103 protein-coding genes, 2 tRNA genes, 3 rRNA genes and 1 pseudogene (1 of these 109 only partly in view) are annotated in these 114177 nt (G+C 60.9%); 65 read left to right on the plus strand and 44 right to left on the minus strand.

Going from position 1 to position 114177, the window contains the following annotated elements; translation table 11 throughout:
- Nucleotides 1-293: 293 nt before the first annotated feature.
- The 11 genes from BB029_RS09140 (at nt 294) to BB029_RS09190 (ending at nt 17198) form a co-directional block, all read left to right on the plus strand.
- A 16S ribosomal RNA gene (locus BB029_RS09140) occupies nt 294-1830 on the plus strand.
- Nucleotides 1831-1913: 83 nt separating this feature from the next.
- Nucleotides 1914-1990, plus strand: a tRNA-Ile gene (locus BB029_RS09145).
- A gap of 30 nt (nt 1991-2020) precedes the next feature.
- Nucleotides 2021-2096: transfer RNA gene (locus tag BB029_RS09150), tRNA-Ala, on the plus strand.
- Between the two features lie 249 nt (nt 2097-2345).
- Nucleotides 2346-5237: ribosomal RNA gene (locus tag BB029_RS09155) — 23S ribosomal RNA — on the plus strand.
- Nucleotides 5238-5389: 152 nt separating this feature from the next.
- Nucleotides 5390-5505, plus strand: a 5S ribosomal RNA gene (gene rrf, locus BB029_RS09160).
- The 16S, 23S and 5S rRNA genes sit together here with 2 tRNA genes alongside, the layout of an rRNA operon.
- Before the next feature lie 136 nt (nt 5506-5641).
- Nucleotides 5642-9091, plus strand: coding sequence for an exodeoxyribonuclease V subunit gamma (gene recC / locus BB029_RS09165; RefSeq protein ID WP_065938974.1), 3450 nt, complete (start codon nt 5642-5644; stop codon nt 9089-9091).
- Nucleotides 9088-12762 carry an exodeoxyribonuclease V subunit beta gene (gene recB / locus BB029_RS09170; protein WP_065938975.1) on the plus strand — a complete coding sequence of 1225 codons (3675 nt, stop codon included), beginning with the start codon at nt 9088-9090 and terminating at the stop codon, nt 12760-12762. Before recC ends, recB begins: the two co-directional genes overlap by 4 nt.
- Nucleotides 12759-14864, plus strand: a complete 2106-nt coding sequence (gene recD / locus BB029_RS09175; protein WP_065938976.1) for an exodeoxyribonuclease V subunit alpha — start codon at nt 12759-12761, stop codon at nt 14862-14864. Before recB ends, recD begins: the two co-directional genes overlap by 4 nt.
- A 12-nt stretch (nt 14865-14876) precedes the next feature.
- Complete coding sequence (locus BB029_RS09180; RefSeq protein ID WP_065938977.1) at nt 14877-15443, plus strand: YfiR family protein; 567 nt, start codon at nt 14877-14879, stop codon at nt 15441-15443.
- Nucleotides 15440-16702, plus strand: coding sequence for a diguanylate cyclase domain-containing protein (locus tag BB029_RS09185; protein WP_065938978.1), 1263 nt, complete (start codon nt 15440-15442; stop codon nt 16700-16702). Before BB029_RS09180 ends, BB029_RS09185 begins: the two co-directional genes overlap by 4 nt.
- Nucleotides 16703-16706: 4 nt before the next feature.
- Nucleotides 16707-17198 (plus strand): OmpA family protein, encoded by a 492-nt coding sequence (locus BB029_RS09190; RefSeq protein WP_065938979.1) that lies wholly within the window; start codon nt 16707-16709, stop codon nt 17196-17198.
- A gap of 144 nt (nt 17199-17342) precedes the next feature.
- Here the strand turns inward: BB029_RS09190 and BB029_RS09195 are convergent, their stop codons facing one another.
- A complete protein-coding gene (locus BB029_RS09195; RefSeq protein WP_065938980.1) occupies nt 17343-18290 on the minus strand; it encodes a LysR family transcriptional regulator in 948 nt (315 codons plus the stop codon).
- 131 nt (nt 18291-18421) lie between these two features.
- Between BB029_RS09195 and BB029_RS09200 the strand changes: the two genes are divergently transcribed.
- Complete coding sequence (locus BB029_RS09200) at nt 18422-19939, plus strand: CoA-acylating methylmalonate-semialdehyde dehydrogenase (protein WP_027607679.1); 1518 nt, start codon at nt 18422-18424, stop codon at nt 19937-19939.
- Between the two features lie 14 nt (nt 19940-19953).
- Nucleotides 19954-20841 (plus strand): 3-hydroxyisobutyrate dehydrogenase, encoded by an 888-nt coding sequence (gene mmsB, locus BB029_RS09205; RefSeq protein WP_065938981.1) that lies wholly within the window; start codon nt 19954-19956, stop codon nt 20839-20841.
- Between the two features lie 64 nt (nt 20842-20905).
- On the opposite strand, the gene BB029_RS09210 is transcribed toward mmsB, so the two are convergent.
- The gene (locus BB029_RS09210) at nt 20906-21250 is read right to left on the minus strand and encodes a cupin domain-containing protein (protein WP_003230905.1); all 345 of its coding nucleotides are present in this window, start codon (nt 21248-21250) and stop codon (nt 20906-20908) included.
- 366 nt (nt 21251-21616) lie between these two features.
- Between BB029_RS09210 and kynB the strand changes: the two genes are divergently transcribed.
- The gene (gene kynB, locus BB029_RS09215) at nt 21617-22267 is read left to right on the plus strand and encodes an arylformamidase (protein WP_065938982.1); all 651 of its coding nucleotides are present in this window, start codon (nt 21617-21619) and stop codon (nt 22265-22267) included.
- Complete coding sequence (kynA, locus tag BB029_RS09220) at nt 22264-23121, plus strand: tryptophan 2,3-dioxygenase (protein ID WP_065938983.1); 858 nt, start codon at nt 22264-22266, stop codon at nt 23119-23121. The genes kynB and kynA overlap by 4 nt, the downstream gene beginning before the upstream one ends.
- Before the next feature lie 42 nt (nt 23122-23163).
- Here the strand turns inward: kynA and BB029_RS09225 are convergent, their stop codons facing one another.
- From BB029_RS09225 to antA, 4 genes are all read right to left on the minus strand, one after another.
- Complete coding sequence (locus BB029_RS09225; RefSeq protein WP_065938984.1) at nt 23164-24570, minus strand: amino acid permease; 1407 nt, start codon at nt 24568-24570, stop codon at nt 23164-23166.
- A 58-nt stretch (nt 24571-24628) separates the two neighbouring features.
- On the minus strand, nt 24629-25636 hold the full coding sequence (antC, locus tag BB029_RS09230) for an anthranilate 1,2-dioxygenase electron transfer component AntC (protein WP_065938985.1): 1008 nt from the start codon (nt 25634-25636) through the stop codon (nt 24629-24631).
- An 82-nt stretch (nt 25637-25718) separates the two neighbouring features.
- Nucleotides 25719-26210: an anthranilate 1,2-dioxygenase small subunit gene (gene antB, locus BB029_RS09235; RefSeq protein WP_065925950.1), complete on the minus strand. Its 492-nt coding sequence runs from the start codon at nt 26208-26210 to the stop codon at nt 25719-25721.
- A complete protein-coding gene (antA, locus tag BB029_RS09240; protein WP_065938986.1) occupies nt 26210-27601 on the minus strand; it encodes an anthranilate 1,2-dioxygenase large subunit in 1392 nt (463 codons plus the stop codon). The genes antB and antA overlap by 1 nt, the downstream gene beginning before the upstream one ends.
- A 312-nt stretch (nt 27602-27913) precedes the next feature.
- Here antA and BB029_RS09245 point away from each other — a divergent pair, with 312 nt between their 5' ends.
- Entirely contained in the window at nt 27914-28906 is a 993-nt protein-coding gene (locus BB029_RS09245; RefSeq protein ID WP_065938987.1) for a helix-turn-helix domain-containing protein, read from the plus strand.
- Nucleotides 28907-28936: 30 nt separating this feature from the next.
- Here the strand turns inward: BB029_RS09245 and BB029_RS09250 are convergent, their stop codons facing one another.
- Nucleotides 28937-29812, minus strand: coding sequence for a LysR family transcriptional regulator (locus BB029_RS09250; RefSeq protein WP_065938988.1), 876 nt, complete (start codon nt 29810-29812; stop codon nt 28937-28939).
- A gap of 114 nt (nt 29813-29926) precedes the next feature.
- Between BB029_RS09250 and BB029_RS09255 the strand changes: the two genes are divergently transcribed.
- The 3 genes from BB029_RS09255 to catA are packed head-to-tail and all read left to right on the plus strand — an operon-like array spanning nt 29927 to nt 32328.
- Nucleotides 29927-31054, plus strand: coding sequence for a muconate cycloisomerase family protein (locus BB029_RS09255; RefSeq protein ID WP_065938989.1), 1128 nt, complete (start codon nt 29927-29929; stop codon nt 31052-31054).
- Nucleotides 31055-31066: 12 nt separating this feature from the next.
- Nucleotides 31067-31357 (plus strand): muconolactone Delta-isomerase, encoded by a 291-nt coding sequence (catC, locus tag BB029_RS09260; protein ID WP_027607668.1) that lies wholly within the window; start codon nt 31067-31069, stop codon nt 31355-31357.
- A gap of 41 nt (nt 31358-31398) precedes the next feature.
- On the plus strand, nt 31399-32328 hold the full coding sequence (catA, locus tag BB029_RS09265) for a catechol 1,2-dioxygenase (protein WP_065938990.1): 930 nt from the start codon (nt 31399-31401) through the stop codon (nt 32326-32328).
- A gap of 80 nt (nt 32329-32408) precedes the next feature.
- Here the strand turns inward: catA and BB029_RS09270 are convergent, their stop codons facing one another.
- Nucleotides 32409-32882: an Lrp/AsnC family transcriptional regulator gene (locus BB029_RS09270; protein ID WP_003176072.1), complete on the minus strand. Its 474-nt coding sequence runs from the start codon at nt 32880-32882 to the stop codon at nt 32409-32411.
- 144 nt (nt 32883-33026) lie between these two features.
- Here BB029_RS09270 and kynU point away from each other — a divergent pair, with 144 nt between their 5' ends.
- Both kynU and BB029_RS09280 read left to right on the plus strand, forming a co-directional pair.
- A complete protein-coding gene (kynU, locus tag BB029_RS09275) occupies nt 33027-34277 on the plus strand; it encodes a kynureninase (RefSeq protein ID WP_065938991.1) in 1251 nt (416 codons plus the stop codon).
- 82 nt (nt 34278-34359) lie between these two features.
- Complete coding sequence (locus BB029_RS09280; RefSeq protein WP_065938992.1) at nt 34360-35766, plus strand: amino acid permease; 1407 nt, start codon at nt 34360-34362, stop codon at nt 35764-35766.
- Here BB029_RS09280 and BB029_RS09285 read toward each other — a convergent pair.
- A complete protein-coding gene (locus BB029_RS09285; protein WP_065938993.1) occupies nt 35712-36608 on the minus strand; it encodes a LysR substrate-binding domain-containing protein in 897 nt (298 codons plus the stop codon). The genes BB029_RS09280 and BB029_RS09285 overlap by 55 nt on opposite strands.
- A gap of 107 nt (nt 36609-36715) precedes the next feature.
- Between BB029_RS09285 and BB029_RS09290 the strand changes: the two genes are divergently transcribed.
- The 5 genes from BB029_RS09290 to BB029_RS09310 all read left to right on the plus strand — a co-directional run bounded on the left by BB029_RS09290 (nt 36716) and on the right by BB029_RS09310 (nt 41798).
- The gene (locus BB029_RS09290; protein ID WP_065938994.1) at nt 36716-37480 is read left to right on the plus strand and encodes a sulfite exporter TauE/SafE family protein; all 765 of its coding nucleotides are present in this window, start codon (nt 36716-36718) and stop codon (nt 37478-37480) included.
- A 118-nt stretch (nt 37481-37598) separates the two neighbouring features.
- On the plus strand, nt 37599-38189 hold the full coding sequence (locus BB029_RS09295) for an NAD(P)H-dependent oxidoreductase (RefSeq protein ID WP_027607662.1): 591 nt from the start codon (nt 37599-37601) through the stop codon (nt 38187-38189).
- A gap of 30 nt (nt 38190-38219) precedes the next feature.
- Complete coding sequence (locus BB029_RS09300) at nt 38220-39116, plus strand: LysR family transcriptional regulator (RefSeq protein WP_065938995.1); 897 nt, start codon at nt 38220-38222, stop codon at nt 39114-39116.
- Nucleotides 39117-39219: 103 nt separating this feature from the next.
- Complete coding sequence (locus BB029_RS09305) at nt 39220-40113, plus strand: NAD-dependent epimerase/dehydratase family protein (RefSeq protein WP_065938996.1); 894 nt, start codon at nt 39220-39222, stop codon at nt 40111-40113.
- Nucleotides 40114-40352: 239 nt separating this feature from the next.
- Entirely contained in the window at nt 40353-41798 is a 1446-nt protein-coding gene (locus BB029_RS09310; RefSeq protein WP_065938997.1) for a SulP family inorganic anion transporter, read from the plus strand.
- Nucleotides 41799-41800: 2 nt separating this feature from the next.
- On the opposite strand, the gene BB029_RS09315 is transcribed toward BB029_RS09310, so the two are convergent.
- Entirely contained in the window at nt 41801-42181 is a 381-nt protein-coding gene (locus tag BB029_RS09315) for a lysozyme inhibitor LprI family protein (RefSeq protein WP_065938998.1), read from the minus strand.
- A gap of 248 nt (nt 42182-42429) precedes the next feature.
- Here BB029_RS09315 and BB029_RS09320 point away from each other — a divergent pair, with 248 nt between their 5' ends.
- The 4 genes from BB029_RS09320 to BB029_RS09335 are packed head-to-tail and all read left to right on the plus strand — an operon-like array spanning nt 42430 to nt 46515.
- Nucleotides 42430-43779 (plus strand): gluconate:H+ symporter, encoded by a 1350-nt coding sequence (locus BB029_RS09320; RefSeq protein WP_256558172.1) that lies wholly within the window; start codon nt 42430-42432, stop codon nt 43777-43779.
- 12 nt (nt 43780-43791) lie between these two features.
- Complete coding sequence (locus tag BB029_RS09325; RefSeq protein WP_065939000.1) at nt 43792-44652, plus strand: MurR/RpiR family transcriptional regulator; 861 nt, start codon at nt 43792-43794, stop codon at nt 44650-44652.
- A 1-nt stretch (nt 44653) separates the two neighbouring features.
- Nucleotides 44654-46117, plus strand: coding sequence for an amidohydrolase family protein (locus tag BB029_RS09330; protein WP_065939001.1), 1464 nt, complete (start codon nt 44654-44656; stop codon nt 46115-46117).
- 29 nt (nt 46118-46146) lie between these two features.
- The gene (locus BB029_RS09335; RefSeq protein ID WP_065939002.1) at nt 46147-46515 is read left to right on the plus strand and encodes a glyoxalase superfamily protein; all 369 of its coding nucleotides are present in this window, start codon (nt 46147-46149) and stop codon (nt 46513-46515) included.
- Between the two features lie 226 nt (nt 46516-46741).
- On the opposite strand, the gene BB029_RS34130 is transcribed toward BB029_RS09335, so the two are convergent.
- The gene (locus BB029_RS34130) at nt 46742-47605 is read right to left on the minus strand and encodes a methyl-accepting chemotaxis protein (RefSeq protein ID WP_371914613.1); all 864 of its coding nucleotides are present in this window, start codon (nt 47603-47605) and stop codon (nt 46742-46744) included.
- Nucleotides 47597-48661: pseudogene (locus BB029_RS34135) on the minus strand (methyl-accepting chemotaxis protein); the annotation flags it as partial. The pseudogene BB029_RS34135 and the gene BB029_RS34130, both read right to left, overlap by 9 nt.
- A 262-nt stretch (nt 48662-48923) precedes the next feature.
- Here BB029_RS34135 and BB029_RS09345 point away from each other — a divergent pair.
- The gene (locus tag BB029_RS09345) at nt 48924-49541 is read left to right on the plus strand and encodes an FKBP-type peptidyl-prolyl cis-trans isomerase (protein WP_003176055.1); all 618 of its coding nucleotides are present in this window, start codon (nt 48924-48926) and stop codon (nt 49539-49541) included.
- Between the two features lie 60 nt (nt 49542-49601).
- Here BB029_RS09345 and BB029_RS09350 read toward each other — a convergent pair whose 3' ends face one another.
- The 3 genes from BB029_RS09350 to BB029_RS09360 all read right to left on the minus strand — a co-directional run bounded on the left by BB029_RS09350 (nt 49602) and on the right by BB029_RS09360 (nt 51521).
- Entirely contained in the window at nt 49602-49859 is a 258-nt protein-coding gene (locus BB029_RS09350) for a hypothetical protein (protein ID WP_003194088.1), read from the minus strand.
- Between the two features lie 159 nt (nt 49860-50018).
- Entirely contained in the window at nt 50019-50360 is a 342-nt protein-coding gene (locus BB029_RS09355; protein WP_003230858.1) for a zinc ribbon domain-containing protein YjdM, read from the minus strand.
- 192 nt (nt 50361-50552) lie between these two features.
- Entirely contained in the window at nt 50553-51521 is a 969-nt protein-coding gene (locus BB029_RS09360) for a polyprenyl synthetase family protein (protein ID WP_027607652.1), read from the minus strand.
- Between the two features lie 239 nt (nt 51522-51760).
- On the opposite strand from BB029_RS09360, the gene rplU reads away from it, so the two are divergent.
- The 7 genes from rplU (at nt 51761) to BB029_RS09395 (ending at nt 57329) form a co-directional block, all read left to right on the plus strand.
- On the plus strand, nt 51761-52075 hold the full coding sequence (gene rplU, locus BB029_RS09365; RefSeq protein ID WP_003176051.1) for a 50S ribosomal protein L21: 315 nt from the start codon (nt 51761-51763) through the stop codon (nt 52073-52075).
- A gap of 34 nt (nt 52076-52109) precedes the next feature.
- The gene (rpmA, locus tag BB029_RS09370; protein ID WP_003176049.1) at nt 52110-52367 is read left to right on the plus strand and encodes a 50S ribosomal protein L27; all 258 of its coding nucleotides are present in this window, start codon (nt 52110-52112) and stop codon (nt 52365-52367) included.
- A gap of 194 nt (nt 52368-52561) precedes the next feature.
- A complete protein-coding gene (gene cgtA, locus BB029_RS09375; protein ID WP_015885843.1) occupies nt 52562-53785 on the plus strand; it encodes an Obg family GTPase CgtA in 1224 nt (407 codons plus the stop codon).
- 109 nt (nt 53786-53894) lie between these two features.
- On the plus strand, nt 53895-55013 hold the full coding sequence (gene proB, locus BB029_RS09380) for a glutamate 5-kinase (protein ID WP_065939004.1): 1119 nt from the start codon (nt 53895-53897) through the stop codon (nt 55011-55013).
- 16 nt (nt 55014-55029) lie between these two features.
- On the plus strand, nt 55030-55494 hold the full coding sequence (locus BB029_RS09385) for a CreA family protein (protein WP_065939005.1): 465 nt from the start codon (nt 55030-55032) through the stop codon (nt 55492-55494).
- Between the two features lie 101 nt (nt 55495-55595).
- A complete protein-coding gene (locus BB029_RS09390) occupies nt 55596-56078 on the plus strand; it encodes a glutathione peroxidase (protein ID WP_065925972.1) in 483 nt (160 codons plus the stop codon).
- A gap of 147 nt (nt 56079-56225) precedes the next feature.
- The gene (locus tag BB029_RS09395) at nt 56226-57329 is read left to right on the plus strand and encodes an NADH:flavin oxidoreductase (RefSeq protein WP_065925973.1); all 1104 of its coding nucleotides are present in this window, start codon (nt 56226-56228) and stop codon (nt 57327-57329) included.
- 857 nt (nt 57330-58186) lie between these two features.
- Here the strand turns inward: BB029_RS09395 and BB029_RS09400 are convergent.
- A complete protein-coding gene (locus tag BB029_RS09400) occupies nt 58187-59365 on the minus strand; it encodes a glycosyltransferase family 1 protein (RefSeq protein WP_065939006.1) in 1179 nt (392 codons plus the stop codon).
- Between the two features lie 54 nt (nt 59366-59419).
- Nucleotides 59420-60184, minus strand: coding sequence for a sulfate transporter CysZ (gene cysZ, locus BB029_RS09405; RefSeq protein WP_027607646.1), 765 nt, complete (start codon nt 60182-60184; stop codon nt 59420-59422).
- Between the two features lie 294 nt (nt 60185-60478).
- Between cysZ and trxB the strand changes: the two genes are divergently transcribed.
- Entirely contained in the window at nt 60479-61441 is a 963-nt protein-coding gene (trxB, locus tag BB029_RS09410) for a thioredoxin-disulfide reductase (protein ID WP_025858049.1), read from the plus strand.
- A gap of 102 nt (nt 61442-61543) precedes the next feature.
- Here the strand turns inward: trxB and BB029_RS09415 are convergent, their stop codons facing one another.
- The 6 genes from BB029_RS09415 to BB029_RS09440 are packed head-to-tail and all read right to left on the minus strand — an operon-like array spanning nt 61544 to nt 64481.
- The gene (locus tag BB029_RS09415) at nt 61544-61885 is read right to left on the minus strand and encodes a HopJ type III effector protein (protein WP_065939007.1); all 342 of its coding nucleotides are present in this window, start codon (nt 61883-61885) and stop codon (nt 61544-61546) included.
- A complete protein-coding gene (locus BB029_RS09420) occupies nt 61878-62174 on the minus strand; it encodes a DUF1244 domain-containing protein (RefSeq protein WP_065939008.1) in 297 nt (98 codons plus the stop codon). The genes BB029_RS09415 and BB029_RS09420 overlap by 8 nt, the downstream gene beginning before the upstream one ends.
- A gap of 23 nt (nt 62175-62197) precedes the next feature.
- Entirely contained in the window at nt 62198-62569 is a 372-nt protein-coding gene (folX, locus tag BB029_RS09425) for a dihydroneopterin triphosphate 2'-epimerase (protein WP_003194073.1), read from the minus strand.
- A 2-nt stretch (nt 62570-62571) separates the two neighbouring features.
- Entirely contained in the window at nt 62572-63132 is a 561-nt protein-coding gene (gene folE / locus BB029_RS09430; protein ID WP_065939009.1) for a GTP cyclohydrolase I FolE, read from the minus strand.
- A 20-nt stretch (nt 63133-63152) separates the two neighbouring features.
- Nucleotides 63153-63863 (minus strand): dihydromonapterin reductase, encoded by a 711-nt coding sequence (gene folM, locus BB029_RS09435; protein WP_065939010.1) that lies wholly within the window; start codon nt 63861-63863, stop codon nt 63153-63155.
- Nucleotides 63864-63920: 57 nt separating this feature from the next.
- Nucleotides 63921-64481 carry an antibiotic biosynthesis monooxygenase gene (locus BB029_RS09440; RefSeq protein ID WP_065939011.1) on the minus strand — a complete coding sequence of 187 codons (561 nt, stop codon included), beginning with the start codon at nt 64479-64481 and terminating at the stop codon, nt 63921-63923.
- Between the two features lie 214 nt (nt 64482-64695).
- Between BB029_RS09440 and BB029_RS09445 the strand changes: the two genes are divergently transcribed.
- The gene (locus tag BB029_RS09445; protein WP_065939012.1) at nt 64696-65655 is read left to right on the plus strand and encodes a MerR family transcriptional regulator; all 960 of its coding nucleotides are present in this window, start codon (nt 64696-64698) and stop codon (nt 65653-65655) included.
- A 2-nt stretch (nt 65656-65657) separates the two neighbouring features.
- On the opposite strand, the gene BB029_RS09450 is transcribed toward BB029_RS09445, so the two are convergent.
- Nucleotides 65658-66263, minus strand: a complete 606-nt coding sequence (locus BB029_RS09450; RefSeq protein WP_065939013.1) for a hypothetical protein — start codon at nt 66261-66263, stop codon at nt 65658-65660.
- 58 nt (nt 66264-66321) lie between these two features.
- Nucleotides 66322-66789, minus strand: coding sequence for a PAS domain-containing protein (locus BB029_RS09455; RefSeq protein WP_065939014.1), 468 nt, complete (start codon nt 66787-66789; stop codon nt 66322-66324).
- 129 nt (nt 66790-66918) lie between these two features.
- Between BB029_RS09455 and BB029_RS09460 the strand changes: the two genes are divergently transcribed.
- Nucleotides 66919-67374, plus strand: coding sequence for a flavodoxin (locus tag BB029_RS09460; protein ID WP_065939015.1), 456 nt, complete (start codon nt 66919-66921; stop codon nt 67372-67374).
- Here the strand turns inward: BB029_RS09460 and BB029_RS09465 are convergent.
- Nucleotides 67355-68251, minus strand: coding sequence for a LysR family transcriptional regulator (locus tag BB029_RS09465; protein WP_027607636.1), 897 nt, complete (start codon nt 68249-68251; stop codon nt 67355-67357). The genes BB029_RS09460 and BB029_RS09465 overlap by 20 nt on opposite strands.
- Before the next feature lie 98 nt (nt 68252-68349).
- On the opposite strand from BB029_RS09465, the gene BB029_RS09470 reads away from it, so the two are divergent.
- From BB029_RS09470 to BB029_RS09505, 8 genes are all read left to right on the plus strand, one after another.
- Nucleotides 68350-68736, plus strand: a complete 387-nt coding sequence (locus BB029_RS09470) for a CidA/LrgA family protein (RefSeq protein ID WP_065939016.1) — start codon at nt 68350-68352, stop codon at nt 68734-68736.
- Nucleotides 68726-69412, plus strand: a complete 687-nt coding sequence (locus tag BB029_RS09475) for an LrgB family protein (protein ID WP_065939017.1) — start codon at nt 68726-68728, stop codon at nt 69410-69412. Before BB029_RS09470 ends, BB029_RS09475 begins: the two co-directional genes overlap by 11 nt.
- A gap of 153 nt (nt 69413-69565) precedes the next feature.
- On the plus strand, nt 69566-70348 hold the full coding sequence (locus BB029_RS09480; RefSeq protein ID WP_065939018.1) for a class II aldolase/adducin family protein: 783 nt from the start codon (nt 69566-69568) through the stop codon (nt 70346-70348).
- Nucleotides 70348-71250 carry an alpha/beta fold hydrolase gene (locus BB029_RS09485; protein WP_065939019.1) on the plus strand — a complete coding sequence of 301 codons (903 nt, stop codon included), beginning with the start codon at nt 70348-70350 and terminating at the stop codon, nt 71248-71250. Before BB029_RS09480 ends, BB029_RS09485 begins: the two co-directional genes overlap by 1 nt.
- Before the next feature lie 237 nt (nt 71251-71487).
- Nucleotides 71488-72399, plus strand: coding sequence for an SDR family oxidoreductase (locus BB029_RS09490; RefSeq protein WP_065939020.1), 912 nt, complete (start codon nt 71488-71490; stop codon nt 72397-72399).
- A 482-nt stretch (nt 72400-72881) separates the two neighbouring features.
- Nucleotides 72882-74663 (plus strand): DUF1302 domain-containing protein, encoded by a 1782-nt coding sequence (locus BB029_RS09495; protein WP_081744486.1) that lies wholly within the window; start codon nt 72882-72884, stop codon nt 74661-74663.
- Nucleotides 74664-74692: 29 nt separating this feature from the next.
- The gene (locus BB029_RS09500; protein WP_065939021.1) at nt 74693-76051 is read left to right on the plus strand and encodes a DUF1329 domain-containing protein; all 1359 of its coding nucleotides are present in this window, start codon (nt 74693-74695) and stop codon (nt 76049-76051) included.
- A 243-nt stretch (nt 76052-76294) separates the two neighbouring features.
- On the plus strand, nt 76295-78796 hold the full coding sequence (locus tag BB029_RS09505) for a LuxR C-terminal-related transcriptional regulator (protein WP_065939022.1): 2502 nt from the start codon (nt 76295-76297) through the stop codon (nt 78794-78796).
- Here BB029_RS09505 and BB029_RS09510 read toward each other — a convergent pair.
- On the minus strand, nt 78793-79665 hold the full coding sequence (locus BB029_RS09510; RefSeq protein ID WP_065939023.1) for a helix-turn-helix domain-containing protein: 873 nt from the start codon (nt 79663-79665) through the stop codon (nt 78793-78795). The two genes, BB029_RS09505 and BB029_RS09510, sit on opposite strands and share 4 nt — an antisense overlap.
- Nucleotides 79666-79803: 138 nt before the next feature.
- Between BB029_RS09510 and BB029_RS09515 the strand changes: the two genes are divergently transcribed.
- Nucleotides 79804-80715 carry a DMT family transporter gene (locus BB029_RS09515; protein WP_065939024.1) on the plus strand — a complete coding sequence of 304 codons (912 nt, stop codon included), beginning with the start codon at nt 79804-79806 and terminating at the stop codon, nt 80713-80715.
- Between the two features lie 65 nt (nt 80716-80780).
- On the opposite strand, the gene norR is transcribed toward BB029_RS09515, so the two are convergent.
- Complete coding sequence (gene norR, locus BB029_RS09520) at nt 80781-82325, minus strand: nitric oxide reductase transcriptional regulator NorR (protein WP_065939025.1); 1545 nt, start codon at nt 82323-82325, stop codon at nt 80781-80783.
- Between the two features lie 147 nt (nt 82326-82472).
- Here norR and hmpA point away from each other — a divergent pair, with 147 nt between their 5' ends.
- From hmpA to queC, 8 genes are all read left to right on the plus strand, one after another.
- Nucleotides 82473-83654: an NO-inducible flavohemoprotein gene (gene hmpA / locus BB029_RS09525; RefSeq protein WP_065939026.1), complete on the plus strand. Its 1182-nt coding sequence runs from the start codon at nt 82473-82475 to the stop codon at nt 83652-83654.
- 166 nt (nt 83655-83820) lie between these two features.
- Nucleotides 83821-84327, plus strand: a complete 507-nt coding sequence (locus BB029_RS09530; RefSeq protein ID WP_027607623.1) for a disulfide bond formation protein B — start codon at nt 83821-83823, stop codon at nt 84325-84327.
- 794 nt (nt 84328-85121) lie between these two features.
- The gene (gene cyoA, locus BB029_RS09535) at nt 85122-86063 is read left to right on the plus strand and encodes a ubiquinol oxidase subunit II (protein WP_027607622.1); all 942 of its coding nucleotides are present in this window, start codon (nt 85122-85124) and stop codon (nt 86061-86063) included.
- A 3-nt stretch (nt 86064-86066) separates the two neighbouring features.
- Nucleotides 86067-88085, plus strand: coding sequence for a cytochrome o ubiquinol oxidase subunit I (gene cyoB, locus BB029_RS09540; RefSeq protein WP_065939027.1), 2019 nt, complete (start codon nt 86067-86069; stop codon nt 88083-88085).
- 3 nt (nt 88086-88088) lie between these two features.
- Nucleotides 88089-88715 carry a cytochrome o ubiquinol oxidase subunit III gene (locus BB029_RS09545; protein ID WP_010206435.1) on the plus strand — a complete coding sequence of 209 codons (627 nt, stop codon included), beginning with the start codon at nt 88089-88091 and terminating at the stop codon, nt 88713-88715.
- Nucleotides 88715-89056, plus strand: coding sequence for a cytochrome o ubiquinol oxidase subunit IV (gene cyoD / locus BB029_RS09550; RefSeq protein WP_010206434.1), 342 nt, complete (start codon nt 88715-88717; stop codon nt 89054-89056). The genes BB029_RS09545 and cyoD overlap by 1 nt, the downstream gene beginning before the upstream one ends.
- Nucleotides 89057-89067: 11 nt before the next feature.
- Entirely contained in the window at nt 89068-89955 is an 888-nt protein-coding gene (cyoE, locus tag BB029_RS09555) for a heme o synthase (protein WP_027607620.1), read from the plus strand.
- A 104-nt stretch (nt 89956-90059) separates the two neighbouring features.
- Nucleotides 90060-90758: a 7-cyano-7-deazaguanine synthase QueC gene (queC, locus tag BB029_RS09560; protein ID WP_065939028.1), complete on the plus strand. Its 699-nt coding sequence runs from the start codon at nt 90060-90062 to the stop codon at nt 90756-90758.
- Between the two features lie 47 nt (nt 90759-90805).
- On the opposite strand, the gene BB029_RS09565 is transcribed toward queC, so the two are convergent.
- Both BB029_RS09565 and BB029_RS09570 read right to left on the minus strand, forming a co-directional pair.
- Nucleotides 90806-91684 carry a queuosine precursor transporter gene (locus BB029_RS09565; RefSeq protein ID WP_027607618.1) on the minus strand — a complete coding sequence of 293 codons (879 nt, stop codon included), beginning with the start codon at nt 91682-91684 and terminating at the stop codon, nt 90806-90808.
- Nucleotides 91671-92276, minus strand: a complete 606-nt coding sequence (locus tag BB029_RS09570) for a helix-turn-helix transcriptional regulator (protein ID WP_083236361.1) — start codon at nt 92274-92276, stop codon at nt 91671-91673. The genes BB029_RS09565 and BB029_RS09570 overlap by 14 nt, the downstream gene beginning before the upstream one ends.
- A 304-nt stretch (nt 92277-92580) precedes the next feature.
- On the opposite strand from BB029_RS09570, the gene glyA reads away from it, so the two are divergent.
- Both glyA and BB029_RS09580 read left to right on the plus strand, forming a co-directional pair.
- Entirely contained in the window at nt 92581-93936 is a 1356-nt protein-coding gene (gene glyA, locus BB029_RS09575; RefSeq protein WP_065939029.1) for a serine hydroxymethyltransferase, read from the plus strand.
- A gap of 145 nt (nt 93937-94081) precedes the next feature.
- The gene (locus BB029_RS09580; RefSeq protein ID WP_065939030.1) at nt 94082-95164 is read left to right on the plus strand and encodes a pyridoxal phosphate-dependent aminotransferase; all 1083 of its coding nucleotides are present in this window, start codon (nt 94082-94084) and stop codon (nt 95162-95164) included.
- A 49-nt stretch (nt 95165-95213) separates the two neighbouring features.
- Here the strand turns inward: BB029_RS09580 and BB029_RS09585 are convergent, their stop codons facing one another.
- The gene (locus BB029_RS09585; RefSeq protein WP_065925999.1) at nt 95214-95930 is read right to left on the minus strand and encodes a hypothetical protein; all 717 of its coding nucleotides are present in this window, start codon (nt 95928-95930) and stop codon (nt 95214-95216) included.
- Nucleotides 95931-96031: 101 nt separating this feature from the next.
- Nucleotides 96032-97282, minus strand: a complete 1251-nt coding sequence (locus BB029_RS09590) for an aspartate aminotransferase family protein (protein ID WP_065939031.1) — start codon at nt 97280-97282, stop codon at nt 96032-96034.
- A gap of 223 nt (nt 97283-97505) precedes the next feature.
- Between BB029_RS09590 and BB029_RS09595 the strand changes: the two genes are divergently transcribed.
- Nucleotides 97506-98534, plus strand: coding sequence for an amino acid ABC transporter substrate-binding protein (locus BB029_RS09595; RefSeq protein WP_065939032.1), 1029 nt, complete (start codon nt 97506-97508; stop codon nt 98532-98534).
- Between the two features lie 10 nt (nt 98535-98544).
- Here the strand turns inward: BB029_RS09595 and BB029_RS09600 are convergent, their stop codons facing one another.
- The 4 genes from BB029_RS09600 to BB029_RS09615 form a co-directional block, all read right to left on the minus strand.
- A complete protein-coding gene (locus tag BB029_RS09600; RefSeq protein WP_065939033.1) occupies nt 98545-99546 on the minus strand; it encodes a diguanylate cyclase domain-containing protein in 1002 nt (333 codons plus the stop codon).
- Nucleotides 99547-99682: 136 nt separating this feature from the next.
- The gene (locus BB029_RS09605; protein ID WP_065939034.1) at nt 99683-101581 is read right to left on the minus strand and encodes an alkaline phosphatase D family protein; all 1899 of its coding nucleotides are present in this window, start codon (nt 101579-101581) and stop codon (nt 99683-99685) included.
- Nucleotides 101582-101691: 110 nt separating this feature from the next.
- The gene (locus BB029_RS09610) at nt 101692-101892 is read right to left on the minus strand and encodes a hypothetical protein (RefSeq protein WP_065939035.1); all 201 of its coding nucleotides are present in this window, start codon (nt 101890-101892) and stop codon (nt 101692-101694) included.
- Nucleotides 101893-102019: 127 nt separating this feature from the next.
- Nucleotides 102020-102808, minus strand: coding sequence for a VacJ family lipoprotein (locus tag BB029_RS09615; RefSeq protein ID WP_065939036.1), 789 nt, complete (start codon nt 102806-102808; stop codon nt 102020-102022).
- 164 nt (nt 102809-102972) lie between these two features.
- On the opposite strand from BB029_RS09615, the gene BB029_RS09620 reads away from it, so the two are divergent.
- A complete protein-coding gene (locus BB029_RS09620; RefSeq protein WP_065926005.1) occupies nt 102973-103683 on the plus strand; it encodes a response regulator in 711 nt (236 codons plus the stop codon).
- Nucleotides 103680-104999, plus strand: a complete 1320-nt coding sequence (locus tag BB029_RS09625) for an ATP-binding protein (protein ID WP_065939037.1) — start codon at nt 103680-103682, stop codon at nt 104997-104999. Before BB029_RS09620 ends, BB029_RS09625 begins: the two co-directional genes overlap by 4 nt.
- A gap of 22 nt (nt 105000-105021) precedes the next feature.
- Here BB029_RS09625 and BB029_RS09630 read toward each other — a convergent pair whose 3' ends face one another.
- From BB029_RS09630 to BB029_RS09640, 3 genes are all read right to left on the minus strand, one after another.
- The gene (locus BB029_RS09630) at nt 105022-107265 is read right to left on the minus strand and encodes an ATP-binding protein (protein WP_065939038.1); all 2244 of its coding nucleotides are present in this window, start codon (nt 107263-107265) and stop codon (nt 105022-105024) included.
- Complete coding sequence (locus BB029_RS09635) at nt 107262-107876, minus strand: biliverdin-producing heme oxygenase (RefSeq protein ID WP_065939039.1); 615 nt, start codon at nt 107874-107876, stop codon at nt 107262-107264. The genes BB029_RS09630 and BB029_RS09635 overlap by 4 nt, the downstream gene beginning before the upstream one ends.
- A gap of 195 nt (nt 107877-108071) precedes the next feature.
- A complete protein-coding gene (locus BB029_RS09640) occupies nt 108072-108452 on the minus strand; it encodes a response regulator (protein WP_027607604.1) in 381 nt (126 codons plus the stop codon).
- A gap of 198 nt (nt 108453-108650) precedes the next feature.
- On the opposite strand from BB029_RS09640, the gene BB029_RS09645 reads away from it, so the two are divergent.
- Both BB029_RS09645 and BB029_RS09650 read left to right on the plus strand, forming a co-directional pair.
- Nucleotides 108651-109193 (plus strand): demethoxyubiquinone hydroxylase family protein, encoded by a 543-nt coding sequence (locus tag BB029_RS09645; protein WP_223841625.1) that lies wholly within the window; start codon nt 108651-108653, stop codon nt 109191-109193.
- Nucleotides 109194-109235: 42 nt separating this feature from the next.
- The gene (locus BB029_RS09650) at nt 109236-109610 is read left to right on the plus strand and encodes a cytochrome c family protein (protein ID WP_027607602.1); all 375 of its coding nucleotides are present in this window, start codon (nt 109236-109238) and stop codon (nt 109608-109610) included.
- Here BB029_RS09650 and BB029_RS09655 read toward each other — a convergent pair whose 3' ends face one another.
- The 5 genes in view from BB029_RS09655 to BB029_RS09675 are tightly spaced (at most 22 nt apart) and all read right to left on the minus strand, a layout consistent with a single transcriptional unit that may run on beyond the window.
- Nucleotides 109611-111632, minus strand: a complete 2022-nt coding sequence (locus BB029_RS09655) for an LTA synthase family protein (RefSeq protein ID WP_065939047.1) — start codon at nt 111630-111632, stop codon at nt 109611-109613. It lies immediately after the preceding gene.
- On the minus strand, nt 111632-112231 hold the full coding sequence (locus tag BB029_RS09660) for a hypothetical protein (RefSeq protein WP_065939040.1): 600 nt from the start codon (nt 112229-112231) through the stop codon (nt 111632-111634). Before BB029_RS09660 ends, BB029_RS09655 begins: the two co-directional genes overlap by 1 nt.
- Nucleotides 112231-113499 (minus strand): exo-alpha-sialidase, encoded by a 1269-nt coding sequence (locus BB029_RS09665; RefSeq protein ID WP_065939041.1) that lies wholly within the window; start codon nt 113497-113499, stop codon nt 112231-112233. Before BB029_RS09665 ends, BB029_RS09660 begins: the two co-directional genes overlap by 1 nt.
- A 22-nt stretch (nt 113500-113521) precedes the next feature.
- Nucleotides 113522-114067: a cytochrome b/b6 domain-containing protein gene (locus tag BB029_RS09670; RefSeq protein WP_065939042.1), complete on the minus strand. Its 546-nt coding sequence runs from the start codon at nt 114065-114067 to the stop codon at nt 113522-113524.
- Nucleotides 114067-114177, minus strand: partial view of a PepSY domain-containing protein gene (locus tag BB029_RS09675; RefSeq protein WP_065939043.1) — the 3' end only. The gene runs 156 nt beyond the window's last position; 111 of the gene's 267 nt are visible here — the last part of the coding sequence; its start codon lies off the right edge, out of view; the stop codon is at nt 114067-114069. The genes BB029_RS09670 and BB029_RS09675 overlap by 1 nt, the downstream gene beginning before the upstream one ends.

The raw sequence follows: 114177 nt of genomic DNA on the forward strand, positions 1-114177 counted from the left end.
ACGAGAGATCGCAAGCGCAAGTGGTTGAAGTTGTTGAAGAAATCTTCGAAAGCTTCTGAAAATAATCACTTGACAGCAAATGAGGCTGCTGTAGAATGCGCGCCTCGGTTGAGACGAAAGCTCTTAACCAACCGCTCTTTAACAACTGAATCAAGCAATTCGTGTGGGTGCTTGTGGAGTCAGACTGATAGTCAACAAGATTATCAGCATCACAAGTTACTCCGCGAGAAATCAAAGAATAACCAACGATTGCTGAGCCAAGTTTAGGGTTTCTTAAAAACCCAAAGATGTTTGAACTGAAGAGTTTGATCATGGCTCAGATTGAACGCTGGCGGCAGGCCTAACACATGCAAGTCGAGCGGTAGAGAGAAGCTTGCTTCTCTTGAGAGCGGCGGACGGGTGAGTAATGCCTAGGAATCTGCCTGGTAGTGGGGGATAACGTTCGGAAACGGACGCTAATACCGCATACGTCCTACGGGAGAAAGCAGGGGACCTTCGGGCCTTGCGCTATCAGATGAGCCTAGGTCGGATTAGCTAGTTGGTGGGGTAATGGCTCACCAAGGCGACGATCCGTAACTGGTCTGAGAGGATGATCAGTCACACTGGAACTGAGACACGGTCCAGACTCCTACGGGAGGCAGCAGTGGGGAATATTGGACAATGGGCGAAAGCCTGATCCAGCCATGCCGCGTGTGTGAAGAAGGTCTTCGGATTGTAAAGCACTTTAAGTTGGGAGGAAGGGCCATTACCTAATACGTGATGGTTTTGACGTTACCGACAGAATAAGCACCGGCTAACTCTGTGCCAGCAGCCGCGGTAATACAGAGGGTGCAAGCGTTAATCGGAATTACTGGGCGTAAAGCGCGCGTAGGTGGTTTGTTAAGTTGGATGTGAAATCCCCGGGCTCAACCTGGGAACTGCATTCAAAACTGACTGACTAGAGTATGGTAGAGGGTGGTGGAATTTCCTGTGTAGCGGTGAAATGCGTAGATATAGGAAGGAACACCAGTGGCGAAGGCGACCACCTGGACTGATACTGACACTGAGGTGCGAAAGCGTGGGGAGCAAACAGGATTAGATACCCTGGTAGTCCACGCCGTAAACGATGTCAACTAGCCGTTGGGAGCCTTGAGCTCTTAGTGGCGCAGCTAACGCATTAAGTTGACCGCCTGGGGAGTACGGCCGCAAGGTTAAAACTCAAATGAATTGACGGGGGCCCGCACAAGCGGTGGAGCATGTGGTTTAATTCGAAGCAACGCGAAGAACCTTACCAGGCCTTGACATCCAATGAACTTTCCAGAGATGGATTGGTGCCTTCGGGAACATTGAGACAGGTGCTGCATGGCTGTCGTCAGCTCGTGTCGTGAGATGTTGGGTTAAGTCCCGTAACGAGCGCAACCCTTGTCCTTAGTTACCAGCACGTCATGGTGGGCACTCTAAGGAGACTGCCGGTGACAAACCGGAGGAAGGTGGGGATGACGTCAAGTCATCATGGCCCTTACGGCCTGGGCTACACACGTGCTACAATGGTCGGTACAGAGGGTTGCCAAGCCGCGAGGTGGAGCTAATCCCAGAAAACCGATCGTAGTCCGGATCGCAGTCTGCAACTCGACTGCGTGAAGTCGGAATCGCTAGTAATCGCGAATCAGAATGTCGCGGTGAATACGTTCCCGGGCCTTGTACACACCGCCCGTCACACCATGGGAGTGGGTTGCACCAGAAGTAGCTAGTCTAACCTTCGGGAGGACGGTTACCACGGTGTGATTCATGACTGGGGTGAAGTCGTAACAAGGTAGCCGTAGGGGAACCTGCGGCTGGATCACCTCCTTAATCGACGACATCAGCTGCTCCATAAGTTCCCACACGAATTGCTTGATTCATTGAAGAAGACGATAAAGAAGCAGCCCGAAATTGGGTCTGTAGCTCAGTTGGTTAGAGCGCACCCCTGATAAGGGTGAGGTCGGCAGTTCGAATCTGCCCAGACCCACCAATTTTGTGTGGGAAACGCCTGTAGAAATACGGGGCCATAGCTCAGCTGGGAGAGCGCCTGCCTTGCACGCAGGAGGTCAACGGTTCGATCCCGTTTGGCTCCACCACTACTGCTTCTGCGTTATGAAAGCTTAGAAATGAGCATTCCATCAGTATGATGGTGAATGTTGATTTCTAGTCTTTGATTAGATCGTTCTTTAAAAATTTGGGTATGTGATAGAAAGATAGACTGAACGTTACTTTCACTGGTAACGGATCAGGCTAAGGTAAAATTTGTGAGTGGCTCTTAATTGAGTATGATCGAATTTTCGGCGAATGTCGTCTTCACAGTATAACCAGATTGCTTGGGGTTATATGGTCAAGTGAAGAAGCGCATACGGTGGATGCCTTGGCAGTCAGAGGCGATGAAAGACGTGGTAGCCTGCGAAAAGCTTCGGGGAGTCGGCAAACAGACTTTGATCCGGAGATGTCTGAATGGGGGAACCCAGCCATCATAAGATGGTTATCTTGTACTGAATACATAGGTGCAAGAGGCGAACCAGGGGAACTGAAACATCTAAGTACCCTGAGGAAAAGAAATCAACCGAGATTCCCTTAGTAGTGGCGAGCGAACGGGGACTAGCCCTTAAGTGGCTTTGAGATTAGCGGAACGCTCTGGAAAGTGCGGCCATAGTGGGTGATAGCCCTGTACGCGAAAATCTCTTAGTCATGAAATCGAGTAGGACGGAGCACGAGAAACTTTGTCTGAATATGGGGGGACCATCCTCCAAGGCTAAATACTACTGACTGACCGATAGTGAACTAGTACCGTGAGGGAAAGGCGAAAAGAACCCCGGAGAGGGGAGTGAAATAGATCCTGAAACCGTATGCGTACAAGCAGTGGGAGCCCACTTTGTTGGGTGACTGCGTACCTTTTGTATAATGGGTCAGCGACTTATTTTCAGTGGCGAGCTTAACCGAATAGGGGAGGCGTAGCGAAAGCGAGTCTTAATAGGGCGTCTAGTCGCTGGGAATAGACCCGAAACCGGGCGATCTATCCATGGGCAGGTTGAAGGTTGGGTAACACTAACTGGAGGACCGAACCGACTACCGTTGAAAAGTTAGCGGATGACCTGTGGATCGGAGTGAAAGGCTAATCAAGCTCGGAGATAGCTGGTTCTCCTCGAAAGCTATTTAGGTAGCGCCTCATGTATCACTGTAGGGGGTAGAGCACTGTTTCGGCTAGGGGGTCATCCCGACTTACCAAACCGATGCAAACTCCGAATACCTACAAGTGCCGAGCATGGGAGACACACGGCGGGTGCTAACGTCCGTCGTGAAAAGGGAAACAACCCAGACCGTCAGCTAAGGTCCCAAAGTTATGGTTAAGTGGGAAACGATGTGGGAAGGCTTAGACAGCTAGGAGGTTGGCTTAGAAGCAGCCACCCTTTAAAGAAAGCGTAATAGCTCACTAGTCGAGTCGGCCTGCGCGGAAGATGTAACGGGGCTCAAACCATACACCGAAGCTACGGGTATCACGTAAGTGATGCGGTAGAGGAGCGTTCTGTAAGCCTGTGAAGGTGAGTTGAGAAGCTTGCTGGAGGTATCAGAAGTGCGAATGCTGACATGAGTAACGATAATGGGTGTGAAAAACACCCACGCCGAAAGACCAAGGTTTCCTGCGCAACGTTAATCGACGCAGGGTTAGTCGGTCCCTAAGGCGAGGCTGAAAAGCGTAGTCGATGGAAAACAGGTTAATATTCCTGTACTTCTGGTTATTGCGATGGAGGGACGGAGAAGGCTAGGCCAGCTTGGCGTTGGTTGTCCAAGTTTAAGGTGGTAGGCTGGAATCTTAGGTAAATCCGGGATTCTAAGGCCGAGAGCTGATGACGAGTTAACTTTTAGTTAACGAAGTGGTTGATGCCATGCTTCCAAGAAAAGCTTCTAAGCTTCAGGTAACCAGGAACCGTACCCCAAACCGACACAGGTGGTTGGGTAGAGAATACCAAGGCGCTTGAGAGAACTCGGGTGAAGGAACTAGGCAAAATGGCACCGTAACTTCGGGAGAAGGTGCGCCGGTGAGGGTGAAGGACTTGCTCCGTAAGCCCATGCCGGTCGAAGATACCAGGCCGCTGCGACTGTTTATTAAAAACACAGCACTCTGCAAACACGAAAGTGGACGTATAGGGTGTGACGCCTGCCCGGTGCCGGAAGGTTAATTGATGGGGTTAGCTAACGCGAAGCTCTTGATCGAAGCCCCGGTAAACGGCGGCCGTAACTATAACGGTCCTAAGGTAGCGAAATTCCTTGTCGGGTAAGTTCCGACCTGCACGAATGGCGTAACGATGGCGGCGCTGTCTCCACCCGAGACTCAGTGAAATTGAAATCGCTGTGAAGATGCAGTGTATCCGCGGCTAGACGGAAAGACCCCGTGAACCTTTACTATAGCTTTGCACTGGACTTTGAATTTGCTTGTGTAGGATAGGTGGGAGGCTTTGAAGCGTGGACGCCAGTCTGCGTGGAGCCAACCTTGAAATACCACCCTGGCAACTTTGAGGTTCTAACTCAGGTCCGTTATCCGGATCGAGGACAGTGTATGGTGGGTAGTTTGACTGGGGCGGTCTCCTCCTAAAGAGTAACGGAGGAGTACGAAGGTGCGCTCAGACCGGTCGGAAATCGGTCGTAGAGTATAAAGGCAAAAGCGCGCTTGACTGCGAGACAGACACGTCGAGCAGGTACGAAAGTAGGTCTTAGTGATCCGGTGGTTCTGTATGGAAGGGCCATCGCTCAACGGATAAAAGGTACTCCGGGGATAACAGGCTGATACCGCCCAAGAGTTCATATCGACGGCGGTGTTTGGCACCTCGATGTCGGCTCATCACATCCTGGGGCTGAAGCCGGTCCCAAGGGTATGGCTGTTCGCCATTTAAAGTGGTACGCGAGCTGGGTTTAGAACGTCGTGAGACAGTTCGGTCCCTATCTGCCGTGGACGTTTGAGATTTGAGAGGGGCTGCTCCTAGTACGAGAGGACCGGAGTGGACGAACCTCTGGTGTTCCGGTTGTCACGCCAGTGGCATTGCCGGGTAGCTATGTTCGGAATAGATAACCGCTGAAAGCATCTAAGCGGGAAACTAGCCTCAAGATGAGATCTCACTGGGACCTTGAGTCCCCTGAAGGGCCGTCGAAGACTACGACGTTGATAGGTTGGGTGTGTAAGCGCTGTGAGGCGTTGAGCTAACCAATACTAATTGCCCGTGAGGCTTGACCATATAACACCCAAGCAATTTGCGTCGAAAGGCCAGATTGCGGTGTGTGAAGACGCAATGAACCGAAAGTTCGAGATTTCACAAAACACCGACAGCTGTCACATACCCAATTTGCTGAAGCGAGGCCCGCTGGCCACGACTCAGTACCCGAATTTCTTGACGACCATAGAGCATTGGAACCACCTGATCCCATCCCGAACTCAGCAGTGAAACGATGCATCGCCGATGGTAGTGTGGGGTTTCCCCATGTGAGAGTAGGTCATCGTCAAGATTAAATTCCGAAACCCCATTTGCGAAAGCAGATGGGGTTTTGTTTTGGGCGCTCGAAAAGTGCGAGGAGGCACCTCGGGAGGGCCTTCAGTGCTAAAGTCCATGCCCTCGATTTTGCTTTTCCCAAGGAAGCCGTTATGCCGGATGCGACGTCCCTCAGCGCTGGATTCATGGTGGTTCACGGCAACCGCTTGGACGAACTGCGCAGCCTGGTGGTGAGTTGGATGCGCCGTTATCCGCTGGCGCCCCTGGAAAACGAAATCGCCCTGGTACAAAGCAACGGTATTGCCCAGTGGCTCAAACTGGCCTTGGCTGAAGACCCGCAAGACGACGATATGGGAGGCTGCGGAATTGCCGCCGCCATCGATGTACAGCTCCCCGGCAGCTTCATGTGGCAGCTCTATCGCATGGTCCTGGGACGTGACGAAATCCCTCCAAAATCCCTGCTCGATAAAGCCCCGCTCACTTGGCGCCTGATGCGCCTGCTCCCGGAACTCATCGATCAACAGCACTTCGAGCCGTTGCAACGTTTCTTGACCCACGACTCCGACCTGCGCAAACGCTACCAACTGGCGGAACGACTGGCTGACCTGTTCGACCAATACCAGGTCTACCGCGCTGACTGGCTGGAAGACTGGGCTGCCGGCCGCCATCAATTGCGTAACGGTCGAGGCGAATCAAAGCCACTCAACCCGGCCAACTGCTGGCAGGCCGAGTTATGGCGTGCGCTGTTATTGGACGTCGGTGAAGAGGGCATGGCCGAAAGCCGCGCCGGCGTGCACCAGCGCTTTATCGAACGTATCAATACGCTTGAGCAAGCACCGAAGGGTTTGCCTTCCCGGGTGATTGTCTTCGGGATTTCTTCCTTGCCCGCCCAAGCGCTGGAGGCGCTGGCCGGTCTGGCCCGTTTCAGCCAAGTCCTGCTGTGCGTGCACAACCCGTGTCGCCACCATTGGTCCGACATCGTCGCCGACAAAGACCTGCTGCGTAACGAATACAAACGCCAGGCGCGCAAAGCCGGCATGCCCGTTACCATCGACCCACAAACCCTGCACCAACACGCCCATCCGCTGTTGGCTGCCTGGGGCAAACAAGGTCGCGACTACATCAGCCTGCTGGACAGTTACGACGATCCCAACAGCTACCGCGCCGCTTTTCGCGATGGTCGAATCGACCTGTTCAGCGACAGCGAACCCACCACACTGCTCAACCAGCTTCAGGACGATATCCTCGAACTGCGCCCACTCAATGAGACTCGGGAACGATGGCCCGCTGTCGATCTGGAGCGTGATACATCCATCCGCTTCCACATTGCCCACAGCGCCCAACGCGAAGTGGAAATTCTCCACGACCAATTGCTCCAACGCTTCAGCGCCGACCCCACGCTTCGCCCAAGGGACATCATCGTCATGGTCCCCGACGTCGACAGCTATGCGCCGCATATCCGCGCGGTATTCGGTCAACTGGACAGAATCGATCCCCGCTTCATCCCCTTCACCCTGACCGATCAAGGTCAGCGTGGCCGCGATCCCCTGCTGATCGCCGTTGAACACCTGCTCAAACTCCCCGACAGCCGCTTCCCCGTCAGCGAGATTCTCGACCTGTTGGACGTCCCGGCCTTGCGCGAACGCTTCGCCATCAAGGAGCGCGATCTGCCCACGCTGCACCGCTGGATCGAAGGCGCTGGCATCCGTTGGGGCCTCAACGCCGAGCAACGTGCGGGGCTCGGTCTGCCGAGTGAACTGGAACAAAACAGCTGGCGATTCGGCCTTCGCCGTATGCTTCTAGGCTACGCCGTCGGCACCGGTGCGGCCTGCGAAGGCATTGAACCTTACGACGAAATCGGCGGACTTGATGCGGCCTTGATCGGCCCCCTGGTCGCTTTGCTCGATGCCCTCGGCGATGCCCATCAAGCGCTGTCACAACCCGCGCCGCCCCACGAATGGGGCGAGCGTCTGCAACGCCTGATGCAACTCTTCTTCCTACCCAGCAGCGAGCACGACGACTACCTGTTGGGTCAGCTCGAGCAACTCAGGGAAACCTGGTTGGAAACCTGCGAGTCCGTTGGCCTGCAGGATGAGTTACCGCTTACCGTCGTCCGCGAAGCCTGGCTGGCTGGCCTGGACCAAGGACGTCTGTCCCAGCGTTTTCTCGCCGGAGCTGTCAATTTTTGTACCCTGATGCCCATGCGCGCGATCCCGTTCAAGCTGGTGTGCCTGCTCGGCATGAACGACGGCGACTACCCTCGCGCCCAGCCACCGCTGGATTTCGACCTGATGGGCAGCGACTACCGTCCCGGCGACCGTTCGCGCCGCGAAGACGACCGTTACCTGCTGCTCGAGGCCCTGCTGTCCGCCCGCGATCAGCTCTATATCAGCTGGGTGGGCCGTAGCATCCGCGATAACAGCGAGCGCCCGGCCTCTGTACTCATCGGCCAACTGCGCGACCATATCGCCAGTGGCTGGCACAACACACAAGAAATACCGCTACTGGACGCGATGACCCAGGAACACCCGCTCCAACCCTTCAGCGCCCGTTACTTCCACGAAGGTGATGCGCTGTTCAGCTACGCCCGCGAATGGCAGTTACTCCACGAAGCTGTGGATAACGTTCCCAAAGAGGATCAACTGGCGCAGTACCAACAGGAAGAGCCCCTGAGTCTCGGCCAGTTGCAGGACTTCCTGCGTAACCCGGTCAAACACTTCTTCAGCCAGCGTCTGAAAGTGTTCTTCGAAGCCGCTGAAGTACCCTTGGCCGATGAAGAACCCTTCGTGCTTGACGCGCTGCAACGCTACAGCCTGAGCGACAGCCTGTTGAACGCTGCGCTGTCCCAGCCCGAACACCTCGACCAGGCCCTCAACGCCCAGGCCCTGCGGCTGCAAGGCAGTGGCCTGTTGCCGATGGTTGGTTTCGGCGAGTGCCTGCGCAACGAACTCATTGAGCCCCTGCCCGACTTGTTGCAACGCTACCAGCAGTTGCTGGCGCTCTGGCCAACGCCACACACCGCTGCAGAACCGATCAGTTTCGAGCATCAAGGTATAGCGCTGGAAGGCTGGATCAGCGGCCTGCATCGTCGCAGTGATGGCGGATTGCTGAGTGTCACCACCATCCCCAATAGCATCGGGTCGATCAAAACGCGCAAATGGCATCGCCTGATCCGTCCTTGGGTCAATCACGTAGTTGCCTGCGCCTGTGGTTTGTCGTTGAGTACGGGGTTGGTGGCCAGCGACGATACGTTGCTACTGGCCCCGCTTGATCAGCCCATCGCCCGGGAAATCCTCGGCAACCTGCTGTTGGCCTGGCACAGCGGCATGAGAGAACCGCTGCCGGTAGCCGTCAAGACCGCCTTCGCCTGGCTCAGCCAGACCGATCCGGTCAAAGCCCACGCCGCCGCGGGCAAAGCCTATGAAGGCGACGGCCTGACCACCGACGGCGAGCGTCGCGAAACCCCGGCGCTCACCCGACAGTTCCCCGATTACGCCGCCCTGGTCGCCAGCGAAGAGTTCGAAGGCTGGTGCGAAACCTTGTATCGACCGCTCATCAACGCCCCATGGCGATCACTCACAGGCGAGGAGGCCGGCCCATGAGCAGCAAACCCTTGGCCCTGGCCTTCCCGTTGAATGGCAGCCAGCTGATTGAAGCCAGCGCCGGCACAGGCAAAACCTTCACCATCTCCGCCTTGTACCTGCGTCTGGTCCTTGGCCACGGTGACGGTGAGTCCGGTTTTGGTCGTGAACTGCTGCCGCCGCAAATCCTCGTGGTGACCTTTACCGATGCCGCCACCAAAGAGCTGCGCGAACGCATCCGCATGCGTTTGGCCGAAGCTGCACGTTTCTTCCGCGAAGAGATTGAACAGCCCGACGCGCTGATCGCCGACCTGCGTGCGCAATACCTCCCCGAGCAATGGCCCGCCTGTGCCAACCGCCTGGACATCGCCGCCCAGTGGATGGATGAAGCGGCGGTTTCCACGATTCACAGTTGGTGCCAGCGCATGCTGCGCGAACACGCGTTCGACAGCGGCAGCCTGTTCACCCAGACCCTGGAAACCGACCACAGTGACCTGCTCGGCGAAGTGCTGCGCGATTATTGGCGACTGTTCTGCTACCCGATGCACGACGACGCACTCAACTGGGTACGCAGCAATTGGGGCGGCCCGGCCGCGTTGATGCCACGCGTGCGCGCACTGTTCGGCAGCGAACGGCCGACGGATGAAACCCGCGAACCCGCCGAGTTGATCAACGCTTGCCTGCAAGAACGCCGTGAAGCGTTGATAAACATCAAGGCTCCCTGGCAACAATGGGCCGCCGAGTTGCGCGATATCTGTCTGCAAGCCGTAGCCGCCAAAGCCGTCGACGGCCGCAAGATGCAAGCGCGTTACTTCGAGCCCTGGTTCGAAAAGATCAGCGCCTGGGCCGCTGACGAAACCCTCGAGCAACTGGACATCGGCACCGGGTTCACCCGCCTCACCCCCGACGGCATGGCCGAAGCCTGGAAGGGCGACCCGCCGCAACATCCTGGCATCGACGCTATGGCCGGCCTCAAGGCCGCCCTCGACGCGCTGCCAACCCCCGACGCGGCGGTGTTGCAACACGCTGCCGGTTGGGTGGGCAAGCGCTTCGAAGAAGAAAAGCGCCGTCGCGCCGAAATGGGCTTCGACGACATGCTGATCCGCCTCAACGCCGCCCTGCAGGCCGATGGCGGCGAGCGCCTGGCCAGTGTGATCCGCGAGCAGTTCCCGGTGGCCCTGATCGACGAGTTCCAGGACACCGACCCGGTGCAATACAGCATCTTCGACAGCATTTACCGCATCGAAGAGAACCACCTCGACAGCGGCCTGTTCCTGATTGGCGACCCCAAGCAAGCCATCTACGCCTTCCGCGGCGCCGATATCTACACCTACCTGCGTGCGCGCAAATCCACGCTCGGCCGTCATCACACCCTGGGCACCAACTTCCGTTCCAGCCATGCGATGGTCGAGGCGGTGAACCACGTGTTCCTGCGTGCGGAAACCGGCCGCGGCGCGTTCCTGTTCCGGGAGTCGAACGGCGACAACCCGGTGCCGTTCCACCCGGTGTTGTCCCAAGGCCGCAAGGAAAAACTGCAGGTCGACGGCCAAACGTTGCCGGCGCTGAACCTGTGGCACCTGCCCACCGACCAGCCGGTTTCCAACGCGGTGTACCGCCACCAACTGGCCGGCGCCTGCGCCACCCGGATTGTCGAATTGCTCAACGGCGGGCAGCAAGGTACGGCCGGTTTCCTGCAAGCGGACGACAGCTTCAAAGGCGTACTGCCGTCGGACATCGCCATCCTCGTACGCGACGGCAAGGAAGCCCAGGCCGTGCGCGCCGAGTTGGCCGCCCGTGGCGTGCGTAGCGTGTACCTGTCCGACAAGGACTCCGTCTTCGCCGCCCAGGAAGCCCACGACCTGCTCGCCTGGCTCAAGGCCTGCGCCGAGCCGGACGTCGAGCGGCCGCTGCGGGCGGCCCTGGCTTGCGTCACCTTGAACCTGTCACTGCCGGAACTGGAGCGTCTGAACCAGGACGAACTGGCGTGGGAACGCCGCGTGATGCAGTTCCGAGGCTACCGCACGATCTGGCGCACCCAAGGCGTGTTGCCGATGCTGCGTCGCCTGCTGCACGACTTCAAACTGCCGCAAACCCTGATCGCCCGCAGCGACGGCGAACGTGTGCTGACCAACCTGTTGCACCTCAGCGAGTTGTTGCAACAAGCCGCGTCGGAACTGGACGGCGAACAGGCGTTGATCCGCCACCTGGCCGAACACCTGGCGTTGTCCGGCCAGGCCGGCGAAGAGCAAATCCTGCGCCTGGAAAGTGACGAGCAACTGGTCAAGGTGGTGACCATTCACAAATCCAAGGGCCTGGAGTACGACCTGGTCTTCCTGCCTTTCATCTGCTCGGCCAAGCCGGTCGACGGCAGTCGCCTGCCGCTGCATTACCACGATGAACACGGCAAATCCCACGTCAGCCTGCGCCCGACCGCCGAGTTGATCGCCCAGGCCGACGATGAGCGCCTGGCCGAAGACCTGCGTTTGTTCTACGTGGCCTTGACCCGCGCCAAACATGCCTGCTGGCTCGGCGTTGCAGACCTCAAGCGTGGCAACAGCAGCAGCTCGGTACTGCACCTGTCGGCGCTGGGTTACTTGCTCGGCGCCGGTGCGTCGTTGAGTGAATCCGCCGGCCTCGCGCGTTGGCTGCTGGATCTGCAGGACGGCTGCCCGGCCATCCACTACGCCCCGGTGCCCGACGCCCAGGACATCCTGTTCCACCCGCCGCGCAACACTGCCCACTTGCTCGCGCCCTTGTTACCCAAGCGCAAGGCCGCCGAGAACTGGTGGATCGCGTCCTACAGTGCCTTGCGCATTGGCGACAGCATGAGCGTCGCCCACCTCGAAGCGCCCGAAAGCCCACAGGCGCAAAAGCTGTTCGATGACGAACGTCTCGATCCCGATGCTCCGCGTGACGTGGCAGCGTCCGGCGCAGACATTCACCGTTTCCCACGCGGTCCGAACCCCGGCACCTTCCTTCACGGCCTGCTGGAGTGGGCCGGGGAAGAAGGCTTCAACGTGACCTCCCAAGCGATCGAACAAGCTGTAGGCGCACGCTGCAATCGCCGCCACTGGGAAGGCTGGATCGTCACCCTCAGCGATTGGCTGGGCCATCTGCTGCACACGCCGCTGCCGGTGGATAACGACCAGGTCGCCCTGAGCGACCTGCAGCACTACCAGATCGAAATGGAGTTCTGGTTCGCCAGCCATAAAGTCGACGTGCTCGCCCTCGACAAGCTGGTATGCCAGTACACCCACAACGGTGTGTCCCGCGTCGCCGCGGAACCAGTGCTGCTCAACGGCATGTTCAAAGGTTTTATCGACCTCACCTTCGAACATGACGGCCGCTACTACGTGGCCGACTACAAATCCAACTGGCTCGGTCCTGACGATTCGGCCTACACCCAGGACGCCATGGAACAGTCGATCCTCGAGCACCGCTACGACCTGCAATACGTGCTTTACCTGCTCGCGCTGCATCGCCAACTCAAGGCGCGCCTGCCGGACTATGACTACGACCGGCATGTCGGCGGCGCGCTGTACCTGTTCCTGCGCGGCACCCAGGCTGTCAGCCGAGGGGCGTTTTTCACCCGGCCGCCACGGGACCTGATCGAAGGCCTGGACCTGCTGTTCCAGGGCAAGCCCATCCCGCCCAAGGCTGAGCCTGCCTGGGAACAAGGAGTGTTGTTATGAGCCTGTCGCCGTTACCGCTTGAGGCGTTAGCGCCCTTGAGCCGCGCCGCCGACCTGGTGCACCTGCTGGAGCGTTGGGTTGACCGGGGGTGGCTGCGGGCGTTGGATAAGGCGTTCGTGGGCTTCCTGCACGAGCTCGATCCACACGCCGACCCCTTGGTGCTCCTGGCGGCGGCGCTGACCAGCCACCAACTCGGCCACGGCCATGTGTGCCTGGACCTGTTCGAAACCCTCAACGCGCCGGATTTTGCCCTGTCCCTGCCGCCCGAAGGCGACCTGCACAGCGGCGCCATGCTGCTGCCGTCGCAGTTGCTCGACGGCCTCGACGGCGCCCACTGGTGCCACGCCTTGGCCGCCAGTCCGTTGGTCGCCCTGGCGGTGGACGGCAGCGAATCGGCACACAGTCGTCCCTTGGTACTGTCGGGCAAACGCCTGTACCTGCGCCGCTACTGGACCTACGAGCGACGCATCGACAGCGCCCTGCGCCTGCGTCTCGCCACCCAGGAACGCGTCGCCGCCGATTTGCCCCAGCGCTTGAATGGCTTGTTTGACCAACCGGCGCCCGATGGCGTGATCGACTGGCAGAAACTCGCCTGCGCCCTGGCCACCCGCGGTGCATTCAGCATCGTCACCGGCGGCCCCGGCACCGGCAAGACCACCACGGTGGTGCGCCTGCTCGCGCTGTTGCAGGCGCCGGCCGTAGAGTCCGGCAGCCCGTTGCGCATCCGGCTGGCCGCGCCGACCGGTAAGGCCGCCGCGCGTTTGACCGAATCCATCAGCCAGCAAGTGCTGTCGCTGACAGTGCCGCAAAGCGTGAAGGAAAAGATCCCGACCCAGGTCACCACGGTCCACCGCTTGCTGGGCAGTCGCCCGGGCACTCGGCACTTCCGCCATCACCTTGGCAATCCGTTGCCCCTGGATGTGCTGGTGGTGGACGAAGCCTCGATGATCGACCTGGAAATGATGGCTAACCTGCTGGATGCGTTACCGCCCCACGCGCGCCTGGTGCTGCTGGGTGACAAGGACCAACTCGCCTCGGTGGAGGCCGGCGCCGTACTCGGTGATTTGTGCCGCGACGCTGAAGCCGGCTGGTACAGCCCCGATACCCGCCAATGGCTGCAAACCGTCAGCGGCGAAGACCTCAGCGCCAGTGGCCTGCACGAAGACCTCGATGGCAGCCATCCCTTGGCTCAGCAAGTGGTGATGCTGCGCTACTCACGGCGTTTCGGCGAAGGCAGCGGCATCGGCCAACTGGCGCGCTGGGTCAACCAGCAAAACGCCGACGAGGCGCGCAAGCTGCTGGCCGCACGCAGCCACAGCGACCTGTTCTGCGTCAGCCTCAAAGGTGAGCACGACCACGCCCTGGAGCGCCTGGTGCTGGACGGGCAGGGCGACGGCGCCGAGGGTTATCGCTATTACCTCAACCTGCTGCACAGCGCGCGCCCCACCGTCGACACCCCGCGCGATGACCTCGCCTGGACCCACTGGGCCCAGCAACTGCTGCAAGCCTTCGATGCGTTCCAACTGCTCTGCGCCGTGCGCAAGGGGCCTTGGGGGGTGGAAGGGCTGAACCTGCGCATCACGGCCGCCTTGCGCAAAGTGCGGCTGATCGAGGGGGATGAGCAATGGTACGAAGGCCGTCCGGTGTTGATGACGCGCAACGATTACGGCCTGGGCTTGATGAACGGCGATATCGGCATTGCCCTCAAACTGCCTGAAAGCGACGGCGGCCCCCAGGTGCTGCGGGTGGCTTTCCCACGTAACGATGGCCAGGGTGGCGTGCGCTTTGTCCTGCCCAGCCGTCTCAATGATGTGGAAACCGTGTACGCCATGACCGTGCACAAATCCCAGGGCTCGGAGTTCACCCACACCGCATTGATCCTGCCGGACGCGCTGAACCCGGTGCTCACCAAAGAGTTGATCTACACCGGCATCACCCGCGCCAAGCGCTGGTTCAGCCTGATCGAACCCCGTGACGGTGTGTTTGAAGAGGCCGTGCGCCGCAAGGTCAAACGCTTGAGTGGGTTGATGCTGGAGTTGGGTCAGGAGTCAGAAATATCTGACGCTGTGCTATCGTTGCGGCATCACCCCGAAAACACCTGAGAGAATCGCTGCATGAACCTGGCCGTCTCGCCCACAGAGCGTAGTTTGAGCTGGAGACGCCTGCTGCTGGTGGCGGTTCTATGCCTGCTGGCAGCCCGGGTATTTGCCGAGGCCCCAGGCCCGGCTGACCAGCGCGCCCAGGCGGTTACCCAGGTAGTACTCGGTATCCTCAGCTATGCCCGCTGGCCAGTAGAGCCTGCGCAACTGCGCCTGTGCATCGTCGGCCCGACCCAATACACCGACGACCTGATCAAAGGCACCACCCAGGCCACCGGTCGTCCGGTTGTGGTGCGGCGCCTGCTGGCCGACCATCCCGATATCGTCAATGCCTGCGATGCCGTGTACATCGGCAAACTCAGCAATGACGAACGCAGCCGCCTGTTTGCCTCGTTGATCGGCCACCCGGTGCTCAGCATCAGCGAAGGCGGCGACCAATGCACCGTGGGCAGCCTGTTCTGCCTGCGAGTGGGCGATGAGCAAGTGTCGTTTGAGGTCAATCTCGACTCGGTGGCGCGCAGTGGCGTGCGCATTCATCCCAGCGTGTTGCAACTGTCCCGGCGCCGGGCGCCCGCCACATGAAAGCGGCGAACGTACGACCTACCCTGCGTTCCGTCATCGGCCGAGGGCACATGATCCTGGCGCTGGTGGCGGTGACGCTGGCCAGTGTTTCCCTGACCCTGCTCGGCGTTTTGGCGCTGCGGGTCTACGCCGAACACAACCTGCACCTGATCGCCCGGTCCATCAACTACACCGTGGAAGCGGCCGTGGTGTTCAACGACCGCGGCGCGGCCACCGAAGCCCTCAGCCTGATTGCCTCCACCGAAGAAGTCGCCCAGGCTGACGTGTTCGATAGCAGTGGCCGGCTGTTGGCGCACTGGGAACGCCCGGAAAACGGGATGCTCTCCCGGGTTGAACTGGCGCTGGCGCATACGCTGCTCGAACAGCCCATCAGCCAGCCGATCCTCCACCAGGGGCGCACCATCGGCAGCATTCACCTGACCGGCCACGGCGGTAGCCTGCTGCGCTTCCTGCTCAGCGGCCTGGCGGGGATCCTGATCTGCACCGTCCTCAGTGCCTGGGTCGCGCTGCACCTGGCCCGTCGCTTGTTGACCGGCATCACCGGGCCGCTGCAAAGCCTCGCCGCCGTGGCCCACGCCGCCCGCAGCGAGCGGGACTTCGACCGTCGCGTGCCGCCGGCCCGCATCGCCGAACTCGACAGCCTGGGCAGCGACTTCAATGCCCTGCTCGGCGAGATGGAAGCCTGGCAAAACCACCTGCAAAGCGAAAACGAAACCCTCGCCCACAAGGCCAACCACGACAGCCTTACCGGTCTGCCCAACCGCGCGTACTTCGAAGGCCGCCTGATTCGCGCGCTGCGCAGCGCCGCCAAAGCCAAGGAGCAGGTAGCCGTGCTGTACCTCGACAGCGACCGGTTCAAAGAGATCAATGACAGCTTCGGCCATGCCGCCGGTGATGCCGTGCTGGTGGCCGTCGCCGAGCGGGTGCGTGCGCAATTGCGTGAAGATGACCTGGTAGCGCGCCTGGGCGGTGACGAGTTCGCCATCCTGCTGGCGCCGCTGCACAAAGTCGAAGACGCCCAGCGCATCGCCGAAAAAATCATCGCCAGCATGGACATGCCGATTGCCGTGCCCGGCAGCACCCAGGTATTGACCTCCCTCAGTATCGGGATCGCCATCTACCCCGAACATGGCGTCACACCCGGCACCTTGCTCAATGCCGCCGATGCGGCGATGTACCAGGCCAAGCGTTTGTCCTCGGGCGGCCAGCAAACGGCGGAGCCGGAGAGCCCCGTCGTCAACGTTCAACACAGGAGTTGATCCCTTGTTCTCGACCGCGCGTTTTATGTTTATCACCCTGCTGGTGGCTTTGCTCGCCCTGGGCGGCTGCCAGACGGCGCCCCCCAAAGGCCTGACCCCGGCGCAAGTCGCCGTCCTCAAGCAACAGGGCTTCGAGCTTACCGATGACGGCTGGGCGTTCGGCCTGTCCGGCAAAGTGCTGTTTGGCAGTGACGTCGAAACCCTTAACCAACCCAGCACCGACATCGTCCAGCGCATCGGCAAGGCCCTGCTGGGTGTAGGCATCGAGCGCGTACGCGTCGATGGCCACACCGACGGCTCGGGCAAGGAAACCTACAACCAGCAACTGTCCCTGCGCCGCGCGAAAAGCGTGGCCACGGTGCTGCAGGGCGTGGGCATGAAAGAAGAAAACATTCAGCTGCGTGGGCTGGGCAGCAGCAAACCGGTGGCCGCCAACGACACGGCGGCAGGGCGTACCGAGAATCGGCGGGTGTCGATTGTGGTGATCGCGGACTGAGCCGGCAGTCCGATTTCAATCTGAAATCCAATCAAAATGTGGGAGAGGGCTTGCCACCTCCCACATTCGAACGGTGTTCGCTTAATTGGCCGGAGATTCTCTAGGAGCCTCCTGCAATTTAAGGGGAGTTATCGTTGCTGGCCCTTAATCCGCAAACCGCATCTCCCGCGTCTCCCCCATCAACAACCCTTGGTTCTGCTCCGTCACTTCCCGGATGTAATCCCACAACAACGTAATCCGCTTCAACTTCCTCAGATCCTCCCGGCAATACATCCAAAACTGGCGAGTGATCGCAATCTGCTCCCCCAACACCGGCAGCAACCGTGGATCCTGCGCCGCCAGAAAGCACGGCAAGATCGCCATCGATCGCCCTTGCTGCGCCGCCACGTACTGTGCAATCACGCTGGTACTGCGCAGGCTGGCGCTGGCGCCGGGCACGACGTTGGCCAGGTACAGCAGCTCCGAGCTGAAGGCCAGATCATCCACATAGCTGATAAACGGATGCTCGGCTAAATCGGCCGGGCGCTGGATGGGCGGGTGTTGGTCGAGGTATTCCTGGGTCGCGTACAGCTGCAGTTTGTAGTCACACAATTTGCAGCACACGTAGGGCCCGTGTTCCGGGCGTTCCAGGGCGATGACGATGTCGGCTTCGCGCTTGGACAGGCTGATGAAGTGGGGCAGGGGCAGGATGTCGACCGAGATGGCGGGGTAGGTGTCGACGAAGTGGCTCAACTGCGGGGTGACGAAGAAGCTGCCGAAGCCTTCGGTGCAGCCCATGCGCACATGGCCGGACAGCGCCACGCCGGAGCCGGACACCTGTTCGCAGGCCATGTGCAGGGTGCTTTCGATGGACTCGGCGTAGCCCAGCAAACGCTGGCCTTCGGGGGTGAGGACGAAGCCGTTGGTCCGGGATTTTTCGAACAGCAGCGTACCGAGGGACACTTCCAATGAGCTGATGCGCCGCGACACGGTGGTGTAGTCCACCGCCAGGCGCTTGGCGGCGACGCTGGCCTTGCGGGTGCGGGCCACTTCGAGGAAAAACTTCAGGTCATCCCAGTTCAGGGAGCCCAGTGATGTGATGTTTTTTTGCATATTGGACCGGCTTTTATGTGCGTTCTTATTAGAGATTTGCACATCTATACTCCAAAAACAGTCCGAACGCCTCATTCTTCAAGGCGATTCAAGCGCCTTGTCTCTGTATAAATATAAGAGTTGGAGACCACATGAACGCATCCGCCGATATTTCCGTGCAACAGGTCAAGTTGCTCATCAATGGTGAGTGGGTCGAGTCCAGGACCACCCATTGGCAAGACATCGTCAACCCGGCCACCCAGCAAGTGCTGGCCAAAGTCCCGTTCGCCACGGCCGATGAAGTCAATGCCGCCATCGACGCCGCCCATCAAGCCTTCCAGACCTGGAAGCTGACGCCGATCGGCGCGCGCATGCGCATCATGCTCAAGCTGCAAGCCCTGATCCGCGAACACTCCAAGCGTATCGCGGTGGTCCTCAGCGCCGAGCAGGGCAAGACCATTGCCGATGCCGAGGGCGATATTTTCCGTGGCCTGGAAGTGGTGGAGCACGCCTGCTCCATCGGCACCCTGCAAATGGGTGAGTTCGCCGAGAACGTCGCCGGTGGCGTCGATACCTACACCCTGCGCCAACCCATCGGCGTGTGTGCGGGCATTACCCCGTTCAACTTCCCGGCGATGATTCCGCTGTGGATGTTCCCCATGGCCATCGCCTGCGGTAACACCTTCGTCCTCAAGCCGTCCGAACAGGACCCACTGTCGACCCTGCTGTTGGTGGAGCTGGCGCTGGAAGCCGGCGTACCGGCGGGTGTGCTCAACGTGGTGCACGGTGGCAAGGACGTGGTGGATGCGCTGTGCACCCATAAAGACATCAAGGCTGTGTCCTTTGTCGGTTCGACTGCCGTCGGCACTCATGTCTACGACCTGGCCGGCAAGCACGGCAAGCGCGTGCAATCGATGATGGGGGCCAAGAACCACGCCGTGGTGCTGCCGGATGCCAACCGTGAACACACCCTCAATGCCCTGGTCGGTGCCGGTTTCGGCGCGGCGGGCCAGCGTTGCATGGCCACCTCGGTGGTGGTGCTGGTGGGCGCGGCCAAGCAATGGCTGCCGGATCTGAAAGCGTTGGCGCAAAAGCTCAAGGTCAACGCCGGCAGCGAAGCCGGCACGGATGTCGGCCCGGTGATCTCCAAGCGCGCCAAGGCCCGCATCCTGGAGCTGATCGAAAGCGGCGTGAAAGAAGGCGCCAAGCTCGAGCTGGATGGCCGCGATATCAAGGTGCCGGGCTTCGAGCACGGCAACTTCGTCGGCCCGACCCTGTTCTCGGGCGTGACCACCGATATGCAGATCTACACCCAGGAAATCTTCGGTCCGGTGCTGGTGGTGCTGGAAGTCGACACCCTCGACCAGGCCATTGCGCTGGTCAACGCCAACCCGTTCGGCAACGGCACCGGCCTGTTCACCCAGAGCGGGGCGGCGGCGCGTAAATTCCAGAGCGAAATCGATGTGGGCCAGGTCGGTATCAACATCCCGATCCCGGTGCCCGTGCCGTTCTTCAGCTTCACCGGTTCCCGTGGCTCCAAGCTCGGCGACCTCGGCCCGTACGGCAAGCAAGTGGTGCAGTTCTACACCCAGACCAAGACCGTCACCAGCCGCTGGTTCGACGACGACACGGTCAACGATGGCGTCAATACCACCATCAACCTGCGCTGATTCGGGAGACGACCATGAAGATTGCATTTATCGGCTTGGGCAACATGGGCGCGCCGATGGCCCGCAACCTGATCAAGGCCGGCCATGGGCTGAACCTGTTCGACCTGAACCAGACGGTGCTCAAGGAACTCGCCGAATTGGGCGGCAACATCAGCGACTCGCCGCGTGACGCTGCCCAAGGCGCCGAGCTGGTGATCACCATGCTGCCCGCCGCCGCCCATGTGCGCAGCGTCTGGCTCAATGAAGACGGTGTACTGGCGGGGATCGGCAACGGCGTGCCTGCGGTGGATTGCAGCACCATCGACCCACAGACTGCGCGCGACGTCGCCGCTGCTGCCGCCCAGCAAGGCGTGGTGATGGCCGACGCACCGGTCTCCGGTGGCACCGGCGGGGCGCAGGCCGGGACCCTGACCTTCATGGTCGGCGCCACCCCGGAACTGTTCGCCACCCTGCAACCGGTGCTGGCACAGATGGGCCGCAACATCGTGCACTGCGGCGATGTGGGCACCGGGCAAATCGCCAAGATCTGCAACAACCTGCTGCTCGGCATCAGCATGGTCGGCGTCAGCGAAGCCATGGCCTTGGGCGACGCGCTGGGCATCGATACCCAGGTGCTGGCCGGGATCATCAACAGCTCCACCGGGCGCTGCTGGAGTTCCGACACCTATAACCCATGGCCGGGCGTGATCGACACCGCGCCGTCGTCCCGTGGTTATACCGGCGGGTTCGGCGCCGATTTGATGCTCAAGGACCTGGGGCTGGCCACCGAAGCCGCTCGCCAGGCCAAGCAACCGGTGATCCTCGGTGCGGTGGCCCAGCAGTTGTATCAATCGATGAGTCAGCGCGGCGAAGGGGGCAAGGACTTTTCGGCGATCATCAACAGCTATCGCAAACCCGAATAAACTGACGGTGGCGAGCGGGCTTGCCCCGCTCACCACAAAAAAACGGTTCACTGGAAGAGGCGGCTCAGGCAAACACAAAATACTTACGCACTGTCTCGACCACTTCCCACGTCCCCTTCATCCCTGGCTCCACCACAAAGATATCCCCAGCCCGCAAGTGAATCGGCTCCATCCCCTCAGGCGTGATCACGCAGTAGCCTTCCTGGAAATGGCAGTATTCCCATTTCACGTATTCGACATACCACTTGCCCGGCGTGCAGATCCAGGTGCCCATGATCTTGCTGCCGTCTTCGCTGGTGTAGGCGTTGAGGTTGACGGTGTGCGGGTCGCCTTCGAGCTTTTCCCATTTGCAGGCATCCAGGACCGGCAGGGGGTGGGTGTCGCGCAGTACGGTGATGGGCTTGGACATGATGACTCCGAGGCAGGGAATGGAAAGATGCACCCTAAGGCCTGGGGCGTTGCGCCAGTGGTCTGAACTCGACATCGGGATGCCCAGAAGCGCAGGTGAACACGATTGTCGGGGCATCGCGAATCAGTGTGGGAGGGGGCTTGCCCCCGATAGCGGTGGGTCAGTTGGCACCTGTGTAAACGGACCCACTGCCATCGGGGGCAAGCCCCCTCCCACATTAATCCTCTCTAGCCGACACTTTTGAGCGTAAATCAGCCATTTCCTCGCAGTAAGTGCGAAAGATTTTCCCCTCGGCGCACGAATTCGCAAGAAAATTCACGTCTGGCCCTCGTATCATTCACCCCAGTAACCGCCGAGAGCCTTCAAATGAACCCAATAAAAACGTGGTGGGACATCAGCCCGCCCTTGAGCACGGCAACCCCGACCTGGCCGGGCGATACGCCGTTCCAGGAAGAGCGTGTGTGGCAGTTCGGCCCGGAGTGCCCGGTGAATGTCGGGCGCATCACCCTGTCGCCGCACACCGGCGCCCATGTGGATGCGCCGCTGCATTACAGCGCCGACGGAGCGCCGATTGGCGAGGTGTCGCTGGAGGTGTACATGGGCCCGTGCCGGGTACTGCATTGCCTGGACAGCGGTGCGCTGGTCCAGCCCCATCAGTTGGACGGGCGTGTGGATAACCTGCCGGAGCGCGTGCTGCTGCGGACTTATCCACAGGCGCCGCTGACCGAATGGGATGCGAACTTCACCGCCATTGCCCCGCAGACTATTGAGCTGCTGGCCAGCCTGGGTGTGCGCCTGATCGGTATCGACACACCCTCCCTGGACCCGCAACAGTCCAAGACCATGGATGCCCACAACGCCGTGGCTCGGCATGGCATGGCGATTCTCGAAGGCATCGTGCTCGACGACGTACCGGAGGGCGACTACGAACTGATCGCCCTGCCGCTGCGTTTCGCCAACCTGGACGCCAGCCCGGTCCGTGCCATTCTCCGCCCGCTCAAGGAGCCCACGCGATGAGCCAATGTCCTTTCTCTGCCGACTACCAGCCACCGGAAGAATGGCATAACGCCGAACTGAATTTTTCCGAGTCCATGAGCTATGGCGACTACCTGGACCTGGGCAAAGTGCTCAGCGCCCAGCACCCACTGTCGCCGGACCACAACGAAATGCTCTTCATCATCCAGCACCAGACCTCCGAGCTGTGGATGAAGTTGATGCTCCACGAACTCAAGGCCGCCCGCGAACACGTGCGCCTGGGCGAGTTGCCGCCGGCATTCAAGATGCTGGCGCGGGTGTCGCGGATCTTCGATCAACTGGTGCACGCTTGGGCGGTGCTGGCGACCATGACACCGTCGGAATACAAGGCGATTCGCCCGTTCCTGGGGCAGTCGTCGGGGTTCCAGTCGTTCCAGTACCGCGAGATCGAATTTATCCTCGGCAACAAGAGCCCGGCGCTGTTGCGCCCCCATGCCCATCGGCCTGAGTTGTTGCAGGCGTTGCAGGTGGCGATTGCCACGCCGTCGCTGTATGACGAGGCGATCAACCTGATGATCAAGGCGGGGCTGGCGATTGACCCCAAGCGTGCCGAGCGCGACCCGACGGCGGCGACGGTGCACGATGAGTCGGTGGAGGCAGCGTGGCGCGAGGTGTATCGCGATCCGAGCCGGTATTGGGACTTGTACCAGTTGGCCGAGAAGTTTATCGACCTGGAGGATTCGTTCCGCCAATGGCGCTTCCGGCATGTGACCACGGTGGAGCGGATTATCGGCTTCCAGCCCGGCACCGGCGGCACCGAGGGCGTGGGTTACCTGCGCAAGATGCTCGACACCGTGCTGTTCCCCGAGCTGTGGCGAGTGCGTTCCACGCTGTAAAAAAAAGCCCCGGATCACCGGGGCTTTTCATTTGCAATGCAATCAAATGCGGGAGGCGGCGACCGCTTTCGTCTTACTCGCTCGCAACCGGTAAGCCACATAGATAACCCCCACCCAAACCGGCATCGCATACACCGACTCGCGAATCCCCGGGATCGCCAGCATCACGCTGATGATCATCAGCATGAACGCCAGGCACAGGTAGTTGCTGAACGGGAACCAGAAGGTCTTGAACGACGGCGTCACGCCTTGCTCGCCCATGGCCTTGCGGAACTTGATATGGGTGATGCTGATCAGCGCCCAGTTGATCATCAGCGAGGCAACCACCAGCGCGAACAGCAGCTCCAGGGCACTTTGCGGGGCCACGTAATTGACCACTACGCACAGCATCGTCACCAGCGCCGAGATCGCCAGGGCCCGCAGCGGCACGCCTTGCTTGTTGAGTTTCATCAGCGCTTTCGGCGCATCGCCTTGCTCGGCCAGGCCGAACAGCATGCGGCTGTTGCAGTACACGCCGCTGTTGTACACCGACAGCGCCGCGGTCAGCACCACGAAGTTGAGGATGTGGGCGGCGGTGTCGTTGCCGATCAGCGAGAAGATCTGCACAAACGGGCTGCCGCTGTAGGCATCGCCTGACGCGCCGAGGGTTTGCAGCAGTTGATCCCATGGGTACAGCGACAGCAGCACGGTCAATGCGCCGACGTAGAAAATCAGGATCCGGTACACCACCTGGTTGATCGCCTTGGGGATCACCTTGCGGGGCTCACTGGCCTCGGCAGCGGTGATACCCACCAGCTCCAGGCCGCCGAACGAGAACATGATGAAGGCCATGGACATCAACAGCCCCATGCCGCCATTCGGGAAGAACCCGCCGTGGCTCCACAGGTTGCTGACCGACGCTTGCGGGCCGCCGGTGCCGCTGAACAGCAGGTAGCAGCCGAGCACGATCATGCCGACAATCGCCACCACCTTGATGATCGCGAACCAGAACTCCGCTTCACCGAAGAACTTCACGTTCAGGGTGTTGATCAGGTTCACCGCGACAAAGAACACCAGGGCGCTGACCCAGGTCGGGATCTCCGGCCACCAGAACTGGATGTACTTGCCCACCGCAGTCAGCTCGGCCATGCCCACCAGCACGTAGAGCACCCAGTAGTTCCAGCCGGCCAGGAAGCCCGCGTAACCGCCCCAGTATTTGTGCGCGAAATGGCTGAACGAGCCGGCCACCGGTTCTTCGACGATCATCTCGCCGAGCTGGCGCATGATCAGGAACGCGATGAAACCGGCGATCGCGTAGCCCAGGATCATCGACGGCCCCGCCGACTTGAGTACCCCGGCCGAACCGAGGAACAGCCCCGTGCCTATCGCCCCGCCCAAGGCGATCAACTGAATATGCCGGTTCTTAAGGCCACGCTTGAGGCCTGCCGGGTTAACCATGTCATCCGCCATTAACATTCCCTTCTACTTGTTTTTCTCGGGGGTAGAACCCCTCAGAAGTGCTGAGGAGTCAGATATTACTCTGCGTAAACTTTTCGTAATACAGCTGAACGCCATCAAGTGCCTGATCCGCCAGCCATTGTTGGATGGATTCGACCATTGGCGGAGGGCCGCATACGTACATATCCGCCAATCCGTCGCGTAATTCGGCCAGGTCGAAATGCTCGGTGAGGTAGCCGCGCTTGCCGGGCCATTCAGGCGACGGTGCGCTCAGCACTTCGGTGTAGCGAAAGCCACGGATTGTCGAGGCGTATTGATGGATACGCTGCGCTTCACATAAATCCTCGGCCCCGCGCACGCCGTAGTACAGGTGCACCGGCTGATCACAGCCCGTGGCGGCCAGTTCATCGAGCATGCCCAGTAACGCCGACAGTCCGGTGCCGCCGGCCACCAGCACCAGCGGTTTGCTGACATGGCGCAGGTAGAACGCACCCAGCGGCGCCTCCATCAGCAACCCATCGCCGACGTGGCAACGTTCCCGCAGGTAATTGCTCATCACCCCATCCGGCAGCAGGCGGATCAGGAATTGCAGCCGGTTGCCCGGCAGGTTGGCGAACGAGTAGGAACGCCAACAGTCGGTGCCGGGTACCGAGATGCGCGCATATTGGCCCGGCAGGAAATCCAGCGCCGCGTCCAACCGCACCGTCAAGATCGCCGTATTGGCCGACACCTGCTGCACCTCGCTCACCGTGCCACGCACCTGCACCGGCCCCGGCGCATTGCACAGGCTCGAATCGAAGTCGAAGTAGAACGCCGCGTCGGACTTCACCCTGGTCTGGCAACTGAGCATCTTGCGCTGTTGCAGGTCGAGGCTGGAGAGGGCTTCCTCGTCCACATAGTCCTGGGTGTAGTCACCCGACTCGCACCGCCCCTGGCAGGTGCCGCACACGCCTTCGCGGCAGTCCAGGGGGATCTTGATGCCATTGCGCAGTGCCGCATCCAACAGGATTTCATTTGCGCCCACCGGGAAAAACAGGGTCTTGCCGTCGGCAAAACTGAAGGCCACTTTGTGATTCATTCACGGAAACTCCACGCGTGTAGGGCTGGCACATCACCTGTGGTGAGGGAGCAAGCTCCCTCGCCACAAGGTGTGATGTGCTTCAAAGGTGATAGAAATCCAGCACCGAATTGATGGTGTCGTTAAGCAGCAGCGCATGCTTGCGAGTGATCAGCCAACTGTCGCCATGGGGCTTGAGGCGATAGGTGGCATGCCCGTAGAACTGCTCCGATGTGGCCAGCCGATAGAACAGCGTGTGCCAGTTCAACCGGACCTCCAGCGTGCCGTCCGCCTGCTCGGCAATGCGTACGTTGTTGATCAGGTGCAAGGTGCGCGGCATCGGTGTAGCGGATGCCGCCTTGCCGGTGCGCAGGCGAAACACGCGGTCTTCCAGGCCCGAACGATTGGCGTAGTAGATCAGCGACATCTCGCGCTTGGGGTCGCGGGTGTAGACGTGCTCCGAGTCCCATTGCGGCAGGTGGAATTCGCTCTGGGGGTCGAACAACTGCACGTAGGCGTCCCAGTCCTGGGCGTCGCACAGCTCGGACTTAAGGTAGAAAAACTGCTCGATCCGATACTGCAATGGCGCATTCATCATTCCACCTCCCGCAGTGTCAGCGCTTGTTGATCCAGGCCCTTGAGCAGGAACTGCTGCCAGTTGCGGTGCTGGTTGACGTACAGGCCTTCATGGGTGAATTCGGTGCCGGTCATGGCCGGCGAGATGCCGATGGCTTCGCTGTTCGGCGTGGGGCCGGTCTCCCAGCGATGGCTGCCGCGTGAAATATCGCTCCAGCGTTCCAGGCGGCCCTGGAAACCACGTTGGGCTTCGCGGAACTCCACCAGGTCGTCCGGAGTGCCCATGCCCGAGACGTTGAAGAAGTCTTCGAACTGGCGAATACGGTTTTCGCGGTCGGCGTCGGATTCGCCTTTCACCCCCAGGCACTGGCTGATGATCTCGGTCTTGTTCCACGCCACCGGACGGATGATGCGCAGCTGCGAGCTGATCTGGTCGAGGAAGAACAGGCTCGGGTAGATATTCAGGTTGCGCAGGCGGTGCATCATCCACTCGGCCTTCTGCTGGCCGTGCTCTTGTACCAGGCGCGGCATGATGGTGGCGTAGCCGGAGCGCACGCTGGGGTTGGGCATGTCGCTGAACAGCACGCTGTGGCCATTGTTGAAGGCGAACCAGCCGTCATCGGTGTTGGCGTCGCCGGCGCCGAGCTTGCTGTAGTCCAGGGTGCTGGCGGACCCGCTGCCGTTCTCGGTATTCACCTGCTGGCGATGCTGCACCGTGGCCACGTAGTTGTAGTGCACGGTGCTGACGTGATACCCGTCCAGGCCGTTTTCGTTTTGCAGTTTCCAGTTGCCGTCGTAGGTGTAGGCCGACTTGCCCGGCAGTACCTCCAACTCACCGGTGGCCGACTGCGCGACCATCATGTCGAAGAACACTTTGGCATCGCCGAGGAAGTCGTCCAGGCTGTCACGGCCATTCACGTCCAGGCTGATGAAGACAAAACCCTTGTAGCTCTCGATGCGGGCCTTTTTCAGGCCGCGTGTCGCCTTGTCGAAACTTTCCGGATATTCCCCCGGCGCCTTGACCTTCACCAGCCGGCCATCGCTCTTGTAGCACCAGGCGTGGAACGGACAGGTGAAGGTGGACTGGTTGCCTTTGCCGACCCGGGTGAGGGTGGTGCCGCGATGCTGGCAGGCGTTGACCAGCGCATTGAGCCGGCCCTCGCCATCACGGGTGATGATCATCGGTTGGCGCCCGGCGCGCATCGTCACGAAGTCATGATGATTGGCCAGTTCGCTTTCATGGCAGGCGTAGATCCAGTTCTTCTCGAAGATCAACTCCATCTCAAGATCGAACAGTTCCGGCTCGGTGAACATGTCGCGGGCGATGCGGAACACGGCGTCTGTCGGGCGAAAATCCAGGCAGCTCTCGATAAAGCTTTTCCATTGCTCGACGCTTCTTGCACCACTCATGGGGGGCACCTTTTGATAATGGCTGAACAGGTGAGCCATTAAGAGGCTGCGACAAGGTGGCGGGCTATCCGCTTAATGGGGGAAGGTGGGCCGCAAAGTTGGGCAGCAAATACCCACGGCGGTGCGGGGCGGTGACGCAACGCGCCACTGTCCGGTGCGGCCAGGGGCGGCAAAACTTGTGGTTTATCCACATAGTCGGCCGTTGCTATCCACCCGGTTGCAATCGGGTCGGCGTGGCGTAGAACTTGCTGTGGAACCACAACGACGCGCCGCCAGAGCGCGCAACCGCCTGACCGCCGTGGGTGCACACTGATGAATAGTCCTACACGCGATATCCATGTCCAACGCTTCGACCTCGAAGGCGCCCGCAGCTGGATGTCCGGCATTTGCGGACCGCACCGCCTGGTGACGGCCACGCCCGAGCGCCTGCGCTTTCATCACAGTGCCAACGTGTTCAAGTCCCGGGCCACCACCCTGGGGGTGATCGAGTACGGCACCGACGTGACCATCGATATCGAAGACGCCGAGCACTTCAGCAGCTACAGTCTCACGCTGCCGTTGGTGGGGGAGCAGGAGCTGAGCAAGAACGGCCAACGCCTGAGTTCCAACCGCGACCAGGGCGTGATCATCGCGCCCAATGAGCACCAGGTGCTGGCCATATCCGGTGACTGTCGCAAGTTGCAGGTGGTGATCACGCGGGCGGCGATGAGCGAGTCGCTGGAGGGCTTGCTGCAACGGCCGATCGAGGCGCCGCTGCAATTTGAACCGGTGATGGATGCGGTGGAGGGGGCGTCGGCGTCGTGGTGGCGCATGGCGCGCTACTTCATCGCGGAGCTGGAGTGCCGTAGCGAATTGTATGAACAGGCGGCGTTCACCCGTGACCTGGAAAGCTCATTGATCAAGGGCCTGATCCTCGCCCAGCCGAACAATTACTCGGAAGAACTGCGCGACGTATTGGGGGTGAAACTGCCCCATTACCTGATCCGTGCGCGCCAGTACATTCACGACAACGCCCGCGAGGCGCTGCACCTGGAAGACCTGGAAACCGCTGCCGGGGTGTCGCGGTTCAAGCTGTTCGATGCGTTTCGCAAGTACTTTGCCCTGTCGCCCATGGCCTACCTGAAGAAGCACCGGCTGAGTGCGGTGCGCCAGGAAATCCTCGAGCATGGATCGATCCGCACCATCTCCGAGATCGCCTTCGGCTGGGGCTTTACCCACCTGGGGCGGTTCTCGGCGGAGTATCGGAAACTGTTCGATGAATCCCCCAGCCAGACGTTGCAACGCATGCGTATGCGCAGTACTTGAACCTGATGAAGATCAACATGTGGGAGGGTTTCAGATCAGTTCTTCAACCAACTGTAGGCAATGACTAAGCCCCGGCGACTGATCATTCACCCGTCGGCTGAGAATGATCGGCGAGGTCGCCGTCGCTTCCACAACCGGCGTGTAGCCGATATCCGCGCGATGCAGCACCTGCACCGACGCTGGCACCAGTGTCACGCCCATGCCCGCACCGACCAGGCCGATGGCGGTCTGCAATTCGTTGGTCCACTGCGCCACCTTGAGGCTCAGGCCGTGGGCGTCGAACAGTGCGATCACATGGTCGGCATAGCTGGGGCGCGGGTTGCCGGGGTAGAGCACAAACGGCTCGGCGGCCAGTTGGGCGAGGGTCGCGGGGGCGGCCAGCAAAGGGTGGCCGGCGGGCAGCACGGCCACCAACCGATCCTCCACCAGCACGCGCTGGACGATGGCCGGGTCGTCGATGCGAATGCGCCCGAAGCCCACGTCGATACGCCCGGCCTTGAGCGCCTCGACCTGCTGCAAGGTGGTCATTTCCGACAACCCCAGTTCCAGCTCCAACGCCTCATGGCTGCGCAGCCGCCGAATCAATTCCGGCAGCACGCCATACAAGGTCGACGGCGCAAAGCCGATGCCCAGCCAGGTCTTCTCGCCCTGGCCGATGCGGCGGGTGTTGTCGCAGACCTTGGCCAATTGTTCGAGCAACACATTGGCGTGCTCATAGAAAAACCGCCCTGCTTCGGTCAGCCGCAGCGGTCGGCCACGCTCCAGCAGAATCACGCCCAATTCCTCTTCCAATTGCTGGATCTGCCGGCTCAACGGCGGCTGGGCGATGTGCAGGCGTTCGGCCGCACGGGTGAAGTTGAGGGTCTGCCCCAGCACCTGGAAGTAGCGCAGATGACGCAGTTCCATAACGGCTCCTTTCATACCTCAAGGGTATTGATCGAGACCAATTCTATATTGGAAGCCAGGAAAAATGCGGCACAGAATCGACGTAAATCTATAAAGAACCCAGCGGGTATTGCCATGCCGATTTGCGCCATCGAGTCGATCGAGACCATTATCGTCGACCTTCCCACCCTTCGCCTGCACAAGCTGGCGATGCACACCCTGCAAAACCAGACCCTGGTGATCATCCGCGTGCGCTGCGCCGACGGCATCGAAGGCATCGGTGAATCCACCACCATCGGCGGCCTGAGCTACGGCAACGAGAGCCCCGAGAGCATCAAGGTCAACATCGACCGTCACTTCGCCCCACTGCTGATCGGCCAGGACGCCAGCAATATCAACGCGGCCATGTTGCGCCTGGAACGCAGCATTCGCGGCAACACCTTTGCCAAATCCGGTATCGAAAGCGCCTTGCTCGACGCCCTCGGCAAGCGCCTGAACCTGCCGGTCAGCGAACTGCTCGGTGGGCGTGTGCGCGAGGCACTGCCGGTGGCCTGGACCCTCGCCAGCGGCAATACCGCCCAGGACATTGCCGAGGCCGAAAAGATGCTCGACCTGCGCCGCCACCGCATCTTCAAATTGAAGATCGGTGCCGGTGAAGTGGGCGAGGACCTGGCCCATGTCATCGCGATCAAACAGGCCCTGGGCGAACGTGCCAGCGTGCGCGTCGACGTCAACCAGGCCTGGGACGAAGCCGTGGCCCTGCGGGCGTGCAAGGTGCTTGGCGACCACGGCATCGAGCTGATCGAACAGCCGATCTCGCGTAACAACCGTGGCGGCATGGCCCGGCTCAACCTGTCGAGCCCGGCGCCGATCATGGCCGACGAATCCATCGAGTGTGTCGAAGATGCCTTCAACCTGGCCCGTGAAGGCGCGGCCTCGGTGTTCGCCCTGAAGATCGCCAAGAACGGCGGCCCCCGTGCGGTATTGCGCACCGCCGCGATTGCCGAAGCCGCCGGTATCGGCCTGTACGGCGGCACCATGCTGGAAGGGGGGATCGGCACCCTGGCGTCGGCGCATGCCTTCCTCACCCTGAACAGGCTGGCATGGGGCACTGAGTTGTTCGGCCCGCTGTTGCTGACCGAAGACATTCTTGCCGAGCCGCCGCTGTACCGCGATTTCCAGCTGCATGTCTCCCACTTGCCGGGCCTGGGCCTGGCCATCGATGAGGAGCGCCTGGCGTTCTTCCGTCGTGACAAACACTAAGAGGCGCCGCCCATGTTGTTCCACGTAAAAATGACCGTGAACCTGCCCGTCGACATGCACCCCGAGCGCGCCGCCAGCCTCAAGGCCGATGAAAAGGCCTTTGCCCAGCGTCTGCAGCACCAGGGCAAATGGCGCCACTTATGGCGCATCGCCGGGCTCTACGCCAACTACAGCGTGTTCGACGTCGACAGCGTGCAAGAGCTGCATGACCTGCTGATGCAACTGCCGCTTTACCCCTACATGGCCATCGAAGTGAATGCCTTGTGCCGGCACCCTTCGTCGATCCATGAAGACGACCGCTAGGCCGGTTTTCACCCTGATAACTACAAGATGAGGAACGCACCATGTCCATCCGACTGTCCCAGACTGCCCAGGCCCAACGGTTTCTCGAAGAAGCCAGCGGCAACCTCACTGACGGCGGCAACCCGCGCACCAAGGCGCTGATCTACCGCATCCTGCGCGATACGGTAAACATCATCGAAGACCTGGACGTGACCCCGGAAGAGTTCTGGAAGGCGGTCAACTACCTCAACGAACTGGGCAAGCACCAGGAGGCCGGACTGCTCGCCGCCGGGCTCGGCCTGGAGCATTACCTGGATATGCTGATGGACGCCGCCGACGAGGAAGCCGGCACGTCCGGTGGTACCCCGCGCACCATCGAAGGCCCGCTGTATGTGGCCGGCGCGCCGCTGTCGAAGTACGAGGCACGGCTGGACGATGGCAAGGACGAGGCGGTGCCGCTGTTTATGCGCGGGCAAGTGCGCGACACCGACGGCAAGCCGTTGGCCGGGGCGATTGTCGATGTGTGGCAGGCCAATACCGGTGGCACCTATTCGTGGTTCGACCCGACGCAATCCGAATTCAACCTGCGTCGGCGTATCGAGACCGACGCCCAGGGCAACTACCGCTTTCGCAGCATCGTGCCGTCGGGCTACGGCTGCCCGCCGACCGGGCCGACCCAGCAGTTGCTCGATCAACTGGGGCGCCACGGACAGCGGCCGGCGCATATCCACTTCTTCATCTCGGCGCCGGGGTATCGGCACCTGACCACGCAGATCAACCTGTCGGATGACCCGTACCTGCATGATGATTTTGCCTACGCGACGCGGGATGAGTTGATTGCCGAGATTCGCTTCAGTGACGATCAGCAACTGGCGCGGGAGTTTGGCGTGGAGGGGCGGTTTGCGCAGATTGATTTTGACTTTGAGTTGCAGACCGCGGCAGCGCCGGTAGAGCAAAGACGCATGCAGCGGGTTCGTGCGTTGGAGGATTGATCAACACGGTCAAAAATGTGGGAGGGGGCAAGTCGAATCGTCGCACCGCCCCTCCCACATTTGATTGGTGTCGTGGCTGACTATTTGCGTACAACCAGATCAAGCACCTCATCCCGATCCTTGATCTTCTGCAGCACAATCTCCGAGCGGATATCCATCACCCCCGCCGTGCGGTTCAGGTGGTTCACGATAAAGTCCGAAAAGTGCTTGAGGTTGCGTGCCTGCACCCGCAGCACATAGTTGCTGGCGCCGGTGATCACGTAGGCGCTGGCCACTTCCGGCCAGCCTTGCACCTTCTTGATAAACGTCTCATGCCAATCCTCCACATCCTGGCGCAATGACAGGTGGACGATGGCCTCCAGTTCAATCCCCAACTGCTCGGCATTCAACACCGCACGGTAGCCGCTGATAATCCCTTCGCTCTCCAGCAGGCGTAGACGACGCAGGCAGGCAGAGGGCGACAACGCGACTTTTTCCGCCAGTTCCTGGTTGCTGATACGGCCATCCTGTTGCAGGAAATGCAGGAGGCGCAGGTCGGTGGCGTCAAGGATCATGGTTAGAATAAATCCGCGTATTTAGGGGTTAAATTCGAATTTCCTACAGCTTAATTAGCCTGTTGCCCACCACTTTGCACGAAAATTCTTTAAATCTTCGTTCATTATTTGCTGCATCCTCACTGACAAAAACCAGGACAGCCCATGACCCCTCGCAGCCATTGCCAAGCCCTTGACACCCAGGACCCGCTGGCGTCGCTACGTCAGCAGTTCGCCTTGCCGCAGGACGTTATCTACCTGGACGGCAACTCCCTCGGTGCGCGTCCGGTGGCGGCGCTGGAGCGGGCGCAGGCGGTCATCGAGCAAGAGTGGGGCAATGGCTTGATCCGCAGTTGGAACAGCGCCGGCTGGGCCGACTTGTCCCAGCGCCTGGGCAACCGCCTGGCGCCGCTGATCGGGGCGCGGGACGCAGAGGTGGTGATCACCGACACTACCTCGATCAACCTGTTCAAGGTGCTCAGCGCCGCCTTGAGCGTGCAGCGCCAACGTGAGCCGGCGCGCAAGGTGATCGTCAGCGAAGCGAACAACTTCCCCACCGATTTGTACATCGCCCAGGGCCTCGCCGAGTTGCTGCAACAGGGCTATTCCCTGCGCCTGGTCAACAACCCGGATGAACTGCCCCGAGCCATCGACGGCGATGTGGCGGTGGTGATGCTCACCCACGTCAACTACAAGACCGGCTACATGTACGACATGCAGGCGCTCACCGCCTTGAGCCATGAATGCGGCGCGCTGAGCATCTGGGACCTGGCGCATTCGGCCGGCGCGGTGCCCATCGACCTGCACGGGGCCGGTGCTGACTATGCAATTGGCTGCACTTACAAATACCTCAACGGCGGCCCCGGTTCCCAGGCGTTCGTGTGGGTCAACCCGGCGTTGGTGGACCTGGTGCACCAGCCGCTGTCGGGCTGGTTCGGGCATACCCGGCAGTTCGCCATGGAATCCAGCTATGCGCCGAGCGCCGGCATCGCCCGCTACCTGTGCGGCACCCAGCCGATCACGTCGCTGGCGATGGTGGAATGCGGCCTGGAGATTTTCGAACAGACCGACATGGCCCGCCTGCGCAGCAAATCCCTGGCGCTGACCGACCTGTTTATCGAGTTGGTCGAAAGCCGCTGCGCCGCCCACAACCTTGTGCTGATCACTCCGCGCGAGCACGCCCGGCGTGGCAGCCATGTGAGCTTCGAACACCCGGAAGGCTATGCGGTGATCCAGGCCCTGATAGCACGTGGCGTGATCGGTGATTACCGCGAGCCGCGCATCATGCGTTTTGGGTTTACGCCGCTGTACACCAGCTTTACCGAGGTGTGGGATGCGGTGGAAATCCTCGGTGAGATTCTCGATAACAACACCTGGGACCAGCCGCAATTCAAAGTGCGCCACAGCGTCACCTGAAGATAATGCAGATCAAAATGTGGGAGGGGGATCTGTGACAACGGTTAGACAGTACAACCACAATAATAAAGGGGCACACCACGTGACCACGCCAGACAACGGCTTTGCCGAGATCACCCACCGCGAACTGGGCCTGAGGCGCCAGCTCACTTCCGGCCAGATGAGCATGATCGCCATCGGTGGCGCCATCGGCACCGGGCTGTTCATGGGCAGCGCCTATGCCATCGGCTACGCCGGGCCCAGCGTGCTGGTGAGCTACGCGATCGGCGCGTTGATCACCTTGCTGCTGATGGGCTGCCTGGCCGAGATGACGGTGGCCCATTCCACCTCGGGCTCTTTCGGCGCCTATGCCGAGTTCTACATCAGCCCGCTGGCCGGGTTCCTGGTGCGTTATGCCTACTGGGCGGCGATTGTGCTGGCGGTGGGGGCCGAGGTCACGGCGGTGGCGATGTACATGAAATACTGGTTCGCCCACGTACCGGAATGGGTGTGGATCGTGTCGTTTTCCAGCGTGTTGATCCTGCTCAACGCCATCAGCGTCAAGACTTTCGGCAACTTCGAATACTGGTTTTCGACGATCAAGATCAGCGCCATCGTCGGCTTCATCATCCTCGCGGTGTACGTGGTGTTCGGCTCCGGCAACCCGCAATACGGGGTGCAGAACTACACGGCCCACGACGGGTTTTTCCCCCATGGCGTGAGCGGCATGTGGATCGCCGTGATCGTGTCGATCTTCAGCTACTTGAGCGTCGAGATGATCGCCGTGGCCGCCGGTGAAGCGGCGGACCCGGAGCAGGCCGTGAAGAAAGCCTTTCGCGCGACCATCGTGCGGCTGGTGGTGTTTTACCTGCTGACCCTGGCGCTGATGCTCGCCATCGTGCCGTGGAACCAGGCCGGCCAGGCCCAGAGCCCGTTCGTCACGGTGATGCAGACCATCGGCATTCCCGGCGCCACCGGGGTGATGAATTTCGTGATCCTGATCGCGGCCTTGTCGGCGATGAACAGCCAGCTCTACATCACCACGCGCATGATGTTCAGCCTGTCCCGCGCCGGCTTTGCGCCCAGGTCCATGGGGGCCTTGAGCAAGAGCGGCATTCCGCTGAATGCCTTGCTGTTGTCCAGCTCGGGCATCGCCCTGGCGACGCTGTTGAACCTGGTGTACCCGGAAAGTTCGTTCACCCTGATGATGGCGATCTCGATGTTTGGCGCGATCTTCACCTGGTTCATGATCTTCCTCACGCACCTGTTCTTCCGGCGCTATCGCAGGCGTCATGGCGGCGCGAAGCTGTCGTTCCAGTTGCGCCTGTTTCCCTACAGCACGTTATTGGGGCTGGTGCTGATGGGCGCGGTGATGATCACCACGTACTTCACCGAAGCGTTCAAGATGACCCTGGTATTTGGCGTGCCGTTCCTGCTGATCCTGTCGGCGGTGTATTACGGGGTTTTCCGCAAGGGCAGGGCCAAGGCATCGAACAAGGCCCTGGCGTAACCCGGCAATTGTTCGAACGAACGCGCGCATAACAGCAGCGTTCGGCAAGCCCACTCTTCCTGCAACGGTTGGGCGATGAAGCGGCGCGGCGCTGGCCAGCGCGCCAACGCCGCCAGGGGCACGATGCCCAGGCCGGCGCCGCGGGCCACCATGCGAATCAGCCCGTCAAAACCGTCGGCGCGGATACGCGTCTGCACACGAAAGCCCGCGTGCAGTGCCTGTTCTTCCAGGTACACCGCGAGTGCGCTGGCGGCGGCCAGACCCACGTAGTCGTATTGCAGGCTGTCGACAAAGCTCACCGTGCCGCCCGCCAGGGGATGGTCGTGCGGCATGATCAGCGCCAGCGGGTCGTCGCGAAAGGGCAAGGTCTGCAAGCCGTGGGTGTCCACGGCGTCGGAGATGATCCCCAACTCCGCCGTGCCCTGGCGCAAGGCCTGGGTGATGCGCAGGCTGGGCAATTCCTGCAGGTCGATATCGAGGTTGGGGTGTTCGCGCAGAAAGTCCGCAAGCAGTTCCGGCAGATATTCGCTGAGCGCAGTGGTGTTGCACAGCAGGCGCACCTGGCCTTTGACGCCGTTGGCGTATTCCGCCAGGTCCTGTTGCAGGTGCTCGGCCTGTTGCAACAACAGGCGGGCGTGACGGGCCAGGGCCTTGCCTGCCGGTGTGGGGGTGACGCCGCGACGTCCACGCTGGAGAAACTCGATGCCCAACGACGCCTCCATCGCCCGGATGCGGGCACTGGCGGCGGCCAGGGATAAATGGCTGCGGGCCGCGCCGGCGGTGATGTTGCCGGTGTCGAGGGTGTGCAGGTAGAGGCGCAGGTCGATCAGGTCAAAGTGCATGGCTGATGGCTCGGGTAACTGGATTGGCCTCAGGCTCACGCAAAACAAGAGGCTGCCTCAGTATATGGCGAATTTTAGAGCGCATCGAAAAGTCGCACACTCTGCCCATGAATACCTTCCTAGCGTTTTACCAGAACCTCGGCCCCGCCCTTACCTTGCTGGTGATCGGCACCTTCCTGCTGGCCGGTACGGTCAAGGGGGTTATCGGCCTGGGCCTGCCCACTGTCGCCATGGGCATGCTCGGCCTGGCTATGTTACCGGCGCAGGCTGCCGCATTGCTGATCATCCCTTCGACCGTCACCAACCTGTGGCAATTGGCATTCGGCGGGCACCTGAGTGCGTTGCTCCGGCGGCTATGGCCGATGTTGCTGCTGATTTTCCTCGGCACCGGGCTGGGCACGGTGTGGCTGGGGATGGACGGCGGGCAATGGGTGGTGCGCGCACTGGGCGCGGCGTTGCTGGTGTATGCACTGAGCGGACTGTTCCTGCCCACGTTCAAGGTCAAGGCCCGGACCGAGCGTTGGCTGGGCCCGGTGTGCGGGCTGGTCACCGGCATCATTACTTCGGCCACCGGTGTGTTTGTGATTCCTGCCGTGCCGTACCTGCAGGCGCTGGGATTGAACCGCGATCAACTGGTGCAGGCGTTGGGGTTGTCGTTCACGGTATCGACCCTGGCCCTGGCCGCCGGTCTAGCCTGGCGCGGCACGTTGGGCGCTGGCGCAATCAACGCCTCGTTGCTGGCCTTGGTGCCGGCGCTGCTGGGCATGTGGCTGGGCCAGGTGGTGCGCCAGCGCATCAGTGCGGTGCTGTTCAAGCGGGTATTTTTTATCGGCATGGCACTGCTGGGCGGGCATTTGCTGATCGGCGGTTAACAATTAGAGATCCATTCGTGCCTTGTGGTCAAAGGTATTTTGCCCGGTGGCCGCTTATTCCGAAGGGCCGAGGTGGATAGTCTGCGTCCAGACATTTTCAACCTTCTGGATGCCTCCCATGAAAAAAGTACTCCTGCTCAACGGCGGTAAAAAGTTCGCCCACTCCGACGGCCGCTATAACGCCACCCTGCATGACACCGCCTTGGCGGTGTTGGACCGAGGCGGTATCGACGTCAAGGTCACCCATATCGACGAAGGCTACGACGTGGCCGAAGAGGTCGCCAAATTCCTCTGGGCCGACGTGATCATCTACCAGATGCCAGGCTGGTGGATGGGCGCGCCATGGATCGTCAAGAAGTACATCGACGAAGTCTTCACCGAAGGCCACGGCAGCCTGTATGCCAGCGATGGTCGCACCCGTTCCGACGCCTCGCAGAAATACGGCAGCGGCGGCCTGGTCCAGGGCAAGCACTACATGCTGTCACTGACCTGGAATGCACCGCAGCAAGCCTTCGACGACCCGACCGACTTCTTCGAAGCCAAGGGCGTGGATGCGGTGTACTTCCCGTTCCACAAAGCCAACGAGTTCCTCGGCATGACCGGCCTGCCGACCTTCCTGTGCGTGGACGTGATGAAACGCCCGGCCATCGAGGTGGATGTGGCGCGCTACGAACAGCATCTGGCGCGGGTGTTCAACCTCTCGGTGTAAGCTGCGGTACACCGATAACGAGGACCGCCCGTGAAAGCCCGATCCGATGAGCTACAGATCTTCGTCAGCGTGATTGAGTGCGGCTCGATTTCCGCCGCCGCGGAGCAGGTCGGGCAGACGCCGTCGGCGGTCAGCCGCACTCTGTCGCGCCTGGAAGCCAAGCTTGATACCACGCTGATCAACCGCACCACGCGGCGCATGGACCTGACCGAGGAGGGTAAGTACTTCTTCGAGCAGGCCAAGCTGATCCTGGCGCAGATGGACGAGCTGGAGGAGCGCCTGTCGTCACGCCAGAAAAACCCCGCCGGGCGCCTGCGCATCAATGCCGCCGTGCCGTTCATGCTGCATGGGATCGTGCCCTATATCGCCGAATTCCGCCGTTTGTACCCGCAGATCCAGCTGGAGCTGAACAGCGATGACCTGATCATCGACCTGTTGGAACAGAGTACCGATATTGCGATCCGCATCGGTGCCCTGGCCGACTCCACCCTGCATGCGCGATCCCTGGGCTGTACGCCGCTGCATATCCTCGCCAGCCCCGACTACCTCAAGCAGTACGGCACGCCGACGACGGTCGCCGAGTTGGCTGACCATACCCTGCTGGGCTTTACCCAGACCGAAACCCTCAACCACTGGCCGCTGCGCCATGTGGAAGGTGACCGCTGGCTGATCGAGCCCAGCGTGGCCGCGTCCAGTGGTGAAACCCTGCGCCAGTTGGCGTTGGAAGGGCAGGGCATTTGTTGCCTGTCGAACTTCATGACCGTCGAAGACATCAATGCCGGGCGCTTGGTGCCGGTGCTGGAGGCGTTCAACAGCGGGTATCGCCAACCGATCCACGCGGTGTTCTACCGCAACTCGCAATTGGCGCTGCGCATCCAGTGCTTCCTGGACTTTATCCAGGCCAAGCTGGCGCGGTATGCGTGCTGATTCGTGACCCTCACGCAAGAGTGAATTGGGCGGTGCGGGCTTATTCGCCAGGGATGAGTCCGTAACAATGGACCCATCACTTACCCCGTCAGGAGCACTCTCCATGAACGTATTCATTACCGGCGCAGCCGGTTTTATCGGCGGTTCCATCGCCACTGGCCTGGTCAAGGCCGGTCACACGGTTACCGGCCTGGTACGCAGCGCCGAGCAAGCGGCTGAAATGACCGCCCTGGGCATTCACCCGGTGATCGGTACCCTCGACGATGCTGCTGTGTTGGCCGAGCAGGCGCACAAAGCCGATGCAGTGATCAATGCCGCGAGCAGCGACCATCGTGCCGCGGTGGAAACCCTGCTGGCCGCACTGAAAGGCTCGAATAAGCCATTCCTGCACACCAGCGGTTCGAGCATCGTGGGGGATGCGTCGGGCGGTAAGTCCAGCGATGTCCTCTATTTCGAAGACAGCCTGCCGGAGCCGACCGTCGACAAGGCTGCCCGCGTGGCCATCGACAACCTGATCCTGGCGGCCGCAAAAGACGGCGTGAACTCAGCGGTGATCTGCAACACCCTGATCTACGGCCACAGCCTGGGTGTGAAGCGCGACAGCGTGCAACTGCCGCGCTTGCTCAAGCAGGCACGCAAGAGCGGCGTGGTGCGCCATGTAGGCTCCGGGCAGAACATATGGTCCAATGTGCACATTGAAGACGTGGTGGCGCTGTACCTGCTGGCACTGACCCGCAACGTGCCGGGCACGTTCTACTTTGTGGAAAGCGGCGAGGCCTCGTTTATCGACATGACCACGGCGATTGCCCAAGCCCTGAACCTGGGCCGGCCGCAGGATTGGCCATTGGCCGACGCTGAGGCCGAGTGGGGCTATGAAATGGCCAACTATGGCCTGGGCTCCAACAGCCGCGTGCGCGGCAGGCATGCCCGCGAGTTGCTGGGCTGGGCGCCGAAGCGTACGTCGGTGGTGGAGTGGATTAGACACGAGATGGTCTAAGTTTTCCGCCGTTTAGTTGTGGCGAGCGGGCCTGCCCGCGTCGGGCTGCGAAGCGGCCCCCTGTTAGTAATCGCATACATTCAGGCAGAAATACGGTGAATGGTTTTGGGGCTGCTTCGCAGCCCAACGCGGGGCAAGCCCGCTCACTACAAGGTGTGTGCTTGCCTTAAAAATCTGGCCCCACCGCGCTCAATTCCGTACCATTCCCCGCCTTATCCCCCGCAATGCCCTGGTACCTCATGAACCTCACCCGTCTGCGCGCCGATGCCCTGGCCGGCCTCACCACGTCTTTCGCGCTGCTGCCCGAGTGCATCGCCTTTGCCCTGGTGGCTCACCTCAACCCGCTGATGGGGCTGTACGGCGCCTTTATCATTTGCACCCTCACCGCCTTGTTCGGCGGCCGGCCCGGCATGGTGTCCGGGGCGGCAGGCTCGATGGCGGTGGTGATCGTCGCGCTGGTGGTGCAGCACGGCGTGGACTACCTGCTGGCCACGGTGCTGCTGGGCGGGCTGATCATGGTCGCGTTCGGCCTGTTGCGCCTGGGCAAGCTGGTGCGCATGGTGCCGCACCCGGTGATGCTGGGGTTCGTCAACGGCCTGGCGATCATCATTGCCCTGGCCCAGTTGGAACATTTCAAGAACGGTGAAAGCTGGCTCAGCGGTACGCCGTTTTACGTGATGACCGGCCTGGTGCTGGTGACCATGGCCATCGTCTACCTGCTGCCGCGCATCACCCGTGCGGTGCCGCCGGCCCTGGTGGCGATCCTTGGCGTGGGCCTGGCCGTGTACCTGCTTGGCCTGCCGACCCGTACCCTCGGCGACATGGCCCACATCGCCGGCGGACTGCCGAGCTTCGCGCTGCCGCAGATCCCCTGGACCCTGGAAACCCTCGGCATCATCGCCCCCTATGCGTTCCTGATGGCCATGGTCGGCCTGCTGGAAACCCTGCTGACCCTGAACCTCACCGACGAAATCACCGAGACCCGTGGCTACCCCGACCGCGAAAGCGTGGCCCTGGGCGCGGCGAATATGCTCTCGGGCCTGTTCGGCGGGATGGGCGGTTGCGCGATGATCGGGCAAACCGTGATCAACCTCAGCTCCGGCGGGCGCGGACGTTTCTCCGGGGTGTTCGCCGGGGTGATGATCCTGCTGTTTATTTTGTTTCTGTCACCGCTGATCGAGCGGATCCCGCTGGCGGCGCTGGTGGGGGTGATGTTCGTGGTGTCCCAGCAGACCTTCGCCTGGGCGTCCCTGCGGGTGATCAACAAGGTGCCGCTCAATGATGTGCTGGTGATTATCGCGGTAACGGTGATCACGGTGTTCACCGACCTGGCCACCGCCGTGCTGTGCGGCATCGTGATCGCAGCACTGAACTTTGCCTGGCAACAGGCCCGTGAGCTGTACGCCGATGAGCATCTGGAAGCGGATGGCAGCAAGCTCTATCGCCTGCACGGCACGCTGTTCTTTGCCTCGACGACGCCGTTCCTGAACCAGTTCGACCCGGCCAACGACCCCGCCCAGGTGACGCTGGATTGCCGTCACCTGAGCTTTGTCGACTACTCGGCAATTGCCGCGCTGATGACCCTGCGCGAGCGCTACAGCAAGGCCGGCAAGCATTTGCGCGTGCTGCATTTGTCCGAACGCTGCAAGAAGCTGCTCAAGCGTGCGAGGGTGCATCACGACTGATTTTATGGCCCGACCAGGTCTTCCAGTTCCTGGGCGCGGGTCTGGGTCATGTCCAGCACGCAGCCGGTGCCGTTGACCTGGTCGATGGTGCCGCCGGTAGCCGAGCCGGCGAAGGCACAATTGGCGTCACGGTACTTGATCCACAGGCGCTGCAGGTCCTGCAGTTGCTGCCTGCGGTTGCCTTCCTGGGCGGCAAGGGCGGTTTTGTAGGCTTTGTTCAGGCGCGTGTCCTGCACCTTGGTTTCCTTGACGTTGCAGCTGACCATGTCGGCAGTGGTGTTGGCGCCGTCCATGCATTTTTTCAGCGCCGGGTTGTCGGCGGCGGCGGCAGTGCCGCACACGGCGAGAAGCAGGGCGCCGGCGGCGAGTGTCGTACGAATCATGCTCGATTTTCCTGGCAACGGTGGATGTGCATTCTATGACTCAAGGGTATTCGTTGAGTTTCCAGCCTTCTCTGATCTTCATGTAAGAACACCCCCCCGGATTTTCATGCACGGCCCTTGGGCATACCCCAACGCGACAGCGCTTATCTGTGGGCGAAAGTTACTTTCATGAAATTTGAAAATGCTCCTCGGTAATGATTTATGAGTTTCACAACCAATTCGACGTGACCCTTTCCGAGGAGTACCGCATGGCCGCATCACCGGGCTTCGGGCTATTGGCATACGCTGCCATCGCCATCATTGCTTTGATCGTGCTGATCGCACGTTACCGGCTCAACCCGTTTATCGTCATCACCCTGGTGTCCATCGGCCTGGCGCTGATGGCCGGGATGCCGGCGGACACCATCATGGGCTCCTACGAGGCGGGCGTCGGCAAAACATTGGGGCATATCGCCCTGGTCGTGGCACTGGGCACCATGCTCGGCAAGATGATGGCCGAGTCCGGTGGCGCCGAGCAGGTGGCGCGCACCCTGATCAACCGTTTCGGCGAACGGAATGCCCATTGGGCCATGGTGTGCATCGCCTTCCTGGTGGGGCTGCCGCTGTTTTTCGAAGTGGGCTTTGTGCTGCTGGTGCCAATCGCCTTTACCGTGGCGCGGCGCGTGGGGGTGTCGATCCTGATGGTCGGCCTGCCGATGGTTGCCGGCCTGTCGGTGGTGCATGCGTTGGTGCCGCCACACCCGGCGGCGATGATGGCCGTGCTGGCGTATAACGCGTCGGTGGGGCAGACCGTGCTCTATGCGATCCTCATCGGTATACCCACGGCGATCATCGCCGGCCCGGTGTACGCCAAATTCATCGTGCCGCGTATTCACCTGCCGGCGGAAAACCCACTGGAACGCCAGTTCATCGAGCGCGAGCCCCGTGAGCGTTTGCCGAGCTTCACACTGACCATGGGCACCATCCTGTTGCCGGTGGTGCTGATGATGATCGGCGGTTGGGCCAACGTGATCTCCACCCCAGGTACGGGCTTCAACCAGTTCCTGCTGTTTATCGGCAACTCGGTGATTGCGCTGCTGGTGGCGACCCTGGTGAGTTTCTGGACCCTGGGCCTGGCGCAGGGCTTCAACCGTGAGTCGATCCTCAGGTTCACCAATGAATGCCTGGCGCCGACTGCGAGCATCACCTTGCTGGTGGGTGCGGGCGGTGGCCTGAACCGGATCCTCGTGGATGCAGGCGTCACTCATGAGATCCTCGGCCTGGCCCACGCGTTTCAGTTGTCGCCGCTGGTGATGGGGTGGCTGTTTGCGGCCCTGATGCGCATCGTCACAGGTTCGGCCACGGTGGCCATGACCACCGCATCCGGCGTGGTTGCGCCGGTCGCCCTGGGCCTGGGTTATCCACACCCGGAATTGCTGGTGTTGGCCACTGGCGCGGGTTCGGTGATCTTTTCCCACGTTAACGACGGCGGCTTCTGGCTGATCAAGGAATACTTCAATATGACGGTGATCCAGACCTTCAAGACCTGGACCGTATTGGAGACGCTGATCTCTGTGGTTGCCTTCGGTCTGACTTACGGCCTGTCCTGTATTTTGTAACCCGGAGCCTTCATGGACATCCTCTACCAGATCCGCGCCCGTCAGGATTCTTTCAGCGCCGGCGAAGGGCGTATCGCCAGGCTGATGCTGGAGGACGTGGGCTTTGCCGCCTCGGCCAGCCTGGAAGAGCTGTCCCAACGGGCCGAGGTCAGTACCGCGACGTTGTCGCGGTTTGCCCGCAGTGTCGGTTGCCGGGATTTGCGCGACCTGCGCCTGCAACTGGCCCAGGCCAGCGGCGTCGGCAGCCGCTTCCTGGACCCGGCGGGGTTGCCTGAGCAGTCGGCGTTTCATCGGCAGATTCTTGGCGATATCGAGGCGACGCTGCGCCAGCACTTGTCGGGTTTCAACCAGGCGAGTTTCGTCGATGCGGTCAACCTGCTGGGCAAGGCGCGGATGATCCACGCGTTCGGCATGGGCGGGCCGTCGAGCTTGTGCAGCGATGAATTGCAGGTGCGCCTGGTTCGCCTGGGCTACCCGATTGCCGCCAGCCACGACCCGGTGATGATGCGCGTCACGGCTGCAACCCTGGGGCCGGAACACGTGCTGATTGTCTGCTCGCTCACGGGCCTCACCCCTGAGTTGCTCGATGTGGTGGCGCTGGCACGCAACTACGACGCGCGCATCGTCGCCATCACCCTGGCCGACTCACCCCTGGCGCAGTTGGCGGATGTGCTGCTGCCGCTGCAACCGGCCGAAACCAGTTTTATCTACAAACCCACGGCGGCGCGCTACGGCATGCTGCTGGCCATCGACCTGCTCGCCACCGAACTGGCGCTGGCCCTGCCCGACGACAACCAGGAACGCTTGCGCCGGATCAAGCTGGCCCTCGACGATTATCGCGGCGGCCCTGACCGCATGCCGCTTGGAGATTGACATGACGTACGACACGCTGATTCGCCAGGCGCTGATCATCGATGGCAGCAACACCGAAGGGTTTGTCGCCGATGTGGGGCTGCGTGACGGGCGCATCGAGACGATCGGTGACTTATCGACGGCGGTGGCCGCGCATGAAATCGACGCGACAGGCCGGGTCCTGGCGCCGGGCTTTATCGATGTCCACACCCACGACGACACGGTGGTCATCCGCCAGCCGCAGATGCTGCCCAAGCTCAGCCAGGGCGTGACCACGGTGATTGTCGGCAACTGTGGCATCAGCGCCTCACCAGTGAGTTTGCGCAGCGATCCGCCGGACCCGATGAACTTGTTGGGCAGCGCTGCGGCGTTTGTTTATCCCCGGTTCAGCGACTATCGCAGCGCCGTTGAAAGCGCTCATCCAGCGGTCAACGTTGCGGCATTGATCGGCCACACGGCGCTGCGCAGTAACCACATGGACGACCTGCATCGCACCGCCACAGCGGATGAAATCGCCGCCATGCGTGTGCAGTTGCACGAGAGTCTCGAGGCCGGTGCCCTCGGTTTATCCACAGGCCTGGCCTACGCCAGCGCGTTTAATGCCGAGACCGATGAAGTGCTGCAACTGAGTGAAGTACTCACCGCCTTCGGTGCGGTGTACACCACCCATTTGCGCAGCGAATTCGAACCGGTGCTGGAGGCGATGGACGAGGCTTTTCTGATCGGCCGGCACGCACAGGTACCGGTGATCATTTCCCACCTCAAATGTGCGGGCGCGGGGAACTGGGGGCGTAGTCCGCAGCTGTTGGCGGCGTTGGAGTCGGCGGCGAAAACCCACCCGGTGGGGTGTGATTGTTATCCCTACGCGGCCAGTTCTTCGACCCTGGACCTCAAGCAGGTGACCGACGCATTTCGCATCACCATTACCTGGTCGACGCCGCACCCGGAAGTGGGGGGGCGCGACTTGCAGGACATTGCCGGCGAATGGGACGTCTCGTTGATGGATGCCGCTCGTCGTCTACAGCCTGCGGGAGCGGTGTACTACGGGATGGATGAAGCGGATGTGCGACGCATCCTTGCGCATCCATTGTCGATGGTGGGGTCTGATGGGTTGCCCGAAGACCCGTTTCCACACCCACGCTTGTGGGGGGCGTTTCCACGGGTGCTGGGACATTTCAGCCGGGATGTCGGGTTGTTCCCGTTGCACACCGCCGTGCACAAGATGACCGGCTTGTCGGCAGCGCGTTTTGGGTTATCCGGGCGTGGTGAAATTCGTGAAGGGCATTGGGCCGACCTGGTGTTGTTCGACCCGTTGCGGGTGCGGGATGTGGCGGATTTCAATGAGCCACAGCGGGCAGCGCAAGGCATTGATGGCGTGTGGGTCAACGGCGTATTGAGCTACAGCGATGGCCAAGCGAACGGTCAGCGACCGGGGCGATTCCTGGCGCGCAGTGGGGATTTGCGTGGTGGGTTTTCGACTCTATAGTGGGCGCTTTCATACACGGAGCGATTGCCATGCACTTAGGAAAAGTCACCCCCATCCTGCGGATTTTCGATGAGGCCAAGGCCTTGGAGTTCTACGTCGACTTCCTGGGGTTCAAGGTCGATTGGCAGCATCGCTTTGAGGCGAACTATCCACTCTATCTGCAGGTGTCGCTGGGCGATTGTGTACTGCACCTGTCCGAACATCATGGCGATGCTTCGCCGGGCGCGGCGGTGCGGATTCAGGCGCAAGGGGTGGACACGTATCAGCAGCAGTTGGCGGGCAAGGATTACCGTTACGCCAAGCCTGGGGTTGAGCAAACGCCTTGGGGATCGCGGGAGATGAGCATCAAGGATCCGTTTGGGAATCGGGTGGTGTTTGTTGAGGAAGGTGAGGGCTGAGAGGTAAATCGCAGGCAATAAAAAACCGCCTTAGTAGGGCGGCTTTTTATTGCAATCCCGGTTAGTAGCTGGGGTTGCATATTCAGCGGAAGCTATGACCAGCATCCTAGGGCCCACATGTTCCGGTAAGTGTGCTGGAGGTAAGGCCCAACTCACGGAGGGCCGAGTATGTCCAGGTTTGCCTGTGGCGAGGGAGCAAGCTCCCTCGCCACAGTGAGAGCGGTTTTTACACCCGGAAGTGACTGACCATCTGCTGCAACTGGCTACCCAGTCGCGCCAGTTCCACACTGGATTTAGCGGTCTCATTACTGGCGGTGGCGGTCTGTTCCGACACATCACGCACATTCACGATGCTGCGGCTGATCTCTTCGGCCACGGCGCTTTGTTCCTCGGCGGCTGCGGCAATCTGCTGGTTCATGGACTGGATGTTTGACACCGTGCGGGTGATATTTTCCAGGGACACACCGGCCTTGCGCGTCAGTTCGACACTGCTGTCGGTGAGGCTGCGGCTGTTGTTCATCACGTTGGCGACTTGCTGGGTGCCGTTCTGCAAACCGGCGACCAGGCCTTCGATTTCCTCGGTGGATTTCTGCGTGCGCTGGGCCAGGCCACGCACTTCGTCGGCGACCACGGCAAAGCCGCGACCGGCTTCACCGGCACGCGCCGCTTCGATCGCTGCGTTGAGCGCGAGCAGGTTGGTCTGTTCGGCCACCGCCTTGATCACGTCCATCACGCTGCCGATCTTGTTGCTCTCTTGTTGCAGGTGCGCCATGGCATCGGTGGAACGTTCCACTTCGGCGGCCAGGCGTTCGATCTGGGCGATGGCCTCGGCCACCACTTTATCGCCTGCGCGGGCCTGGCCGTCAGCGTCGGCGGCAGCCAGAGAGGCTTGCTCGGCGTTGCGTGCGACTTCCTGCACAGTGGCGGTCATTTCGTGCATTGCCGTGGCGACCTGATCGGTCTCGATCTTCTGGCTGTTCACACCGGCGCTGGTCTGCTCGGTCACGGCCGACAACTCTTCGGCGGCGCTGGCGATCTGGGTCACGCCGTCGCGAATCCCGCTGATCAGTTCACGCAAGGTGGTGCCCATGCGCTGGATGCCTTGTTGCAGTACGCCCAGCTCATCGCGACGGGTGACCTGGATATTGTGGCTCAGGTCGCCGGAGGCGATGCGCTCAACCACGGCCAGGGTTTCCTGCAGTGGGCGGGTGATCTGGCGGGTGATCACCAGTGCCGCGATGATACCGACCAGCAGTGCCAGCAGCGTGCTGATCAACTGCAGGCTACGGGCCTGGGCGCTTTCGGCGTCGCGACGATCCAGCTGGATGTCGTAGAGCTTGTCGCTGATGGTGACGATGTCGGCGCCTTGGGTGGTCATTTCGGCACGGGCAGCCACGATGTTGGCGTTGGCCGTCTTGTAGTTTTGAACGGCTGTGCGATAGGCGCCCAGGGCGGTTTCCAGGGCGCTCAGCGCGCTTTGCTGGCTGGCGCCGAATGCGACACTGAGGCCTTTCAAGCCGCCGATGGCTTTCTCGATTTGTGCCGCCGCGCGGGCTTCGGTGTCCGGGTTGACGTTGTTGGTGTAGCCACGCACTTCGTAGCGGGCCAACTGGAACGCCTGCTTGGCGTTGGTCACCGCCTGGAACTGAGTGAAGCGCTCCGGGCTGTCGGGCATCTGCTGCACGCTGGTGTCCAGCGCATCGATCTGGGTGTTGGCGATATCGGCCTTGTCCCCCATGACCTGGCGAGCAGCGTTGCCGTTACGGTAAGCCTCACGCATTTTGTTCAGGGATTGCTGATAAGCCGTGATGATGGCTTTCTGCTCGTTGAGCAGCTTGACGTTTTCCGGGCTCTTGAAGCTGTCCAGGAGTTTCTGTTGCTGGGCAGCAAAGGCATCCAGGCTGGTCTGCACGTTCTGCGCCACGGCTTCATCACCGTTGGCCAACATGTATTGCAGGCGCACGATGCGCAGTTTGGTCAGCGACGCGTTGAGCTGGGTAATGTCGCTCATCCAGTTACTGCGGTCGATCAGGCTGCCCAGGCTGGTCCAGCCGGTGAAGGCCAGGATCGAGGTGAGAACCAGTACCAGGCCAAAGCCCAGGCCCAGTTTGAGGTTGACGCTGATGTTACCGAACCAGCTGTTCATCGAATGCTCCGCGAAGGTGATTTTTTGTCTGCTGGACGGTGTTGTTGTTTGAGCCAGCCAAAGTGTGTAGCGCTGTATCGGCGGGGAGGGTTGAATCTGAAGCGCTTTTATTGCGCGTGCGACGAAGGGTCGCGATCCCGGTGCCGCGCCGCGGTGGGGGGCTCATCACCAGCAGGTCTTGTGTGCTAGTCTGCTGGCCCTTTTAGTTCAGGGCGGCGCGCACATCACTGTTTCCAGTGCTGCCCTACAGCGGAGCCTCTTCATGTCCGAAGTTAATCTGTCCACCGACGAAACCCGCGTCAGCTACGGTATCGGCCGTCAGTTGGGCGACCAACTGCGCGACAACCCACCGCCGGGTGTGAGCCTGGACGCGATCCTGGCTGGCCTGACCGACGCGTTCGCCGGCAAACCAAGCCGTGTTGATCAAGAGCAAATGGCTGCCAGCTTCAAGGTCATTCGCGAAATCATGCAAGCCGAAGCGGCTGCCAAGGCTGAAGCGGCTGCTGGTGCTGGCCTGGCGTTCCTGGCTGAAAACGCCAAGCGTGATGGCATCACCACCCTGGCTTCCGGCCTGCAGTTTGAAGTGCTGACTGCTGGTGACGGCGCCAAGCCGACCCGTGAAGACCAGGTTCGCACCCACTACCACGGCACCCTGATCGACGGCACTGTGTTCGACAGCTCCTACGAGCGTGGCCAGCCAGCAGAATTCCCGGTTGGCGGCGTGATCGCCGGCTGGACCGAAGCCCTGCAACTGATGAATGCCGGTAGCAAATGGCGCCTGTACGTGCCGAGCGAACTGGCTTACGGCGCTCAAGGCGTTGGCAGCATTCCGCCGCACAGCGTGCTGGTGTTTGACGTCGAGCTGCTCGACGTTCTGTAAGACCTGCTGCTTACCTGTGGGAACGCGTCCGTTCGTTCCCACAGTGTCTTGCCGGTGTGTTCATGGATGGAACTTGCCATTGAGCTCCGTCGCCGGGCGCAACGCTCGGGCATAGCAGAACAGAAACAGATTGCGCACCACTTCCTTGAGCACTCCTGGTTCACTCGAACTCAGGCCGTTGACGTCCAGGTCTCCCTGATCCTGCAATTCATTCAGCGCTTCTTCTTCCAGCACCGCACAGACTTCGCCGGTTTCCCGATGAAGGATGCGCAGGTAAGGGTGTGGGCGGTCGAGCCAGGCATCTATCAAATAAGTCATGGGTACATCTCCTTGATGGGTTTCAATGAGAATAATTCTTATTCGTAGAATAGCAAGTGCCTATTGGCAGTTTCCTGGTTTTTCTGTGTGGATATTGCGAGGAGTCAACGGGGAGGGCAAAACGCCATCCCGCGCGGGCGCGGGATGGATGCAGCAGGTTCAGACTTTGCGCACGAACTCGGACTTGAGTTTCATCGGGCCGATACCGTCGATCTTGCAATCGATATCGTGGTCGCCGTCGCACAGGCGGATGTTCTTGACCTTGGTGCCGACCTTCACGACCAGGGACGTGCCCTTGACCTTGAGGTCTTTGATCACGGTGATGGTGTCGCCGTCCTGCAGGACGTTGCCCACAGAGTCTTTCTTCACGGTTTCATCGCCGGCCACTTCGGCCTCGCCATTGGCGGACCACTCATGGGCGCATTCCGGGCAGATCAGCTGGGCGCCGTCTTCATAGGTGTATTCGGAATTGCATTTCGGGCAGGGTGGCAACGTGCTCACTAAAGCTCCTTGAGATTCAGGGATGACTAAAAGTCGCACATTATATAGGGTTTTGTGATGTTGCAGGCTGTATGAAATCCAAATGTGAGAGGGGGCTTGCCCCCGATGAAGGTGTTCCAGTCGATATATCGACTGGCTGATCCACCGCCATCGGGAGCAAGCCCCCTCACACATTGGTCTTGCAGGTATGTCTTAGTGAGTACGCGCGACCGCAAACTCACTCAGCTCAACCAGGGCATCCCGGTACTCGCTGGCCGGCAGGGCTTGCAGGCACTGGATCGCACGGGCTACGTAGTCACGCGCCAGTTGCGCGGTGTACTCCAGGGAACCGGACGCTTCCACGGCAGCGCGGATGGCCTCCAGGTCTTCGATCCCGCCTTTCTGGATCGCCTTGCGCACCAGAGCCGCCTGTTCCGGCGTGCCTTCGCGCATGGTGTAGATCAGCGGCAAGGTCGGTTTGCCTTCGGCCAGGTCGTCGCCGACGTTCTTGCCCAGGGTCTCTGCATCGCCACGGTAGTCGAGCAGGTCGTCCACCAGCTGGAATGCCACGCCCAGGTGATCACCGAAGGTTCGCAGGGCTTCGGCCTGCTCGGCGGTCGCGCCGCAGAGCGCGGCGGCACTGTGTGTGGAGGCTTCGAAGAGCATCGCGGTCTTGCCGCGAATCACTTCCATATAGGTTTCTTCGGTGGTGCTGGCGTCGCGAACCTTGGACAGCTGCAGCACTTCGCCTTCAGCGATGATGCGCGTGGCCTGGGAAAGAATCTTCATCACCGGCATCGAGCCGAGCTCGACCATCATTTCGAACGAGCGCGAGTACAGGAAGTCGCCCACCAGCACGCTCGGGGCATTGCCCCACATCGCATTGGCGGTCTCGCGACCACGGCGCATGCCGGACATGTCGACCACGTCGTCATGCAGCAGGGTCGCGGTGTGCAGGAATTCGATGGTGGCGGCCAGCAGGCGCAGGTCATCGCCTTCGCGGCCCAGGGCCTTGCCACACAGCAGCACTAATAAAGGACGCAGGCGTTTACCGCCCGCCGACGTAATGTAGTCGCCAATTTTGGAGACCAGCGGCACTTTAGACGTCAGCTGCTGCTTGATGATGCCGTCGACGGCGCTAAAATCGTCCGCGACCGCGCGGTAGAAAGCTTGGGGTTGCATCAGCGACAGTCGCTCCAGAAGGGTTGCGCGGCATGCTAGGACCCTGACCCCCGGGTGTCAAGGCGCGATAGACGGCCACTTGCAACACCCATTTACCTTGCGTACAATCGCGCACCCTGAACTTCCTGGGCAGCACCTGCCTTACGCAATTGCATTCGGGACGTCCATCCCATGCAGCCATGCCAGCCAATACCTCTTCTTATAAAGCGCTGGGTGAGCAGGATTATCGGAGAAATACCATGTCGTACGCAGTAATTGTTACTGGTGGCAAGCAATACAAGGTCGCCCCAGGTGAATACCTGAAGATCGAAAAACTGGAAATCGCTACCGGCGAATCCGTTACCTTTGATCGCGTTCTGTTGGTCGCCAATGGCGATGACGTGAACATCGGCGCTCCAGTTGTTGCTGGCGCTACCGTTGTGGCTGAAGTGATCTCCCAAGGTCGTCACGATAAAGTCCGCATCATCAAGTTCCGTCGTCGTAAGCACCACATGAAGCGTATGGGCCACCGCCAGTGGTACACCGAGATCAAAATCACCGGTATTCAGGCTTAATTTCAGCCTAATTCCTCACTAGGAGAATTGACTCATGGCACACAAAAAAGCTGGTGGTAGTACCCGTAACGGTCGCGACTCAGAAGCCAAACGCCTTGGCGTTAAGATGTATGGCGGCCAGAAAATCATTCCGGGCAACATCATCGTGCGTCAGCGCGGCACCCAATTCCACGCCGGTTACGGTGTTGGCATGGGTAAAGATCACACCCTCTTCGCGAAAATCGAAGGCGTGATCAAGTTTGAAGTAAAAGGCGCGTTCAACCGCCGTTACGTGAGCGTTGTCGCCGCTTAATTGCGCGATCGCTGGAAAAGCCCTGTCTTGCGACGGGGCTTTTTCGTTTGTGGAGTGAGTCTCTTGCAAAGCTGTTTGTAATGGGCTCGAGCAGCTGGATTTGCGGCTGTTGATTGAGGTCGCTGCGCTCATTTTTGCAAGAGTCTTATGTCTTGGTTTCTTAAGCTCGTCCGTGCGGCGAGAGGCGTTTTGTTATGAAGTTCGTTGATGAAGTTTCCATCCGAGTAAAAGCAGGCGACGGCGGTAACGGTTGCATGAGTTTCCGTCGCGAAAAATTCATCGAAAACGGTGGCCCCAACGGCGGTGACGGCGGTGACGGCGGTTCCATCTACATGATGGCCGACGAAAATCTCAACACCCTGGTGGACTACCGTTACACCCGGCATTTCGATGCCGAGCGTGGCTCCAACGGCGGCAGCACAGACTGCACCGGTAAAAAAGGCGAAGACCTGGTACTGCGCGTACCGGTCGGCACCACGATCATCGACTCCGCGACCCAGGAAGTGATTGGCGACCTGACCAAGGCCGGCCAGAAACTGATGGTTGTACAGGGCGGCTGGCACGGTCTGGGTAACACCCGATTCAAGTCCAGTACCAACCGTGCACCGCGCCAGACCACGCCGGGCAAGCCGGGCGAGCAGCGCGACCTGAAGCTGGAAATGAAAGTACTGGCTGACGTGGGCCTGCTGGGCCTGCCGAACGCCGGCAAAAGTACCTTCATCCGCTCGGTGTCGGCCGCCAAGCCGAAAGTCGCCGACTACCCGTTCACCACCCTGGTGCCAAACCTGGGCGTGGTCAGCGTCGACCGCTGGAAAAGCTTTGTGATCGCCGACATTCCCGGCCTGATCGAAGGGGCTTCCGACGGTGCAGGCCTGGGGATTCGCTTCCTCAAGCATTTGTCCCGTACCCGTTTGCTGCTGCACCTCGTCGACATGGCGCCCTTGGATGACACCAGTGCACCGGACGCCGCCGAAGTGATCGTCAGCGAACTGACCAAGTTCAGCCCGGCCCTGGCCGAGCGTGATCGCTGGTTGGTGCTGAACAAATGCGACCAGATCCTCGAAGAAGAGCATGAGGAGCGCGTCAAGGAAATCGTCGATCGCCTGGAATGGACCGGTCCGGTCTACGTGATCTCGGCGATCGCCAAAGAAGGCACCGAGCGCCTGACCCGCGACATCATGCGCTACCTGGAAGACCGTGCCGACCGTCTGGCGGCCGACCCGGTATTCAAGGCCGAACTCGCCGAACTCGATCAGCAGATCGAAGACGAGGCCCGTGCCCAGTTGCAGGCCCTGGATGACCAGCGTGCCCTGCGCCGCAGCGGCGTGAAGTCGGTCCACGACATCGGCGACGATGATTGGGACGAAGAAGACGTGGATGACGAAGACGGTCCGGAAATCATTTACGTGCGCGACTGATCCGTTGCGATAAACTTGAACGCCGCTCCCTGGAGCGGCGTTTTGGTATCCGGGTATAACGTTATGGGCGGCGCTGGGTCGCGCGGCCCTCAATCTAAGGTTGAAGATGATGCGGAGCAAAGTGACAGGTGCGCAGCGCTGGGTCGTAAAGATCGGAAGTGCGCTGCTGACGGCGGATGGCAAAGGCCTGGATCGTGCAGCCATGAGCGTCTGGGTCGAGCAGATGGTGGCCTTGCATGAAGCAGGTGTCGAGTTGGTGCTGGTGTCGTCCGGGGCGGTTGCCGCCGGGATGAGCCGCCTCGGCTGGACCGCGCGACCCAGCGCGATGCACGAGCTACAAGCCGCCGCCGCCATCGGCCAGATGGGCCTGGTGCAAGCCTGGGAATCCAGCTTTGCCGAGCACGGCCGCCACACGGCGCAGATCCTGCTGACCCACGATGACCTGTCCGACCGCAAGCGCTACCTCAACGCCCGCAGCACCTTGCGTGCGCTGGTGGAGCTCAAGGTCATCCCGGTGATCAACGAGAACGACACCGTGGTCACCGACGAGATCCGTTTCGGCGACAACGATACCCTGGCCGCGCTGGTGGCCAACCTGGTGGAGGCCGACCTGCTGGTGATCCTCACCGACCGCGACGGCATGTTCGACGCCGACCCGCGCCACAACCCCGATGCCCAACTGATCTACGAAGCGCGCGCCGATGACCCGGCGCTCGACGCCGTGGCCGGCAGCGTCGGCGGCGCCCTGGGGCGTGGCGGCATGCAGACCAAGCTGCGCGCAGCACGCCTGGCAGCACGTTCCGGGGCCCACACCATCATCGTCGGTGGGCGCCTGGAGCGTGTGCTGGATCGCCTCAAGGCCGGTGAGCGCATCGGTACGTTGCTGTCGCCCGAACGCGGCATGCTGGCAGCGCGCAAGCAATGGCTGGCCGGGCACCTGCAAACCCGTGGCACTCTGGTGCTCGACGATGGCGCGGTGTCGGCGTTGTCCCAAGGCAACAAGAGCCTGCTGCCGGTGGGCGTCAAGTTGGTGCAGGGCAGCTTCCGCCGTGGCGAGATGGTGGTATGCGTGGCGCCTGACGGTCGTGAGATCGCCCGGGGCCTGGCCAATTACAGCGCCCTGGAAGCGCAGAAAATCATCGGACAATCGTCTGACGCGATTGTCGGACTCTTGGGTTACATGGCGGAACCGGAACTGGTTCACCGCGATAACCTGATCCTGGTCTAAACAAAGGGAATACACGATGCGCGTGATAAAGGGATTGCTCGGCCTGCTGTTGGCCCTGCCGCTGCTGGCTTCGGCCGAAGAAGTTGGCCAGGTGTCAACGGTGTTCAAGTTTGTCGGCCCCAACGACCGGATTGTGGTCGAAGCGTTCGATGACCCCAAGGTCGACGGCGTGACCTGCTATTTGTCGCGCGCCAAGACCGGCGGCGTGAAAGGCGGCCTGGGCCTGGCCGAAGACCGTGCCGAAGCCTCGATCGCCTGCCGTCAGGTCGGCCCGATCCGCTTCAAGGGCGAGCTCAAGGACGGCGACGAAGTGTTCAAGGAACGTACTTCGCTGGTGTTCAAGACCATGCAGGTGGTGCGTTTCCTCGACAAGAAGCGCAATACCCTGGTGTACCTGGTCTACAGTGACCGCTTGATCGAAGGCAGCCCGCAGAACGCGGTGACGGCGATTCCCATTCTGCCGTGGCCGACCGCTCAGTAATCCGCAGGCGAGTTTTGCAATCGGCGTCTATGATTGCAGGCTTGCGGGTTGTAATCTCGAAGCGCTGCTTTGCTAAGAACATGGGAAATCTGGAGTTCGTCATGAGTGCTTTCCACGACCTGAAACTCAAAGCTTTGGACGGACAAGAGCTGCCGCTGGCGCCCTTCAAGGGGCACGTTGTGCTGGTGGTCAACGTAGCCTCCAAATGTGGCTTGACCCCGCAGTACGCGGCGTTGGAAAACCTTTATCAGCAGTACAAGGACCAGGGATTTACCGTGCTTGGCCTGCCGTGCAACCAGTTTGCAGGCCAGGAACCGGGCACCGAGGAAGAAATCCGCGAGTTCTGCAGCCTGAACTACGGCGTGACCTTCCCCCTGGGCAGCAAACTCGATGTGAATGGCCCTGAGCGTCACCAACTGTACCGTTTGCTGGCGGGCGAGGGCGCCGAGTTTCCAGGGGATATCACCTGGAATTTCGAGAAATTCCTGCTGGGCAAGGATGGCCGGGTCCTCGCGCGATTCTCGCCGCGCACCGCACCGGATGATCCAACGGTCGTGCAGGCTATCGAAAAAGCCCTGAATTGAGCACCAGCAGGCGCAGCTTCAAGTTTCAGGCTTGAAGCTGGCCGCTGCTTTCATACCCCTTAATCACCCAAATCAATAGTGCTGTTCAGCACTCTGCACTCCTCATATTATCCGCATCATAAACCTCGTCTTCCGCGGAGTGCTCCCATGCCTGTCCAAGCCTTGTTCAAACCGTTCCAGCTCGGTGCACTGCAGCTGTCGACCCGTGTGGTCATGGCGCCGATGACCCGTTCGTTTTCCCCAGGTGGCGTGCCTGATTCCAAGGTCATCGAGTACTACCGCCGCCGTGCCGCTGCCGGCGTGGGCCTGATCATTACCGAAGGCACCGTGGTCGGTCACCCGGCCTCCAACGGCTACCCGAATGTCCCGCATTTCTACGGCGAGGCGGCGCTGGCCGGTTGGAAGAAGGTCGTCGATGCCGTGCACGCCGAAGGTGGCAAGATTGTCCCGCAGCTCTGGCACGTGGGCAGTGTGCGCCGCATCGGTACCGAGCCTGACGCCAGTGTGCCGGCCTACGGCCCGATGGAAAAACTCAAGGATGGCAACGTGGTCGTCCACGGCATGACCACCCAGGACATCAAGGATGTCATTGCCGCGTTCGCCCAAGCCGCCAAGGATGCCCAGGGCATCGGCATGGACGGCGTGGAAATCCATGGCGCACATGGCTACCTGGTCGACCAGTTCTTCTGGGAAGGCAGCAACCAGCGCACCGACGAATACGGCGGCAGCCTGGCCAACCGTTCGCGCTTTGCCATCGAGTTGATCCAGGCCACCCGCGCCGCCGTCGGCCCGGACTTCCCGATCATCTTGCGTTTCTCCCAGTGGAAGCAGCAGGACTACACCGCGCGCCTGGTGCAAACCCCCGAGGCCTTGGGTGAATTCCTCAAGCCGTTGTCTGATGCCGGTGTGGATATTTTCCACTGCTCCACCCGCCGTTTCTGGGAGCCGGAGTTCGAAGGTTCCGACCTCAACCTCGCCGGCTGGACCCGCCAACTCACGGGCAAACCGACGATCACCGTGGGCAGTGTCGGCCTGGATGGCGAATTCCTGCAGTTCATGGTCAACACCGACAAGGTTGCGCAACCGGCCAGTCTGGAAAAACTGCTGGAGCGCTTGAACAACGATGAGTTCGACCTGGTCGCTGTTGGCCGTGCGCTGCTGGTAGATCCGGATTGGGCCGTGAAGGTGCGTGAAGGTCGTGAAGGCGACATTCTGCCGTTCAGTCGCGAGGCGTTGACGACTCTGGTGTAGGGGCGTTGGAGCCCAGCCGGCGTTCGCTATCGACGGCTGAGCGTGAGGGTTCGCTGTTTCAGGCGAAAGGCTGGGTATTGAGTACCCGGCCTTCCGCTTGTGTTCAGGCCATCATTCGCCTCAATGCTTATTGCCTTGTCCTTGGTCCATATTGGTTAAAGCTAGAAGTGCTGTCCGTCTGGTCGGAACGTACCCATTGAGGTGGCCTGACGGAACATTGCTCCTGGTTTGGGCGCGTACCACCAGGTAATGGAAGGCTGTCAGTGGGCTGCGGGCGTTGCCAGTCATTCTGCGCCGGCCGCCAGGCGTTTTGCGGGCGTGTGGGCTGCGGGCGGTTGTCATGGTTGTGCGATGGGCGTTGCCAGTCGTTCTGCGCCGGCCGCCAGGCGTTTTGCGGGCGTGTGGGCTGCGGGCGGTTGTCATGGTTGTGCGATGGGCGTTGCCAGTCATTCTGCGCCGTTTGCCAGTTGTTTTGCGGGCGCGAAGGTTGCGGGCGGTTCCAGCCAGTGTTGGTGTGGTTCTGGTGGTTTTGACCGCTTCCGGATGGGGATGCCCATGCGGAGGGGTTGAATGGTTGGAATCTCAGCGCCATTGATCCATTTATCAGTGTCGACATAGTGCTCTCTATTAGTTTTTCAGCATGAATGACCTGCCTTGTTCGAGTGTGTTTCACAGGGACACACCCCCTCTTACGGCAGGCGTCATATAAGTGGCGATAATTCGCTCGACGTTCCGGAAATATCCTGTTGTGGCGTGCCGATTCAGGCAGTCTCAGGCAGGCATTCCTACCGTTGAAACCAGTATTCAAGGGGTAGGCAGGCAGGGCGGGGAATTGGCCTACTTCATTCGTAGAGCGTTCAACGAATGTCAGGCAGTGTTGGAGCTGCCAAATGTTCTGCGCACACATCGCGTAACTGGTTCTCGAACTGCTCGATAATCGCCGGCCAGCCCTGGCGGCTCGCATGTTGGCGTGCATTGAGGCGGGCCCTGCGCAAATGTTCGCTGTCTTCCAGCAACCATCTGGCCGCATCGCAAAACGCGTCCTCATCACCCGGCATGGCCAGCACACCGTTGTAACCATGGCGGATATGCTGGGTCGCCGCCGCCTGGTCGTATGCCACCACACCCAGCCCGGAGGCCATGGCTTCGAGCACCACATTGCCGAAGGTTTCGGTCAGGCTGGGGAACAGGAACACGTCCCCTGATGCGTAATGTCGCGCCAGTTCTTCGCCGCGCTGGGTGCCGCAGAACACCGCATCGGGCAGGTCGCGCTCGAGCATCGGGCGTTGCGGGCCATCGCCGACGATGATCAGTTTCAGCCGACGCTGTGGATAAGTTGCCTGCAGCGCGTCAAAGCAGCGCTTGAGCAGCCCGAGGTTTTTCTCCTGGGCCAGGCGCCCCACGTGCAGCACGGTAATATCGTCGTTTTCCAGGCCCCAGCTTTCCCGTAGTGCGTTGTCACGCTTGGCCGGGTGGAATAACTGGCTGTCCACCCCGCGCGCCAGCATCCCCAGGCGCTCGAAATGCCGACGCTCCAGTTCCAGGCGTTGGCTGGCACTGGGCACCAGGGTCAAGGTCGAACGGTTATGAAACCAACGCAGGTAGTGCGTGACCATGCGGCTTAACAGGCTCAGGCCGTACTGGTTGGAGTACTGCTGGAAATTGGTGTGAAAACCGCTGACCACACTGATTCCCAGGCGCCGCGCCGCCCGCAGCGCCGACAGCCCCAGCGGGCCCTCGGTGGCGATGTAGAGCACGTCGGGGCGCTGGCGTGTCCAGCGGCGCAGCAACTTGTGCATCGACGACTGGCCCCATTGCAGGCCTGGGTAACCCGGCAGCGGCCAGCCGCGGCAGAGCAGCAAGCCATCATCGCTGGGCCGGCTTGCATCGGCGCCCTGGCGCGGGCGAACCAGTTCGACTTGATGGCCGCGCGCGCGCAAACCTTCGCACAGGCGGCCAAGGGTATTGGCCACCCCGTTGATCTCTGGCGGGAAGGTTTCGGTGATGAGAGTGATGTGAAGCGAAGCTGTCGTCATGACCCACAGTGTCGCCGTGGGCCATGTCGCCATTGTGTCATGCAGATGATGGATTTATGACTTGGCCACTTTCGGCGTCGCCATGGCTTCGGCGCCCTGTTCGCGCACCCAGAACAACGTCGCCCCGGCCACTGCCGCCGGCATCATCAGCAGGTTGACCACCGGCACCAGCAGCACCAGGTAGACGATGCCGCCGAAGCTCATGCTCTGCCAGCGCTTCTGGCGCAGCCAGGCGAGCATTTCGTTCCAGCCCAGCTTGTGGTTATCGGCCGGGTAGTCGATGTATTGGATCGCCATCATCCACACGCCGAACAGCAACCACAGTGGCGCGGCGATCAGGTTGACCACCGGAATGAACGACAGGATAAACAGGCCGATGGCCCGTGGCAGGAAGTAGCCCAGCTTGCGCATTTCCCGGGCCAGGGTACGCGGAACCATTTCAATCAGTTCGCCCCAGCTGAAGGCCGGGAAATCATCGGTACCCCGTACCACCACTTCGACTTTCTCGGAAAGAAAGCCGTTGAACGGTGCCGCGATGATATTGGCGAGCATGGTGAAGGTGAAAAACACCATCAGCACCACCAGCACCACAAACAGCGGCCATAGCAGGTAATTCAGAAAGCTCAGCCAGCCGGGCAGGGTTGGCATCAAGTGGTCGACCCACAGGCTGAACTGATGGCCGGCAAAGTAGATCAGGCCGACGAACAGCACCAGGTTGATCGCCAGCGGCAGCAGCACAAACAGGCGCAGGCCGGGGCTCAGCACCAGTTTGAGGCCTTCACGCAGGTATTGCGGGCCGGAAAGAACAGGGGCGGGCATGGAGAACTCCGAGCAGGATGACGAACGCGCCGACCTTACCGGCTTTGCCTTCAAGGCGAAAGCGTGGTCGGTGTGACGACATCAACGGTAACAAAGGCGTCGATTAATCGGCCTGACTGCATAGAGACCGCCTATGAGCTGGATTGTTATTCCGTATTTCCTTAATCTTGCCCCCCTCGATACGCTGCACCCATTATTTTTCAGGGCCTGCGAGTTAAAGCCTTCCCCAAGTGCTTCGTGGTCCCTTTTTTATTCCAGCCGTCTTGTAGTCCGGGCGGTCGATAGGAGTGAGTCATGTCTGATACCCGTCATTCGCGAGTGATTATTCTCGGTTCCGGCCCTGCCGGTTACAGCGCTGCCGTCTACGCTGCCCGGGCCAACCTCAAGCCGCTGCTGATCACCGGCATGCAGGCGGGCGGTCAGTTGACCACCACCACTGAAGTCGACAACTGGCCGGGCGATGTCCACGGCCTGACCGGCCCGGTGTTGATGGAGCGTATGAAAGAGCACGCTGAGCGCTTTGAAACCGAGATCGTGTTTGATCACATCAACAAGGTCGACTTCTCCAAGAAGCCTTACAGCCTGACCGGCGACAGCGGCGTCTACACCTGCGACGCACTGATCATCGCCACCGGTGCCAGCGCTCGCTACCTGGGCCTGCCATCGGAAGAAGCGTTCATGGGCAAGGGTGTTTCCGCTTGCGCCACCTGTGACGGGTTCTTCTACCGCAACAAGCCGGTCGCCGTGGTCGGTGGCGGCAACACGGCCGTGGAAGAGGCGCTGTACCTGGCCAACATCGCCAGCACCGTGACCCTGGTTCACCGCCGCGAGACGTTCCGCGCCGAGAAGATCCTGATCGACAAGCTGCACGCCCGTGTCGCCGAAGGCAAGATCATCCTCAAGCTCAACGCCACCCTGGATGAAGTCCTGGGCGACAACATGGGTGTGACCGGCGCTCGCCTGAAAAACAACGACGGCAGCTTCGACGAGCTGAAAGTCGACGGCGTGTTCATCGCCATCGGCCACACCCCGAACACATCGTTGTTCGAAGGCGTGCTGGAAGCCAAAGACGGTTACCTGGTGGTGCAAGGCGGTCGTGAAGGCAACGCCACCGCGACCAACATCGAAGGCATCTTCGCTGCCGGCGACGTGGCCGACCACGTCTACCGCCAGGCCATCACCTCGGCCGGCGCCGGTTGCATGGCGGCCCTGGACGCCGAGCGTTACCTCGACGGTTTGAAGGACGCTGCGTTCTAAATTGTTGAAATAAAAAAACCGGCTACGAGGCCGGTTTTTTTATGGGTGCAATTTAAATCTGGGAGGGACAAGCCCTCTCCCACATTTTGATCTGCATCTGACTCAGGATTTGCGGGTCAGTGGCTGGGCGGCGAATTTCACACCTGCCAACCCATGGGCAATCAACGCGCGGATATTGCCATGGTCACTGCCCTCAGGCGTGGCCACCACCGAGCGGTAATGCTCGCCAAACGCCAGCAGCGCTTCCTGGTTGCTCAAGCCTTCCAGCAGGGCCAGGCCCAAGGTCTTGCACGAACCTTCGTTCTGCCCGGCAGCGTTTTCCACATCGCCATTGGTGAAGGCCTGTGGCTGGTAATCGTAACCGGCAGCGACAAATGCCAGGGTGTCGGCAAAAACGTGTTCGCCACTGTTGAGGCTGGCGCGCAGGGTGTTCAAATCAGTCATGGGTTTTTCCTTTGGCAAACGCCGCCTGTTGCTCGGCGCTGGCTTCTTGCTGGAATTGGGCTTTCCACTCGGCGTACGGCATGCCGTACACCACTTCACGGGCGTCATCGAGGCTCAGCTCGATCTGGCGTTCGTCGGCCTCGGCCTTGTACCACTTGGACAGGCAGTTACGGCAGAAACCGGCGAGGTTCATCAGGTCGATGTTCTGCACATCCTTGCGGCTGTCCAGGTGCGCCACCAGGCGGCGGAAGGCGGCGGCTTCGAGTTCGAGGCGTTGTTGATCGTTCATAGGGCTCACTGACAATTCAGGGGTTAGCGGCTGGCCGCCAGGGTAATCGACACCGACTCGGCAAAGCGCAGCGCATGGGGCTTGTCCACTTCGACTTCGGCGTACAGCACCGATTCGTTGCTCATCACCAGGTCCAGCAGTTCCTGGGTCAGGCGCTCCAGCAAGGCAAAGCGGTTGCCTTCCACGTGGGCGATGATGGCCTTGGTGATGGTGCGGTAGTTCAGCGCGTGGTCGATGTCGTTGTCGCGCACGGCTTCCTGGGCGGCATACAGGATGGTCAGGTTGATCAGCACATCCTGCTTGTTGAGGATTTCGTCCTCATTGATACCGATGAAGGTGCGCAGGCACAGGTCCTTGACCCGGATGCGCGCCATGCCTGGTTGAAGTTGTGGCATTGCTACTTGCTCCGTCCAATCAGTTGCAGGAACTCCATGCGCGTGGTGTTCGACTCGCGGAACGCGCCGAGCATCACCGAGGTGTTCATGGTTGAATTCTGTTTTTCCACGCCGCGCATCATCATGCACATGTGCTTGGCTTCGATCACCACGGCCACGCCAGCGGCCTGGGTCACGCCCTGGATGGCGTCGGCGATTTGCCGGGTGAGGTTTTCCTGGATCTGCAGGCGCCGGGCGAACATGTCGACGATGCGCGCCAGCTTCGACAGGCCCAGCACCCTGCCGGTCGGAATATAGGCCACGTGGGCCTTGCCGATAAAGGGCAGCAGGTGATGCTCGCACAGTGAATACAGCTCGATGTCCTTGAGGATCACCATCTCGTCGTTGTCGGAGGCGAACAGTGCGCCGTTGACGATTTCCTCGAGGTTCTGTTCATAGCCATGACACAGGTACTGCATGGCCTTGGCGGCACGCTTGGGGGTGTCGAGCAAGCCTTCGCGTTCCGGGTCTTCGCCCAGGCCCTTGAGGATCTCGCGGTAATGGTGGGGCAGGGATAAGGTCATGCAACATCCTCACAAACGGCTTACTTGATATGCCGCCCGCCGTTGACGGTCAGGGTGGTACCGGTGACATAGGGGTTGTCCAGCAGGTAACGCACACTCTGGTAGATCACCTCGGGACCAGGCTCGATGCCCAGGGCCGACTTGGCCAGCACCTTGGTGCGATAGGCCGCGTTGTCGCCTTCGTTGAACATCACCATCGCCGGGGCGATGCCGTTGACCTTGATCAGCGGCGCAAACTGCGCGGCGAACGACAGCGTGAGGCTGTCGAGCCCGGCCTTGGTGGCGCAGTAGGCGATGTGCTGGCGGCTGCCCTTGCGCACCACGTCATCGCTGATATGCACGATGTCGGCAGGTGTAGAGCGTTGCAGCAAGGGTGAACAATGCAGGTTGATCAGGTACGGCGCAAGCATGTGCACGCTGAACATGTCGGTAAAGGCACGGCTTTCGTCGCCCGGCGCCTCCGCGACCCAAGCCGAAGCGTTATGGATGATCGCACGCAGGCTTTGGGTGTGGGTGTTCAGTTCAGCGATAAACGCGAGAATCCCGGCTTCGGTGGAAAAGTCGGCAAACACGCCGACTGCGCCACGCTCACGCAGGGCCTGCACGCCGGGGCGTTCGCTGCGGTAGCTGAAAATCACCGGCTGGCCTTCGTCCAGCAGGCGCTCGGCGCAATGCAGGCCGACGCGCTGGCCGGCACCGGTGATCAGGATCGGGGCGTTCGTTGCAGTCATGGGAGGCTCGCGTCGCTGGCAGGCGCAAATCATACCAGCGACGGGCCGCCCCTGTACTCACGCCGCCGCTTCGGAGGCCTTGCGCGGGGCTGGCGCTGGGTGCAGCCAGTTCGCCAGCAGGTGGGTCGACAGCGGAATGAACCAGTACACCATCAAGGGCGTGAGTGCCATTGTGCTGACCAGCACCCGTGGCCCCAGCTCGAGTTCACTGAGCAGCGGCCCCAGGACGAAGTTGAACAGCAGCGACACCGGGAAAAACGCCAGCCAGATCGCCACCGCCTGCTTCCAGCGTGGCGGACGGGCACCCGCTGCGCCAAACCAGCCATCGATGCCCCGTACACGGTGCTCGGACGGGTCGGCGAACAAATCGCTGCCACGGCTCAACCACGCACTGCGTGAGGCGGAAAACTCCCAGGCGTGCAGGGTCTTCTCATCGGCGAAGCGGAAAATGATCTGGAATTCATCGTCATTGGGCGGTGGGGCCAGCACGCCGGAGCCCAGGTAACCGGGGAAGTCGGTGGCCAATTGCTCGCCTTCGCGCAGCCAGGCCATCAGTTCTTCATAGCGCCCTTTGGCCACGCGGCGCGCAACCATCAAGGTGACGGGAGAGGTAGACATTGTGTATCTCCAAATGTACGGGTGCACTGGACCGTGTAGGTGGCGCACAGACGAAGCTGCGGGGTGTTGCAGCGACGTGTAAAAAGCAGGCAAGGATTATTCCTGTTTTACCCGAATACACCAGCGACATTGGTCCGAAAAGCGGGAAACTTGAAAAAGACAGGTGTAAAGGCGTTAAATGAGCGCCCAGTTAACGTTGGTTTTTTGGTCAAAAATGCCCGTGATTACTGCTCCGCTTGAAAGTGTTTCGCATCTGGATTCCACTGATTCCGATGAGCTGTTTCCGATCCGTGAAGTCTCGAGATTGACAGGCGTCAACCCGGTCACCCTGCGTGCCTGGGAGCGCCGTTATGGGCTGATACAGCCCACGCGCACCGAAAGTGGGCATCGCCTCTATTCCAAGGCCGATATACAGACAGTCCATCGTATTCTCGATTGGATCGAGCGCGGCGTGGCCGTGAGCAAAGTGGGCAAGATCCTCGCTCGCGACGATCAGCAGGCCGAAGCCGTTCGTGCGCAGCGCGATGCGGTCGAGGAAAGTGAATGGCCGCAGTGGCAGGCGCGGCTGATGCAGGCCGCCAGCGACTTCGATGACCGTCAACTGGAACGTGTGTATGGGCAGATTCTGGCTACCTACCCACTTGATGTGGTGTTCCAGGACATTCTGATGCCTCTGTGGAATGAGCTGTTGCGTCATCAGGGGCGTTTCGGCCAGGCCAGCGAGTGGTTGTTCTTCGACAACTTCCTGCGAGTACGTGCCCTGGAGCGCCTGCAACTGGCGTGTGCTTCACCCGTGCCGCGGGTATTGCTGGCGGCCATGGCGGGTGAGTGCCGCAAGTTGGAGTTGCTGGTGGCGGCGCTCTTGATGAGCCGGGATGACCTGGCCGTGAAGGTGCTGGGCATGGGGCAGCCGTTTGATGAGCTGACGCTGGTCTGCGAGAAGACTCACCCACAGGCGCTGGTCCTCTTCTCCAATTACTCGCATAACCATGATCTTGCCGGGCGCTTGAACCGCTTGGCGTTGACTCTGGATTGCCCGCTGCTGCTTGCAGGTGCGGCGTCGGATCTTGCCGAGGACGACCTGGCCGGCACGTCCATCGGCTGCCTGGGCAATGAAGGTCGCTTGATGCGGCGGCGCTTGCAACAGTTTCTCAGCGGCGGGCTGGATACCTGATTTCAGGCATGCATGTGCGGGTGGACCAGGCGGTGCTGGTGCAGGATGAACTGACGCAGACGCTCGGTTTCATCCGCATCGCTTTGGCTCAAGCGGTAGGCAAACAAGCCCCGCGCCGTTTCCCGCTCGAACGCGCCGCGCAGCGCGATGCGTTCGTACCCCGACGGGCTGAACCACAGGGAAAAGGTTTTTGGCGGCTTGCTCCGGCCGCGAATCTCCACCAGCACGCCCTTGAATGACACTTCATGCACCCACAGAGCGCTCGCAGTGCCCCGGATGTTCTCCAGGACCACCGGCGTTTCAAGCGCCAGGCGCCACGGGCGTATCATCGGCCCGTCTTCGAAAATACTCGGCACGCCCAAACGCAGATGCACCGCATTGAACTCATCCTCCACCAGATGCAGGGGGAAGGTCAGTTGCTGGTTGTCGAACTGCGCCTGGATGGTGACATGGTCGTGGGCGGCGAGGCGGGTGAGCAAGTCGCGAATCTGCGCACCGCCGTTGACGGTCAGGCTCGACGAAGCATCCCGCAGGTTGAGTTGCGGGTTGTGCTGCATGTTCTGAATGAAATCCAGCTCATCCTGGGTCAGAAGCGCATTGCGTTGCATCGTGCTTGCTCAATGGAGGGTGCTAAAGTGCCATTATCTGCTCTTATCGCTGCACTTTCTAAATTTTGTTTAATCCGCTTGTCACTTTGAGCACTGCCAGCTCGGCTTTGACCTGGGCCAGTTCGCTTTCCAACTGCGCAACACGCTGCTGGGCCTTGACCTGGAGCGTGACGTCCTTTTGTACACCGACGAAATACGTCTGCTTGTCCGCGGCGTTGTAAACCGTTGAAAGGGACAGTTCGTTCCAGAAGTGGCTGCCGTCCTTGCGGTAATTGCGCAGGGTTTCCCGGCAGGCACCGCCGTTCTCCAACACGTCACGGATGGCCATCAGGGCCGGCTGGTCGCGGTCGCCGGATTGCAGGAAGCGGCAGTCCTGATAGAGGATTTCGTCGAGGGTGTAGCCGGTCAGCCGTTCGAATGCAGGGTTCACGTAGATCAGCGGCTTGTCCTTGCCTTCTCTTTCAGCGACGACGATGCCGTCGTTGGAAGCGTTGATCACCATTTGCATCAGCTTGGCGTTAATCATTGAGCGGTCCATGGCTTGTGGTTGGAGTGGGCAGTTTAAGACATGCCTTGAATCTTGCACGGCGGGCGCCGAAATATTTGCGCCAGCTGCTAATATCCCAGGCTTTCGCTCAACTACAGGATCAGATTGATGAAAGTCGCCATCCTTTCCGGCTCGGTGTACGGCACGGCTGAAGAAGTCGCGCGCCACGCCGCCGACCTCCTCAACAAGGCCGGCTTTGAGGCCTGGCACAATCCCCGTGCGACCTTGGCGGATGTACTAGCCTTCAGTCCGCAAGCCTTTCTGGCGGTGACCTCCACCACCGGCATGGGGGAATTGCCCGACAACCTGCAACCCCTGTATTCCTCCATTCGCGACCAACTGCCCGGCGCCTGGCGCGGGTTGCCCGGCGCAGTGATCGGCCTGGGCGATGCCAGCTACGGCGATACCTTCTGTGGCGGTGGCGAGCAAATGCGCGAGCTGTTCGGCGAGTTGGGTGTGCGTGAAGTGCTGCCGATGCTGCGCCTGGACGCCAGCGAAAGCGTCACCCCGGAAGCCGACGCCGAGCCATGGCTGGCCGAGCTGGTCACTGCACTGCGCGCTTGACCGGAAACTCGCGTAACAACGCCAGCCAGGCCTGGGCGGCTTTCGACAGGTAGGCGCCCTCACGCCAGATAAAGGCAATGTCCCAGCGCAGGTAATCGGGCGCCTTCAACGTCAGGCGCACCACCCCAGGTCGCACCAGCCCACGGGCGACCACGCTGGGCAGCAGCACCACGCCTTGGCCGGCGGCCACCAAGGCTGCGAGGAAGTCCGCCTGGCCGCTGCGGCCGATTTCCTTCGGGGTAAAACCCAACTGCTGACACGCCTGCATCAGGCGGTCGTTAAGCACAAAGCTGCGCTGGTACATCAGGAACGGCGTGTCCGCCAATTCCTCAAGGCGCACCTGGGCGTTGTCCGCCAGGGGGTGGTCAATCGGCAGCAGTGCGTCCAGGGGTTCATCGCAAAAGGCTTGCCAGGCAAACGCCGGGTCATTGGGTTTCAAGCTGCCGCCCACTTCCAGCTCACCGCTCAGGATGGCCTGTTCGATATTGCGGCTGCCGCCTTCCAGCAGTTGGATGGTGACGTTCGGGTAGCGCCGGCGGTACTCGGCAAACAGCCCGGCGAACAGCGTGTCACCCGCCAGCAGCGGCAGGCCCAGGCGCAACTCGCCGCGGGTGAGCTGCTGCATATCGTCCAGCTCGCTCAGCAGTTCGGCTTGCAGGCGCAACATGGCTTCGGCGCGTTGCAGTACGACCTGGCCGGCGGCGGTCAGGCGGGTCTGCGAGCCGATGCGGTCAAGCAGCGGTGTGCCAAGGCTTTGCTCCAGTTGCGCCACCTGTTTGCTGACGGCGGACTGGCTGATATGCAGGGTTTTCCCCGCCTGGGTAAAGCCCCCTCGGTGGATCACTTCGACAAAGCTGCGCAGCTGTTTGAATTCCATCGGCCTGATTCCAGTTTGGAATGGTTGGCAGTCTAACAATTCGCTGTGGGGATGGAAGGCCGCACTCTAAAATAGGGGCCTGCGAGGACCCAAAGCCCATGAAACGTTTTCCCTTCAAACACCTTGGCCGTTTGCTGACTGAACTGGTCGTGCTGCTCGCGATTTATCTGCTGGGCACCCAGTTGGCGACCTGGCTGGCCTGGCCCATTCCCGGTGGCGTGCTGGGCCTGGGCCTGTTGCTGGCAACGTTCGCCAGCGGCCTGGTCAAACCGGCGGCACTGCAATTGGGCGCCGGGGTGTTGATGGCCGAGATGCTGCTGTTCTTCATCCCGGCCCTGATGAGCCTGCTCGATTACGGTGGCCTGCTGCGCAACGATGGCTGGCGCATCCTGTTGGTGATCGGCTTGAGCACGCTGGCGGTGATGCTGGTCACGGCGTTTACGGTAGAAGCGGTGTGCCGCTGGAGGTTGCGCCATGAAGCTTGAGCTGATGCCGGTGTTCTGGCTCGCCTTGACCCTGGGCGCCTACGTGTTCAGCCGCTGGCTCTACCGACGTACCGGGCGCTACCTGCTGTCGCCGCTGATCCTGGTGCCGGCACTGTTGCTGGCGGTGGCCGTGCCGATGCACACCGCCTATGCCGAATACGCCACCGACACCCACTGGCTGATGCTGGTGCTGGGCCCGGTGACTGTGGCGTTTGCCGTGCCGATCTGGCAGCAGCGCCGCTTGCTGGCGCGGCACTGGCCGGCGTTGCTGCTGGGCATGATGGCGGGCAGCGTGGCGTCGATCGCGACCTCGTTCGGCCTGGCAAAAGCCCTGGCGTTGGACAGCGCGGTGACGATGTCGCTGGTGCCGCGCTCGATCACCACACCGTTCGCCATGCCGGTGTCTTCCGACCTGGGTGGCGTGCCGGAGCTGACGGCGGTGTTTGTGATGTTCACCGGTGTGTTCGGCGCCATGCTCGGTGGTGTATTGCTCAAATGGCTGCCGCTGCGGACACCCCTGGCACGTGGCGCGTTGTTTGGCGTGGGCGCCCACGGTGCGGGTGTCAGTCGCGCCCATGAAGTGGGGGGCGAAGAGGGCTCGGTCGCTGGCCTGGTGATGGTGTTGACGGGGTTGCTCAACCTGTTTGCCGTGCCTTTTCTGGCGGCGCTTCTCTGACGCGCTTTAAACAAATTTCAACTATTCTCTGAACTGACCCGCTCGGTCATCAAGCTGGCTGCCAAGGCAACTCCGGCAGGCATGAGGTCTGACTAGACTGGCCCATCACACAAAAAAACAACAATAAGACAGTGCGCCAAGGAGGTCATCGCCGTGAGCCTAGCCCCCGTTCTATCGCCGCAGAATGTCAAAGACCAGGTCAGCGCTGCCGAATGGCAGACCCGCGTCGACCTGGCGGCCTGCTATCGCCTGGTGGCGCTGCATGGCTGGGATGACCTGATCTTCACCCATATCTCGGCCAAGGTGCCGGGCACCGATGATTTCCTGATCAACCCCTACGGGCTGATGTTCCACGAGATCACCGCGTCGAGCCTGGTCAAGGTCGACCTGGCAGGCAACAAACTGATGGACAGCCCCTACGACATCAATCCGGCGGGCTACACCATCCACAGTGCCATCCATGAAGTTCGCCATGATGTGACGTGCGTGCTGCACACCCACACGGCTGCGGGTGTGGCCGTCGCTGCACAGCAGCAGGGCGTGTTGCCCATCAGCCAGCAATCGCTCTTCGTGCTGTCGAGCCTGGCCTATCACGCCTACGAAGGCGTGGCCTTGAACCACGAAGAAAAAGCCCGCTTGCAGGCCGACCTCGGGGATAGCAATTTCCTGATGCTGCACAACCATGGCCTGCTGACCTGCGGCAGTACCATTGCCGACACCTTTCTGATGATGTTCACCTTCCAGCGTGCCTGCGATATTCAGGTGCTGGCGCAGAGCGGCGGCGCCGAATTGATCGCCATCGGGCCGCAGATTCTTGCCGGTGCCAAGGCGATGGTGGCGGCTGTTACAAAAAGTGCCCAAGGCATGGGCGGCGCGCTGGCCTGGCCGGCCTTGCTGCGCAAATTGGACCTGCAAGACCCAGGGTATAACCGCTGATGCCACTCGCCGAAATCCCGCTCAGAGCCTGGCGCAAGCGTGGCCAGGATTTCGTCTTTCGCGGCCGTACCCTTCGCTATTGGGTGGCCGGGCAGGGCGAACCGCTGCTGCTGATCCATGGCTTCCCCACGGCCAGTTGGGACTGGCATTACCTGTGGCAACCCCTGGCCCAACGGCACCTGGTGATCGCCTGCGACATGCTCGGCTTCGGTGACTCGGCCAAGCCGCTGGACCATGATTACTGCCTGCTGGAACAGGCGGACTTGCAACAGGCCCTGCTCGAACACTTGCGGGTGGAACAGCCGGTGCATGTGTTGGCCCATGATTATGGTGACAGCGTCGCCCAGGAACTCCTGGCCCGCCACTACGAAGGCCGGTTTGAGATGGCCAGCTGTGTGTTCCTCAATGGCGGGTTGTTCCCCGAAACCCATCGCCTGGCGCTGGTGCAAAAGCTCTTGCTCAGCCCCCTGGGCTGGATGATCGGCCGCGCGTTCGGGCGCAATGCCCTGGCAGACAGCTTCAGCCAGATATTCGGCCCCGACACCCGCCCCAGTGAAAGTGCCCTGGATGATTTCTGGAGCCTGATCAACGGCAACGGCGGCACGCGTATCCTGCACAAACTGATCGCCTACGTCCCCCAGCGCCGCCGCCTGCGTGATCGCTGGGTCGGCGCGATGCAGCGCGGCGAAGTGCCGTTGCGGGTGATCGACGGCGAAGTGGACCCGATCTCCGGCGCTCATATGGTCGAGCGTTACCAGCAATTGGTGCCCGACGCCGACACGGTGTTGCTGGCCAATATCGGCCACTACCCGCAGATCGAGGCGCCGGTGCAGGTGCTCAGGCACTACCAGGCCTTTCGTGATCGGCTCGGGCAGCCGGCCTCGCAAGTGGCCTATTCCTGATCCCGAATCCGTTTCTGTAGGAGCGAGCTTGCTCGCGAAAATCGTCAACAATAACGTGGGAATCCTGACACCACGCGGCGCTCTGGGATTTTTCGCGAGCAAGCTCGCTCCTGCAGAGAGACGAGTCATCATCCCCCAGCCTTATCGAGCACCATTCATCCTCCGCCGTATTTATTGTGACCGCAGGCGCGTTGCCGGACACTCGAACCATTCCCATTGTCGCCAGCGGAGTTTGGTATGAGTGAGTCAGTGCAGTTCCAGGATAAGGTCGTGATCGTCACCGGTGCCGGCGGCGGATTGGGCCGGGCCCATGCGCTGCTGTTCGCCAGGCACGGGGCCAAGGTCTTGGTCAACGACCTCGGTGGCTCTACCCAGGGCGAGGGCGCCAATGCCTCCGCCGCCGATCGAGTGGTCGCCGAGATTCGTGCTGCGGGCGGTGTCGCCGTGGCCAACCATGACTCTGTCACCGACGGTGACAAAATCGTCCAGAACGCCCTCGATGTTTTCGGCCGCATCGACGTAGTAGTCAACAACGCCGGCATCCTGCGTGACAAAACCTTCCACAAAATGGACGACGCCGACTGGGACCTGGTTTACCGCGTGCATGTCGAAGGTGCCTACAAAGTCACCCGCGCCGCCTGGCCTCACCTGCGTGAGCAAGGTTATGGCCGGGTGATCTTCACCGCGTCCACCTCGGGCATCTACGGCAATTTCGGCCAGTCCAACTACGGCATGGCCAAGCTCGGGCTGTACGGCCTGACCCGCACCCTGGCCCTGGAAGGGCGCAAGAACAACATTCTGGTCAATGCGATTGCCCCCACCGGCGGTACGCGCATGACCGAAGGTCTGATCCCGCCGCAAGTGTTCGAGCGCCTCAAGCCGGAGCTGGTCAGCCCGCTGGTGGTGTACCTGGGCAGCGAAGCGTGCCAGGAAACGTCCGGGCTGTTCGAGGTGGGTGGTGGCTGGATCGGCAAGACCCGCTGGGAACGCAGCCTGGGCGTGGGCTTCGACCCTGAAGCCGGGTTCTCCCCCGATGACGTGGCGGCGCATTGGGCGCAGATCTGCGACTTTGAAGGCGCAGCCCACCCCAACGACAACATCGAAGCGCTGAAGGAGATGATGGCGAACTTGCAGAAGTACAGCCTGTGATCGTTGCTTGAAAAAGCTTGAATCCCACGGGGCGCTGATGGCGCCCCGTTTTATTTCAGACAAAAAAAAGCCGCTGCAAACGCAGCGGCTGAAGTCAGACGTTGGATCAAGGAGCGACAAATCAACGTCAGTGAACACGGGTAACAGATTGAAAAAAGGCATCAATCCATTCGAATCTGGCTGTTCTTCCCGATGGGGAAGCGGGCTGTTTGCCCTGAAAGCCAGGCAAGAATAGTCGGTTGTTACAAAATGAGTAATCCCGATTCATGACAAGGACTGTTACTGAAAGCGCAACAGTTTCAGGGCATGCCATCCATTCCCCTGATAACCCGCCATCCACCCAATCCATGGGCCCGCCCGCACCCCGGCCAGAGCGGCTTGTCATCCTTTCGAGCGATAGAGCGAATCCCTCCTTGGTGCGCTTATCGCTCCTGATGCGCGGCAGTAGGGTGAGGCCTTCTGTCACTCACCGGGGAAGACGCATGACAAAAACAACAATGCGCGCCATCTTCACGCCACAGGCGCTGGCCGCTGCGGTTGCGTTGGGTTGCTGTGCCCAGGCACAGGCTGTTTCCTTCAACATTGGCGAGATCGAAGGGCAATTCGACTCCTCGCTGTCGGTCGGCTCGAGCTGGGGCATGCGCGATGCCGATAAAAAACTCGTGGGCACCGTCAATGGCGGCACGGGGCAAGCTTCCACGGGGGATGACGGGCGTCTCAACTTCAAGAAGGGCGAGACCTTCTCCAAGATCTTCAAAGGCCTGCATGACCTGGAGCTGAAGTACGGCGACACCGGTGTGTTCGTGCGCGGCAAGTACTGGTACGACTTCGAACTCAAGGACGAAGACCGCGAGTTCAAGCAGATCAGTGACCACAACCGCAAGGAAGGCGCCAAGTCCAGCGGCGCGCAGATCCTCGATGCGTTCGTCTACCACAACTACTCCCTGGGCGACCTGCCGGGCACCGTGCGCGCAGGCAAGCAGGTGGTCAGTTGGGGCGAAAGTACCTTCATCGGCAACTCCATCAACAGCATCAACCCGATTGACGTGTCGGCGTTCCGTCGGCCCGGTGCCGAGATCAAGGAAGGGCTGATCCCGGTCAACATGCTGTTCGCGTCCCAGAGCCTGACCAACCAACTGACCGTGGAAGGCTTCTACCAGCTGGAGTGGGATCAGACGGTGCTGGATAACTGCGGCACCTTCTTTGGCAATGACGTGGCGGCGGATGGCTGCACCGGCAACTACACGGTGGGTAGTCCGGCGATTGCACCGCTCCAACCGATCGCAGCGGCTCGCGGCCAAGGCTTTGTGGTGACCCGCGAAGGTGTGGTGGTGCAGCGTGCCGGTGATCGCGATGCACGGGACTCCGGCCAATTCGGCGCAGCCTTGCGCTGGCTGGGCGATGACACGGAGTACGGCCTGTACTTCATGAACTACCACAGCCGTACGCCGACTGTGGGCACGATTACCGCCAACACCAATCTGGCGACCATCGGTGGTATCGCGGCGGCTGCTCCGGCGGGCTTCGGTTCGGCCCTGGCCCAGAGCACCATGCTTGGCCGTGGCCAGTACTACCTCGACTATCCGGAAGACATCCGCCTGTTCGGTGCCAGCTTCTCCACCACCCTGCCCACCGGTACGGCGTGGACCGGCGAGATCAGCTACCGCCCGAATGCACCGGTGCAGCTCAACACCACTGACTTGACTTTGGCTCTGATCAACCCGATTGCCGGCAATGCGGCATCGCCGATCCGTTCCTCCTTCGGCGCCGACAACAAGGGCTACCGCCGCAAGGAAATCACCCAGATCCAAAGCACCATGACTCAGTTCTTCGACCAGGTGCTGGGCGCTGAACGCTTGACCCTGGTGGGCGAAGCGGCCGTGGTCCATGTCGCCGGCCTGGAGGATAAATCCAAGCTGCGTTACGGCCGCGACTCGGTGTACGGCGCCTATGGTTTCCAGGGTGACACCGACGGTTTCGTCACCTCCACCTCCTGGGGCTACCGCGCGCGGGCGATCCTCGACTACAACAATGCGATTGCCGGGGTGAACCTCAAGCCCAACCTGTCCTGGTCCCATGACGTGGCCGGCTACGGGCCCAACGGGATCTTCAATAAAGGCGCCAAGGCCATCAGCGTCGGCGTGGATGCAGACTATCGCAGCACCTACACCGCCAGCCTCAGCTACACCGACTTCTTTGGCGGCGACTACAACACCCTGACCGACCGCGACTTCCTCGCCCTCAGCTTCGGCGTGAACTTCTGATTTGGCTTAAAAAAGAAGGACAAGAATCCATGCGTAAGACAATTGCAGTATTGGCCCTCAGCCTGTTGGCTTCCCACGTGATGGCGGCGGTGTCGCCGGAAGAGGCGGCCAAGCTGGGCACCACCCTGACACCGGTCGGCGCCGAAAAAGCCGGCAACGCCGATGGCTCGATCCCGGCGTGGACCGGCGGTATCCCGAAAAACGCCGGCGCGATAGACAGCAAGGGCTTTCTCGCCGACCCGTTCGCCAATGAAAAACCGCTGTTCGTGATCACCGCCGCCACGGTGGACAAGTACAAGGACAAACTCTCCGACGGCCAGGTGGCGATGTTCAAGCGCTACCCCGAGACCTACAAGATCCCGGTGTACCCGAGCCACCGTACGGTCAACCTGCCACCGGACATCTACGAGTCGATCAAGCGCAGCGCGCTGAACGTCAAGACGATCAACGACGGCAACGGCCTGGAAAACTTCACCGGCAACCGGTACTACGCTTTCCCGATTCCCAAGAATGGCGTGGAAGTGCTGTGGAACCACATCACCCGCTACCACGGTGGCAACCTGCGCCGCATCATCACCCAGGCCACCCCGCAGACCAATGGCAGCTACACGCCGATCCGCTTCGAGGAGGAAGTGGCGGTGCCCCAGGCGATTCCCGATATCGACCAGGCCAAGGCGGCCAACGTGCTGAGCTATTTCAAGCAATCGGTGACCGCCCCGGCACGCCTGGCGGGCAACGTACTGCTGGTGCACGAGACCCTCGACCAGGTGAAGGAACCGCGCCTGGCCTGGATCTACAACGCCGGCCAGCGCCGCGTGCGCCGCGCGCCGCAAGTGTCCTATGACGGCCCGGGCACCGCATCCGACGGCCTGCGCACCACCGACAACTTCGACATGTTCTCCGGCGCCCCTGACCGCTATGACTGGAAGCTGGTGGGCAAGAAAGAGATGTACATCCCCTACAACAGCTACAAGCTCGATTCGCCGTCGCTCAAGTACGACGACATCATCAAGGCCGGTCATATCAACCAGGACCTGACCCGTTACGAACTGCACCGCGTGTGGGAAGTGGTCGGCACGGTCAAGCCGAGCGAGCGGCACATCTACGCCAAGCGCCACATGTACATCGACGAAGACAGCTGGCAAGTCGCGCTGGTGGATCACTACGACGGTCGTGGCCAACTGTGGCGCGTCGCCGAAGGCCATGCGCAGTTCTACTACGACCACCAGGTGCCGGCCTACACCGTCGAGACCCTGTACGACATCATTGCCGGGCGCTACATCGCACTGGGCATGAAGAACGAGGAGAAGAGCAGCTTCGTGTTCGGCTTTGCGGCCAAGGCAGCGGACTACACCCCGGCGGCGTTGAGGGCTGAAGGCGTACGCTGATCCCAATATGAAATGCAATCAAATGTGGGAGGGGGCTTGCCCCCGATGACGGTGTATCAGTCAACCAATCCAGTGACTGACAGTCCCTCATCGGGAGCAAGCCCCCTCCCACAGTGGGTTTTGTACACATGGGGTTCTGTGCATGGCCTTCAATCACCCCGCTGAATACTTCTTCAACAACCACCCGCCACAGGACTAGGGTAAGCACCAGGTTGCATAACAATAAAAAAGCAGGATGCAGCAATGACTGCCATGACACGCTGCCTGGACCGTCCTGGATTCATGCCCCGGCTGTCCGTTCACCATCTGCTGCGCCCACGCCTGGCCGAGCCGTTGCTGACGGACCAGGCCAGGGTCAAATTACTCTGCGCCCCCGGCGGCAGTGGCAAGAGTGCGCTGCTCGCCGAATGTGCGTTGCAGGCGCCTGCGGGTTGCCAGGTGTACTGGTTGCCCCTCAATGGCGCGGTGCTCAGCCCCCTCGACCTGTGCCTGCGGCTGGCGCAAAACCTGGGCCTGACGTTTACCGATGAAGCCACCCTGCTGCTCGATCTCAGTCGCTGGCAGGCTTCGGCGTGGCTTTTCCTTGATGATTTTTGCCGCTTGCCCACGCCCGACACCGACGCCTTGCTTGACCGGCTGCTCACCGCCAGCAGCCCGGCCCTGACCTGGTGGCTGGGCGCACGACGGCGACCGGCGTGCAACTGGCCGCGCCTGCTGCTCGACGATGAGTTGCTCGAATGCGGCGCCGAACTGGCCTTCAGCCCTGGGGAAATCCAGCAACTGCTCAGCCATGCCCCCGGGCATTCGGTCGACAGCGTGCAGCAGTTCAGCGCCGGTTGGTGCGCGGGTGTGCGCATCGCCCTGCTGGGGGATGGGCACCCCGACAAGACCTTGCTCGACTACCTGCAACACGAACTGTTCAGCACACTGCCGCCGGAGCTGGCGGAGGCCTGGCGCGTACTGGCTCATCTGCCGCGCTTCAACGCCGGCTTGTGCGAGCACTTGTTCGGCGCGGGAGACGGTGACCAGTACCTGAGGGATCTGCAGGTGCTCGGCGCCTTTATCCAGCCGTGGGAAGACACCGACTGGCTGCAGGTTTTTCCGCCCCTGGCGCAACTGATGCAAAACGAACCCTGGCCGGCCAAACGCTCCTGGCATCGCCGCGCCTGCCAATGGTTCTGCGCCGAACAGGACTGGCAGGCCGCCTTCGAACAGGCGCTGCTGGCCGAAGAATATGAAATGGCGGTGAGCCTGTTGCAGCATTTCAGTTTCGAGGACCTGTTCCGCCAGCAGAACGCCGTCTTGCTGTTGCACCTGCATGAGCAGCATGGCGATGAATTGATGCTCGGCTCGGCACAACTGGTGGGGCTGGTGACGGCGGCGTTGCTGTTTGCCGGGCGCTTCGAGCAGGCCGCGGTGTGCATCGATCAACTGGCCCGGTTTGCCCCGCAACCGACGGCGGCGCAACAGCGGTATTTGTTGGCGCGCTGGCAGGCGCAATGGGGCTGGCTGCTGCACCTGGGCGGCGATGCCGAGGGCTCGCGCCTGCATTTTCTGGAGGCGCTGCAAGCCTTGCCCGACAGCGCGTGGACCTCGCGGCTGATGTGCCTGTCGGGCCTGACCCAGCAGGCCTTGTTGCGCGGCGAACTGGACGTGGCCCAAAGCCTGAACCGCGAAGCGCTGTGCCTGGCGCGCGCCCAGGGTTCGTTGCTGCTGGAGGCGCTGCTTGAACTGGATCACGCTCAACTGCTGGAACAGCGCGGGGCACCGTACCGGGCCCAGAGCCTGCTGGAAAATGTACAGGCCATGTTACTTGAGCAGCGGCTAAAGGCCGGCCCCTTGGTGGGGCGTATCGCCTTGCGGCGCGGGCACCTGGCCTTGCGCCAGGGCCAGGACAGCCTGGCCGCCGAGTGTTTCGACACGGGCTTGAAGATGTGCCTGCACAGCCAGGACAAGCGCGTGCTCTACGGCTTTCTCGGCCTGGCGCTGTTGGCTGCCAACCGTGGCGATTACGCCCAGGCCTTTGTCCAGTTGCGTGAGGCCGAGCGGCTGATGCAGCAACGCCAGGTGCCGGACACGGTGTACCGCGCGGTGCTGCTGTTGGTCAGCGGGCACTTCTGGTTGCAGCAGGGGCGCGCCGAATTGACCGTGGAAGCGGTGCGCCGCGTGCTGCGTCACTTCCGTGGGCCCCAGGCCAAACAAGCACCGCCGGCCACCCTGGAACTGATCCCGCGTCTTGAATACCTGTTGGTGCTGGCGGAGGTGAAGCTGGGCTGCGCCGAGCAACCGCTGGAACGGCTCAACGCCTTGCTGCAAGCCACCCATCAGCGCGGCATGCTGTGCCTGGAAATCGAACTGCACCTGGTGCTGGGCGAAGTCGCCTGGCAGCTGGGTGATCCGGCCTTGGCGCGCCGCTCGCTGCAAGCCGGCCTGGAGCTGGCGGCGCGTTGCCAGGTGCAGCAAGCGATTCGCGAATTGCGCCTGCGCGCGCCGGGACTGCTGAGTGAGCTGGGCCTGGAACCTCAGGCATCAACCCCGGGCACGGTGGAAAGCCCCTTGAGCCAGCGTGAGCTGGAAGTTTTGCAACTGATCGCCCTCGGCAGTTCCAACCTGGAGATCGCCGACCGCCTGTTTATCTCCCTGCACACCGTCAAGACCCACGCGCGGCGCATTCACAGCAAGCTTGGCGTAGAGCGGCGTACCCAGGCGGTGGCCAAGGCCAAGACCTTGGGCCTGATGGTTTAGATGAACGCCTGACGGTATTCGCCGGGCGTCGCGCCCATGGCCTGGCGGAAGCGATGGGTAAAGTGGCTGGCGCTGGAAAAACCGCATAGCAGGGCAATCTCGCCCAACGGCAGGGCGCCGCCACGCAGCAGGTTTTGCGCGCGGGTCAGCCGGCGCGCCAGCAGGTACTGATGGGGCGGCAGGCCGAAGCTTTGGCGAAACATCCGTGCGAAATGGTATTCCGACAACGCGCACAACCCAGCCAGTTGCCCAAGGCTGATAGGCTCCTCCAAGTGCTGGTCGATGTAGTCCACCAGCAACCGTCGTTGGTAGGCGGCCAGCCCGCCTTTCAACCGCAGGCCTTCGCGGGCGCCCACCTGGCTGAGCAGGGTGTGGCTGAGCATTTCATGGGCGAGGCTGCTGGTGAGCAGGCGTTCGGCGGGTTCATCCCAGTTGAGGGCAATCAACTGGTGGAAGCGTCGGGCCAGGCGCTGGTCTTCCAGGAAGGTACTTTCCCGCAGCTCCAGCGTGCGCGGTTCGCGGTCAAGCAGGGTAACGCAGCCCAGGGCAAATTGTTCCGGGCTGAAATACACGTGGGCCAGGCGGATCTCACCGTTGATCACCCAGGCCGATTGGTGCTCGGCAGGCAGGATGCACAGTTTGTCGGGGCCGCCCTTGGTGCCCGGACGGTCGCGCCGAAACGTGCCGGTGCCGCCACCGACATAGCAGGACAAGGTGTGATGGCTGGGCGCCTGGTAGTCCTGGGAATCGTGATGGTTGCTCCACAAGGCCGCGGACAAGCCGTCACCGAGCTCGGCGCAGGCTTCCAGGCGTGCGTTGGGCGAGCGGTTAAGGGCTTGGAAGACTTGCAGGGATTCCAGGTCTGGCATGGTGTGTATTCTCCGACGCCTTGCATCCTACTCCGCGAGGCTGGCGCTGTGATCCCATCGCCCGACAAAAGCGCAAGATTGTGCAAGAGCCTTGCCCGGGTTGAAGGCGACACTGTGGCTCAATCGATGGAGCCCGCTATGAACCTTTCCCTGTACTTACTCACTGTGCTGATCTGGGGCACCACCTGGATCGCCCTCAAATGGCAATTGGGCGTGGTGGCGATTCCCGTGTCCATCGTCTACCGCTTCGGCCTGGCGGCCCTGGTGTTGTTTGCGTTGTTGCTGGTCAGTCGCAAGTTGCAGGTGATGAACCGGCGCGGGCACCTCATCTGCCTGGCCCAGGGGTTGTGCCTGTTCTGTGTCAACTTCATGTGCTTTCTCACGGCCAGCCAATGGATCCCCAGCGGCCTGGTGGCGGTGGTGTTTTCCACCGCCACGCTGTGGAATGCGCTTAATGCCCGGGTGTTTTTCGGTCAGCGGGTGGCACGCAATGTGTTGATGGGCGGTGGCCTGGGCTTGGCCGGCTTGGGCCTGCTGTTCTGGCCGGAACTGGTGGGGCATACCGCCAGTCCGCAGACCTTGCTGGGTTTGGGGTTGGCATTGCTGGGGACGATGTGTTTCTCGGCGGGCAATATGCTCTCGAGCCTGCAGCAGAAGGCCGGTTTGAGGCCGTTGACCACGAATGCCTGGGGCATGTTGTATGGTTCGTTGATGCTGGCGACCTACTGCGTGGTGCGCGGCATTCCGTTTGAGATGGACTGGAGCGCACGTTACATCGGTGCGTTGTGGTACCTGGTGATTCCGGGTTCGGTGATCGGTTTTACCGCGTACCTGACCTTGGTCGGGCGCATGGGACCGGAGCGTGCGGCGTATTGCACGGTGCTGTTCCCGGTGGTGGCGCTGAATGTGTCGGCGTTTGCCGAAGGCTACCAGTGGACCGCGCCGGCGTTGGCGGGGTTGGTACTGGTGATGCTGGGGAATGTGTTGGTGTTTCGTAAGCCTAAGGTGGCTCAGCCGGTGAATCCGATCCTTCAGGCAAAGCAGGTCTAGTGTGGGAGGGGGTAAACCTTCTCCCACATTTCCTGCATTTCTCACATTTGACCGAGTTGTCTGGTTTATTTGAGCCCTAAACGCTTGGCCATCCGGCCGAGGTTGGCGCGGTCCAGGCCCAGTTCGCGGGCGGCGCCGGCCCAGTTGTGCTGGTGGCGTTCCAGGCAGGCGTTGATCACTTGGCGTTGGTAGTCCTCGGTGGCCTGGCGCAGGTCACCGGTGACGGCCAGGGCGGTTTCTGCCGCTGCTTCGATCGCCGGCGTGCTGACGTCGGGCAAGTCCAGGTCCTGGGCACTCAGGCTCAGAATCTTCGGGCGTTCGCGACAGTTGCCCAGGGCTTTCAGCGCGCTGCGGCCGATCAAATGTTCCAGCTCCCGCACATTGCCCGGCCAGTTATAGGCCAGCAGCGCCGCCTGGGCATCGCTGGTCAGGCGCAGGCTGCCCAGGCCCATGCGTGAGCGGTTCTGCTCGAGGAAGAAGCCGGCCAGCAGCAACACATCACGCCCGCGCTCGCGCAGGGCCGGCACTTGCAGCGGGTACACGCTCAGGCGGTGGTAGAAGTCGGCGCGGTAGCGGCCGTTGCGCACTTCGTCGGCGAGGTCGCGGTTGGTGGCGGCGATCAGGCGCACATCCACCTGGTGTTCCTTGTCCGATCCCAGGCGCTGCAACTGGCCGCTTTGCAGCACCCGCAGCAGCTTGGCCTGCACGCTCAGGGACAGTTCGCCCACTTCGTCCAGAAACAGCGTGCCGCCATTGGCCAGCTCGAACTTGCCGCGCCGTTCATTCAGCGCGCCGGTGAAGGCGCCACGCACATGGCCGAACAACTCGCTTTCCACCAGGGTTTCCGGCAGGGCCGCGCAGTTGAGGCTGATCAGTGGTTTGTCCGCCCGGGACGACGCCGCGTGAATAGCCTGGGCCACCAGTTCCTTGCCCACCCCGGTTTCGCCGGTGATCAGCACCGTGAGGTCGCTGCCACCCACCAGCTTGATTTCTTCCACCAGGCGCTTGTGGGTTTTACTCTGGCCGATCATTTCCTTGTGCTGCTGGCCGCTGGCCTGGCGGTAGATCTCGGCGCGCTGGTGTTCGTCTTCGGCGCGCAATGCCAGGCGTTCGATACGTTCGGCCACGTTGACGGTGGCGGCGGCGAGGCTGGCGAAGGCTTGCAGGGCGTCCAGTTCCACGCGTTCGAAGCGTTCGGTGTCCAGCGCGTCCAGGGTCAACAGGCCCCAGGGCAGGTCGTCGACGAACAGCGGGCAGCCCATGCAGTCGTGGACTTCCAGGTGGCCGTGCACGCCATCGACCAGGCCGTCGTAGGGATCGGGCAATTCGCTGTCACTGTCAAAGCGTGTGGGCCCAGGGCTGCTGAGCAACACGGCGAAGCGCGGATGTTCGCTGACCTTGAAGCGGCGGCCCAGGGTGTCTGCGCTCAAGCCATCCACCGCCAGCGGCACCAGCGACTCCCCGTCCAGGCGCAGCAGGGCGGCCGCATCACACGGCAACAGGGCGCGCATGGCTTGCAGCAGGCGTCGATAGCGTTCGCCTTCGGGCAGTTCCCGCGACAGGTCGGCGACCAGCGGCAGCAGGGTGGTGAGCAGTGAGTGTGCAGTCATAATGACTCCTTGTAGTCTATATGACTATAAGGTGTAGGAGGTCATACTGACTACATAATGTTCAACCTATTGAAATTAAAGGGTTTATAAGTTGGCATGAATACTGAGTAGCTAAGGGCAACCAGTAAAGAAGCCCAGGAGGCTCCCATGCTTAGTGCCCAAGACCGTGCCATTGTCAAATCCACCGTGCCCCTGCTGGAAAGCGGCGGTGAAGCGCTGATCACCCATTTCTACCGCATGATGCTCTCCGAGTACCCTGAGGTTCGCCCGCTGTTCAACCAGGCTCACCAGGCCAGCGGTGACCAGCCCCGGGCCCTGGCCAACGGCGTATTGATGTACGCGCGGCATATCGATCAGCTCGACCAACTGGGCGACCTGGTGGCGAAGATCATCAACAAGCACGTCGCCTTGCAGATCCTGCCGGAGCATTACCCGATCGTGGGCGCTTGCCTGCTGCGGGCGATTTCCGAGGTGCTGGGCAGTGAGATCGCCACCCCTGAGGTGATGAATGCCTGGGGCGCCGCGTACGGCCAACTGGCGGACATCCTGATCGGTGCCGAAGCCGCTATTTACGCAGAGAAAGCCCAGGCCCCCGGCGGCTGGCGCGGTGCGCGGGCGTTCACTGTGGTCAAGCGCGTAGAGGAGAGCGCCGAGATCACTTCCTTCTATTTCGCGCCGGCGGACAACGGGGCGATCCTCGCGGCCGCGCCGGGCCAATACATCGGCATGAGGCTGGTGCTCGACGGTGAGGAAGTGCGCCGCAACTATTCACTGTCGGCGTTGAGTGATGGGGGTGAATACCGCATCAGCGTCAAGCGCGAGGCCGGCGGGCGGGTTTCCAATCACCTGCATGACCAGTTGCAGGTCGGTGCGACGATTGACCTGTTTCCGCCGTCGGGCGAGTTCACCCTGGCGGCCAGCGATAAGCCGCTGGTGCTGATCAGCGGCGGGGTAGGGATCACCCCAACCTTGCCGATGCTGGAGGCCGCACTGGCCACCGAGCGTCCGGTGCACTTTATCCACTGCGCGCGCAATGGCGGGGTGCATGCGTTCCGCGATTGGGTGGATGCACTGGCGGCCAAGCACCCGCAGCTCAAGCGCTTTTATTGCTATGCCGAGGACGACGGCGTGAGCCCGGCGGCGGATAAAGTCGGTCTGTTGAGCCAGGAGCAACTGGCGGCGTGGTTGCCGGAGCAGCGTGACCTGGACGCGTACTTCCTGGGACCTAAAGGCTTCATGGCGGCGATCAAGCGCCACCTCAAGGCTCTGGGCGTACCCGAAAAGCAAAGTCGCTACGAATTCTTCGGCCCGGCGGCTGCCTTGGAATAAGACCTGAAGGTTCACACTGTTCAAAATAATGTGGGAGGGGGCTTGCCTCTCCCACATTTGGATCTCTGTTCCTCTCGATTAATCCCCTGTTAACCCCTCTCTGTTTAAACCACTCTCTGTGTGTAAACTTGCGGCCATTGGTACAACCAAACAAAGGGATACGGGGATGAGTGACGAATTGCGTTTAGGCAGGGAGCGGCGCTTTCTGGTGTTGCTGGGCATCATCTGCCTGGCGCTGATCGGTGGAGCGTTGTACATGCAGGTGGTGTTGGGCGAGGCGCCGTGCCCGTTGTGCATCCTGCAACGCTATGCCTTGCTGTTGATTGCGATCTTCGCGTTCATCGGTGCCGCCATGCGCACCAAGGGCGCCCTCACGCTGTTCGAAGGCCTGGTGGTACTCAGCGCCCTCGGCGGGGTGGCCGCGGCCGGTCACCATGTGTACACCCAGTTCTTTCCGCAGGTGAGCTGCGGCGTCGATGTACTGCAACCTATCGTCGACGACCTGCCCCTGGCCAAGGTCTTCCCGCTGGGCTTCCAGGTCGATGGCTTCTGCAGCACCCCGTACCCGCCGGTGCTGGGCCTGTCTTTGGCGCAATGGGCGCTGGTGGCGTTCGTGCTGACGGTCATCCTGGTGCCCCTGGGCATCTATCGTAATCGCCGCCACAAAGGCTGAACCCATCAGTGAAACGCCCCGGTCTTTCCTCAATGTAGGCCGGGGCGTTTTTGCATGTAGGCTTTTGTGAACAGAGCGTGACGCCGGACAATTTTGGCTGCGCGCAGTGTGCGACATGTTGTCACACGGAAGCCGCCGCAGGACGTTTCTGACCCGCCAAACCAACGCTTAAATTTGCAAAAAGCCTCCAGGATGTGCTGTCAGTTCGTGGTTTGGACGACGCCACGTACCTCACGTCGTACAAGGCTTTGAGTGATGTCCGAATGCCTTGTTTTATGGGGGGTTGCATAGGTTTCGTAGACCCTTACGGGGTGTAAGGGCTGTGACCGTTTGCCCTATAACACGGCAATTTTTGTGGTTTTTGTTGAGAATTGAACGCGATAAGATCGCGAACCATTGCAATATTGGTGAAGGATTATTGCTGTAATCGATAAAAATTATTTCTTTATAAGACATGGTTTATACATCGCTAGCTAACTACAATCGCCCGCACTGAATGTCCGGTGCTGCTCAATCTTTGAGCACTGGAGCGGTCGAGGGGCAGATGGACGGCTCTGTGCGACCCCAAGGTTCCGGCAGCCTTTCAACTATCCGCACCAAAGGGAATTGGTCTGTAACAAGGCCTTTAACCACGAAATCGAATAAGAACTCACCGCAGGTCCGTGAAACGCTCCGTTATATGGCGTGCCGGGCAGGCTCTTATTCAATCGAAGAGAAATGCCAACCCTTGGCAGGGTGAAGTGTTGGCGATCAAAACCCAACTGCATTGCGCAAGCTGCTTTAGAGGTCGTGAGATGAGTAAAAACAGGTACCCCCGATTACTAGGCTTTTTGCCGCTGCTTGGCATGATGTTAATGCTGGGAGGCTGCAAGTGGACCTTGATGGACCCAAAAGGACAGATCGGTCTGGATCAACGAAACCTGATCATCACTGCCACCCTGCTGATGCTGTTGGTCGTGGTGCCTGTGATCATCATGACCTTTGCCTTCGCCTGGAAATACCGCGCGTCGAACACCAGCGCGACCTACGCGCCTAAGTGGTCGCACTCCACCAAGATCGAAATCGCGGTGTGGCTGGTCCCGATCCTCATCATCATCGCCCTGGGTTACATCACCTATAAGTCGACCCACGAGCTGGACCCGTACCGTCCGCTGGAGTCCGACGTCAAGCCGATCAACATCGAAGTGGTCGCGCTGGACTGGAAGTGGCTGTTCATCTACCCGGACCTGGGTATCGCCACGGTCAACCAGATTCGCTTCCCTGAGAACACCCCGCTTAACTTCCGGATCACCTCCGACGCCGTGATGAACTCGTTCTTCATCCCTGCCCTGGGCGGTCAGATCTACGCGATGGCAGGCATGCAGACCCGACTGCACCTGATCGCCAACGAAAAAGCTGAAATGGAAGGCATCTCCGCGAACTACAGCGGCGCTGGCTTCACCGGCATGAAATTCAAAGCGATCTCGACGAGCCAGGAAGATTTCAACGCCTGGGTAGCCGAAGTCAAGGCCGCACCTAAACAGCTTGATCAAGCTGAATACGACGCCCTGACCAAACCAAGCCAGAACAACCCTGTCGCCCTGTACTCCGCGTATGAGCCGAACCTGTTTCAGAAAATCGTCGACAAGTACGAAGGTATGAAGCCAGGCAAGCCGGTCAAGCACGAGAAGAAAGAAGTGGCCGCGGTTGAAGGTTCTGACACGGGCTCGCATTCAACTGCTGGGGCAGAGGAGTAAACGATGTTTGGTAAATTAAGTTGGGATGCGGTCCCGTTCCACGAGCCGATTGTGATGATTACCATCGCCATGATCGCGCTGGGTGGTCTGGCACTGTTTGCAGCAATCACTTATTTCAAGAAGTGGACCTACCTGTGGACCGAGTGGCTGACGTCGGTCGACCACAAGAAAATCGGCGTGATGTACATCATCGTTGCCATGGTCATGCTGCTGCGTGGTTTTGCCGACGCCATCATGATGCGTACCCAGTTGGCCATGGCCACCGAAGGTTCGCCTGGCTACCTGCCGCCTGAACACTATGACCAGATCTTCACCGCCCACGGTGTGATCATGATCATCTTCATGGCGATGCCTTTCTTCACCGGCCTGATGAACCTTGCAGTGCCGCTGCAGATCGGTGCGCGTGACGTTGCCTACCCGTTCCTGAACTCCCTGAGCTTCTGGCTGCTGGTTTCCGGCGTGGTGCTGATCAACGTTTCCCTGGGTGTCGGCGAATTCGCCAAGACCGGTTGGGTTGCGTACCCGCCATTGTCGGGCATCCAGTACAGCCCTGGCGTGGGTGTGGACTACTACATCTGGGCGCTACAGTTATCAGGACTCGGGACGACGCTGACGGGGGTCAACTTCCTGGCCACCGTCCTGAAAATGCGCGCCCCTGGCATGAAACTGATGGACATGCCGATCTTCACCTGGACCTGCACCTGGGCCAACGTCCTGATCGTGGCGTCGTTCCCGATCCTGGCCGCTACCATGGCGCTGCTGTCGCTTGACCGTTACCTGGATTTCCACATTTTCACCAATGAACTTGGTGGCAATCCAATGATGTACGTGAACCTGTTCTGGGCATGGGGTCACCCTGAGGTGTACATCCTGATCCTGCCAGCGTTCGGTATCTTCTCCGAAGTGATCTCGACCTTTACCGGCAAGCGCCTGTTCGGTCACCACTCGATGGTCTACGCATCGGGCGCAATCTCCGTACTGGGCTTCATGGTGTGGCTGCACCACTTCTTCACCATGGGTTCGGGGGCCAGCGTCAACGCCTTCTTCGGCCTGGCGACGATGCTGATTTCCATCCCGACGGGGGTGAAGCTATTCAACTGGCTGTTCACCATCTACCACGGCCGTCTGCGCATCACCAGCCAGGTCCTGTGGACCCTGGGCTTCATGGTGACCTTCGCCATCGGCGGCATGACCGGCGTACTGCTGGCCATTCCGGGTGCTGACTTCGTACTGCACAACAGCCTGTTCGTGATCGCTCACTTCCACAACGTGATCATCGGTGGTGCGGTATTCGGCTACATCGCTGGTTTCAGCTTCTACTTCCCGAAAGCGTTCGGCTTCAAGCTGCACGAAGGCTGGGGCAAGGCTGCGTTCTGGTTCTGGATCTCGGGCTTCTTCGTTGCGTTCATGCCGCTCTATGCACTGGGCTTCATGGGCATGACCCGTCGTCTGAACGCCACTACCAACCCTGAGTGGGTGCCGTACCTGTACGTCGCCATGTTTGGTGCACTCATGATCGCTGTGGGTATCGCCTGCCAGTTGATCCAACTGTACGTGAGCATCCGTGACCGTAAGCAGAACGCTTGCGAATCCGGCGACCCATGGAATGGCCACACCCTGGAATGGTCGACCTCGTCGCCACCTCCGTTCTACAACTTCGCCGTGATCCCGACTGCGAACACAATCGATGCGTTCACCGAAGCCAAGGAAGACGGTACTGCGTACCAGAAGCCCAAGCACTACGAGCCGATCCACATGCCAAGCAACACCGCTACTGGCGTGGTGATGGGGGCGCTGTTGACCGTGTTCGGTTTCGCGATGATCTGGCACATCTGGTGGCTGGCAATCGTGAGCCTGGTGGGCACCATCGGCTACTTCATTGTCCACGCAGCACGTGATGATCAAGGCTACATGGTGCCGGTCGAAACGATCGAGCGCATCGAAGCCGAGCAGCACGCTCGCCTGGTCGCCGAGAAGAAAATCCCGGCCAACCGTGTAGAAACCTCGTTGGAACAGGCTTAAACCATGTCGAACTTAGTGACCAATGCTGGACACGCCCATGTCGATGACCATGGGCACGATGACCATCACCACGACTCGGGGCCGATGACCGTTTTCGGTTTCTGGCTCTACCTGATGACCGACTGCATCTTGTTTGCGTCGATCTTCGCGGTGTACGCGGTACTGGTAAACAACGTTGCGGGTGGCCCGTCGGGCCACGACATCTTCGAACTGCCTTACGTGCTCGGCGAAACCGCCTTGCTGTTGTTCAGTTCGATCACCTACGGCTTCGCCATGTTGGCCTTCTACAAGGGCAACAAGAAAGGCGTCCTGAGCTGGTTGGCACTGACCTTCCTGTTCGGCCTGGGCTTCATCGGCATGGAGATCAACGAGTTCCACCTGCTGATCTCCGAAGGCTACGGCCCGCACCGTTCCGGCTTCCTGTCGGCGTTCTTCACGCTGGTAGGTACCCACGGTCTGCACGTAACGGCCGGCCTGCTGTGGATGGCGGTGATGATGTATCAGGTCAATAAACACGGCCTGACCAACACCAACAAGACTCGCCTGAGCTGCCTGAGCCTGTTCTGGCACTTCCTGGACGTGGTCTGGATCTGCGTCTTCACCGTTGTTTACCTGATGGGGACTCTGTAATGGCTAATGCACACTCCCATGACCATGACAGCCATGATGCGAGCCACGGCAGCGTTAAGTCGTACGCCATCGGCTTCATCCTGTCGGTAATCCTGACGCTCATCCCGTTCGGTCTGGTGATGTACCCGACCCTGCCGAAGTCGATCACTTTGATGATCGTGCTGGCGTTCGCGGTGATTCAGGTTCTGGTTCACCTGGTGTACTTCCTGCACCTGGATCGCTCTAAAGAGCAGCGCGATAACGTGATTGCGTTCGTGTTCGCAGGCTTAGTAATCCTGCTGCTGGTTGGCCTGTCGATATGGATCATGTTCAGCATCCATACGTTCATGATGGCGAAGTGAGGTAAGACCCGATGTCGCTTAAGCACTTTATCCAAATCACCAAACCGGGGATCATTTTCGGTAACGTGCTTTCTGTGGCGGGCGGTTTCTTCCTGGCCTCCAAGGGACATGTCGATCTGGCCATCTTCCTGGCTGCGATGATCGGTACGTCCCTGGTGGTAGCTTCCGGCTGTGTCTTCAACAACTGCATCGACCGTGACATCGACATCAAGATGGAGCGCACCAAGAATCGCGTGCTGGTCCAGGGCCTGATCTCCCTGAAGCTGGCACTGATCTTCGCGACCGTCCTGGGTGTTGCCGGTGTGGCTTTGTTGTACCAGGTGGCCAACCCGCTGGCGGCGCTGTTTGCCGTGATCGGTTTTGTCATCTACGTCGGCCTCTACAGCCTGTACCTCAAGCGCAAGTCGGTGCACGGCACGCTGGTGGGCAGTCTGTCGGGGGCGATGCCGCCGGTGATTGGTTATGTGGCTGTGACCAATAGCTTCGACATGGCTGCGCTGGTGCTGCTGGTGATGTTCAGCCTGTGGCAGATGCCGCATTCCTACGCCATCGCGATCTTCCGCTTCAACGACTACCTGGCTGCGTCGATTCCGGTCCTGCCGGTCAAGCGTGGCATCCAGGTCGCCAAGAAACACATCCTGCTCTACATCCTGGCCTTCCTCGTGGCGACCTTGATGTTGACCTTCAGTGGCTACGCCGGCATGAGCTACCTTGCCGTCGCTGCGGCCATGGGCATGTACTGGTTGTACATGGCCTGGACCGGCTACAAGGCGGTGGACGACACCGTCTGGGCGCGCAAGCTGTTCGTGTTCTCGATCTTCACCATCACCGCGCTCAGCGTGATGATGTCCCTGGATTTCCAAGTGCCGAAAGAGCTGTTGCTGACCTACGCCCACTGAGTGTCCGAGTAATAAAAAGGCCCCGCCTTCGAAAGAAGCGCGGGGTTTTTTATTGAGTGACCTTTAAACTACGACCAAACCCTACCCCTGCAGGAAGCAAAGTGATGAGTAAAAAAGCCGTTATGGTGTTCAGTGGCGGTCAGGATTCGACGACCTGCCTGATCCAGGCGCTGCCGCTGTATGACGAAGTGCACTGCATCACCTTCGATTACGGTCAGCGCCATGTCGCGGAAATCGAAGTCGCCCGGCAGTTGGCCAAGCAACTGGGGGCCACCGTTCACAAAGTGATGGACGTGTCGCTGCTCAACGAACTGGCGATCAGCAGCCTGACCCGCGACAACATCCCGGTGCCTACCGTGAACAGCTCCGGCGAAAGCCTGCCGAGCACCTTTGTGCCGGGCCGCAATATTCTGTTTTTAACCCTGGCGGCTATCTACGCGTATCAGGTCAAGGCCGGGGCGGTCATCACCGGCGTGTGTGAAACCGACTTCTCCGGCTACCCCGATTGCCGCGATGAGTTCGTCAAAGCCTTGAACCAGGCGCTCAAGCTGGGCATGGAGTACGACGTACGCCTGGAAACCCCGTTGATGTGGCTGAACAAGGCCGAGACCTGGGCATTGGCGGATTACCACCAGCAACTGGACCTGGTCCGCGAGCAGACCCTGACCTGCTACAACGGCATTATCGGCACCGGCTGCGGCGAGTGCGATGCGTGCAACCTGCGCGCACGTGGCTTGAATGACTACCTGCAGAACAAGGCAGCGGTCATGCAGAGCCTTAAGCAGAAATTGCAGCTGAACTGACCCCAACACGTAGCTGTCGAGCCTCGACAAGGCTCGACAGCTACGCATCAGGCAGTGGCGGCGGTCAGGTAACGCTTGAACAACGAGCGGGCACCGTAGGCCGGCAGGATATTGAAGAACGCAAAGCCGACTTTGATCGCGATCTGTACGTAGATCATGCTCAGGATGTCGCTGGTCTGCATGGCGCCGTAGAACGCGATGAAGCAGAACAGGAAGCTGTCGATAATCACCGCAAAGAACGTACTGAGGAAAATGCGCAGGTACAGGTATTTGGAATTGGTCAGTTCTTTGATCTTGCACAGTAAATACGAGTTGATATTTTCCGACACCAGGAACGACACCGAAGAGGCGATCAATACCGACGATACCTGGACGATCACGTCGTTGTAAGGACCGTCGAGCTTCCAACCTGGCAGGCCGGGCAGGAAGGTCGAGCCGTAGAGCAGGATGATGATCATCGCGTTGCTGGCAAAGGCAAACAGAATGGCCTTTCTGGCGAGTCTCAGGCCGAAGTTTTCGTTGAGCAGGTCCACGATCAAAAAGGTCAACGGATACAGGAAAGTGCCGGGCGTGACGATGATGTCGAGTGACTCGATGTAGATCGGTTTGGTCGCGGCGATGCTGGTGAAAATATAAAAAGTGAAGAGCAGCAGGTTCAGGATGATGTAGATCATCCATGAGTTTTCATTACGGTCATTGAGGTCGTACGCGGTCACCGAGCCGCCTTGGGAATAGAACTTCTTGTACAGGTTTTTAACTTCCATTTTATTTAAGTTGTCCATGATTTCGCTGTTGATGACTTCGCTCAACTTGACCCGGATGATCTTGCCCGTGGCGATGATCATGATCACGGCCAGGCTCTTGTCATTTTCGAAGCCAAGCAGTTTGTACTTGCTGTTTTCTATCTCGCTTTCATGCGTGGTCATTGAAGCGCTCCTCAATGATATCGCCCAGTACACACAGGCGTTCTGAGTTGGCGCAGGCCTCACGGCTGATCAACAGCGCCTGAGTGACCTTGTCGAACACCAGCTTTTCCTTGGTATCGCTCGATGAGCCCTTCTGGATGATCAGCAGGTCACCTGGCTCGTTCACACCCGCGATGGGATGCTCCAGCTGTACGCCGATCAGGTTATGGGACGCGCCGAAGTAGTACGTGAGCGGGAAGAGGGTGGCCAGTTCGCCAATGCGCTTGTCCAGGTGTTGCATGACCTGGCTTTGCTTGAGCACAGGCACGGCTGCCGGGTTCATATTGCCCTGGGGCGAAACACTGCTCTCAATGATTTCCTTGGCTTCAAAATCGATGGTCTCGATTTCTTCGTAAGACACGCCGAAAAAATCGGAAATCTTGCGCAGGGTCGACTGTTGAACGTTGACGACCTTGCCTTCGAGGATGTTGTAGATCGTGGTGCGGGTCAGGCCGGCCGCGCTGCACAACGACAGTTGGGTCTCGCCGCGGCTCTTGATCAAGTACTTGATGTTGCTCTTCAAGTGCTCGGTTTTTTCTCGTCTGTGCATCACGTGCTCACCACTTCCCTTTAGTAAAAACCGTTGATCCTTGAAGACGCCACGCAGGCTCTTTCAGCACTGAAGTACCCATCCAGGGCGTTCAGGCTTTGCGGCGGGCGCAAGTGTTGCACGCGCGTGGCTTAACAATAAAGCCCAAGATGCTCGACCCTGTCAGGCGGTAAGGCAAATGGCCAGTTACTCGGCAAAGGGGGACAAAAGCGAACATTTAATTTGGAAAATGTTTAATTTACTGTTTAATTGAGCGCCACGGTTCAGGACGAACCGCTACGCAGCGACCAAGGAAGGGACTCTCCCCATGGCAGTCAATACCGTACACCTGCAGGATCAGGCTGACCTGTTGCGCCGAGGCATGGCGGATCTGCACGCCGAGGACATGGAGTTGGCGATGCTGCTGGATGCGGAAGTGGCGCGCCAGCACCGCACACTGTCACTGGTCGCGTCCTCCTGTGCGGTCGAACCCCGCACCCTGGTGGCCTCCGCGTCTGCATTGGTGAACATCACTGCCGAGGGCGCGCCTGGCCGACGCCATCGGGCGGGCTGCGAGAATGTCGATCTGGTCGAGTCCCTGGCTATCCGCAGGGCGCGTGAATTGTTCGATGCCCACTACGCCGGCGTGCAGTCGCACTCGGCTTCCAACGCCAACGCCCAAGTGCTGTCAGCCCTGCTTGAACCGGGGGATACCCTGCTGGGCATGGCCCACGATCACGGTGGGCACCTTACCCATGGCAGCCCCGCCGTATTTACCGGTGCCTACTACAAGGCCATTCGCTACGGCACCACCGCCGACGGACTGATCGATTACGTGCAGGTGCGTAGTCTGGCGCTTGCCCATCGCCCACGCATCATCATCTGCGGTGCATCGGCTTATTCGCGGGTTGTGGATTTCGAGCGGTTTCGCGCCATAGCCGATGAAGCGGGTGCGATCCTGCTCGCCGACATTTCTCATATTGCCGGGCTGGTCGTGACGGGGCGGCACCCGAGTCCGATCAACGCCGCGCATGTCACCATCACCTGTACCCACAAGCAGCTGGGTGGGCCGCGCGGAGGCTTGATCCTGTCCGGACGCGATGCCCATACCAAGGTGCCCGGCTTGAGGGCGACCTTCAGCCGTGTACTTGAACAAGCCGTGTTCCCGCGCATGCAGGGCGCGCCGGCGGTCAATATGATCGCCGCCAAAGCCGCTGCGCTGGGCTACGCGATGACGCCGGAGTTCGACGCGTGCATGGGGCGGATTCGCGCCCTGGCCGATGAAGTGGCCAGCGCGTTTCAGGCCCATGACTATGAAGTGGTCGGCGGGCGCAGTGAAAACCATACCGTGCTGATTCGCTTGCGCGGCGGCGTTACCGGCGCTATCGCCGAGTCGGCGCTGGAAAGCTGCGGTGTCGTGGTGAATAAAAACCGCATACCGGGCGAGACGCGTTCGTCTGCCGTCGCCAGTGGCTTGTGTATCGGCACGGGCTCCATGGCGCAACGCGGTGTCGATGCCGAGGGCTGTCGGCACATCATCGATCTGGTGTGCCGGGTATTGGACAATGTCACCCCGCTGGGGGAGCACGCGTACCGCCTCGAACCGATTCTGCAGCAACAACTGCGTGCAGAACTCGAAGCCTTGTGTGCGAAATATCCCATCGCCGGCTACTGGGAACGCTGAAGTGCCCTGCTCGAAAAAAGCCCCGTCTTCGCACGTTGTACGGGGCTTTTCATGGTGGCTCGGTTAAATCCTTCGTTCCTTGTCTCGTCATACTCTTCTATACGAGCTGTGCGAATTCCTCACCCGTCTACAAGGAGTAGTCACCATGGTCAGCGTTAGTCGTCGATCCCTTCTCGCTCTTGGCGCCGCCCTGCCTTTGCTCGGGCGCCTGGATTGGGCGCTCGCCGCACCCGCGCCGACCAAGACTGACAAGGTACTGCTCAACTACAACGAAAGCCCCTACGGGCCTTCGACGGCGGCCCGCGAAGCGATGCAGCGCGGCATCGCGACAGCCGGGCGGTATCCGTACAAACACATGTACGCCTTGGCCGGCCTGTTTGCCCAGCAGCACGGGATTGCCGAAGAGCAGGTGGCGGTATTCGCCGGCTCCATGGCCGCGCTGCGCTACGCGGTGTTGGCGTTCACCAGCGAAACCCGCGGCCTGGTGATGGCCACGCCGTCCTACGAAGTACCGCGCCAGGCCGCCGAGTCCCGTAAGGCGCCGGTGCGCGAAGTGGACCTTGACGCCGACCACGCCCACGACGTTCCCGCCATGCTCGCCGCCGATCCCCAGGCGGGGATGCTCTATGTCTGCAATCCCAACAATCCGACGGGCACCATCACCTCCACCGAGGCTATTCGCCAGGCGCTGGCGAACAAGCCCAAAGGCAGCGTATTGGTGGTGGACGAGGCCTACATCGACTTCGCCGACACCCCAAGCGTGGTGAGCTGGGTCAAGGACCATGACGACCTGTTGGTGTTGCGCACCTTCTCGAAAATCTACGGCATGGCCGGCGCCCGCCTGGGCCTGGCGATCGGCCACCCGGCGCTGCTGGAACGGCTGGCGGTATTCGGCGGTGACAATGTCCCGGCGGGTTCTTCCCTGCTCGGCGGCCTCGCCAGCCTGGAAGACGTAAAGTTGCTGCCACAACGCAAGGCACTCAATGCTCAGCTGCGCGATGAAACAATCACCTGGCTCAAGGGCCGTGGCTTCACCTGCACGCCCTCCCAGGCCAACTGCTTCATGATCGACGTGAAGCAACCGGCCGAGCAGGTCATCGACAAGCTTGCCGCACAGGGCGTGTTCATCGGGCGGGTGTGGAAAAACTGGCCGCAGTGGGTGCGCGTGACGGTGGGGAACAAGCGGGAGATGGAGCGGTTTCGCGAGGTGTTTGCGGCGACGGTCTAGCGCCGATGTGGGAGGGGGCTTTCTTCCTCCCACATTCAGTTCAGGGATGTCACTGCTGCGCGATGCTGTAGCCCTCAAACGCCGTCTGCTGTTGCAGCGCAGTAATCACGCTCTTGCGGCTCAGCGGCTGCTCGACGCCGGCGTTATCCACAAAGCTTTCAACCTCCAGCTCGGCTTCGTCGCCTTCGCCTACAAAGCTGAAGCCCAGGAACTCAAACGCCTCACGGTCGACGTTCAACCGCGAGCGTGGCGTGCGCAGCGGCAGGGTGACGCTGATGCCGTCCTTGCTGATCACAAACACTTCGGCTTCTTTCTTGGGGCGAGCGGCCTTGCCTTTGCCGGCGCTTGGGTTGCTGATGGCCTGGTGAGACTGGTTCAGCACTTTGAGGGCCAGCCCGTAGACCAGCTCCTGAAACTCAGGATCATCCTTGAAGCTCGACAGGATGCGGCTGATGGAGAACTTGCCGCTCAGGTCTTCAAGGGCGAGGTTGTCAGCGGCTTCGGCGTCCTTGAGCTGTTTGAGCTGGCCCATCAGGTCGTAGGCCTTGTCGTCGTCGAAGGCGTCGTGGGCCTGACGGATGGCCACGCGCAGTTCGCGGATCTGGTCGCTTTCCTTGGAGGTGTGAAAGGCGTCCAGCACCATCTCGCTGATGATCTTGGCGGCTGGCACATGCTGTGAAAGATTGATGGCGTTTTCGTATTCAGCCTTGGCGTGCAAGGCGACTACGGATTCTTCGGCGGAGTGTTCGGTGTAAGAATCGGACATTGAAATTTCACTACTTCAGTAAACGGAAGACAAAAAAGCGTCGCGCATTTTCAGCGGGGAGGGGGATCAGGTCAAGGCTGCCGACCGGCGAATGCAGGGCGTCAAACCAACTGCTTCAGGCACGCCTGGAGAATATCCAGTCCTTCTTCCAGCACCGCAGGCTCGATGGTCAGCGGTGCCAGCAAGCGCACGATGTGCCGCGACTTGCCGCTGGGCATCAACAACAGCCCGGCGTCTCGCGCCAGGCTCAGCAATTGGGTCAGTTGCCGGGGCGCAGGCGTGCCGTCGGCGTTGGCCAGTTCGATGCCGCGCATGGCACCGACGCCGGTCAGGCGGCCCAGGTACGGCGACAGGTGCTGCGAACGCCAGGCGGCATAGCGGCCAACGATCGCCTCTTCCTGTTGCGAGCCCCAGACCTGCAAGTGTTCGTCCGTCATCGCATCGAGGGTGGCCAATGCCGCCGCGCAAGCGATGGGGTTACCCGAGTAAGTACCACCGAGGCCGCCTTTGGGCAGGTTGTCCATCAAGGCCTTGCGCCCGACCACCGCGCCCAGCGGCACGCCGCCGGCGATGCTTTTGCCCAGCAGGATCAGATCCGGTTCGATGCCCAGGCGTGAGAAGGCGAAACGCTGGCCGGTGCGCCCGAAGCCCGATTGGATCTCATCGGCAATCAGCGGGATATTGTGTTCATCGCAAAAGCGCCGCAGGGCCTGGGCAAACTCGATATCCAGCGCCAGGAAACCGCCTTCGCCCTGCACCGGCTCGATGATGAAACAGGCGACGTCACCGACGTCGATTTCCACGCTGAACAAGCGGTCCATGGCTTTCAGCGCTTCAGCGCAGTTCACGCCGTTATCGGCGCTGGGGTAGGGCAGGTGATACACCGGGCCGGGCAGGACGCCGACCTTTTGTTTGTAGGGCGCCACCTTGCCATTGAGGTTGAGGGTGGCCAGGGTGCGGCCGTGGAAGGCACCGTCAAAGGCGATCACCGCCGTGCGGCCGGTGGCGCCGCGCACGATCTTCAAGGCGTTTTCTGCCGCTTCCGCACCGCTGTTGGTGAGCATGCCGCTGACGGGGTAGTCCACCGGGATAAACCCGGTCAGGCGATCCATCAGTTCGATGTAGGGCGTGTGCGGTGCAGCGTTGAACGCATAGTGGGTCAACTTCGTCGCCTGTTCACGAATCGCCGCCACCACGCCCGGGTGGCAATGGCCAAGGTTGAGCACGCCGATCCCGCCGACAAAATCGATATAGCGTTTGCCCGTGGTGTCCCAGACCTCGGCGTTGCTGCCATGGCTGAGGCTGATGGGATGAACGATGGAAATCGACTGGCTGATGGTTTCGCGGCTCATGAATCTCGGACTCGGCAGTGGCGGGCGTATTTTTATCTAAGCCGTGGGCCAGGCCCTGCCGCAAACGAAATAAAGTCGCCGGGTCATTCCAAATCGGAAGGAGCTGTTGCCAAAAGGTCGTTTGTGGCCACGCGGTAAACCCGTCGATACTCCCTCGGCAGCATCAGAAGCCGGCGCGGGCGGTGTGGCGCCGAATAACAAGAAACGACAGGGAGAGCCTCGCATGAACCGATTCAACATTACCTTGGCCATGATCAGTGCCGCCGCCGTGTTTGGCCTGGCCGGCACCGCGCACGCCGGTTCGACCCTGGACGCGATCCAGAAAAAAGGGTTTATCCAGTGCGGGGTCAGCGACGGGTTGCCAGGTTTTGGCGTGCCTGACAGCCAGGGCAGGATGACCGGCATCGATGTGGACGTGTGCCACTCCGTTGCGGCCGCCGTATTCGGTGACGCATCCAAAGTGAAGTTCACCCAATTGACCGCCAAGGAGCGTTTCACTGCCCTGCAGTCCGGCGAAATCGACGTGATTTCGCGCAACACCACCTGGACCAGCTCCCGCGACTCGGGCATGGGCCTGGTGTTCACGGGGGTGACCTACTATGACGGCATCGGCTTTCTGGTGAACAACAAACTGGGGGTCACCGCCGCCAGACAACTGGACGGTGCAACCGTGTGCATCCAGGCCGGCACCACCACCGAACTCAACGTTTCCGACTATTTTCGTACCCATGGCATGAAGTTCACGCCGATCACCTTCGACACCGCCGACGAAAGCGCCAAGGGCCTTGAAGCCGGGCGTTGCGATGTGCTTACCACCGACCAGTCGGGGCTGTATGCCCAACGGATCAAGATGGCCCACCCGGATGAGTTCGTGGTGTTGCCGGAAGTGATTTCCAAGGAGCCGCTGGGGCCACTGGTGCGCAAGGGCGATGACGAGTGGTTCAGCATCGTCAAGTGGACCCTGTTTGCGATGATCAACGCCGAGGAGATGGGCATCACCTCGCAGAACGTCGAAGAGCAGGCCAAGACCACGAAAAATCCGGATGTAGCGCGACTGCTGGGCGCCGACGGCGAGTACGGCAAGGACCTCAAGCTGCGCAAGGATTGGGTGGTGCAGATCGTCAAGCAGGTGGGTAACTACGGTGAAGTGTTCGAGCGCAACATCGGCCAAGGCAGTGTGTTGAAGATCAAGCGCGGGCTCAATGCCCTGTGGAGCAACGGCGGCATCCAGTACGCGCCACCGGTGCGCTGACAGGCTCGGCTTACGCCGACACGCCATCTTTCCCCGCGGCCTTGGCGCGATACAACGCCTGATCGGCACGCGCCATCAGGGCGGCGGGGGACTCATCCATATGGCGCTCGGCCACACCCAGGCTCAGGGTCACGGGCAGGTCGCCGCGCATCGGCCGCTTGCGCATCGTCTGGCAGATGGTCTCGGCCAACTGCGTGGCGGTTTCCAGCGAACTCTTGGGCAGGACCACCATGAACTCGTCGCCCCCCCAGCGGGCCAGCAGGTCGCCTTGGCGCAGGCAGCTTTCCAGGCATTCCACGACCTGCACCAGGGTCTGGTCGCCGACGCCGTGCCCGTGCCGGTCGTTGATGGGCTTGAAGTCATCGATATCCATCGCGATCAATGCCAGCGGCAGGCGAAAACGCTGGGCACGGTCGCACTCTTCCAGCAGGACTTTTTCCAGGCGATAGCGGTTGGCAACAAGGGTCAGGGCATCCCGTTCGGCCAGGGAGCGGTTTTCGTCCAGCTGTAATTGCAACTGCTGGTTGACCCGTGACAACTCGCGCGTGCGCTCGGCCACCAGTGCCTCAAGGGATTGGTTGCGCCGCTCCAGCTGTTCGACGGAGCACTTGCGTATATGAATATCGCGATGGGCGCCGACCATCCGCGCCACCGAGCCATCTGGGTTACGGGCAATCACGTAGCCCCGGTCTTCGATCCACAGGTAGCTGCCATCTTTTTTGCGGCAACGGTATTCGATTTGATAATGGGGGGCGCGACGGTGGATGTAGTCATCGAACAGCGTCATCACGTGGGGGTAGTCTTCCGGGTGGATGACGGTCTCCCAGGTGAACACGCTGTTTTCCAGGGAATGGCGGGGGTAGCCCAGCATTTCGTACCAACCCGGGTTGCGGTAGACGAACCCGGTATTGGCGTTCCAGTCCCAGATCCCGTCGCTGACCAGCTCCAGCACGGTATGCAGCATGTCGGCATTGAGGTGGGAGAAATTACCGTTGTCGGAGGTATCGTCCATCTGTGCGCTCCTTGCATGGGCTGGCGTCCAAGGCCAGTCATATTGATGCCGATACTCCGTGGCTGGAGCTACTGTACAACGGAGCTTGTGCGCTTTGAATAGGGCGGATGGACGGCTACAGGAGGGTGGCCATGGGCTATTGCTTCGGCGCGATCATCCTCGTACGCGCCTTCCCGTCGGCGTTGTGCTGGTAGATCGTTTCAGGCTGCCCCCGCTCGTTGAAGAACACTTGGCCGATGCCTGCTGAATTCCATAACCGTTCACCGGCCTCGGCATGCTCCGGGATATGCGGCACCACCTGCATGGTGCGGCGGCGAGTGAACCAGTTGAGGGGGGAGCGTGGCGAGTACAGCCAGCGATTGAGGCGGTCGAACCATTCCAGCAAGCGCGGCGGGAATTCATTCTTGATGCCGCTGCTGGTGATCTGCCAGATCCTGGGGCCGGCGTTGCGATGGCGGATCAGCACTTCATAGACGAACGAATAGTGCACATCCCCCGAGAGGATCACGTAGTTACCCGGTGTGCGCGAGTGACGAAAGATGTTGAGGATCACCTGGGCCGCACCGCGATGGGCCATCCAGTTTTCTGCGTCCACCAGCAACGGGTGGCCGCACCAGCTGAAGATTTTCTGCACGGTCTCGATCAGCTTGACGCCGAAGATCGGCGCGGGGGAGACGATGATGGCCGAGGGATGGTCGAGCAGTTCCTGTTGCAGTTCGCTCAAGGCTTCCCAGTCCAGCAGGCCGGAGGGTTGCTTGAGGGTGAATTCGCTGCGCCAGCGCCGGGTGCGGGTGTCGAGCACCACCAGGGCCGGGGTGGTGGGCAGTACGTAGTGCCACTGCTGGAACTTCAGCAGCGCCGCGAGCAAAGCATCCTGTGCCTGGGCGTCCAAATGATTGTTCTGCGCCTGGGTGGCCAGTGCCTGGGTGTGGCCCACCAGCTCATCAAAGGCGTCCGGGTTATTGCCCCAGCCCTGGCACAGCAGGTACGCCAGCAGGGCGTTACCGATGATGCGTCTGGAGAACGGATGGCCGTAAGCGGTTTCTTCCCATTGCGCGCTGAGGTTCCAGTCGTCGGTGATGTCGTGATCGTCAAAGATCATCAGGGTGGGCAGATGGGCGAATACCCGTGCCACGCCCGGCAAGCCATCGCGGAATTTATCCACCTGCACCTGTTCGCGGGCATAGCGCGCAGCTTCATCGGCGTTCAGTTGCGGTGGCTGTACGGTGATCAGGGACCAGGGGGTGGGCGACCACACCAGCAGGTACATCGCCATGACTTCGGCGAACGTCACCAGGTGATTGTCGGCGGTGCTGCTGGTGAAAATCGGCTTTTTCACGCCGCCAAAAAAACGTTCGCGCAGGGTCTCGTTGCTGTCCAGCGCGGGTAGCAGGTCCGCGCGGTGGTAGTAGCTGGCGTGATGCCCGTAGAGGCTGGCGCTGTCGTCTACCACCGCGCCTTCCAGGTACTCATCGAACAGGCCCAGGCGCGCAATCAACCCATGGATCGCCCGCAACATCGGCCCGGCCACATCGTCGGCGTACACCTGGTCGCCGCTCATCATCAGCAAGGCTGGGCGGTCGGCCAGGGTCGGCGCATCGGCCAGCAGCCGATCGACACAGAGCAGGCCTTCGTCGGCGCTGTGGTGAGGTTTGCGGCAGGAGCCGTGTACCAACTGATGGATGTGGCTGTGCAGTACAAAACTTGGGCAGTGTGTGTCGGTGTACAGCAGGTGCGGTGCCCATTCGGTAATGCCGGTGTCTTCAATCAGCAGGTCATAGCCGATCCCCACGTCCAAGGGCAGGGCGTCGTCCAACGGTACATCGATCAAATGAATAACGGCGTGGCGGCCTACGGGTACGGTTTTGCATTGGCCCTGATCCAGCGGGATATCGCGGGGCTGCCCGTCGATGTACAGCTTCAGGGTCAGTGCCAGCGCCCGGCTGCCCACCAGCCACAGCACCAGCCGTCGGGGCTCCAGGCGCCGCAGTAACGGGCCTGCCAGAACGTCGGGCAAAGTATCTGGTTGAGACATGTAGGCAGAGGCTCCAGGCGCTATAGAACCGGCGAGGTTATCGCAGTGAATGTCAGCATTTTGTTAATACGGCGCAAAGGGCAGCCCGGATGGCTGCCCTTTGTGATGTGTCAAAGCAGTTTTCCTCCAATGCTAACCAGTGTGCCCTGATTCTTGTGCGTGTCTTTCGCTGCGATGCCGCCCAATTCGATGGTGGAGGATCTCTCCTGAATGGGTTCGATGCTGCGATTCTGGCGCCGGTGCGCCTCAGACTCTTGCCGCACATTCAGTGCGCGATTCATGTTCAGTGTGTGAAAGATGGAGTCAATCATGGGGAAATCCTTCTGTCGGTTGGACACCTCACCGTGAGCAGTGAAGCGCAGTCAAGCCTACAGAAGGGTAAGAGGGGGGAACTATAAACGCCTCGCTGCAAATGATGACGACGGCGTGTTATTCCCCTCAGAAATCATCAGCGCTGCTTTTGGTGCATTCGTCAACTTTGGGGGAAGTCGCGCCGCGCTTGCCTTCCAGCACAAAGGCCGCGCGGTTTTGCGCGACCACGTTACGTAATGCACTGTAGTAGTCCGGCAATTTTTGCAGGCTGTCGGTGAGCGGCAACAGCGATGCCCGCGTGTCCACGGTGCCACCTACCAGGCTGAGGGTGCCCAGGGTCTGTACGGTGTCACTGTCTCCCAACGGCGAGACCAGGAAACTCAAGACCTTGCCCGCCGCATCGCGGCTGTTGCTGGTACCCAGCAGTGGCAGTTCGACAATCGGCCCGTTGCCGATGCCCCACACGCCGAATGTCTGGCCGAAGTCGGCGCTATGGCGCGGGATGCCCACGCGGTCTGATACATCGATCAGTCCCACCACCCCTACTGTGGTATTCAGCGCAAAACGCCCAAGGGTATTGACCGAGCGCCTTGGGTTGCCTTGCAACAGGTCATTGATAAACACCTTCGGCTCGCTGAAGTTGCTCGCGAAGTTATGCACACCCTGCTGGAAAAAATCCGGCAGGTAGCGGTAGCCACGTGCTACCGGCGCCAGAGCGTAGTTATCCACCGTCCGGTTGAAGGCAAACACCCCGCGATTGAGCGGTTCGGCCGGGTCATACACCGGGTAATTCACCTGTGCGCAGCGGGTGGTGGTGCCCGAGGGGGCCGGGCTGGCGCAGCCCGTGAGGTAAGACACGGTCAACAACAGCACGGCCTGGCGAGCCAGGTGCCGGGGATAGGTCAGCGAGCGCATAAGCACGGTCTCCGCAAAAGGGAGGCCGATGCTGGCAGCCGTCCCTTGCGCAAAGATGTCTGGTTTATTGCGGCGCTGACGCTTTATTGCACGATTGAAATATATGACGGGCTGCGCCGAATGGTTTTAGATGGCGCATCGACAACACCCAGTGATGCCCGCCTGTGAGCAACCTTTTGATCGTGGACGATGACCTTGAAGTCCTCGCGCTGCTGAAGAAATTCTTTATGCAACATGGCTATGCGGTCGAGACCGTCGCCGGTGGTACCGAACTGTGGGCCGCCATGGAGCGTCATCCTGCAGACCTGATCATCCTTGACCTGATGCTGCCGGGGGAAAACGGCCTGTTGCTGTGCCAGCGCCTGCGCCAGCAGTACGCAACACCGGTGATCATGCTCACCGCCATGGGCGAACTCAGTGACCGCGTGGTAGGCCTGGAAATGGGCGCCGACGATTACCTGAGCAAACCCTTCGACGCCCGTGAACTGCTGGCGCGGGTGCGTGCGGTATTGCGTCGGGCAGGCGAGGGGCGGCCAGTGTTGGGCGAGTCTGCCCGTCCCTTGATTCGCTTTGCGGGCTGGCAACTGGACGTTACGCGCCGTGAACTGCGCTCCCCCGACGAGGTGATGATCCCGCTGTCATCCGGCGAATTCGACCTGCTGCTGGTCTTTGTCGAACACCCCCAGCGCGTGTTGACCCGCGAACAACTGCTCAACCTGGCGCGGGGCCATAGCCATGACGCGTTCGACCGCAGCATCGACGTGCAGGTCAGCCGCCTGCGGCGCAAGCTGGAATTCGATACCAAGCGCCCGGCCATGATCCGCACTGTGCGCAATGGCGGTTATCAATTCACGGCCAGCGTGAGCCGTTCATGAGTCGCCGCCCGCGTGACACCGTAGCGCGCTGGATCGCCCTGACCATCCTGGTTGCGATGTTTACCGCGCTGGCGCTTAACGCCCTGTTCGTACAATTGGCGGGCGTGTGGGCACGACCACCGTTGACCGAAATCGGCTTGCTGGAAAAGATCGCCGTGGTGGTGCGCGCGGTCGAGGCGTCGCAGCCTGCCCAGCGAGCACACCTGGCTCAGGTGATGGGCGATGAGTCCTTCAGCGTGACGTGGGTAGCGCAGCGCGCGGCCTTTGATTTGCCCGTGCTGAACGACCCGGACTTTGATTCGGGGGAGCAAGCGTTCAAGCACCTGCTTCAGGGACCGACCCGGCCCATGGAAGCCTACGAACCGTCCGACTGGCCAGGTGGCAACGGGCAGTATGTGCTCCTGATGCAACTGGCCGATCAATCCTGGCTGATGTTCAGCGCACGTGCGCGCAGCTGGGGTTTGGACGAGGGTGCACGCAGTGTGATCGTGGTGTTGCTGGTGCTGATCTCCACCGCGCTGGTCACCCTGGTCGCGACCCGTCGCCTGGCTCGCCCCCTGCAACACTTCGCCCAGGGCGCGCGGCGCTTTGGCGCCGACTTCCGCGCGCCGCCCATCGAACCGGTCGGCCCCCACGAAATCCGCCAGGCGATCCTCGCGTTCAACGGCATGCAGGCGCAGTTGCGGCACTTTATCCAGGACCGCACGCAAATGCTCGCGGCCATCTCCCACGACCTGCGTGCGCCCCTGACCCGCCTGCGCCTGCGCGGTGAATTCATCGAAGATGCCGACCAGCAACGCCGGCTGTTCAATGATGTCGATGAAATGCAGGCCATGATCAACACGGCCCTGGCGTTCTTCCGCGACGACGCACGCCTGGAGCAGGCCACCCAGCTGGATCTGGCGGAACTGCTGCAAACCCTGATCGACGACTACCGCGACCAGGCGATTGAACTGGCTTTCAGCGGACCGCCGCGCCTGGTGTACTTTGGCCGGCCCTTGGGCCTCAAGCGGGTGATGACCAACCTGATGGACAATGCCATCCACTACGGCCGGGCGCCGGAAATCGAACTGCAACAAGGGCCGGCCGAAGTGGTGATCCGCGTGCTGGATCGCGGCCCGGGGATTGCGGTGCAGTATCGCGAACAGGTGTTCCTGCCGTTCTACCGCCTTGAAAATTCACGCAACAAAAGCACCGGCGGCGTCGGACTTGGGCTGTCTACCGCCCGTGCGATTGTGCTGGAACACGGCGGCACACTCACCCTGTCGGAGCGCCAGGGTGGAGGGTTGGAGGCGGTGGTGGTGTTGCCGGTGTAACCGGCGCTCGCCACAGGGGCGGTCAGGTATGGGAGTCCGCAATCACCTTCGGCACCGTAAACCGGAACTCACTGCCACGCCCCACTTCACTTTCAGCCATGATCTTGCCGCCATGGGCCTGGACAATCCCCTGGGTGATATACAGCCCCAGGCCGGTGCCGGTGGGATTGTTTTCCGATTGGGTCCAGTAGCGATCAAACACGTGGGGCAGTTGATCAGGCGCAATACCTTCGCCTGAGTCACGCACCGAAAACACGATCTCTTCACCGTTGGTCATCGCACTGATGCCGATATTGCCCTGGCGCGGAGTGAACTTGATGGCATTGCCGATCAGGTTCGACAGCACCTGGAACAGCCGCTCCGGGTCGCCGTTGATCTGCAGGCCAGGCTCGGCGTTGAACGACAGGTCGATGCCTTTTTCCATCGCCAACGGCGCGAGCAGGGAGTAGGCCTCTTCGAACATTTGGCTGACGTCCAGGGCCACGGGTTTGACCACGTAGCGCCCGGCCTCGATTTTCGAGGTGTCGAGCAAGTCTTCCAGCAAGACGTTCATGCGTCCGGCGGCCTGTTGCATGGTGTCGATGGCCGAGGAAATGCGTCGCGAGGTATGCGGGCCGTCGGAGCTGAAGGCCTTTTGCATCATGCCGCAGAGCATGGAGATCACCGTCATCGGGTTGCGCAGGTCGTGGGACACCACCGCCACCAGGTCATCGCGGGCGCGCACGGCCTGTTGCTCGCGCAGCACCTGGCGAGCCAGGTCGTTCTCCAGGGCAGAGCGACGCAGGTCGTTGGCGGCGAACAGGTCGCCATGGCTCCACTTGGTGGAGATACCGGCCATTTCCACTTTCCAGATTTCAAACGAGGTACGTGGGCGAAGGCGCAGGCCGGCGTCGGAGTTTTCCAGGTCGAGCGGCTTTTTCGGGTCACCACTCCAGTTGATGTTTTCTTTCACTTCCGGGCGGAACCACAGCACGCCGTTATCCACAGGCTTTGGCAGGCTCATGGCCAGGACACCGCTGGCCACCTGTTGGAACTCGGCGCCTGGCGGGTAGATCGACACCAGGTTATGGCTGGAGAACACCGGCTCGCCGCTGTCCTGCAGCCACTTGTGCAAGGCCCGGATCTGCGCCGGTTCCGGGCAGTTGCCGTAGCGGTGCAGTTGCTTGTCTTCGATGATCGCCACGCCGCCGGACAAGGTCAGGTCCATCAGCACCTGGCCGCGCTGGGCCAGGCCGTCGAACACGTTTTCTTCGGAGGCCTTCATGGCTTTATCCAGCAACGCCAGGGCCTCGACTTTTTCTTCCCGCTGACGGCTCAGGTCCAGGGCTTCCATGGCGCTGATCTGCAATGACAGCACCTGGCCGATGGTCTGGCAGGTGATGCGCAAATCATTGGGTACCAGCAGCGGCTCGCGATTGCCGCAACTGATCAGGCCCCAAAGCTTGTCGCCCTTCATCAGCGAAATGCTCATGGACGACAGCACGCCCATGTTTTGCATGTACTGGCAGTGAATCGGCGACACGCTGCGCAGGGTGGCAAAGCTCAAATCCAGCGGTTCGCCGGTATCCGGGCGCAGCTTGGGCAGCAATGGCACCGGCTCGTAGGCCGCATTCGGGATGATGCGCAACCAGTTGGTGCGATACAGCTCGCGGGCCTGTTCCGGGATATCGGACGCGGGGAAGAACAGCCCGTTGAACAGCTCCATGGACGGTGCCGACGCTTCCGCGATCACCTGGCCATGGCCTTCTTCTTCGAAGCGGTAGATCAACACCCGGTCGTAACCGGTCATGGCCTGGATTTCAGTCACGCTGATTTCGTACAGCGCTTGCAGGGTTTTCGCTGATTGCAAACGTTGCAGCATCTTGCCCAAGTCACTGCTGCGGCCTTTCAGGGCCCGTGGCCGGAAGTCCTTGAGCCGCGGTTCGAATTCCAGCACCAGCACGTCCTGATGGCGGTGCAACAGGCCTTCGAACTCGGCGCCGTTGAGGGTGACGTGCAAAGGCGGCGCATCAAGGAAGCTGTTGTGTTCGGCCATGGCCTGCACGGCCTGGGCGTGCTCGGCACCGAGCAGCGTGTGCAGTGGCTGGCCCAGCAACGACTCGGGGGCGCGGTTGAACAGGCTGGCGACGTTAGTGCTGACTTGAATGATGTTCAGGTCGGGCTCCGACAACGTCAGCAGCACACCGTGGGGTTGGATCGCCCCTGGAAAGCGGATGGGCTCGTCGGCACAGTTGGCAAGCAGCTCTTCAAAGTCTTCGGGTTTCATAGCAGTACCTCCTGGCTGTCGAGCCATTGCTCAAAGCAGCTGAATGTCGAACGGGCCGCGTGTACCGCGCGCTGTTTGGCTGGCGCGTCCAGCGGCAGACGGCCCAGGTAGTCGAGAAAATCTTTCCAGCGCCGACCGGTTTCGGCACCGTAGACATCAAGGAACGCCCCTCCGTTATCGGCGTCCAGTGCCAGGCGTCGAGCCATTTCCCGACGCAGTACCTGGCCGCCCAGGGTCGCGCCTTCAAGCACATACAAGGCGCCGAGGCAGGCGGCGGGGGTGTCGAAAGCGGGCAATTGCCCACAGTGCGGCAAGGCGTTGATCGCGCAGGCGTCCAGGCCAAGGGCGTGAAGATCGTCGATCAGCGTCGGCGTTTTCATACGCAACGCCGGGTCGAAGCCTTCAGGGATAAACTCACAGCCGTACAGCGCTGCTTCAATCGGCCGGTAAAACCCGTAATACGCCTGGATCAGGCGCCGATACCAGCCGGCATCAAGCTCCTCGGAAAAAAACGGCAGGCGTTCTTCCAAGGCTACGTGCAATAGGCCGGTGCCTGCGCGCAACGCGTCCAGCAATGAGGGCGCACCACCATCATGGGCCTGTGAATGCATGCAATGAGCTCGAACTGTGGGCCTTCCGGCCATGAATGACGCGTTGTAAAAGGCGACAATTCTACACAACAGGTGGACGTCGGCTGAACGCACAGACGAAAAGGCTGACCAGCGGATCAGAAAAGTCGCTCCCTGCTGATGCAAGTGACCACAAGGCAGGCGGTGAAGTTCGGCAAAAGTGATATCGCGAAGCTATCAATGCATGGATGAGCCCTGCTGAGTCAGCGCCGTTTGCACACACTCAAGCAAATGTTCGGTGCTCCACGGCTTGGGCAGAAACCGCACGGAGCCGCCCAATTGCTGTGCAAGTTTGGCATTGCCCGAGGTGAGCAGCACCGGCACTGACGGCCAGCGGTGCGCCACCACTCGGCTCAAGTCATAGCCGTTGAGCAACCCCGGCATCTGCACATCGCTGACAATCAAGTCCACCGGATCATCGCCGCGCTCCAGGTAAATCATTCCTTCATCGGCTGAAGGAAAAGACGTCACAACCGCGCCGAAATCCTCCAGTACATCCACCATCAACGACCGAATGATCTCGTCGTCTTCCAATACCAAAATCGATGGCTGAGCCATGATCCTTACTCCACCATCAGGGTTCAGTAAGGTGGAGTGGAACGGGGGCGGATAGGTTCGATTGGATGCGTATCGGGCGATGGGTGGTCAGTTTCGAGGGTCTAGGTTGCGCATTTGCGCGGAGGTACGGCAGGATACCGGCGTTCTGCAATCAGGATCGGCCCGAATCCCGTGGGCCCTCGCACAAGGTCGTCAACCGTGAACGCTTCCGCAGCCCCCTTGATCGACCCTGACCTGGGCAATCGCATGATCAAAGTCGACCACGCCGGCGAGCATGGCGCGATCTGTATCTACAGCGGCCAGCTGTTTATGGCGCGATTGTTTGTACCCGGCATGGTGGGTGAGCTCGAGGAATTCCTGTCCCACGAACGTCGCCATCGCGCAGTGTTCCAGGCCGAGTTGCAACGACGGGGTTACCGACGCTGCCGCAGCTACTGGCTGTGCGGCCTTGGCGGACTGGTGCTGGGCCTGCTCACCGGGGTGTGCGGGCGCAAGGCTATTGTTGCCACCACCGTCGCGGTGGAAAGCGTGGTGCTCAAGCACCTGGCTCATCAGCTTCATGCGTTACGCGAAATCGACCCACTGGCCGTGGCGGCCATTGCATCCATCGTTGAAGAAGAGCAACACCACCACGACCACTCGGCTGCGCAGATCGATGTGCAGGATCCCTGGTTTCGTGCGCTGACGCCGGTGGTTACGGCGTGGACCGAAGCGGTGATCTGGATGGGCATGCGCTCCTGACAAACAGGCATAATCGCCGCCAACACCGATGTGGAGTCACCCATGAAGTACGTCCTGCTGACCCTTGCGCTGATCCTCAACACCGGCGCCGCCAATGCCGCCGGCGATGCCGAGGCCGGCGGCAAACTCTTCACCAAGACCTGCGGCGGCTGCCACAGCGTCGGCGAAGGCGCACGCGGTGGCTTTGGCCCGGAGCTCAACGGCATCATCGGCCGACCTGCCGGTACGACCACCGACTATCAATATTCGGACGCGATGAAAAACTCCGGTGTGGTCTGGACCCGCGACAAGCTCGCGGCCTACATCGAAGCGCCCAAAAAGGTGGTGAGTGGTACGCGCATGATTTTCTGGGGCATCAGCGACCCGGAAAAAATCGACAATATCCTGGCGTACCTCGAGACGTTCCAGCCCAAGTAATCACTCACGCACATTCCTGAACAGCATCAACCGCGCACTCTCGTGCAGCCCACGGGTCAGTGCCTGCAGGCGCTGGAATTCCTCGGGGTGCTGCGCGGCCACATCGTCACGCGGGGTGAGTGATGCCAGGTCATGCAAGGTGGGTGAGCTGCCGTCGTGCTGCATCTGCAGCAAAAAGTGCCGGGTTACGCCGCCGATGATCGGGAAGGTGCCTTCGCGCAATACCAGCGGCACCACGCGCTCGCCCTCGGGCGCCGGTTGCTGGATGTCCCGGCCCATCGCACCGTTGCGGAACGGTACGCCTGCCATGCCGGCCACGGTGGGCAGCAGGTCGGTCAGCCCCACCGCTTCTTCGATCACCCGCGGCGCAAGGCCGGGTGCGTGGATCAGCAGCGGCACGTTGTTACTTTCCAGGCCCAGCTGTTCGAAGGCCGGCGCCATGTGCGGGATTTGGCTGATGCGGGTGTTGTGGTCGCCGAAGAACACAAAAATGCTGTTGTCGTAGTAGCCACCGGCCTTGGCGATGTCCATCAGCCGGCCGATGTTGTAGTCCAGCAGGCGTACGGCGTTGTACTGCTCGACACTGCGGGACCCCGCGGCCTGGGCCTGTTCCAGCGTCACGTGGCTGAGCTGGAAGCCATCGTTGTGCCTGGGGATGGTGAAGGGGCGATGGTTGCCGGAGGTTTGCAGGTAGGCAAAGAACGGTTGGTCCTTGGGAAGCGTGCTCAGCAGATCGTCAGCTTCCTTGAACAGGTCCAGGTCGGAAATCCCCCACACGTCTACCCGTGGCGACTGCCAGTCGCTCTCCTCGAACAGTTGCACATCGTCGATGCTCTGGCGGATCAGTGCATTGATATTCGCCCAGCCGGCGTTGCCGCCGATCATGTAGAACTTCTGGTAGCCCTCGAATGCATTGATCAATGTGTGTTGCCGGGTGATCAGCGGGTTGCGCGTGGCGGTCTCCTGGCGGGTGACGTCGGGCACGCCGGTGATGCTGGCCCACACGGTTTTCGCGGTGCCGGTGACGGGGACGTAGAAGTGTTTGAAGAACCAGCTTTGCGTCGCCAGTTTGTCCAGGTTCGGTGTGGGGTTGAGCGGGTTGCCATAGGCGCCCACGGCGCTGGTGCCGAGGGATTCGAGCATCACGAAAATTACGTTGGGCGGGCGCTCGCCGGCCAGTCGATAAGGCTGCACGCCTTGTTCGCGGATGAAGTCCAGGGACTGGGCATCGGGCTGGGTCACGCCCAGGTATTGGGCGACTTGCGGGTAATACTGGCGGACCTGGGCCTCATCGAACTGCGATTGACCGACCTTGAGCGTGTCATACAAAAACAGCACCGGGTTCAGGCCCACGGCGGCCAGTTGGCTGTTGCCGGCAAAGAAGGCATCGCTCCAGCGCAGGGGCACCGGGTTTTCCAGGTTGAGATGGGCGACACGGCCGAGCAGGGCCAGCAGCACCGCGACGACGCCCATCACACTCACCACCGCCAGTGCCGGTTTGCCGATAAGGGCGGGCGCTCGATCCAGGGTCAACCGCTCCAGGCAGACCAACGCCCAGACCCAAAGCGCCACTGCCGCGAGCCAGCAGGCGGTTATCCACAGTACCGGGTAGGTTTCCCACACCATCTGCTGGGAAATCTGCGCATCCTGCAGGTAGCGCAGCACCGTCGCATTGATACGCACGCCGAGGTAGGCGTAGTGGCCGAAGTCGATGATGTACACCAGCCCCACCGCCGCCAGTGCGATGACCAGATAAGCGCGCGCCAGCCAGCGCAGGGCCGGCAGGGTGGTGAGGTTCCAGCGCGGCAACCACGCCAGCACGGCCAGCGGCAGCAGGAGCAACACCGCCAGGCGCAGGTCGAAACGCAGGCCGATCCCCAGGGTTTCCAACAGTGCCGGGGTGTTCAAGGGCAGGCCGGAAAAAACCAGCACAAACACCAGCCGCAACGCAGCCAGCAACACAAACACCAACCCGATCGCGCCCAGGCCGTAGCGCAGGCGGCGTGATTGCAACGCACTCATCATTGACCCCGGTGCCATTTCAAAAGAGGGCGCCAGGCGGCGCTGATCAGCAGCCCCGCGCCGGCGATCAGGCAGTAACCGGTCAGCAACGGATCGACCAGATAATCCCAATAGTTTTCCGACGCCTTGAGCCGTAACGCAAAGGCCAACGTGCCCACCGCCAGCATCCACGCCGCCAGCGTATTACGCAGCCACAGCATCAACAGTGCGGCTGCCGCCACCAGGACGATCATCGGCCGCGGGTTGAAGCCCCAGCGGTACGGGTCAAAGTAAGTCAGGCCCAACGTGGCTGGGTACAGCACCAGGCTCAGCAAGCCAAACAGCAGCAACATCTGCACCTGATGCCGACGAGCGAGCGGTTGCACTAAGCCCAGGCGGCAGAGCATGACCCACGCCAACAGCACCAATGTGCAGATGGCCAGGTCATCGGTAAAACTGCGCACATACGCCGCCAGCGGCAGCGCGTTGACTGGGATAAAACTGACCGCCACCAGCACCGGCAGTAGCCATGGCCGCCAGGGCGCGGTAAACCTGAGCGCGCTCAACAGCACAAACCCCAACAGCACAAAACTCAAATGGGCCTGCCACACAGAAACCATCACAGACGCTCCGCCAGCCAGGCTTCGTTGAAGCTGACATGTTTGATAAAGGTGTTATTCCACGAGTACACCACGTGGTACATGCCGTCCGGGCTGCGGCTGAAGTACGGGTACTCGTATTCGAAATCGCAGCCCCGGGGTTTGCACACGCGGTAGTCGAGGTTGCTGAGAAAGCGCTGTTCCAGCGGCAGGCGTTTGGCGCCGCTGGAGGCGCGGAAGCCTTCGCCGATGATTGCTTTATAGGCATCGGGGGAGAACGGTTGGCCGAGCGGGTCGGGTGACTCATCCAGTTGCACCACGGTGCGCCATTGACTGAGCTGGGCGTCGGTGCCGTAGAGGCTGAGCTTGAAGCGGCCGTCCTGCAGGTCGTTGAGGGCCACGAGCAGCCCGTCATCCTCGGTACCCACCGCCGCCAACGATGAATTGGGATTTGCCGGTTCCAGCGGGTATGGCTCGCTCCAGGTTTGCCCCGCATCTTCGGTGCGGCTGGCCAGGACGCGGTGGTGGGTGTCGCCGGCGTAGCGCAACATCGCTACGGCACGCTTGCCATCCAGCGGCACGATGGTCGGTTGCAGGGAATTCTTGCCGCGGCTGATGCGGAATTTGTCGATCACCGCGCCGTCGGCACTCAAGTACAGGTACTCGGCAAACTTGCCCATGAACTCGTGGTACACCGGCAGGCCGATGGAGCCGTCGGCGTGGAACACCGGCGCGGCGCGTACCAGGGTACTGATGTTGAAAAACGGTGAGGTCACCAACTGCCGGGGCGCGGACCAACTGGCGCCGAGGTCATCCGAGACCATCAGGTTGATCGCACTGGTGGCCCAGCCGCCGACCGACACCGACACATAAAACATCCACAGGCGTTTATCCGGCCCGAGGGCGATGACCGGGTTGCCGAGTTTGCGGATATAGCGCTGGGTGCCGTCGCGGGTGCTTTCCCGCGTGGCCAGCACCTGCTCGGTGCCCCATTCGCCGCTGCGCGCATCGAAGCGTGCGGTGCGCACCTGCACATCGGCGGCGCCTTCCCGCGAACCGGCAAACCACACGGCCATCAAGTCGCCGCCGGGCAGGGCGGTGACGGAGGAAGAGTGCACAAAGTCCGTGAGCTGCGAGGACACAAAACGGCTGGTGTATTGCGGCGCCGCCGTCACCTTCGAGGTGTTTGGCGTCACTTGGGCAAAGGGCGCCAGCACATGGGGCGGATGGCTTAGCCACGCGGCCACGAAGACGGCGAGCAGGCTGCAGATCAGTAAGGCGGAGCGCATAGAGGACCTGTCGAGAAGAGGATTACTGCGCACGCTCATCCGGCAGGCGCTTCCTGCGACCGGTGAGCATGGATAACGGCAGGTTGTCCCGCACCTGGATACTTTCAAACACCGCGGCCAGCACATGGATGCACACCAGGCCCAGCAGCACATTGGCGGCGGTCTCATGGATTTGCAGGGGCCAATCGGCGCCCCACAGGGCATCCACTTCCTGCATCAAAAAGCCGCTGACACCGATGGTCAGCAACGCCAGCAACATCGACAGCATCACCAGCGCACCGAGGGGCGAATGGCCCAGGCGATGCTGCGGGCGGCGGTTGAGCAGCGAGCGCAGATGGGTTTTCAAGCGTTTCGGGGTCGGCCAGAAGTCCGCCCAGCGTGCACTGCGCGGCCCGATGAACCCCCACACCGTTCGTACCAGCAGCCAGGCCATGGCGTAGTAGCCCAGCCAGACGTGCCAGTCGTCGCCCGCTTCGTTAAAGAAGTAATTGGCGACGAAGACCCCGGCGATCGACAGATGAAACAGCCTCACCAGCGGGTCCCACAGGCGCAGGGATTCGCCTGGCATCAGCCTTTGATCTCAGTCTTCACGGCCTTGCCGGTGACCGGGTCGTGGTAGATCTCGACCTTGCGCTTGTCCTTGTCGAAGCCGTAGATCTCGTAGCAGTTGCCATCGGT

This window comes from Pseudomonas sp. S3E12, assembly GCF_001702295.1.
In the GTDB taxonomy this organism is placed as follows: Bacteria; Pseudomonadota; Gammaproteobacteria; order Pseudomonadales; family Pseudomonadaceae; genus Aquipseudomonas; species Aquipseudomonas marginalis.

Coding starts and splice junctions, on each gene's coding strand:
- folE (WP_065939009.1), bottom strand. CDS start 63,132: ATGACCTTATCCCTGCCCCACCATTACCGCGAGATCCTCAAGGGCCTG.
- BB029_RS09195 (WP_065938980.1), bottom strand. CDS start 18,290: ATGCAAAAAAACATCACATCACTGGGCTCCCTGAACTGGGATGACCTG.
- BB029_RS09345 (WP_003176055.1), top strand. CDS start 48,924: ATGTCCGAAGTTAATCTGTCCACCGACGAAACCCGCGTCAGCTACGGT.
- kynA (WP_065938983.1), top strand. CDS start 22,264: ATGAGCCAATGTCCTTTCTCTGCCGACTACCAGCCACCGGAAGAATGG.
- BB029_RS09585 (WP_065925999.1), bottom strand. CDS start 95,930: ATGTCCGATTCTTACACCGAACACTCCGCCGAAGAATCCGTAGTCGCC.
- BB029_RS09415 (WP_065939007.1), bottom strand. CDS start 61,885: ATGACTGATTTGAACACCCTGCGCGCCAGCCTCAACAGTGGCGAACAC.
- BB029_RS09670 (WP_065939042.1), bottom strand. CDS start 114,067: ATGCCAGGCGAATCCCTGCGCCTGTGGGACCCGCTGGTGAGGCTGTTT.
- BB029_RS09615 (WP_065939036.1), bottom strand. CDS start 102,808: ATGCGCTCGCTGACCTATCCCCGGCACCTGGCTCGCCAGGCCGTGCTG.
- BB029_RS09445 (WP_065939012.1), top strand. CDS start 64,696: ATGCCCGTGATTACTGCTCCGCTTGAAAGTGTTTCGCATCTGGATTCC.
- catA (WP_065938990.1), top strand. CDS start 31,399: ATGTCCATCCGACTGTCCCAGACTGCCCAGGCCCAACGGTTTCTCGAA.
- BB029_RS09245 (WP_065938987.1), top strand. CDS start 27,914: ATGAATAGTCCTACACGCGATATCCATGTCCAACGCTTCGACCTCGAA.
- recC (WP_065938974.1), top strand. CDS start 5,642: ATGCCGGATGCGACGTCCCTCAGCGCTGGATTCATGGTGGTTCACGGC.
- cyoE (WP_027607620.1), top strand. CDS start 89,068: ATGTCGCTTAAGCACTTTATCCAAATCACCAAACCGGGGATCATTTTC.
- BB029_RS09385 (WP_065939005.1), top strand. CDS start 55,030: ATGCGCGTGATAAAGGGATTGCTCGGCCTGCTGTTGGCCCTGCCGCTG.
- cyoA (WP_027607622.1), top strand. CDS start 85,122: ATGAGTAAAAACAGGTACCCCCGATTACTAGGCTTTTTGCCGCTGCTT.
- BB029_RS09250 (WP_065938988.1), bottom strand. CDS start 29,812: ATGGAACTGCGTCATCTGCGCTACTTCCAGGTGCTGGGGCAGACCCTC.
- BB029_RS09610 (WP_065939035.1), bottom strand. CDS start 101,892: ATGATTGACTCCATCTTTCACACACTGAACATGAATCGCGCACTGAAT.
- BB029_RS09605 (WP_065939034.1), bottom strand. CDS start 101,581: ATGTCTCAACCAGATACTTTGCCCGACGTTCTGGCAGGCCCGTTACTG.
- BB029_RS09510 (WP_065939023.1), bottom strand. CDS start 79,665: ATGCCAGACCTGGAATCCCTGCAAGTCTTCCAAGCCCTTAACCGCTCG.
- BB029_RS09500 (WP_065939021.1), top strand. CDS start 74,693: ATGCGTAAGACAATTGCAGTATTGGCCCTCAGCCTGTTGGCTTCCCAC.
- BB029_RS09475 (WP_065939017.1), top strand. CDS start 68,726: ATGAAGCTTGAGCTGATGCCGGTGTTCTGGCTCGCCTTGACCCTGGGC.
- hmpA (WP_065939026.1), top strand. CDS start 82,473: ATGCTTAGTGCCCAAGACCGTGCCATTGTCAAATCCACCGTGCCCCTG.
- BB029_RS09505 (WP_065939022.1), top strand. CDS start 76,295: ATGACTGCCATGACACGCTGCCTGGACCGTCCTGGATTCATGCCCCGG.
- BB029_RS09180 (WP_065938977.1), top strand. CDS start 14,877: ATGAACCTGGCCGTCTCGCCCACAGAGCGTAGTTTGAGCTGGAGACGC.
- BB029_RS09210 (WP_003230905.1), bottom strand. CDS start 21,250: ATGTCCAAGCCCATCACCGTACTGCGCGACACCCACCCCCTGCCGGTC.
- BB029_RS09530 (WP_027607623.1), top strand. CDS start 83,821: ATGAGTGACGAATTGCGTTTAGGCAGGGAGCGGCGCTTTCTGGTGTTG.
- BB029_RS09640 (WP_027607604.1), bottom strand. CDS start 108,452: ATGGCTCAGCCATCGATTTTGGTATTGGAAGACGACGAGATCATTCGG.
- BB029_RS09325 (WP_065939000.1), top strand. CDS start 43,792: ATGGACATCCTCTACCAGATCCGCGCCCGTCAGGATTCTTTCAGCGCC.
- folX (WP_003194073.1), bottom strand. CDS start 62,569: ATGCCACAACTTCAACCAGGCATGGCGCGCATCCGGGTCAAGGACCTG.
- BB029_RS09595 (WP_065939032.1), top strand. CDS start 97,506: ATGAACCGATTCAACATTACCTTGGCCATGATCAGTGCCGCCGCCGTG.
- cyoB (WP_065939027.1), top strand. CDS start 86,067: ATGTTTGGTAAATTAAGTTGGGATGCGGTCCCGTTCCACGAGCCGATT.
- BB029_RS09625 (WP_065939037.1), top strand. CDS start 103,680: ATGAGTCGCCGCCCGCGTGACACCGTAGCGCGCTGGATCGCCCTGACC.
- antB (WP_065925950.1), bottom strand. CDS start 26,210: ATGAATGCGCCATTGCAGTATCGGATCGAGCAGTTTTTCTACCTTAAG.
- BB029_RS34130 (WP_371914613.1), bottom strand. CDS start 47,605: ATGGGCACCACCTTGCGTGAACTGATCAGCGGGATTCGCGACGGCGTG.
- BB029_RS09335 (WP_065939002.1), top strand. CDS start 46,147: ATGCACTTAGGAAAAGTCACCCCCATCCTGCGGATTTTCGATGAGGCC.
- mmsB (WP_065938981.1), top strand. CDS start 19,954: ATGAAGATTGCATTTATCGGCTTGGGCAACATGGGCGCGCCGATGGCC.
- BB029_RS09330 (WP_065939001.1), top strand. CDS start 44,654: ATGACGTACGACACGCTGATTCGCCAGGCGCTGATCATCGATGGCAGC.
- BB029_RS09315 (WP_065938998.1), bottom strand. CDS start 42,181: ATGATTCGTACGACACTCGCCGCCGGCGCCCTGCTTCTCGCCGTGTGC.
- BB029_RS09470 (WP_065939016.1), top strand. CDS start 68,350: ATGAAACGTTTTCCCTTCAAACACCTTGGCCGTTTGCTGACTGAACTG.
- trxB (WP_025858049.1), top strand. CDS start 60,479: ATGTCTGATACCCGTCATTCGCGAGTGATTATTCTCGGTTCCGGCCCT.
- rpmA (WP_003176049.1), top strand. CDS start 52,110: ATGGCACACAAAAAAGCTGGTGGTAGTACCCGTAACGGTCGCGACTCA.
- BB029_RS09295 (WP_027607662.1), top strand. CDS start 37,599: ATGAAAAAAGTACTCCTGCTCAACGGCGGTAAAAAGTTCGCCCACTCC.
- BB029_RS09290 (WP_065938994.1), top strand. CDS start 36,716: ATGAATACCTTCCTAGCGTTTTACCAGAACCTCGGCCCCGCCCTTACC.
- BB029_RS09350 (WP_003194088.1), bottom strand. CDS start 49,859: ATGACTTATTTGATAGATGCCTGGCTCGACCGCCCACACCCTTACCTG.
- BB029_RS09395 (WP_065925973.1), top strand. CDS start 56,226: ATGCCTGTCCAAGCCTTGTTCAAACCGTTCCAGCTCGGTGCACTGCAG.
- norR (WP_065939025.1), bottom strand. CDS start 82,325: ATGACTGCACACTCACTGCTCACCACCCTGCTGCCGCTGGTCGCCGAC.
- BB029_RS09650 (WP_027607602.1), top strand. CDS start 109,236: ATGAAGTACGTCCTGCTGACCCTTGCGCTGATCCTCAACACCGGCGCC.
- BB029_RS09440 (WP_065939011.1), bottom strand. CDS start 64,481: ATGTCTACCTCTCCCGTCACCTTGATGGTTGCGCGCCGCGTGGCCAAA.
- BB029_RS09665 (WP_065939041.1), bottom strand. CDS start 113,499: ATGCGCTCCGCCTTACTGATCTGCAGCCTGCTCGCCGTCTTCGTGGCC.
- BB029_RS09320 (WP_256558172.1), top strand. CDS start 42,430: ATGGCCGCATCACCGGGCTTCGGGCTATTGGCATACGCTGCCATCGCC.
- BB029_RS09515 (WP_065939024.1), top strand. CDS start 79,804: ATGAACCTTTCCCTGTACTTACTCACTGTGCTGATCTGGGGCACCACC.
- BB029_RS09655 (WP_065939047.1), bottom strand. CDS start 111,632: ATGAGTGCGTTGCAATCACGCCGCCTGCGCTACGGCCTGGGCGCGATC.
- BB029_RS09495 (WP_081744486.1), top strand. CDS start 72,882: ATGACAAAAACAACAATGCGCGCCATCTTCACGCCACAGGCGCTGGCC.
- BB029_RS09200 (WP_027607679.1), top strand. CDS start 18,422: ATGAACGCATCCGCCGATATTTCCGTGCAACAGGTCAAGTTGCTCATC.
- BB029_RS09390 (WP_065925972.1), top strand. CDS start 55,596: ATGAGTGCTTTCCACGACCTGAAACTCAAAGCTTTGGACGGACAAGAG.
- recD (WP_065938976.1), top strand. CDS start 12,759: ATGAGCCTGTCGCCGTTACCGCTTGAGGCGTTAGCGCCCTTGAGCCGC.
- folM (WP_065939010.1), bottom strand. CDS start 63,863: ATGACTGCAACGAACGCCCCGATCCTGATCACCGGTGCCGGCCAGCGC.
- BB029_RS09450 (WP_065939013.1), bottom strand. CDS start 66,263: ATGCAACGCAATGCGCTTCTGACCCAGGATGAGCTGGATTTCATTCAG.
- BB029_RS09360 (WP_027607652.1), bottom strand. CDS start 51,521: ATGCAACCCCAAGCTTTCTACCGCGCGGTCGCGGACGATTTTAGCGCC.
- recB (WP_065938975.1), top strand. CDS start 9,088: ATGAGCAGCAAACCCTTGGCCCTGGCCTTCCCGTTGAATGGCAGCCAG.
- antA (WP_065938986.1), bottom strand. CDS start 27,601: ATGAGTGGTGCAAGAAGCGTCGAGCAATGGAAAAGCTTTATCGAGAGC.
- BB029_RS09185 (WP_065938978.1), top strand. CDS start 15,440: ATGAAAGCGGCGAACGTACGACCTACCCTGCGTTCCGTCATCGGCCGA.
- BB029_RS09455 (WP_065939014.1), bottom strand. CDS start 66,789: ATGATTAACGCCAAGCTGATGCAAATGGTGATCAACGCTTCCAACGAC.
- BB029_RS09490 (WP_065939020.1), top strand. CDS start 71,488: ATGAGTGAGTCAGTGCAGTTCCAGGATAAGGTCGTGATCGTCACCGGT.
- rplU (WP_003176051.1), top strand. CDS start 51,761: ATGTCGTACGCAGTAATTGTTACTGGTGGCAAGCAATACAAGGTCGCC.
- BB029_RS09580 (WP_065939030.1), top strand. CDS start 94,082: ATGGTCAGCGTTAGTCGTCGATCCCTTCTCGCTCTTGGCGCCGCCCTG.
- BB029_RS09635 (WP_065939039.1), bottom strand. CDS start 107,876: ATGCATTCACAGGCCCATGATGGTGGTGCGCCCTCATTGCTGGACGCG.
- BB029_RS09225 (WP_065938984.1), bottom strand. CDS start 24,570: ATGGCGGATGACATGGTTAACCCGGCAGGCCTCAAGCGTGGCCTTAAG.
- kynU (WP_065938991.1), top strand. CDS start 33,027: ATGACCCCTCGCAGCCATTGCCAAGCCCTTGACACCCAGGACCCGCTG.
- BB029_RS09630 (WP_065939038.1), bottom strand. CDS start 107,265: ATGAAACCCGAAGACTTTGAAGAGCTGCTTGCCAACTGTGCCGACGAG.
- glyA (WP_065939029.1), top strand. CDS start 92,581: ATGGCAGTCAATACCGTACACCTGCAGGATCAGGCTGACCTGTTGCGC.
- BB029_RS09565 (WP_027607618.1), bottom strand. CDS start 91,684: ATGACCACGCATGAAAGCGAGATAGAAAACAGCAAGTACAAACTGCTT.
- BB029_RS09270 (WP_003176072.1), bottom strand. CDS start 32,882: ATGATCCTTGACGCCACCGACCTGCGCCTCCTGCATTTCCTGCAACAG.
- BB029_RS09590 (WP_065939031.1), bottom strand. CDS start 97,282: ATGAGCCGCGAAACCATCAGCCAGTCGATTTCCATCGTTCATCCCATC.
- BB029_RS09420 (WP_065939008.1), bottom strand. CDS start 62,174: ATGAACGATCAACAACGCCTCGAACTCGAAGCCGCCGCCTTCCGCCGC.
- catC (WP_027607668.1), top strand. CDS start 31,067: ATGTTGTTCCACGTAAAAATGACCGTGAACCTGCCCGTCGACATGCAC.
- BB029_RS09545 (WP_010206435.1), top strand. CDS start 88,089: ATGTCGAACTTAGTGACCAATGCTGGACACGCCCATGTCGATGACCAT.
- BB029_RS09465 (WP_027607636.1), bottom strand. CDS start 68,251: ATGGAATTCAAACAGCTGCGCAGCTTTGTCGAAGTGATCCACCGAGGG.
- cysZ (WP_027607646.1), bottom strand. CDS start 60,184: ATGCCCGCCCCTGTTCTTTCCGGCCCGCAATACCTGCGTGAAGGCCTC.
- queC (WP_065939028.1), top strand. CDS start 90,060: ATGAGTAAAAAAGCCGTTATGGTGTTCAGTGGCGGTCAGGATTCGACG.
- kynB (WP_065938982.1), top strand. CDS start 21,617: ATGAACCCAATAAAAACGTGGTGGGACATCAGCCCGCCCTTGAGCACG.
- BB029_RS09400 (WP_065939006.1), bottom strand. CDS start 59,365: ATGACGACAGCTTCGCTTCACATCACTCTCATCACCGAAACCTTCCCG.
- BB029_RS09285 (WP_065938993.1), bottom strand. CDS start 36,608: ATGCACTTTGACCTGATCGACCTGCGCCTCTACCTGCACACCCTCGAC.
- BB029_RS09660 (WP_065939040.1), bottom strand. CDS start 112,231: ATGGTTTCTGTGTGGCAGGCCCATTTGAGTTTTGTGCTGTTGGGGTTT.
- BB029_RS09255 (WP_065938989.1), top strand. CDS start 29,927: ATGCCGATTTGCGCCATCGAGTCGATCGAGACCATTATCGTCGACCTT.
- BB029_RS09460 (WP_065939015.1), top strand. CDS start 66,919: ATGAAAGTCGCCATCCTTTCCGGCTCGGTGTACGGCACGGCTGAAGAA.
- cgtA (WP_015885843.1), top strand. CDS start 52,562: ATGAAGTTCGTTGATGAAGTTTCCATCCGAGTAAAAGCAGGCGACGGC.
- cyoD (WP_010206434.1), top strand. CDS start 88,715: ATGGCTAATGCACACTCCCATGACCATGACAGCCATGATGCGAGCCAC.
- BB029_RS09485 (WP_065939019.1), top strand. CDS start 70,348: ATGCCACTCGCCGAAATCCCGCTCAGAGCCTGGCGCAAGCGTGGCCAG.
- BB029_RS09600 (WP_065939033.1), bottom strand. CDS start 99,546: ATGGACGATACCTCCGACAACGGTAATTTCTCCCACCTCAATGCCGAC.
- BB029_RS09305 (WP_065938996.1), top strand. CDS start 39,220: ATGAACGTATTCATTACCGGCGCAGCCGGTTTTATCGGCGGTTCCATC.
- BB029_RS09310 (WP_065938997.1), top strand. CDS start 40,353: ATGAACCTCACCCGTCTGCGCGCCGATGCCCTGGCCGGCCTCACCACG.
- proB (WP_065939004.1), top strand. CDS start 53,895: ATGCGGAGCAAAGTGACAGGTGCGCAGCGCTGGGTCGTAAAGATCGGA.
- antC (WP_065938985.1), bottom strand. CDS start 25,636: ATGAATCACAAAGTGGCCTTCAGTTTTGCCGACGGCAAGACCCTGTTT.